Source organism: Bacillus cereus, from assembly GCF_007678085.1.
GTDB classification, from domain to species: Bacteria; Bacillota; Bacilli; order Bacillales; family Bacillaceae_G; genus Bacillus_A; species Bacillus_A cereus_BE.
In genome coordinates this window covers 439,893-555,235 of sequence record NZ_VEDW01000004.1, presented here as the reverse complement: position 1 = coordinate 555,235, position 115,343 = coordinate 439,893, and the positions used below count along the sequence as shown (strand labels likewise).

Below are 115,343 nucleotides of genomic sequence, written 5' to 3'. Positions count from 1 at the left end.
CTTCCTGTTGCAGCGCCAATTTTTGAACCTTTTAAAGAGGAGAAAATGAAGGAGTTAATTGCTGAGCTTGAGAAATTAACACCAACTATTTTAAGGTCTATTTCTGAAATTCGTTATTCACCGACGAATGCGAATGAAGATCATCTTACTTTATATATGAACGAAGGATACGAAGTGAGCACTACGATTCAAAATTTCGCAAAGCGTATGGAAGCTTATCCCCTTATCTTAAAAACAATTGAGCCGGGTAAAAAGGTATTAATTGACTTAGAAGTAGGGGCATATACGAAAGAATTAGGAGCGGAAGAAAAAAAAGAATAGAACGATAGTTTTTACTACGTTATTGTAGAAAAAACGAAACGAACGTTCTGCTTGATGCATCTGAATTTACAAGAATGGTTCATTTGATGAAAAAGATGTAAAAATTCTTAGATTCATACTAGGATTGGTACAAGTTTCACTTTTCTATGAGTACATCTTAGTGTAGACTTATACTTGGCGGTAATCTTTACACTTGAAATAGAATTATTTCAAGATAAGCAGTTATTCACAGTTTACTGCGATATTCTTAAATGAATGTTAAATAAAAATAAGAAAAATATAGGGTTAAAAAAGGGAAACGTATAAAGACGTTGAATATTTTTCTTATAAATAGTAAAGTTGCGATTGTTGTTCCATATATTGAGTTGTATGGTATAAATAAAGAAGGAGGTGCCAAAGAATGAACAGCAATGAAATATATGTTAGTCTTGACATCGGTACATCCAATGTTAAAGTCATCATTGGTGAAATGGTTAATGACAGCTTAAACATTATTGGTGTTGGAAATGTAAAATCAAATGGTTTAAAGAAGGGATCGATAGTTGATATAGACGAGACTGTTCGATCAATTAAAAAAGCAATTGAACAAGCTGAGCGCATGGTGGGAATCCACATTGAGCAAGTTGTAGTAGGTGTCAATGCAAACCAGGTACAGCTACTTCCTTGTCACGGAGTAGTCGCTGTTTCAAATGAAGATCGTGAAATCGGGAATGAAGATGTCTTACGCGTTCTAGATGCAGCACAAGTTGTGTCAATTGCTCCAGAACGTGAGTTTATTGATGTGGTACCTCGACAGTTCATTGTAGACGGTCTTGACGAGATTAACGATCCACGCGGGATGATCGGTGTAAGATTAGAAATGGAAGGTACACTTATAACGGGCTCGAGAACTTTACTACATAACCTACTTCGTTGTGTAGAAAAAGCAGGTCTTGAAATTGTTGATATTTGTCTTCAACCTTTAGCGGCTGCAACAGTTGCTATATCTTCAGATGAAAAAAATAGAGGAGTAGCCCTTGTTGATATGGGGGGAGGATCTACAACTTTATCTATTTTTAAAGATGGAGAGTTACAAGCGACGAGCGTATTACCATTAGGTGGAGATCATATAACGAAGGATATTGCGATTGGGTTGAAAACTTCAACAGAAAATGCAGATCAAATTAAGTTGAAATATGGACATGCTTTTTATGATACAGCATCTGAAGAAGAGATGTTTACGGTTCCTATTATGGGAAGCGATCAAACAGAACAATATTCTCAGTTGGAATTATCGGATATAATCGAGGCTCGCGTAGAGGAAATTTTAATGTTTGTTCAAGATGAAGTGCGTAAGTTAGGAGTAAAGCAAGTAGCTTCTGGATATGTACTAACTGGTGGAATTGCTTCTATGCCAGGTGTTCTTGATCTTGCATATGATATTTTACATGAAAATGTTCGTATAGCAACTCCTGATTATATTGGTGTGCGTGAGCCACAATATACAAGTGGAGTGGGATTAATTAAACATTCTTATCAAAAAGCTAAATTACGTGGGAAAAATGTGCAGGAAAAGCAAGAGCATTTTGAACCAGTACCAGCACCAGCACCAACGCCGGTACAACAGCAACCTGCGAAACAAAAAACTCGTAATCAAAACAATAATAATCAAAATGATGACCGCATGATGTCAAAAGTAAAACGTGTATTCCGTTATTTATGGGATTAAAATTGGACACGAAAAATGAGGTTCTAGGGGGATTTCGACATGTTAGAGTTTGATACTACTCAAGATCAATTAGCGAATATAAAAGTTATCGGTGTCGGCGGTGGCGGAAACAATGCTGTAAACCGTATGATTGAACATGGTGTACAAGGTGTAGACTTTATCGCTGTGAATACTGATGCCCAAGCATTAAATCTATCAAAAGCTGAAACAAAAATGCAAATTGGTGGGAAATTAACACGTGGACTTGGTGCAGGTGCAAACCCTGAAGTAGGGAAAAAAGCTGCAGAAGAAAGTAAAGAACAGATCCAAGAAGCACTTCGTGGTGCAGATATGGTCTTCGTAACTGCTGGTATGGGCGGCGGAACTGGAACTGGTGCAGCTCCAGTTGTTGCTCAAGTTGCAAAAGAATTAGGTGCATTAACAGTTGGTGTTGTAACACGTCCATTTACATTTGAAGGACGCAAGCGTGCAACACAAGCAGCATCTGGTATCGCGGCATTTAAAGAAAATGTAGATACTCTTATTGTAATTCCAAACGATCGCTTATTAGAGATTGTTGATAAAAATACGCCGATGTTAGAAGCATTCCGTGAAGCAGATAACGTATTACGTCAAGGTGTTCAAGGTATTTCTGATTTAATTGCAACACCAGGTTTAATTAACTTAGACTTCGCAGACGTAAAGACAATTATGTCTAATAGAGGTTCTGCTTTAATGGGTATTGGTTCTGGTAATGGAGAAAATCGTGCTGCTGAAGCTGCGAAAAAAGCGATTTCTAGTCCATTATTAGAAACATCTATTGATGGAGCTCAAGGTGTTATCATGAACATTACTGGTGGAGCTAATTTAAGCTTATATGAAGTACAAGAAGCGGCAGACATTGTAGCTTCAGCTTCAGATCCAGAAGTAAATATGATCTTCGGTTCTGTTATTAATGAAGGATTAAAAGATGATATCGTTGTAACTGTAATTGCAACTGGTTTTGATGATAGTATTGCAACTCAACCACCAAAACCAATTATCCGTCCGAATGCGAATCACACGCAACAACAGCAACAGCCAGTAGCTCAACCTTCAAAACAACGTGAAGTAAAACGTGAAATGAAGCGTGAAGAGCCGGTTGTACACGAGCGTCATTCAGATTCAGATGATATCGATATTCCAGCATTCTTACGTAATCGTCGTAGACGATAAAAGAAAAGGAGCTTTCATGCTCCTTTTTTGTTTTATACAGGGAAAAGATCTGCTAAGCAGGTCTTTTTTTATTTTATATATTTCAATTTATCTCGCTATTTGTTGGGCAGCCTGATTGGTGCGGGGGGATTAAAGTTTCACTTTATATGTAAGTAAAAAGATATAGTATTCTATGAAACATATACTTTTATTTTTTACCGACAGATTATGTCTAGAAAGCACAAAATAACAAAAAAACACCTCCGCAAATTGACACACTTTCCTATTGGATATGCATTATACTAGTCTCAACTTAAAAAAAGAGGTGAATTGTTTGGTTGTTTACGCCGACGTTGTTTGGTTGTTAAACGCCTGCATTGATTTTCTTTTACTTTTATTAACAGCTACCGTGTTAAAAAAGAAGATCAAAAGATGGAGGCTTGTGTTAGGGGCATTTATAGGTTCAACCATTGTTATTTTTGCCTTTACTCCTTTTGCTTCTATGATGACACATCCAATTATGAAACTATTGTACTCGTTACTTATTGTGTATACAGCATTTGGGTTTACAACGTTTAGAAATTATGCACAAGCTGTTTTTACTTTTTACTTTGTAACTTTTATGGTTGGCGGAGGGTTAATTGGGACTCATTTCTTTTTGCAAACGAATGAAATGGTAAATGGATTGGTTCAATCTCAATCAATTTCTTACGGTGATCCAATTAGCTGGTTGTTTGTTATTTTTGGTTTTCCGGTAATTTATTATTTTTCTAAAAAGCGTATTGAAAGCGTAGAAGTTACAAAAATACACTATGATCAAATTGTGAAATTGAAAATTCAATTAGCTGAAGAGGAACTAGAACTCACAGGTTTAATTGATAGTGGGAACCAACTTTACGATCCGTTAACAAAAACACCCGTTATGATTATGCATATTTCATCATTAGAACATTGCTTGCCAGCTTGGTTAACAGAACAAATTTATTCCAAAACAGAGATTCCTCAAATACCAGAAAATGATTCTGGGTGGGCGACAAAATTACGCTTAATTCCTTTCCGAGCAGTAGGAGTAGAGAGTCAATTTTTATGGGCCGTTAAGCCAGACAGTGTACAAATTGATCATGAAGGTAGTTCTATTGTAGTCAGTAAAGTATTGATTGGATTAAATACACAACAGTTGTCAACCAATGGAGAGTATCAATGTATTGTGCATCCGAAAATGTTAATTTCGCAAAAAATGGTAATTGCTTAATAATGGGAGGCGGGATAATATGATGAAATTAAAATTTTATTTAGTATACCTTTGGTATAAAGTATTGCTGAAATTAGGAATTAAGACCGATGAAATTTATTACATTGGTGGAAGTGAAGCGTTGCCACCACCGTTAACGAAAGAAGAAGAGGAAGTTCTTTTGAATAAATTGCCAAAAGGAGATCAGGCAGCAAGATCGTTACTGATTGAACGCAACTTACGGCTAGTCGTATATATAGCAAGAAAGTTTGAAAATACAGGGATAAATATTGAAGATTTGATTAGCATTGGAACAATCGGCCTTATTAAAGCGGTGAATACATTTAATCCAGAAAAGAAAATAAAATTAGCAACATATGCCTCACGTTGTATCGAAAATGAAATTTTAATGCATTTGCGCCGGAATAATAAAAATCGTTCAGAAGTTTCTTTTGATGAACCGCTTAACATCGATTGGGACGGGAATGAACTTTTATTATCAGATGTATTAGGGACAGATGATGATATTATTACAAAAGATTTAGAAGCCACTGTTGATCGTCATCTTCTAATGAAAGCATTACATCAATTAAATGATCGCGAAAAACAAATTATGGAACTTCGGTTTGGGCTTGCTGGAGAAGAGGAAAAGACGCAAAAAGATGTAGCGGATATGCTTGGGATTTCACAGTCATACATTTCGCGTTTAGAAAAAAGAATCATAAAAAGGTTACGAAAAGAATTTAATAAAATGGTGTAAAGAATAAGACCAGCCGTTATCTAGGCTGGTCTTATTCTCTTTCATTGTATGAGGAAAGACAACTTAAATGAAAAATGAAGAGAAAACCGCATGCATAAAATCCCCTTCAAAGGAAATACTTTACACTGTACAGCAACTCCCGATAGGAGGGAACACTTTGACGAGAAACAAAGTAGAAATTTGCGGTGTTGATACAGCTAAACTTCCCGTACTAAAAAATGATGAAATGCGTAAATTATTTCGTGAAATGCAAAGTGGAGAGATAAGCGCAAGAGAGAAATTAGTGAATGGAAACTTACGTCTTGTACTGAGCGTCATCCAAAGATTTAATAACAGAGGAGAATATGTTGACGATTTATTTCAAGTTGGTTGCATCGGACTTATGAAATCCATTGATAACTTTGATTTAGGCCAAAATGTAAAATTTTCAACGTATGCTGTGCCGATGATTATTGGGGAAATACGCAGATATTTGCGTGATAATAATCCGATTCGCGTATCTCGATCATTACGAGATATTGCGTATAAAGCGTTACAAGTAAGAGAGAAATTGATTGCAGAAAATTCAAAAGAACCAACAGCAATGGATATTGCAAAAGTGCTTGAAGTGACTCATGAAGAAATTGTTTTTGCATTAGATGCGATTCAAGATCCAGTTTCATTATTTGAACCGATTTATAACGATGGGGGAGATCCTATCTTTGTTATGGACCAGTTAAGTGATGAAAAACAAAAGGACGAGCAGTGGGTTGAAGAGTTAGCGCTAAAAGAAGGAATGAAGCGTTTAAATGATCGTGAGAAAATGATTATTCGAAAACGTTTCTTCCAAGGAAAAACACAAATGGAAGTTGCGGAAGAAATTGGGATTTCTCAAGCGCAAGTGTCACGTTTAGAGAAATCAGCTATTAAACAAATGAATAAGACGATTCAAGGATAAGGTTTCACCATTTATGGTGAAACCTTTTTATATGTAATATAGTTTGTTTGCGCTCATAGTAGGGTAGCTGTGTTCATATAATGAAAATAATATGAGGTTAGTAGAGGGTGCTTCCTGTTAATTTGAGAAACAGTGCTTTTTCAATTCGTCATATATAAGGGAGAGGATGAAAGTGATACGAATTTCGGAATTGCAGATGAAAGATATAATAAATGTTTCAGATGGAAAAAGGCTTGGGAATATTGGAGATATTGAAATTGATATGAACACAGGGAAGATCGGGTCTATTATTATTTCCAAACAGGCACGTATGTTGGGGATTTTTGGGAAAGATGTAGAAATTGTAATTCCTTGGAAGGAAATTGTGAAAATTGGGGAAGATGTCATACTTGTTAGAGTAAATCCTATTAATTCTGTAACAGAATCAATACAAACACCGACAATTTCATAAAGAATATTACAAATTCCTCTTTTTTTTCTGTTGGCATTATGAAAAAATAAAAGTATGGTAAAATAGACAGGAAGTACCATGCTTTTTTATGTTATTTTAATTAAAAGGAGCCGCTTTTATGATAGAACCATTTAAATATGTGGACGGTATACTGTATTTACAAGCGTGGAAAGAACTTGGAAACATTACTGCTGGATTTACGACAAAAGATGGTGGAGTAAGTACGGGCTCCTTTCATGCGATGAATTTAGGATTACATGTGAATGATATCGTGGAGAACGTTCATGAAAACAGACGCATTTTAGCAAATAAGTTACAAAAACCGTTAGAAAACTGGATTTGCTCTGAACAAGTTCATGATCATCATGTTGAAAAAGTAGGACAAGAAGAAAAAGGAAGTGGCGTCTATTCATATGAAGACGGCATTTCGAAAACAGATGGCATTTATACGACTAATAATGATGTTCTTCTAACATCTTGTTACGCGGATTGTGTTCCACTCTATTTTTATGCGCCATCACATGGTATGATAGGACTTGCTCATGCTGGATGGAAAGGGACTGTACAAGAGATTGCAAAGGAAATGATTCAAAAATGGAATGCAGAAGGGATTTCAAGTGATGAAATTCATGTTGCAATTGGACCAGCAATTGGATCTTGTTGTTACGTTGTTGATGATAGAGTGTTAACAGCAGCAGAGCAAGTAGTAAATGGTTCTGTCCCTTATAAAAAAATTTCTGATGGGCAGTACGCAATTAATTTAAAAGAAATTAATCGTATATTATGTGTACAAGCAGGCATAAAAGAAGAGAATATTGTCATGTCATCTCTTTGTACAAGCTGTGAAGAGCAACTATTTTTCTCTCATCGTCGTGATCAAGGTAAGACAGGGAGAATGTTGAGTTTCATAGGTTTTAAGGAGGAAGAAAGCAAGTGACAGTACAAAAAAATTTAACAACTGTAAACGAAACAATTAAACAATCTTGTGCACGAGCGGGACGTTCGGTGCAAGATATTAAACTCGTTGCGGTTACAAAAACGGTAGGAATTGAAAAAACAAACGAAGTAATTGAAGCTGGAATTATCGATTTAGGTGAAAATAGAAATGAAGGTTTCTTACAGAAGTACGAATATTTTGGTTCAAAAGTGAATTGGCATTTTATTGGATCCTTACAAACGAGAAAAGTAAAAGAAATCATTAATGAAATTGATTACTTACATTCGTTAGATCGTCTTTCACTTGCAAAAGAAATTCAAAAACGTGCTAATAAGAAAGTGAAATGTTTTATTCAAGTGAAAACATCATCTGAAGAATCAAAGCAAGGATTGGCAATAGAAGAAACGATTTCTTTTATTCAAAGTTTGCAAGAACTGGATAAGATTGAAGTGGTTGGACTAATGACAATGGCTCCGTTTACAGAAGAAGAGGAAGAAATCAGACGCTGTTTTAAGGAGTTACGTAAGCTACAAACAGAGGTGCAGGAGCTAGAATTATTACATGCGCCATGTAGAGAGTTATCAATGGGAATGTCTAATGATTACACGATTGCAATTGAAGAAGGTGCTACATATATTCGTTTGGGGACGATTTTAGTAGGAAAAGTGTAAAAGGAAGGAGAATCTTATTATGAGTTGGTCAAAAGTAAAATACTTCTTTTTTGATACACCGGAAGAAAAAGAAGCAGCTCAATATAGTTATGAAAAGGAGCAAACAGACATGAAGAAACAGCAAGATCCGCCAGAACAACAAGATGTTACGTTTCCAAAAGCACAACCGAAACAAAATGTTGTGAGCATTGAAACGGCAAAGCAATCTTCAAAAGTTGTTTTATTAGAACCGCGCACATATTCAGAAGCACAAGGGATTGCGGACCATTTAAAAGGTAGACGAGCTGTTGTAATTAATTTACAACGAATGTCTACTGATCAAGCTGTACGTATCGTTGACTTTTTAAGTGGTACTGTATACGCTATAGGCGGGGACATTCAAAAAATAGGGCCGAAAACATTTATGTGTACGCCTGAAAATGTAGATATTGTTGGTGCAATTTCAGAGTTATTCGGTGAAGAAGAAGACACAAATATAAAGAGGTGGTAATACGCCATGGTAACAGTTTTAAACGTTTTAATTACTGCTATCGAGATTTACTCGTGGGCACTTATTATTTACATTCTTCTATCGTGGTTCCCTGGTGCAAAGGAATCAGCTTTTGGAGAAATTCTTGCGCGTATTTGTGAACCGTATTTAGAACCATTTCGCAGATTTATCCCGCCGCTTGGTATGATTGATATCTCTCCACTCGTTGCGATTTTTGCGTTAAAGCTTGCTACGAATGGTTTAGTAAGTATATTCCGCTATTTCTTATAGTAAGAGGTTAAATACATGAGCATCTATGAACATTTCAGACCCGATGAAGAGGTCTTTGTGGATAAGGTGTTAGAGTGGAAGCGAGCAGCGGAGTACCATCAAGTGAAGTTAACAGACTTCCTTGATCCAAGACAACAACAAATTGTCACTATGGTAATAGGACAAGGGGATGTTGCTGTACAGTTTGATGGTGCAACGCCTCATGCAGAGCGTAAAAGAGCACTCATTTATCCAGATTATCTAGAAGTGAATGAAGAGGAATTTCAAGTAGAAGTATTGGAAATTGACTATCCTTCCAAGTTTTATACGCTAGAGCATAGGCAAATATTAGGTACATTTATGTCTCTTGGTTTAACGAGAGAAAAATGTGGTGATATTTTGCTTCAAGAAGATCGTGCCCAAATTGTAGTTGCGAAAGAAGTTGTATCTTATATTGAGATGAACTTACAATCGATAGGGAAAGTAAAAGTCTCCTTATCACCAGTGCAAGGAGAAAAAATTCTACAGATGCAAGAAACGTGGGGAGAGAAATCTGGAACGGTTTCTTCGCTTCGTTTAGATGTTATGTTAGCTGAAATGTTACATATATCCAGACAAAAAGTACAACCTTTCATAAAAAACGGTTTAGTAAAAGTGAATTGGAAAACTGTGGAGCAAACTTCTTATGAATGTTATCCAGGAGATGTTTTTTCAGTGAGAGGATATGGACGAAGTAAATTGTTTTCTGTAGAAGGTAGAACAAAGCGCGACAAATGGAGAATTTTGTATGGTATACTAAAATGATTGGTTTTTTAGAAGGAAATCCTCCTATTTTGTCGAAGAAAAGATATAATTGAAAGAGGAAATTTAGATAACTACTTGGAGGTGGCGTTGTGCCGTTAACACCATTAGATATTCATAACAAAGAATTTGGTCGCGGATTCCGTGGCTATGATGAAGATCAAGTAAATGAGTTTCTTGATCAAATTATCAAAGATTATGAATTAGTCATTCGTGAGAAAAAAGCTTTAGAAGAAAAAGTTGCGCAATTAGAAGGGAAGTTAGATCATTTCTCTAATATTGAAGATACGTTAAATAAATCTATCGTTGTTGCACAAGAAGCAGCGGAAGAAGTAAAACGTAATGCGCAAAAAGAAGCAAAATTAATCGTACGTGAAGCTGAAAAGAATGCAGACCGTATTATTAACGAAGCGTTAGTAAAATCAAGAAAAGTTGCTTTTGATATTGAAGAGCTAAAGAAACAAGCGAAAGTATTCCGCACTCGTTTCCGTATGTTATTAGAAACACAGCTTGAAATGTTAAACAACGATGATTGGGATAAACTAATTGAGTTAGAAGACGAAGTAGACGAGCTGTTGAAAAAAGAAGAAACAGTGTAAGCTTGACGTTTTTCTCATTATTACATATAATTTTAAACAACATATTTATTAAGAAAAACGAAGATAGGGATAAGTACCTTTTTCATACCTTATATAGCGAACTGAGGATGGTGTAAGCTCAGGATAAGGAGATAATGGGAATATCACCCTGGAGTTCCGCGCTGAACAAATAGAGTAAGCGTAGGCGTATATTCGCGTTAAGAATATAAAGAGGATTGTATACATATGTATAGGATCTACTAGGGTGGTACCGCGGGAGACTTTCTCGTCCCTTTTTGGGATGAGAAGGTCTCTTTTTTATTCCGTTTTTTAAGTGTTTCTTTTATACATGTAAGGAGGAATTGAGCATGGAGTACAAAAATACATTACTAATGCCAAAAACAGAGTTCCCAATGCGTGGGAATTTACCAAAACGTGAGCCTGCAATGCAAGAACAGTGGGCTGAAATGAATATTTATGAAAAGGTACAAGAACATACGAAAGGTCGTCCTTTATTCGTACTGCATGATGGACCTCCATATGCGAATGGTGACATTCATATGGGGCATGCATTAAATAAAGTATTAAAAGACTTTATCGTGCGTTATAAATCAATGACTGGTTACTGTGCACCATATGTGCCAGGTTGGGATACACACGGTTTACCAATTGAGCAAGCTTTAACAAATAAAGGTGTAAAGCGTAAAGAAATGACAGTTGCTGAGTTCCGTAAGTTATGTGCAGAGTATGCATATGAACAAGTAGAACGTCAACGTGAACAATTTAAGCGTTTAGGTGTACGTGCTGATTGGGATAACCCATACATTACTTTAGAGCCAGCTTATGAAGCGCAACAAATTAAAGTGTTTGGTGATATGGCGAAAAAAGGTTATATCTATAAAGGGCAAAAACCAGTTTACTGGTCTCCAACGAGTGAATCAGCTTTAGCAGAAGCTGAAATTGAATATCAAGATAAAAAATCAGCATCTATTTACGTAGCATTCCCTGTAAAAGACGGAAAGAACGTATTAGAAGGTGATGAGAAATACATTATCTGGACAACAACACCTTGGACGTTACCTGCAAACTTAGGTATTTCTGTTCACCCAGAACTTGAATACGCTATTGTAAAAGTAAATGATGAAAAATATATTATTGCTTCTGAACTATTTGAGACAGTTGCAAAAACGTTAGAGTGGGAAAATGCTGAAGTTGTGAAAACGGTAAAAGGTAGCGAACTGGAGTATACAGTTGCGAAACATCCATTCTACGATCGTGATTCATTAGTTATGCTAGGTGATCACGTAACAACAGATGCAGGTACAGGTTGTGTTCATACAGCACCAGGACACGGGGAAGATGACTTCGTTGTTGGTAAAAAGTATGGATTAGAAGTACTTTGTCCAGTTGATGATAAAGGTGTATTAACAAATGAAGCACCTGGATTTGAAGGCTTATTCTATGATAAAGCTAACAAGCCAATTACAGAGAAATTAGAAGAAGTAGGCGCGTTACTGAAATTAACATTCATTACGCATTCATACCCACATGATTGGAGAACGAAAAAACCAATTATTTTCCGTGCGACAGCACAGTGGTTTGCATCTATTGAAGCGTTCCGTAAAGAATTATTAGAAGCTGTTGCGGAAACAAAATGGGTACCAGCATGGGGAGAAACTCGTCTTCATAATATGGTTCGTGACCGTGGTGACTGGTGTATTTCTCGTCAGCGTGCATGGGGTGTGCCAATTCCTGTATTCTATGCTGAGAATGGTGATCCAATTATTACAGATGAAACAATTAACCATGTAGCAGATTTATTCCGTGAGCACGGTTCTAACGTATGGTTTGAGCGTGAAGCGAAAGATCTATTACCAGAAGGATTTACACATACAGGTAGCCCGAATGGTGAATTCCGTAAAGAAACAGACATCATGGATGTATGGTTCGATTCAGGTTCTTCTCACCAAGCGGTATTAGAAGAGCGCGAAGACTTACAACGTCCAGCTGATTTATATTTAGAAGGATCTGACCAGTATCGTGGTTGGTTTAACTCTTCATTATCAACAGCAGTTGCTGTAACAGGTAAAGCTCCATATAAAGGCGTACTAAGCCATGGTTTCGTATTAGATGGTGAAGGACGTAAAATGAGTAAGTCGATTGGAAACATCGTCGTACCTAAGAAAATTATGGATCAATTAGGCGGAGACATTTTACGCTTATGGGTATCTTCTGTTGACTATCAATCTGACGTACGTATTTCAGATGATATTTTAAAACAGGTAGCAGAAGTGTATCGTAAAATCCGTAACACATTCCGTTTCTTATTAGGAAACTTAGACGACTTTAAGCCAAGTGAAAATACAGTAGCTGTAGCTGAACTTCGTGAAGTAGATCGTTACATGTTAGTGAAATTAAATGACTTAATTACAAAAGTGAAAGAAGCATATGAGACATACGACTTTGCTGCTGTATATCATGCAATTCATAACTTCTGTACAATTGATTTAAGTTCATTCTACTTAGACTTTGCAAAAGACATTTTATACATTGAAGGTGCAAACCATGAAGATCGTCGTGCAATTCAAACTGTATTATATGATGTTCTTGTTGCATTGACGAAACTTGTAACACCAATCTTACCGCATACAGCTGATGAAGTATGGCCATACATTCCAGGTGTAACAGAAGAAAGTGTACAATTAACTGATATGCCAGAAGCTGTACAATTAGATGGTGCGGAAGAATTAAAAACAAAATGGGATGCATTTATGACATTACGTGATGACGTATTAAAAGCGTTAGAAGTAGCTCGTAATGAAAAAGTAATCGGTAAGTCATTAAATGCAAGTATTACGCTATATCCAACTTCAGAAATGAAAGCTATGTTAGAGTCTATTAACGAAGACTTAAAACAATTATTCATCGTTTCTGAGTACAAACTTGGTGGCATGATGGAAGAAGCGCCAGCAGAAGCACCGAAGTATGAACATACAGCGGTTGTTGTTGCTCAAGCAACTGGTGAAACATGTGAACGTTGTTGGGTAGTTTCAGAAACAATTGGTAAAGATGCTGAACATGAAACATTATGTGAGCGTTGTGCAACAGTTGTTAAAGAAAACTACGTAAAATAATAAAAAAACTGACTGTGCGTAAGTGCAGTCAGTTTTTTTATTGACGATATATTAAAATAACTTTCACTCTCTTTCCTATGAAGGAAAAATGTGTGTGAGGTAAGCATAGAAATTTCGGACACACTAATCGTACATTGCAGCTGGGAGGAATGTACACGTGAATGAAATATATATGGAAATCAAAGAAGAATTGCAATTGATGCGAAAGGAGTTACAAGAGAGGCTAGCTAAAGAGGTCATGCACAAATATGATACAGAGTTTAGCGAAGAGCTTGGATATGAAATTAAGGAAGAGATAAAGAAAAAACTCCTATTACATGATATAAAAGAGGACTTAAAAGATGTAGAACGTGCATTATTCAAAATGGAAATAGATATGTATGGTATTTGTGAAGAAACGGGGAGAGTAATTTCGGTAAAACAAATGAAGACGATGCCAACTGCCCGTACCATTCATGAATTCTTCTATGAAAACGTAAATGTATGAATGCGCACAACGATATTATATTACCTTTTTTTAATTTATTTTATTCTTCTATAAAGGTTCATTGTGAAAAGGTTGCAGCTATGCTAAAATTTTGAGGTACACTGTCTTTGTGGGGGAAATGAAAATGATATATTATGTAATAGCGTTATTTGTCATTGCCATCGATCAAATATCGAAATGGCTAATTGTAAAGAACATGGAATTGGGTATGAGTATTCCGATTATCGATAATGTATTATACATAACATCACATCGAAATAGAGGAGCTGCCTGGGGGATTTTAGAAAATAAAATGTGGTTCTTCTACATTATTACAGTCGTTTTTGTAGCATTTATCGTAATTTATATGCAAAAATATGCGAAAACAGACAAACTTCTAGGGATTTCATTAGGTCTAATATTAGGCGGAGCAATTGGTAATTTCATTGATCGTGTATTTAGACAAGAAGTAGTGGATTTCATTCACGTGTATATTTTCTCGTACAACTATCCAGTATTCAATATAGCTGATTCAGCATTATGTATTGGTGTTGTATTAATTATTATTCAAACATTATTAGAAGGCAAGAAAACGAAGGAGTAATTGAATGAGTGAAGTAGTACAAGTAACAGTTGCAGAAGAACAAAAAAGCGAGCGAATTGATAAATTCGTTGCAGAAATAAACAGTGAATGGTCACGTTCACAAGTACAACAATGGATTAAAGATGATGTTGTTACAGTTAATGGAAAGTCGGTAAAAGTGAATTATAAAGTTAAAGAAAATGATGAAATTACAGTAACGATTCCTGATCCAGAAGAGCTAGATATCCAAGCAGAAGATATGAACTTAGAAATTTATTATGAAGATGCAGATGTACTCGTTGTAAATAAGCCACGTGGTATGGTTGTACATCCAGCTCCAGGGCATACAAGCGGTACGCTTGTAAACGGACTTATGCACCATTGTACAGATCTTTCAGGTATTAACGGTGTAATGCGTCCCGGTATCGTGCATCGTATTGATAAAGATACATCTGGACTATTAATGGTTGCTAAAAATGATATGGCGCATGAATCACTTGTAAATCAACTTGTAGCAAAAACAGTAACAAGACGTTACAAAGCAATTGTACACGGTGTGATTCCGCATGATAAAGGAACGATCGATGCGCCAATTGGTCGCGATAAGAAAGAACGTCAAAGCATGACAGTTGATGAAAATGGTAAGAATGCTGTTACGCACTTCCAAGTGTTAGAACGCTTTAAAGATTTTACACTTGTAGAATGTCGCTTAGAAACGGGACGTACGCACCAAATTCGTGTTCATATGAAATATATTGGCTATCCACTTGCAGGAGATCCGAAGTATGGTCCGAAGAAAACATTAGACATGAATGGACAAGCACTTCACGCAGGTATTTTAGGGTTTGACCATCCTCGTACTGGTGAATATATTCAGTTTGAGGCACCGATTCCAGAAGTGTTTGAAGACGCATTAAATATTTTACGGAAATAGTATTGACAAATCATAAGAAAACTGAGATACTGACAACAGTTAAATAATGATCCTTTAACACAGCCCCGTGAGGTTGAGAAGGTAACGGTTTGAAATACATAGGGTATGCTGTACCCTTTTTTCAAAAGTCCTCTCGCACACGCTGAGAGGACTTTTTTTATACCATTACTCTCACGCAAGAAAAAAAGCTTGGAGGTGTAGAGCATGCAAGAGAAAGCTGTCGTTTTAGATGACCAAATGATTCGCCGCGCTTTAACACGAATTAGTCATGAAATCGTGGAACGAAATAAAGGTGTCGATAATTGTGTTCTTGTCGGAATTAAAACTCGTGGAATTTTTATTGCACAACGTTTGGCAGAACGAATTGGTCAAATTGAAGGAAAAGAAATGGAAGTTGGAGAGCTAGATATTACGTTATATCGTGATGATCTAACACTACAATCGAAAAATGAAGAACCACTTGTAAAAGGTTCTGATATCCCTGTAGATATTACGAAGAAAAAAGTTATCCTTGTGGATGATGTATTATATACAGGAAGAACAGTTCGAGCAGCAATGGATGCTCTTATGGATTTAGGTAGACCATCACAAATCCAACTGGCGGTTCTTGTTGATAGAGGTCATCGTGAACTACCAATTCGCGCTGATTATGTAGGAAAGAACATTCCAACATCAAGTGAAGAGCGTATCGAAGTTGATTTGCAAGAGACAGATCAACAAGATCGAGTAAGCATATACGATAAGTAAAGCCCTTTTAAATGTAGTCCTGTGAGGCTGCCAAAGGGTCTTGGCTTTCATATGTCAAATTTGGCATACGAAAGTGTAGGACTCTTTGTGCACAGGCACAAAGAGTTTTTTTATTGCAAAGAATTAAACTGAAGGAGGATGTAACAATGGAACAAAAGCCAGTGTTAGACGTTAATGAAGTACCGAAACCGGGAAAATGGTTATTTTTAAGTATACAACATTTGTTCGCAATGTTTGGATCAACAGTGCTTGTTCCGTTTTTAACAGGATTGAATCCGTCAGTAGCATTAATATCAAGTGGATTAGGAACGCTAGCGTTTCTTCTTATAACGAAAGGTCAAGTGCCTGCCTATCTAGGATCATCATTCGCCTTTATCGCACCGATAATAACAGCGAAAACAGCAGGTGGACCTGGAGCAGCAATGCTCGGTGGTTTGCTAGCAGGACTTGTGTACATCTTAATTTCACTCGGAATTAAGAAGTCAGGATCAGAGTGGATTATGAAATTACTTCCGCCAATCGTAGTTGGTCCAGTAGTAATGGTAATCGGTTTAGCTTTAGCACATACAGCAGTTAACATGGCGATGAACGGTGCGGATGGTAAATATAGCTTTACACACTTTTCAGTAGCGTTAGTAACACTAGCAATTACAATTATCTGCTCTATATTTGGAAGAGGATTTTTCAGTATCATACCAGTGTTACTGGGCATTATCGGCGGATATATCTTCGCTTACTTCCAAGGGCTAGTAAACTTAAAGCCGGTAGCTGAGGCAAAATGGTTTGTTGTACCAGATTTCACAGTACCATTTGTAACATATACTCCGGAGTTTTCGTGGAAGATTGTACTCTTGATGGTACCAGTTGCACTAGTAACAATTTCAGAGCATATCGGACATCAAATTGTACTTGGAAATGTTATTAAAAGAGATTTAATTGAAAAACCAGGTTTACACCGTTCAATCTTCGGTGATGGAGTAGCAACATTAATCGCATCACTTATCGGTGGACCACCGAATACAACGTATGGTGAAAACATCGGTGTGCTAGCAATTACGAGAGCATACAGTGTATACTTATTCATCGGTTCAGCGGTGTTCGCAATCATGTTCGGATTTATCGGTAAGATTTCTGCACTGATTCATTCGATCCCAACACCGGTTATGGGTGGTGTATCAATCTTACTATTCGGTGTAATTGCATCAAGCGGATTACGCATGATGGTAGATGATAAAACAGACCTAAGTGACAAACGAAACTTAATGATTGCATCAGTGATACTAGTAATCGGTATTGGTGGAGCGGTACTTCACGTAGGAGAATCGTTCCAAGTAGAAGGAATGGCACTAGCAGCAATTGTAGGTGTACTGTTAAATCTACTACTACCAGAAACAAAACAAATAAAACAATCTAAGCAGATTGCTTCATAATAACAACCTTTTAATTCAGTCCTGTGAGACCGGAAAGGGTGGCTTCTTTCTTGCACCCTAGTCTCACATGACTAGGGTATTTTTATACAAAGGTTGTTATAAAAATACAAAAGTGGTAACATAAAAATCAGAAAGATGAGGGATGACGATGAGCCATTTGTTAACGATGAGTGAATTATCGGAAGTAGAAATTTCAGAAATCCTAAAAGATGCAGAAGATTTCGCGAATGGAAAAGAGAGCAAAACGACAGAGCAAACTTTTGTTGCGAACTTGTTCTTTGAGAATAGTACGAGAACGAGATTTAGCTTTGAAGTTGCTGAGAAGAGATTAGGACTTGAAGTTTTAAACTTTTCAGCTGATGCATCTAGCGTACAAAAAGGAGAAACTTTATACGATACGATAAGAACACTAGAATCAATCGGAACAAAAGCGGTAATCGTCCGCCATGAGAAAGATCGCTACTTTGATGAACTAAAAGATCAGGTAAATATCCCAATCTTAAACGCTGGAGATGGTTGTGGAAATCACCCAACGCAGTGCCTACTCGATCTTCTTACAATTAAACAAGAGTTTGGAAGATTTGAAGGGTTAAAGATTGCGATAGTAGGAGATGTTCGTCATAGCCGAGTAGCGCGTTCTAATGCAGAAGCATTAACGAAACTGGGTGCAACAATTTACTTTGCAAGTCCAGAAGAGTGGAAAGATGAAGACAACACATTTGGAACATACAAACCATTAGATGAACTTGTTCCTGAAGTGGATGTAATGATGTTACTTCGTGTACAACATGAGCGTCATGATCATTATGAAACAGACATTATGAAAGAGTATCATGAGAAGCACGGATTAACAGTGGAAAGAGAAAAGCGTATGAAAGAAGGAAGCATTATTATGCATCCAGCTCCTGTAAACCGTGATGTTGAAATTGCAGGTGAACTTGTTGAGTGTGAGCGTTCACGCATATTTAAACAAATGGAAAATGGAGTTTACGTAAGAATGGCTGTACTAAAACGCGCCTTACCAAATGTATTAGGAGGAATGAAACATGAATTACTTGTTTAAAAATGGTCGTTATATGAATGAAGAAGGAAAAATCGTAGCAACAGATCTTCTCGTACAAGACGGTAAAATCGCTAAGGTAGCAGAAAATATTACGGCAGATAATGCTGAAGTAATCGATGTGAACGGAAAGTTAATCGCACCTGGATTAGTAGATGTACACGTACATCTTCGTGAACCAGGTGGTGAACATAAAGAAACAATTGAAACAGGTACGCTAGCAGCAGCAAAAGGTGGATTCACTACAATTTGTGCAATGCCAAATACACGCCCAGTACCAGATTGCAGAGAACATATGGAAGACTTGCAAAATCGTATTAAAGAAAAAGCTCATGTCAATGTACTACCATACGGAGCAATTACAGTACGCCAAGCAGGTTCTGAAATGACAGATTTCGAAACATTAAAAGAACTTGGAGCATTTGCTTTCACTGATGACGGTGTAGGCGTACAAGATGCTAGCATGATGTTAGCTGCTATGAAGCGTGCAGCGAAATTAAACATGGCAGTAGTTGCGCACTGTGAAGAGAATACTCTTATTAATAAAGGTTGTGTACATGAAGGGAAGTTTTCTGAGAAACACGGATTAAATGGTATCCCATCAGTATGTGAATCTGTACATATTGCAAGGGATATACTGCTTGCTGAAGCGGCAGATTGTCACTATCACGTATGTCACGTAAGTACGAAAGGATCTGTACGCGTAATTCGTGATGCAAAGCGCGCTGGAATTAAAGTAACAGCAGAGGTAACACCTCATCACCTAGTGTTATGTGAAGATGATATCCCATCAGCTGATCCTAACTTTAAAATGAACCCACCGCTTCGTGGAAAAGAAGATCATGCAGCACTAATTGAAGGATTACTAGATGGAACGATCGATATGATCGCAACTGACCATGCACCGCATACAGCGGAAGAGAAAGCACAAGGAATTGAAAGAGCACCATTCGGAATTACTGGTTTTGAAACAGCATTCCCGCTGCTATACACAAACCTTGTGAAAAAAGGAATTATTACATTAGAGCAGTTAATTCAATTCTTAACAGAAAAGCCAGCTGATACATTCGGCTTAGAAGCAGGTCGCCTGAAAGAAGGTAGAACAGCTGATATTACAATCATTGATTTAGAACAAGAAGAAGAGATTGACCCAACAACATTCTTATCAAAAGGAAAAAATACACCATTCGCAGGTTGGAAATGCCAAGGATGGCCGGTAATGACAATCGTTGGTGGTAAGATCGCATGGCAAAAGGAGAGTGCATTAGTATGAAAAGACAACTTATCTTAGAAGATGGAACAGTATTAATTGGAAAAGGTTTCGGAGGAGAAATTGAAAAGTCAGGTGAGGTTGTATTCACAACAGGAATGACTGGATATCAAGAAACATTATCTGATCCATCATATTGCGGTCAAATCGTAACATTCACGTACCCATTAATCGGAAACTACGGCATCAACCGTGACGATTTTGAATCGATTCACCCTTCTGTAAATGGTTTAATCGTAAACGAAATTTGTGATCACCCATCAAACTTCCGTAATGAAATTTCGTTAAATGATTACTTAAAAGAAAGAAATATCCCAGGCTTAGCAGGGATTGATACGAGAAAATTAACGAGAAAAATTCGTCAATACGGTACATTACGCGGCCGCCTTTGTAACATGGATGCAGATGTAGAATACATCGTGAGCCAATTGAAAGCGACAGTATTTACAGATCACGTGAAACGCGTATCAACGAAAGATCCATACCCAAGCCCAGGCCGTGGACACCGCGTTGTACTTGTAGACTTCGGAATGAAGCATGGTATTTTAAGAGAATTAAATAAGCGTGACTGTGATGTAATTGTAGTTCCTTACAATACAACAGCAGAAGAGATTTTACGCCTTAGCCCAGATGGAATTATGTTAAGTAACGGACCTGGGGATCCAAAAGATGTACCAGAAGCAATTGAAATGTTAAAAGACATTATCGGTAAAGTTCCTTTATTCGGAATTTGCCTAGGACATCAATTGTTCGCTCTAGCATCTGGTGCCAATACAAGTAAGTTAAAATTCGGTCACCGTGGTTTAAATCATCCAGTAAAACATCTTGCAACTGGAAAAGTAGCAATTACATCTCAAAACCATGGTTACGCAGTAGAAGAAGAATCAGTTAAAAATACAGAACTTGAAATTACACATGTCGCTTTAAATGATGGAACAGTAGAAGGTCTTCGTCATACGAAGTTCCCAGCATTTACAGTACAATATCATCCAGAAGCTTCAGCAGGACCAGAAGATGCAAATGATTTATTCGAAGATTTCTTAGCAATGATTGAAAACTTCAAGAAAGAAGGGGAAGAGTTATGCCAAAACGCCTAGACATTAACACAATTTTAGTAATCGGATCAGGACCAATTGTAATTGGGCAAGCAGCGGAGTTTGACTACTCTGGTACACAAGCTTGTCAATCTCTTAGAGAAGAAGGTTACAAAGTAATCCTTGTTAACTCTAACCCGGCAACAATTATGACAGATACTGCAACAGCAGATAAAGTATATATTGAACCATTAACACTTGAATTCGTAAGCCGTATCATTCGTAAAGAACGTCCAGATGCAATCTTACCAACATTAGGTGGTCAAACAGGTTTAAACATGGCTGTTGAACTTGCGAAATCAGGCATACTTGAAGAGTGTGGAGTTGAAATTTTAGGAACAAAATTATCAGCAATTGAGCAAGCAGAAGATCGTGATTTATTCCGTACATTAATGCAGGAATTAAATGAACCAATTCCATCTAGTACCATTATTCATACGCTAGAAGAAGCACATGAATTTGTAAAAGAAATTGGTTATCCAGTTATTGTTCGCCCAGCATTTACAATGGGTGGAACAGGTGGCGGAATCTGTAGTAATGAAGAAGAACTAATTGAAATCGTATCAGGTGGTTTAAAACATAGTCCAGTGACACAATGTTTATTAGAGAAAAGTATTGCTGGTTGTAAAGAAATTGAATATGAAGTAATGCGTGATTCAAATGATAACGCGATTGTAGTATGTAATATGGAAAATATTGATCCAGTTGGGGTTCACACAGGTGATTCTATCGTTGTAGCACCGAGCCAAACATTAAGTGATCGTGAATATCAAATGTTACGAAACACTTCATTACGAATTATTCGTGCATTAGGAATTGAAGGTGGATGTAACGTTCAGCTTGCACTTGATCCACATAGCTTCCAATACTATGTAATCGAAGTAAACCCACGTGTAAGTCGTTCATCTGCACTAGCATCTAAAGCAACTGGATATCCAATTGCAAAGCTAGCGGCAAAAATTGCAGTCGGTTTAACATTAGATGAAATTATAAACCCAGTAACACAAAAAACATACGCTTGCTTCGAGCCAGCATTAGACTATGTTGTTTCAAAAATTCCGCGCTGGCCATTTGATAAGTTTGAATCAGCAAACAGAACACTTGGTACGCAAATGAAGGCAACTGGTGAAGTTATGTCAATCGGACGTAACTTAGAGCAATCATTATTAAAAGCTGTTCGTTCTTTAGAACTTGGCATTTATCACTTAGAATTAGAGCATTTAAAAGAACTTGATAAAGAAACAATGAAAAAACGCATTATAAAAGCTGATGATGAGCGACTGTTTATTGTAGCAGAAGCAATTCGTCAAGGTGTAACGAAAGAAGAAATTAACGAATGGTGTGAAATGGACTTCTTCTTCTTACAAAAAGTTGAAAACATCGTAAATATGGAACGTGAAGTAAAAGCGAATGTAGGAAATATGGAAGTACTACAAACTGCGAAAGAAATGGGCTTCAGCGATCACTACGTTGCAGCAGCTTGGAATAAAACAGAGCGTGAAATTTACGATATGCGTAAAGAAAGCAATATAACTCCTGTTTATAAAATGGTAGATACTTGTGCGGCAGAGTTTGAATCTGCAACACCATACTACTACAGCACATATGGTGACGAGAATGAATCGGTTAGAACAGATCGTAAGAGTGTAGTAGTTCTAGGATCTGGTCCAATCCGTATCGGTCAAGGTGTTGAGTTTGACTATGCAACAGTTCACTCAGTATGGGCAATTAAAGAAGCTGGATATGAGGCAATCATTGTTAATAACAACCCAGAAACAGTTTCAACAGACTTCAGTATTTCTGACAAATTATACTTTGAACCATTAACGATTGAAGATGTAATGCACATTATCGATTTAGAAAAACCAGAAGGTGTTATCGTTCAGTTCGGTGGACAAACGGCAATTAACTTAGCTGCTAAATTAGAGGCTCACGGTGTGAAAATCTTAGGAACATCACTTGAAGATTTAGACCGTGCAGAAGATCGTGATAAGTTTGAAGCAGCTCTAACACAGCTTGGTATCCCGCAACCAGTTGGTAAAACAGCAACGACTGTAGAGCAAGCGGTAGCAATCGCTGACAAAATTGGTTACCCAGTATTAGTAAGACCATCTTACGTACTAGGTGGACGCGCGATGGAAATCGTATATCGTCAAGAAGAACTGCTGCACTACATGAAAAATGCAGTTAAAGTTCACGCGGATCACCCAGTATTAATTGACCGTTACATGGTTGGTAAAGAAATTGAAGTAGATGCAATTTCAGACGGTGAGAATGTATTCATTCCAGGTATTATGGAACATATTGAACGCGCTGGAGTTCACTCTGGTGACTCAATTGGAGTATATCCACCACAAAGCTTATCTGACAAATTAAAAGAACAAATTATTGAACATACAATTGCACTTGGAAAAGGATTAAACATTGTTGGATTACTAAATATCCAGTTTGTAGTATTCGAAGATCAAGTGTATGTAATTGAAGTAAATCCACGTGCGAGCCGTACAGTACCATTCTTAAGTAAAATTACGGGTGTACCAATGGCGAACGTTGCAACGAAAGTTATTTTAGGGCAAAACCTAGTAGAGCAAGGATACGGAACTGGTTATCACCCAGAAGAGAAAGAAGTATATGTAAAAGCTCCGGTATTCTCATTCGCGAAACTACGCTCAGTTGATACAACATTAGGACCTGAAATGAAATCAACAGGTGAAGTAATGGGTAAAGACTTAACGCTTGAAAAAGCATTATACAAAGGGTTGGTAGCTTCTGGGATTAACATCCCAACGCACGGATCAGTAATCATTACCGTAGCGGATAAAGATAAAGAAGAGGCGCTGGAAATTGCAAAACGTTTCCACGAAATCGGTTATAACTTATTAGCAACAGCTGGAACAGCACAATCGTTAGCAGAGCAAAATATCCCAGTACAAGTTGTAAACAAAATTGATTCTGAAGACTACAACTTACTAGATATTATCCGTCAAGGAAAAGCACAGTTTGTAATCAATACATTAACAAAAGGCAAACAACCAGCGCGTGATGGTTTCCGCATTCGCCGTGAATCAGTAGAAAATGGTGTGGCTTGCTTAACATCACTTGATACAACGAGAGCAATCTTACGAGTATTAGAATCTATGACATTCTCAGCTCATTCAATGAAAGAAATTACGCAAACAAAGCGTCACGAGGTGGTACATGCATGATGCAAAAGCAAAATATGATCGTCGTTAATCAAAAAGAAATCGCAAAAAACATTTACGAATTAGTGCTTCAAGGAACTTTAGTAAAGCAAATGAACGAACCAGGGCAGTTTGTACACATTAAGGTAGCAGAGGGCATTGCGCCCCTTCTGCGCCGCCCAATTAGTATTTGTAATGTAGATCAAGAGAAGAACGAATTTACAATGCTATATCGTGCGGAAGGACAAGGGACAAAAACATTAGCAACTAGAAAACAAGGTGAAATGGTAGACGTACTAGGACCACTAGGACACGGCTTTCCTGTAGAAGAAGCAGAAGCTGGTCAAACAGCTTTACTAGTAGGCGGGGGAATTGGTGTACCACCACTTTATGAATTATCACAGCGTCTCGTTGCAAAAGGTGTACGCGTAATTCACATCTTAGGTTTTCAAACGAAAGATGTAGTTTTCTACGAAGAGAAATTTGCAGAACTTGGTGATACGTACGTTGCGACAGTAGACGGTACACACGGTACAAAAGGATTTGTCACAGATGTAATTGATAATTACGGAATTGACTTTGACATTCTTTATTCATGTGGTCCGCTAGCGATGCTTCGTGCATTAGAAGGACGTTACAAAGAGAAAAAAGCCTATATTTCATTAGAAGAACGTATGGGCTGTGGTATTGGAGCTTGTTTCGCATGTGTATGCCATTTACAAGAAGATCCAAGTGGACATTCTTACAAGAAGGTGTGTAGCGACGGACCAGTATTTCCAATCGGGGAGGTTGTACTATGAACAGATTGCAAGTTGAATTACCGGGATTATCATTAAAAAATCCAATTATACCGGCATCTGGATGCTTTGGATTTGGTCGTGAATATGCACAGTTTTACGATTTAAGTGTACTAGGATCAATCATGATTAAAGCGACGACAGAACAACCACGTTATGGAAATCCAACGCCTCGTGTTGCTGAAACACCGGGCGGCATGTTAAATGCAATTGGACTTCAAAACCCAGGGTTAGAAAAAGTAATGAATTCTGAATTACCATGGTTAGAACAATTTGACCTTCCAATCATTGCGAATGTTGCAGGCTCACAAGCTGAGGATTACGTAGCGGTTGCAAAGGAAATTTCTAAAGCGCCTAATGTCCACGCACTAGAATTAAATATTTCTTGTCCGAACGTAAAAACAGGTGGTATCGCCTTTGGTACAAATCCTGAAATTGCTGCTGATTTAACGAAGCGAGTAAAAGAGGTTTCTGAAGTACCTGTATACGTGAAGTTGTCACCGAACGTGGCAAACATTGTGGAAATTGCAAAAGCGATTGAAAATGCAGGTGCAGATGGTTTAACGATGATTAATACATTGCTTGGTATGCGTCTAGATTTAAAAACAGCTAAACCAATTTTAGCAAACCGTACAGGTGGATTATCAGGTCCTGCGATTAAGCCAGTAGCGATTCGTATGGTACATGAAGTAAGCCAAGCGGTTAACATTCCAATTATCGGAATGGGTGGTATTGAAACAGCGGAAGATGTAATTGAATTCTTCTATGCTGGCGCAAGCGCAGTTGCAGTAGGTACAGCGAACTTTATCGATCCGTTCGTATGTCCGACAATTATTGAAGAGTTACCAGCATTACTAGATGAATTAGGATTTGATCACATTTCGGAATGTCAAGGAAGGAGCTGGAAGCAAACATGTCACAGTCGTTAATCGTTGCATTAGATTTTCCAGGGAAACAAGATGTAGAACAATTCTTGCGCCACTTTGAAGGGGAAGAGTTATTTGTCAAAGTAGGTATGGAGTTATTCTACAAAGAAGGCCCTGCGATTATTACGTACTTAAAAGAAAAAGGACATAAAATCTTTCTAGATTTAAAACTTCATGATATTCCGAATACAGTAAAAAGCGCTATGCGTAGCCTAGCTAGTCTAGATGTTGATATGGTAAATGTTCATGCTGCTGGGGGAAGCAGTATGATGAAAGCTGCGATTGAGGGATTAGAGGAAGGTAAGCAAGAAGGAAAAGAGAGACCGATTTGCATTGCAGTTACACAACTAACAAGCACTTCGGAAGCTATGATGAAAAAAGAGATCGGCATTGAGAAAACGTTAGAAGAAGCGGTTGCTCATTATGCAAAACTAACGAAAGAAAGTGGACTTGATGGCGTTGTTTGTTCAACACTTGAAGTTCCAAAATTACGTGAAGTATGCGGAAATGAATTTGTAACAGTAACACCGGGGATTCGTCTTGCAAGCGATGATGTAAATGACCAGGTGCGCGTAGCAACACCGAAACGTGCGAGGGAACTTGGCTCAAGCTACATTGTAGTTGGACGTAGTATTACAAAAGCAGAAAATCCGCTTGAAGCGTATAAAACAGTAAAACAACAGTGGGAAGGTGTAACAGTATGAAAAAAGAAATCGCATCGCATTTATTAGAAATTGGAGCAGTATTTTTACAACCGAATGATCCATTCACTTGGTCTTCAGGTATGAAATCACCAATTTATTGTGATAACCGTTTAACTTTATCTTATCCAAAAGTACGTCAAGCAATTGCAGCTGGATTAGAAGAGTTAATTAAAGAGCACTTCCCAACTGTAGAAGTTATTGCAGGAACAGCAACTGCTGGTATTGCGCACGCTGCATGGGTAAGCGATCGTATGGATTTACCAATGTGCTACGTACGTAGTAAAGCAAAAGGTCACGGTAAAGGGAACCAAATCGAAGGGAAAGCTGAAAGAGGTCAAAAAGTAGTAGTAGTAGAAGACTTGATTTCAACTGGCGGTAGTGCAATTACATGTGTAGAAGCACTTCGCGAAGCTGGCTGTGAAGTATTAGGAATCGTATCAATCTTCACATACGAGCTTGAAGCAGGGAAAACAAAGCTAGAATCAGCTAACGTAGCATCATATTCTTTAAGTGATTACAGTGCATTAACTGAAGTTGCAGCAGAAAAAGGTATGATCGGACAAGCTGAAACGAAAAAATTACAAGAGTGGCGTAAAAATCCAGCTAACGAAGCTTGGATCACAGCGTAACACGAAAAAAACGACCGCGGGGGAACGCGGTCGTTTTTTATATTATTGTTAAAGCTTTATGTAAAGAACAGATTGTAGGAACATCACAATGGAGTTGCAAGTTATCCCGATCTAACCATATCCCATGCATTCCAGCTGCTGTACTACTAATTGCATCTGTTTCTAATCGATCGCCAATATAATAGCACTCTTTCATTTCGAGATTCAATTGTAATGCAGTTCTTTGAAAAATTTCAGGGTTTGGTTTCGATATACCAAGTTCACTAGAAGTAAATATGCATTAGAAATATTGTAGAATGTTTAGAGCAATTAATTTTTCGACTTGTTGTTTATAGTCACCATTACTAATGATACCTAATGAGTGCCCTTTTTGCTGCAAGGTTTGTAATGTAAAGTATACATCTTCAAATGCGGTCCAGTTGTTCTTATATAGTTCTATATATTGATTGAATCTGTGTTGAGATTCCTCGAGTGATAAGTTTACTCCATATGTTTTAAATAAATGGTGCATTCGCATCCTTTGTTGTTCTGGAAAAGATAATTCCTTGGATAAAAATTTGTTGAAATATACTTCTGATAATTCATGCCAGACTTCCATTGCCTCTAATTCATTGCCTGAAAAAATAGTATTATATATTTGAAAAAAATCTATAATACCATTTTTTTCAGCAGTGTCGTAATCAAGTAAAGTTCCATCAATATCAAAGAAAATCATATAATAATCTCCTTGCTAACAACTATTTAGCGTTTTCCGCAACCTCATATCCTCTCACAAACAATAGCGTCATATAAGAAACAATAAATGAGAAGATGCTGTACATGCCAACCCAAAAGAAAAATTTTGGAGTAAAGGCGATAACACCTATTATTAAAAAACTAGCAAACGTTACAATCGGCATTACGTAATACGTTTTCGTCTTGCGTGTTCCAATAACAGAAACGATAAAGATAAGTAATGGACAAATTAATAAGACGAAAATCAATTCATTCATAGTTATGTCCCCTTTTCGAATGGAAGTAATCTGTTTCTCGTAAACGTTTTGAAATAAATACTCTCCTAATATAACTTCGCTAACATATACATAATCCCTTTTAAAAGCCCGTAATAAATCATTGATTTCACAATACAAAAGTAAGCAAAAGAACACTTGCTTACTTTATAGAATAAACATCGCGACGATCGTGGTGACAATTAAGCCAATCACAACGGGTAAAAAGTTTCGGCGTGCGAGTTCAAATGGATCCACTTTACAAATGGCAGCGGCAGGAATAAGGGCCCAAGGAATTAAAGTCCCGCCTCCGGTCCAGATTGCGGCAATTTGCCCGAGTGCTGTTAATGTAGCTGTTCCATGCCCAAGTGCTGTTCCGAAAAGATTGGCAATTGAACCAGCAAGTGATATACCAGAAAAGCCAGATCCATCTAATCCTGTTATGACACCAACGATAGTTAATGTTCCCGCTGATACATATTGGTTTAAAGGAACTGTTTGAGACAAAGCGATTCCTAAGTCGTTAATGATTCCGTGTGAACCTTTCGGTAAATAGTTTCCGATAATTTTCACAAAACCGCTATCTCCTAAATAAAAGAGTGCAGCAATTGGAATAACTGGACCAAAGATTTTAAATCCAAACTGGAGCCCTTCTATAAAATAATCGGTCGTTTTATTTAGTCCAGCTCCTTTGTAAGCGATGAGAGAAATGATGATAATCATAATAACAGTGGTCCCGCCGATAAGTGCGGTTGCATCGCTTCCTTGTAGTTTAAATTGAATCATGCAAAGGATATCGATGGCATATATGATCGGAATACAAATAGCGAGCCATTTTTTTGTCCGAGGAGATAATGAAGTGAGTGTTTTAGAAGACTCGGTGGATGGAATAGCTTCTTGTATAGATAATCCTGTATGAAATTCTTTTCGTAAGAAGAAAAATGCGACGGAAGTTGTTACAATGCCCATAACAATTACGAGAGGAACACTGGCAGAAACAAGGCTAGAAACAGGAAGACCAGCAGCATCCGCTGTTAATTTTGGTGCACCTTGAATAACGAAATCACCAGATAAGGCGATGCCGTGTCCGAATAAGTTCATAGCAATGGCAACTCCAATTGGCGGAAGACCGACGCGTACAGCGACGGGTAATAAAATAGCTCCCATTAAAGCGACAGCTGGGGAAGGCCAAAAGAAGAAAGAAATTGTCATCATCAAAAGGCCGATAATCCAGTAGGCGAGGGTAGGGGTACGAATCATCTTTGTAAATGGTGAAATCATTGTATCATTTATGCCGGTATGAACGAGTAGATTACTCATTGATACGATAATAGAGATGATTAATATAGTTGGTAAAAGTTCAGTAATAGCGTAAATGAAACTTTGAAAAATACCGCTAACGGCAAGAGGGATAGAACTTGTAGCGGTTAATGCTAATAAAAAGATAAAAACGATACAAATAATCGTCGTATCTTTCCGGAGAATAAAAAAAGTAATAATAGTGAGTAAACAAAGAATATAGAGAGCATGCAATAGCGTTAATTCAACTCCCATAACATTCACATCCTTTTAGGCGTTCGTGTAGTCTATTGTATGAAAGCAGTGAAAGTATGTGAGTATAGGAAAAAGAAAAAAGTGAAATTTCATGTACTGTAATGGTAAGGAATAGAAATGGATGTTACAATACAATTAATCCTAAAAATGGAATTCAAGGAGGACTTATGCGCAAAAAAATTGGATTTTGGGGATTCATCCTTTCTTGTAGTCTATTAATCATTTTAAATATGTTTACAAACAATGAATGGATCAGTATCATACCTGTTTTCGGGTTTGTATTTGTACTGTTATATAATTGGGATGATATGAAACAATATAGCAAGAAAAGTATCGGAATTATGATAGGAATCATTGTTGTTTGCTCATTTTTCGTAGGTTTTCTTTTAATAGAAGGGCAGAAACAAATGGAGAAAATGTCTATTTTTCAACAATGGATGTCGTCTGCAAAAGCTCTTTATATTGTAATTGTAGTAATTATTTTTCTAAGAATTGTTATAAGCATAGCAAGTTACATATTAAAGGGAAAGTAGAATTGGGGAGTATGAATGAGAGAGAAAATAGGGTATTATGGTGTGCTCGTTTGTTTACTATTATCAGTTATTTCAGGGCAATTTCTTAAAAGTGAATGGATACCGATTATATTATGTATAGGAGTATTGATTTTTGCACCTATGTATCGCTGGAATGAATGGAAGGCATATAGCCGAAAAAAGAAAATTGTTTTCAGTATCGAGTTTGTCATTATAATTAGCACGATTCCATTTTTGTTATTGAAAGGAAATGAGATAATAGATGGAATTGCAACGTTTCAAGGGTGGTTGTTTATTGCGAAATTGATATATTTAATATGCATTTTAACGTTGATAGCGGTAGTCACTAAAAAAGTAAACGAAAAGTTATTCGTTAATGAATAAAAGGAAATGCCACCCTATATGGTGGCATTTTCTTACTTTACTGAATGAGCTTTTTGCATCTTTTTAATTAAACGAATTTGTCCGCGATGGTTGATCTCATCTTCAAATACGTGAAACCACTTAAAGTAGTTATTTGCTGGTTTGTCATACCAAAAGTCTGTCGTTTTAAATAACCATTCATTAGGTAACGATTGAAAAGTCTCGATCGTTTTGGAACGTACTTCTTGTAATGTGTTTATGTAAAATTCTATAGAGTTTCCTTTTATTTTCTCGCGGCCAAGAGATCCTAACTCAATAGCAGGTAACCACTGTTCTAATTCAGCTTCGGTTGGTTCACGGTCTTCAAAAGTATGAATCTGGTAGTAAAATTCAATAGCAGACATATGGTACAGAAGCATGCCAATTGAGTTTGCTTCCTCATCGTATAAATAATCAAGTTCTTCAATTGTTAAACCTTCCACTGCTTGCATTGTTGTATAGCGAGCGTAATTCATCATGGAAACAAGTTTGGAAAATTCAGGCTGTAAACCATCTATCTTGTCGATTACAAAGTTCAATTAAAATTCCCCCTCTTTAAACGATGACTCCAGAGAAAGAATTCTATGTGCAGAGAAAAACTCCTTTTAAAAAAGGTCATGATTTCAACAAGGAATAACAATTAGTTCTCGATTTGATTTTGTAATAACTTCATATCCGTCTTTTGTAATGACGATATCGTCTTCAATTCTACAACCGCCCCAGTTCGGAATGTAAATACCAGGTTCAACTGTAACGACCATACCTTCTTCTAAAGTAGCATTACTTTCTTGAGATAGGCGAAGAGGTTCATGTATTTCTAACCCAAGACCATGACCAGTAGAGTGTCCAAAATATTGACCGTATCCATGTTCTGTAATGTAATCTCTCGTTATATCATCGATACTTTTTGCAGTTTCTCCAGGCTTAATTGCTTCAGTCCCACGTTTTAACGCTTCTCGTACAACATTGTATATCTTTTTGAATTCTTCTGATGGTTCTCCAATTGCTACAGTACGAGTTATATCGGAACAATATCCATCGTAAAGTGCACCGAAATCTAATGTAACGATGTCGCCTCGTTCGATTATTTTATTTGATGCAACTCCATGAGGAAGTGAAGAACGAACACCAGAAGCTACAATGATTTGGAATGAAGAGGATATAGCCCCTTTTTTTCGCATGAAAAATTCTAACTCATCTCTTACATCATTTTCACTTATTCCTGGTTTTAGAAACGTAAGGATGTGGTGAAATGCTTCGTCAGCAATATTAGCTGCGATTTTCATTGTTTCTATTTCAGGCGTGTCTTTAATAATACGAATATTTTCGATGATTTCGCACACTTGAACCATTTCCGCCTGTACGTATTTTTGTAAGTTTTTATATTGTTGCAAAGTCATGTTGTTTTCTTCAATTCCGAGTTTTTGAATGTTTAATTTCGATACTTGATTTGCAATTTCTTTTTCTAAATTGCCTTTATGCATAATGATTTCAGCATCTTTTATTTGTGATTTTGCTTGATCTACATAGCGAAAATCAGTTATAAAAACAGCTTTATCCGCAGAGATTAAGACGACGCCAGCACTACCTGTAAAGCCAGTTGCATATTGACGATTTTCTTTTTTTGTAATCAGTAATCCGTCAATTTCATAGTTTTGTAGTTGATTTTGGATTTTATTAATTTTTAAAGTCATGTTAATTCCCCCTATTCACAGTATTGAATAAAGCAAAGAGCGTGCCAAAAAATATTTTTAGAGAAAAGATAGCAGAAATTGCATGTATTTTAGGTATGAAATTTAGCCCGCTATTTGTGGATAGTGGGCTGCTCGTGAAATATAAATTATTTCAATTATCAGTGGAAGAATGAAAAAATATTGATACAAATTTCGCTTTCTTTACAAGGTGTCAAAAAATTTATACAAATTAGAAATATCACTGTCAATTTTTTTGACAATATGGAAGAAAAGGATAAGAGATTTTTATATATATTTTGAAAGTATGTCCTTTGTTTTAATGTAAAATTAAATATACAAATATACAGCTGTTATTGATATAATAGGTAATTGTTGGATTTCTCTTGAAAATAGGGAAACGTAACGAATATGAAGGAATAAGGATTGTGAGTACATGAAGAAATTAAGTAAAGTAATGTCATTTTGCTTCGCTGCTAGTATGCTAGTTGTAACGGGGTGTGAAAAAGTTGAAAACAAAGTTCAAGTAAATGAAACGATTGAACAGCTTGATGAAGCGCCAGAAGTGACAGAAAAAGAAGCGAAAAAGATTGTAAGAAAGAGTGTAGATGCAATAGCAAATGCATTTAGTGAGATGGAAAAAGAAAATGGATGGAGCCGAAATAATCCTGGAGATTTAGGTACCGCTAAAAAAGGCGTTAAGGGATTAGTTTCAGATAAGTTTGTGGAGGATGCGCTTCCAGGATTGCTTGATACATTTAATAGATCAAGGGAAACTGATATGTTACCATTTCCGATTCATATTGAGCCGGATGTGAGGACAACTTATTCGCAGAAAAATGATGTTTTAAAGATTGAGACGCTTACTCTTGCAAATGATATGGGGAATGAAGCGGAGATGTGGGAATTTATTTTCGTTTATACCGATGGAAAATGGTTAATGGATAGATGGTCATCAAATACGCCAGTAGATTTAAAGTTAACTAAGGAAGAAGCTAAAGAACGTCTTAGAGTACAAGGTTTCAAGAATGTCTCTTTCGTTAGAGAAGAGAATAGTGGAAATAAGAAATATATTTTTAAAGAAAGTAACGGAGTAGTTGCTGTCGACGCCCAAACCTCGGTTATTACTCACAATGTAGATGATGAAGAGCAAGAAAAGGTAACGCAAAAAGATTATATTCAAGAGCAAGAAACGGTTAAGGGGAATGATTCTAGTACGTATACGAGTTCAAAAAAAGAAACTTCGTCAGCAGTAGGTAAAACTAAGGTTTTAAATGAGTTAGCAGCTCTAGAAAACCAAGAAAAACATACAAATGTTATGTCAACAAATGACATAGTAAATGAAATAGAAGGAAATTATCAACTGTGGGATAATAAACTAAATGAAATTTACAGTACATTAAAAAATACGATGTCAGCTAATGCGTTTCAGTCGTTGAAAACGAAACAAATTGCATGGGTTAAAGAAAAGGAAAGTAAGGTTAAAGCCATCGCTATGGATGAAAATAATGGAACGATGAAATATATTGAAGCTGCAGATGAAAAATATAAGATGACAAAAGAAAGATGTTATGAATTAGTGAATGGGTATATGAACTAGTGTGAATGAATATAAAAAATGCGTTGCTTATAAGCAACGCATTTTTTATATTTATGCTTTTAATTTCATTACAGTATCAGCGTCTGGTGTTACATATACGGTTTGCTGATTGTCGTACGTAACAAAACCAAGTTTTGCACCACTCGGTTTTTTGACATGACGTATTTTGGTGAAATCTACAGGAACAGAACTAGAATCTTTTGCTTTACTAAAATAGGCGGCGATTTTAGCAGCTTCTAACACAGTTTCTTCGATAGGTTCAAGAGAACGAATAACAACATGAGACCCAGGGATATCTTTCGTATGTAACCAAATTTCATCACGACGGGCAAACTTCGTTGTTAAATAATCATTTTGTTTATTGTTTTTACCAACGAAAATCTCTGTACCATCACTTGCTAAATATTTATCTAATACAGGTTTGGTAGGCTTTTTCTTTGCGTTTTTCGTTTTACGATTGCGCATATAACCTTCTTCAGCTAATTCCTCACGAATTTCTTCAATATCTTTTGAAGAAGCAGCTTCCATTTGTTGAAGTAAGCTATCAAAATAAAGAATTTCTTCATTTGTTTTTTCGATTTGTTCTTCTACAACAACTACTGAATTTTTCGCTTTTTGGTACTTTTGGAAATAGCGTTGCGCATTGTCCGATGGTGTTTTTAAAGGGTCTAATGTAATTTTTACAGTTCCGCCATTTTCGTCGTAATAGTTAACGACTTCAATATCTTTATCACCTTTTTTCAAAGCGTACATATTGGCTGTAAGTAGTTCTCCAAATAATTGATATTTATCTGCCTTTCCGGCATCTTGTAATGTTTTTTCTAGTTTAATGAGTTTTTTCTCATTTTTATTTTTTTCGTTTTGCATAAAGCGCTCTAAATCATAAGCTTGTTGTTTTACACGGTCGCGCTCTGCTTTTCCGAAAAAGAAACGGTCTAGCAATTCACTAACAGATGAGAATGTCTTGTCTTCTCCTTGCAAGTGTGCAAGAGGGAAAAGATAAAAGAATTCTTTCCCATTTGAAGTAGTCATCGTTGGTGAATATGTATGAGTTAGTAATGGTTTTTGTATGGAAAAAAATGCGTCAGCTAATGCTTTTTCATTTACCATACCTGCTTTTTTCACTACTTCTTTTGCGAATAACGGTGATATTCCTGTAAAGGTGCCGACAAGCTGTTTATCCATGTTTCCAGATAGAAAGTCTAGCGGTCTAATAAATTCATCATTTGTTTCAATCTGAAGTGGGTTAATTTTATGTTGTGCTGGTGGTGCAATATATTCTGCTCCAGCATATACAGTTCGATGTCGGTTCACTGCTAAAGAAACGTGTTTTAAGCTATCTAAAATATTGTTTGTTTTTGTGTCTACTAAAATGATGTTACTATGTCGTCCCATTATTTCAATTACTAATGTTTTTAGCGATTCGTCACCAATTTCATTTCTGCTGCGAACTGTAATTTGAATAATGCGTTCTAAATCAATTTGTTCAATTTTTTCAATGAATCCACCTTCTAAATGCTTACGAAGAAGCATACAAAACATTGGCGGAAGTGCAGGTGAATCGTAATTTTGATTTGTTAAGTGTAAACGTGCATATGTCGGATGAGCGGAAAGAATTAGTTTTTGATTTTTTCCGTTTGCTCGAATATGTAATAAAATCTCGTATTTTGAAGGTTGATATATTTTGGAAATTCTTCCTGTGTAAAGAGAATTTGCAATTTCATGTGTAATTGCTCTTGTAAATAATCCATCGAATGCCATAAATGAACACTCCTTTCTAACTAAAAGTTAATTATAGCATTTTTTTGGACGAGGCTGAATAAGCTTTCAATAGAGTATGTCTGGAATTAGGAGGTCGATAGCGGGATGAACTGGTATGGAATGCGCGCACATGAAGTGGAAGAAAGAACGAATACGAATGTGAAGGTTGGACTTACAGAGAAAGAAGTAGAAGGGCGAATAAAAAAATTTGGTACAAATGAATTAGATGAAGCCAAGAGGCCTTCTGCACTGATGGTATTTTTGGCGCAATTTAAAGATTTTATGGTACTTGTTTTATTTGGTGCAACGATAGTTTCGGCTTTTTTAGGTGAATACATTGATTCTATTGCGATTGTTGCAATTGTTATTATCAATGGTATTCTTGGCTTTTTTCAAGAAAGAAAGGCTGAAAAGTCACTGGAAGCTTTAAAAGAGCTAGCCGCCCCGCAAGTTACTGTACTGCGGAATGGAAAGTGGGTAAAGGCACCATCTAAAGCACTCGTTTTAGGTGATGTTATTAAATTTTCTAGTGGTGATCGTATTGGGGCGGATGTACGTCTTGTTGAGGCATCGAGCTTATATATTGAAGAATCAGCTTTGACAGGAGAGTCAGTGCCGGTGCAGAAGAAGGTAGAAGCTCTGCAAGGGCAAGATGTTTCAATTGGTGATCAAAAAAATATGGCGTTTATGGGTACGATGATTACACGAGGAGCTGGAACAGGGGTCGTTGTAGCAACTGGTATGAATACAGCGATGGGCCAAATTGCAAATATGTTACAAAATGCAGAGCAAATGGAAACACCACTGCAAAGAAGATTGGAGCAACTCGGAAAAATATTAATTATTGTGGCTCTTATTTTGACAGCTCTTGTCGTATTAGCCGGTGTGTATCAAGGAAATGAAGTATATCATATGTTTTTAGCAGGCGTGTCTCTAGCTGTTGCTGCTATTCCTGAAGGATTACCAGCAATCGTTACAGTAGCTTTATCGCTTGGTGTACAGCGTATGATTAAAAAGAGAGCAATTGTAAGGAAGTTACCAGCGGTAGAAACGTTAGGATGTGCTTCCGTTATATGTTCTGATAAAACAGGAACGATGACGCAAAACAAAATGATGGTAACACATATGTGGTCAGGTGGAGAATTATGGAAAGTGACTGGTCAAGGATATGAACCTAATGGCTCTTTTTTGAAAGGTGAAAAAGAATTCGATCCAGCTAAAACAAAAGCACTGTATCAACTACTCACATTCGGTTCACTATGTAATAACGCAAATATTATTCAAAAGAAAAAGGCGTATGTATTAGATGGAGATCCAACTGAGGGCGCACTTGTAGCTGCAGCAATGAAAGCGGGGATAACGCGTGAGGCACTGAAAGGGAAATTTGAAATTATTCGTGAGTTTCCATTCGATTCAACTCGAAAAATGATGAGTGTTATCGTGCGAGATAGAGAGGGGAAAAAGTTTCTTGTTACGAAGGGAGCACCAGACGTCCTCCTGCAAATGAGTCAAACGATTTTATGGGGGGATAAGCAACAACCATTAAGTGAGTTATATAGAAAAGAAGTACAGGCGGCTATTCATAGCTTAGGTAGTCAAGCACTTCGAACAATTGCAGTTGCATTTAAGCCGTTAAAAGTAACAGATTCTATTGAACATGAAAGAGATGTTGAAAAAGATTTTATGTTGGTCGGGATACAGGGAATGATTGATCCGCCAAGACCAGAGGTAGAACAGGCGGTAAAAGAGTGCAGAGAAGCTGGTATTCGAACAGTGATGATTACAGGAGATCATAAAGTGACAGCAATGGCAATTGCGGAACAATTAGGGGTTTTACCACCTGATGGACGTGTTGTTGAAGGGGTAGAACTCGCGAATATGGATGTAGAGGAACTAGAAAGTGTTGTAGAAGATACGTATGTATTTGCTCGAGTATCACCTGAACATAAATTGAAAATTGTTAAAGCGTTGCAAAATAAAGGGCATATAGTAGCGATGACAGGTGATGGAGTAAACGATGCTCCGGCTATAAAAACAGCAGATATTGGGATAGCGATGGGAATTACAGGGACAGACGTTGCGAAAGAAGCTTCTTCTCTTGTTTTGCTAGATGATAATTTTGCTACGATTAAATCAGCAATTAAAGAAGGTAGAAATATATACGAGAATATACGTAAGTTTATTCGTTATTTATTAGCGTCGAACGTAGGAGAAATTTTAGTCATGTTATTTGCAATGTTACTTGCATTACCGCTGCCGATGGTTCCCATTCAAATTTTATGGGTGAACTTAGTTACTGACGGTTTACCGGCTATGGCATTAGGATTGGATAAGGCGGAAGGAGACGTGATGAAGAGAACGCCGCGTCATCCGAAAGAAGGGGTATTTGCTAGAGGGCTTGCATGGAAAATTATAAGTCGTGGCTTTCTAATTGGAGCAGTGACGTTAGTGGCGTTTATTATTGCATATAATCAACATCCAAATGAATTGAAATATGCACAAACTGTGGCGTTTGCGACGTTAGTACTTGCGCAACTTATTCATGTATTTGATTGCCGAAGTGAACATTCTATCTTCCATCGAAATCCGTTTGGGAACGTGTATTTAGTAGGAGCGGTTATTATTTCTTTACTGTTAATGTTAGTGGTTATATATTACCCTCCGCTACAACCGATCTTTAGTACAATGCCAATACAAGCGAGAGATTGGTTGTTAATTGGAGGTTTGTCATCAATTCCGACCTTCTTATTAGTAGGTTCTTTATTAACAGGGAAAAAGGGGAAGAAGGAAAAGCCAGTATTATATAAGAAGGGATTAAACTTGAAATAGTCAATGATATGAAAATGTGATATAATTTACAGAAGGTAGTAGAGCCTTGTCTCTATTACCTTTTTCATTGAGTTATTTCATGGCTTGGATGTGATAAAAATGATTTGTAGTATGACAGGATTTGGAAGATCGAAAGTAGAAAATGATACTTTTCAAATTACAGTAGAAATGAAATCGGTGAACCACCGTTTTCTAGAGATGAGTATTCGACTTCCGAAGCAAATGATGGTATTTGAAGACAAAATTCGTAAAATAATTGCAGAACAAGTTCGGCGTGGTCGCATTGAAGTGTCTATTAGTATAACGGGTGAAGGGCTTGTTGAAAGAAAATTAAGTGTGAATTGGTCGCTTCTTGAGCAGTACCAATCGATTATGGAAGATATAAAAGGAAAATTTCAATTACAAGATTCTATTACACTTCAGCAATTAATGGCAATGCCAGAAGTAACAGCGATTGAAGAAGTAGAAAATGTAAATGAACAATTTGAGAACAGTTTATATGAGGCTGTTCGCCAAGCTGCTCATATGTTAAAAACAATGAGAGATGGCGAAGGAGAACGATTACATAAAGATATAGCGTATCGTTTACAAGAGATTCACAATTGTGTAAATGCAATTATTCCGCATGCACCGATTGTTACACAAAAATATCGTGAACGATTAGAAAATCGCTTAAAAGAATTACATAATCAAGAGTTGGATGAACAAAGATTGCTAACAGAAGTAGCAATCTTTGCAGAGCGTTGTGATATTCACGAAGAGTTAGTTCGTTTGCAAAGTCATTTAGAGCAATTTCGTGAAACACTGGAGATTGAAGAGCCTGTTGGAAGGAAAATGGATTTCATCGTGCAAGAGATGCATAGAGAAATTAATACGATTGGTTCTAAGGCAAATGACTTAACAATTTCAAAATATGTTGTAGAAATGAAAAATAACCTTGAAAAAATTCGTGAACAAGTACAAAATATTGAGTAGCTTTCAAAAAATATATAAAGTTATACGTGGTGGAGAAATCGGATAGACTTACTAGGAGGCGCAAACTATGGCCATGCGGTTTTTAAATATTGGATACGGAAATATTGTATCTGCTCATCGAATTATTGCTATTGTAAGTCCGGAGTCAGCTCCTATTAAACGAACAGTACAGGAAGCACGCGAACATAATGCTTTGCTTGATGCTACGTATGGGAGAAAAACAAGGGCGGTTATTGTTATGGATGATGGGCATGTGGTATTAAGTCCAATTCAGCCAGAGACGATTGCACATCGTTTGAATAATAAAGAAGATTTAAGTGAGGAAGGGTAGGTTTTACATATTTATGAGAAGTAGAAGAGGATTGCTCATCGTTCTTTCAGGACCTTCTGGGGTTGGGAAAGGAACGGTTCGAAAAGAGCTGTTTAGTCATGAGGATACACGTTTTCAGTACTCCATTTCAGTAACGACACGTAAGCCGCGTGAAGGGGAAGTAGATGGTGTAGATTATTTCTTTAAAGAGAGAGAAGAATTTGAGGAAATGATTCGTAATGAAAAATTACTTGAGTGGGCTGAGTTCGTAGGTAATTATTACGGAACACCGATTGACTATGTTGAAAAAACATTACAAGAAGGAAAAGATGTATTCTTAGAAATTGAAGTGCAAGGAGCAATTCAAGTTAAGAAAGCTTTCCCAGAAGGTGTATTTATTTTCTTAGCACCTCCAAGTTTATCTGAACTAAAGAACCGAATTGTCGGTCGTGGTACAGAAACTGAAGATGTTATTGAAAATCGTTTAACGGTAGCGAAAGAAGAAATCGAAATGATGGACGCTTACGACTATGTTGTAGAAAACGATCAAGTTGAATTAGCTTGTGAAAGAATTAAAGCAATTGTGGTTGGTGAACATTGCCGCCGCGAAAGAGTAGCAAAATATTATAAAGAAATGACGGAGGGTCTATAATTATGTTAAATCCATCAATTGATTCATTATTAACAAAAATCGATTCTAAATATACACTTGTAACAGTAGCTGCAAAACGTGCGCGTGAAATGCAACTTGCGAACAATTGTGTTATTGAGCAACCTGTTTCTCATAAATGTGTAGGTAAATCATTAGAAGAAATCGATGCAGAAGTATTAAAATATGTACCAAGCGAAGACAAAATCATCGATTAAGACATTCCTTTCGACAAATTAAAACATAGACTTTATAATTTTCTATGTAACGGTAACAACCTATTTACAAGTAGGTTGTTATTTTTTTACGATAGGGAAGAAATATTGGTACTGACGAGCTGGGAATTCTGTTTCAGTATTATAAGTTTGAAAAAGAAAGAGGACGAGCCATATGCTAAAAGGGAAAAAGATACTTCTATGTGTAACAGGAGGCATTGCGGTCTTTAAAGCGGCTGCGTTAACTAGTAAATTGACACAAGCTGGTGCTATTGTAAAAGTAATGATGAGTGAGTCGGCAATGAAGTTTGTTACGCCTCTTACATTTCAAGCGCTTTCTCGCCATGACGTATATACAGATACATTCGATGAGAAAGAGTCAGCTGTTATTGCACATATCGATTTAGCAGATTGGGCAGATGTAGTACTTGTTGCACCTGCTACTGCCAATTGTATTGGGAAGTTAGCTGGCGGTATTGCAGACGATATGATTACAACTACTTTGTTAGCTACTACAGCCCCAGTGTGGATTGCACCTGCTATGAATGTGCATATGTATGAAAACAAAATTGTTCAAAAAAACATGATGACGTTAAAAACGTTAGGATATACATTTATTGAGCCTGGAGAAGGTTTTTTAGCGTGTGGTTATGTAGCGAAGGGAAGACTAGAAGAACCTGAAGCAATTATTGCACGGTTAGAAGAGGCTTTTTCAGAACAAAAACCATTGCAAGGAAAAAAAATATTAATAACTGCTGGACCAACTCGTGAAAAGATTGATCCAGTACGTTTTATGACCAATTTTTCTTCTGGGAAAATGGGATACGCAATTGCGGAAGTGGCAGCGAACTTAGGTGCTGATGTCATACTTGTTTCGGGACCGACAGCATTAAACCCGCCATTACATGTAAATACGGTACAAGTGGAATCTGCACAAGATATGTTAGAAGTAGTCCTGCAACATTATCAAAACGTAGATGTTGTCATTAAAACAGCAGCAGTTGCAGATTATCGTCCGAAATATGTTCATGATAATAAAATGAAAAAGAAAAATGGTGATGCTGTAATCGAACTTGAGAGAACAGTAGATATTTTAAAAACGTTAGGTGAGATGAAGGACAAACAGTTACTTATCGGTTTTGCGGCTGAAACGACAAACGTAGAGGAATACGCAACAAAAAAATTACGTGAGAAAAATGCGAATATGATTGTTGCGAATGACGTAAAGGCGCAAGGAGCTGGATTTGGTACCGATACGAACATTGTAACAATGTATAGAAAAGATGGAAAAGTTATAGAGTTGCCACTTTTAACGAAGAAAGAGGTTGCTCGTGAAATATTAAAGCAAATTGAAATGATGTTAGAAGATGATCGTCTATGAAATTTGCAAGTGTAATTGTTGATGTACCTGCACGTCAGACAGATCGACCATTTGATTATATTATCCCTAAAAAGTGGGAAGATATTGTCCAGACAGGCATGCGTGTAGTAGTTCCATTTGGCCCAAGGAAATTGCAAGGCTTTATTATTGGGATCAAAGATTCGGTTGAAGTAGAAAGTAAGAAGTTAAAGACAATCCATGAAATATTAGATGTAACACCGGTTTTAAACGAGGAATTATTAAAGCTTGGATATTGGCTTACGAGTGAAACGTTATGTTATATGATTTCAGCTTTTCAAGTTATGCTTCCAACGGCGATAAAAGCAACGTATAAAAAGCGTCTACAACTTCGTAAAGAAGAAGTAGCACCGGAACTACTGTTATTATTTCAGGACAAAGAAGCGATAGATTGGGAAGCTATTGAGGCGCAGCCACATCTATACCGCACGATTCAACAAGAAATTAAAAATGGCACGATTGAAGTTGTTTATCAGGTAAAAGATAAAGTGCAAAAGAAGAAACAAAGGGTTGTTCAACCAGAGTTACCAGAAGATAAATTGGAATTAGCAGCATTTGAACTGAAAAGTAAAAAACAACAAGATGTACTCTATTATTTTGTGGAAAATTATAAAAGTGTGCCGTTGAAAGTGATAACAGAAGAGTTGCAAATAACAGATGCACCGATTAAAGCACTTGTTAAAAAGGGGCTACTCTCAGAAAAGTATGTGGAAGTGTACCGAAATCCGTATGACGATGATGATTTTGAACAAACGAAACCATTCCCGCTTACGGAGGAACAAAATCAAGTTATTGCACCGATTTTATCATCAATTACAAATGAAACTTACAATCCATTTTTACTATATGGTGTTACAGGAAGCGGGAAAACAGAAGTATATTTACAATCTATAGCGGCGGTGCTCGAGAAAGGGAAAGAAGCTATTGTGCTTGTTCCTGAAATTGCACTAACGCCTCAAATGGTAGATCGTTTTAAAGGTAGATTTGGCTCGCAAGTTGCGGTTCTTCATAGTGCGCTGTCTGTTGGAGAAAAATATGATGAATGGCGTAAGATTTTAAGAAAAGAAGTGAAAGTTGTAGTTGGTGCACGTTCAGCTGTATTTGCTCCTTTTGAAAATTTAGGGATTATTATTATTGATGAGGAGCATGAATCGAGCTATAAGCAAGAAGATAATCCGAGGTATCATGCAAGGGATGTAGCTGTGTGGAGGGGACAATATCATAAATGTCCTATCGTTCTTGGTAGTGCGACACCGACACTTGAATCGTTTGCAAGAGCGAAAAAAGGTGTGTATGAATTACTAACGATGGAAAAACGTATGAACGAACAAGCTTTACCGACAGTAGAGATTGTTGATATGCGTGAGGAACTTCGTGATGGGAATCGTTCTATGTTTTCGAAGGCACTGCATGAAAAAATAGCAGATCGATTAGAAAAGAAAGAACAGATGGTACTCTTTTTAAATAGAAGGGGTCATTCTACATTTGTTATGTGCCGTGATTGCGGGTATGTTGTACAATGTCCGCATTGTGATATCTCGCTGACATATCATAAAATGAACCATCGTTTAAAATGTCATTATTGCAGTCACGAAGAGAATATGCCGACTGCGTGTCCTTCTTGTCAAAGTACATATATTCGTTTCTTTGGTACAGGGACACAAAAGGTAGAAGAAGAAATTACAAAACTATTTCCAGAGGCACGAGTCATTCGAATGGATGTAGATACGACAAGTCGAAAAGGAATGCATGAAAAATTATTAAAGGCATTCGGGGAAGAAAAAGCAGATATATTACTTGGAACACAAATGATTGCGAAAGGATTAGATTTTCCTAAAGTAACGCTTGTCGGGGTTTTAACGGCAGATACGATGCTTCACTTACCTGATTTTCGAGCGAGTGAAAAGACTTATCAGTTATTGACGCAAGTAAGTGGACGAGCAGGCAGACATGAATTACCAGGGGAAGTTATAATTCAAACGTATACGCCAGAACATTACAGTATAGAGTTAGCAAAGAACCAACAATATGATGTGTTTTTTGATCAAGAAATGCAAATGAGACGAACAAGACAATATCCACCTTATTACTATGTTGTACTTGTAACGGTATCTCATCCAGAATTATTAAAGGCAGTGCAAGTGACGGAAAAAATTGTCGGTCATTTACGGATGCACTGCACGCAGCAAACGATGGTGTTAGGACCGGTTGCTTCAGCAATTCCAAGGATAAAAGATAGATATCGTTATCAATGCATGATAAAATACAAACGGGAACCAAACTTAAAGAACGTGCTCAAAATGGTAAATGAACATTATCAAGCAGAAATGCAAAAAGAGCTACAAATCTCAATTGATTTTAATCCAACAATGTTAATGTAGCGGAGGGAAATATGGCAGTTTTAGAAATAGTAAAGCATCCAAATGAAGTGTTAGAAACACCATGTGAAAGAGTAATTAACTTTGATAAAAAGTTAGTGAAATTGTTGAAAGATATGCATGAAACAATGTTAATTGCGGACGGAGTCGGTTTAGCTGCGCCTCAAGTAGGTGTAAGCTTGCAAGTTGCGGTAGTTGATATCGATGATGATACGGGGAAAATCGAGTTAATCAATCCATCGATACTAGAAAAACGTGGTGAACAAGTAGGTCCCGAAGGCTGTCTAAGCTTCCCGGGACTTTATGGTGAAGTGGAACGTGCGGAGTATATTAAAGTACGTGCGCAAAATCGCCGAGGTAAAGTATTTTTACTAGAAGCAGAAGGATTTTTAGCGCGTGCAATTCAACATGAAATCGATCATTTACACGGTGTGTTATTTACATCGAAAGTGACAAGATATTATGAGGAAAACGAATTAGAATAGGTATTAAAAGGAGCGGTTTTTAAATGATAAAAGTAGTATTTATGGGAACACCGGACTTTTCAGTGCCGGTGCTTCGTCGTCTTATCGAAGATGGCTATGATGTAATTGGTGTAGTGACACAACCCGATCGTCCGGTAGGTAGAAAAAAAGTATTAACACCTACACCTGTTAAAGTTGAAGCAGAAAAACATGGTATTCCGGTGTTACAGCCGTTAAGAATTCGTGAAAAAGACGAATATGAAAAAGTATTGGCATTAGAGCCAGATTTAATTGTAACAGCTGCGTTCGGTCAGATTGTACCAAATGAAATTTTAGAAGCACCGAAGTATGGATGTATAAACGTCCACGCTTCTTTACTTCCTGAACTTCGTGGTGGTGCACCAATCCATTATGCAATTATGGAAGGTAAAGAAAAAACGGGTATTACAATTATGTATATGGTAGAGAAATTGGATGCTGGTGATATCTTAACGCAAGTAGAAGTGGAAATTGAAGAGCGTGAAACGACAGGCTCTTTATTCGATAAGTTAAGCGAAGCAGGGGCGCACCTTCTATCTAAAACAGTACCTTTATTAATTCAAGGTAAGTTAGAACCAATTAAACAAAACGAAGAAGAAGTGACGTTTGCATATAATATAAAACGTGAGCAAGAGAAAATTGATTGGACAAAAACAGGTGAAGAAGTATACAATCACATTCGCGGATTGAATCCATGGCCAGTCGCTTATACAACTTTAGCAGGACAAGTTGTTAAAGTATGGTGGGGAGAAAAAGTACCCGTAACGAAATCAGCTGAAGCAGGTACGATTGTTGCGATCGAAGAAGATGGTTTTGTTGTAGCAACTGGTAATGAAACAGGTGTTAAAGTTACTGAATTACAACCTTCTGGTAAAAAGCGTATGAGTTGTTCTCAATTTTTACGTGGCACAAAACCTGAAATTGGAACGAAGTTAGGAGAAAATGCATGAGAAAAAATGTTCGTGAATTAGCTCTTGATGGTTTAATTCAAGTAGAAAAAAGTGGTGCATACAGTAACTTACTTTTAAATAATCTAATTGAAAAAAATGCAATTGATAGAAAAGATATTGGTTTATTAACTGAAATTGTATATGGAACGATTCAACGTCGTGACACATTAGATTATTATTTACAGCCTTTTTTAAAAAAGAAAGTTGAGGCGTGGGTAAGAGTATTGCTTCGCTTATCTTTATATCAAATGATTTATTTAGACCGAGTGCCAGAAAGAGCGGCCATTCACGAAGCAGTCGAGATTGCAAAGCGTCGCGGGCATAAAGGGATTGCTGGTATGGTAAACGGTGTATTACGTTCGATTCAGAGAGAAGGGATACCTTCTTTAGATGAAATCAAGGATCCAGTAGAGCGTTTGGCAATCACAACAAGTCATCCAATGTGGCTTGTTCAAGACTGGGCTTCTGAATATGGTTTAGAGACAGCAGAGAAAATGTGTGAAGTGAACATGTTACCACCTGTACCAACAGCGCGTGTAAATGTTGACAAAATAACAGTAGAAGAAGCAATTGAATTGTTGGCTAGTGAAGGGATAGAAGCAAAGCGCGGCGATTTATCAGAGGATGCAATTCAAATTGAAAGAGGGAATGTAGCGCATACAGATGCGTTCAAAAAAGGTTTTCTTTCTATTCAAGATGAAAGCTCTATGCTTGTAGCACGTGCTTTAGAACCGAATGAGGGAGATCTAGTTCTTGATAGTTGTGCTGCTCCGGGCGGAAAAACAACGCACATTGCAGAGCGATTAAAAGGAACTGGTCAAGTGATGTCTCTTGATTTGCATGCACACAAAGTACGTTTAATTAAACAACAAGCAGAGCGACTTGGTCTAGAAAATGTCGAAACAAAAGCACTAGATGCTAGAAAAGTGCAAGAACAATTTGCGAATGAAACGTTTGATAAAATATTAGTAGATGCACCATGTTCTGGATTTGGTGTAATTAGACGCAAACCCGATATTAAGTTAGGTAAAGATAAAGGCGATAGTGAAAGATTATCGACGATTCAATTTGCAATACTAGAAAAAATAGCACCGTTATTAAAACAAGGTGGTCGCCTTGTTTATAGTACGTGCACAATTGAGAAAATAGAAAATGAACAAGTAATACAACGTTTTTTACAAGAGCATCCTGAATTTGAGTGGGATACTACGATAAAAGAGCGTATGCCAGAAAAACTAAATCCGTATATTGATGAAGGTCAAGTACAAATTTTACCGCATTATTTTGCAACAGATGGCTTTTATATTGCTTGTTTAAGGAAGAAGGTGTAGCATCGTGGAAACGACTGTGAGAAAACAAAAGAAAAATTTAGAAACGAAAAAACCATCAATTTACTCTTTACAACTTCATGAAATGCAAGAGTGGTTAAAGGAACAAGGAGAACCAAAATTCCGTGCTGGACAAATTTTTGACTGGCTATATAAAAAACGTGTAAAAAATTATGAGGATATGTCAAACCTTTCTAAAGGATTGCGTGATAAATTGTCGAATTCCTTTGATATTACTACTTTAAACACGTTAGTAAAACAAACGTCTTCAGATGGAACAATTAAATTCTTATTCCAGTTATACGATGGATACTCTATTGAAACGGTATTAATGCGACATGAATATGGAAATTCCATTTGTGTAACAACGCAAGTTGGTTGTCGAATTGGCTGTACGTTCTGTGCTTCGACACTTGGTGGTTTAAAACGAAACCTAGAAGCTGGAGAAATTGTAGCGCAAGTAGTAGAAGTTCAGCGTGCGCTTGATGAATCAGAAGAGCGTGTAAGTTCTCTTGTTGTTATGGGAATCGGGGAACCATTTGATAACTACGATAATTTAATGGGATTCTTACGCATCATTAACCATGAAAAAGGCCTTCATATTGGTGCGAGACATATGACAGTTTCAACGAGTGGGATTATCCCGAAAATTTATAAGTTCGCTGAAGAAGATCTACAAATTAATTTTGCGATTTCATTGCATGCTCCGAACTCAGAATTACGTTCAAAATTAATGCCGATTAACCGTGCGTATAAGCTGCCTGATTTAATGGAAGCTATTAAATACTATGTAAATAGAACAGGGCGTCGTATTACTTTTGAATATGGATTATTTGGAGGAGAAAATGACCAAGTTGAGCACGCTGAAGAGCTTGCTGCGCTCTTAAAAGGTGTAAAATGTCATGTGAACTTAATTCCGGTAAACTACGTACCTGAACGTGATTATGTACGTACACCACGTGAACAAATTTTCTTATTTGAAAAAACGTTAAAAGATCGTGGAGTGAATGTAACAATTCGCCGTGAACAAGGTCATGATATTGATGCAGCCTGCGGTCAGTTGCGTGCGAAGGAGCGTAAAGAAGAGACGAGGTGACGAGATGAAAGCCGTGTTTCTATCAGATAAAGGAAAAGTTCGTCAACATAATGAAGATAGTGCAGGAGTTTTTCACAATTTAGATGGAAATATTTTAGCGGTAGTAGCAGATGGAATGGGAGGTCATCGAGCTGGTGATGTAGCTAGCTCGATGACCATTCAATTATTCCATGATTATTGGAAGCAAACGCATAATATGAATGAGCCGAAAAAAGTAGAAGAGTGGTTACATACTAGTGTTGGGATTATTAATGAGCGTATATATGAGTACTCTAAGCAACATGTAGAATGTAATGGCATGGGAACAACACTTATAATAGCGATTTGTACGCAAAACTTTGTGACAATAGGTCATATAGGAGATAGTCGTTGTTATATGGTATCAGAGGGGAAAATCTCGCTTGTAACGGAAGATCACTCACTTGTAAATGAACTTGTGAGACATGGTGAAATTTCAAAAGAAGACGCAGAATATCACCCAAAAAAGAATGTTTTGTTAAGGGCATTAGGAACAGAAGAAAAAGTCGGATTAGATGTTAAAACATTGGTGCTTGAGGAAGATGATCAGTTACTTCTTTGCTCTGATGGATTATCTAACAAAGTTTCTATTGATGATATGCAACAAATTTTACAGTTAAATGAACAGCTTGAAACTAAGGGACAACGTCTCATTCAATTGGCGAATGATCGCGGTGGGGAAGATAATATCACCCTTGTTCTTATTGATTATGCGGGTTCGACAAACGAAAGTAGGTGAAGTGCAACGTGCTGATTGGAAAACGCTTAAATGACCGTTATAAGCTGCTGAAAATGATTGGTGGTGGTGGAATGGCCAATGTGTATTTAGCTCATGATGATATACTTGGCCGAGATGTAGCGGTAAAAATATTAAGACTCGACTATTCAAATAACGAAGAGTTTATTAAACGTTTCCATCGAGAAGCGCAGTCTGTTACAACGTTGTCGCATCCAAATATTGTGAATATGTATGATGTCGGAGAAGAAGATGGTATATATTATCTTGTAATGGAGTATGTACCAGGACAAACATTGAAGCAATACATAATTGAGCGAGGGATGTTACCTATAGGAGAAGCTCTTGATATTATGGAGCAGTTAACCTCCGCCATGGCACACGCCCATCATTTTGAAATTGTGCACCGTGATATTAAACCGCACAATATTTTAATTCGAGCAGATGGAGTAATAAAAGTAACAGATTTTGGAATTGCGACAGCTACAAGTGCAACAACAATTACACATACAAATTCGGTACTCGGTTCGGTACATTACTTATCACCAGAACAAGCACGCGGCGGGATAGCAAATAAACAATCGGATATTTATTCCCTAGGGATTGTTATGTTTGAGTTGTTAACAGGAAGACAACCGTTTTCTGGCGAATCTGCTGTTGCTATAGCTTTAAAACATTTACAAAGTGAAATTCCGTCTCCAAAAAGATGGAATGAAAATATTCCGCAAAGTGTCGAAAATATTATATTAAAGGCGACTGCGAAAGATCCGTTTCACCGATATCAATCTGCCAATGCGATGAAACGAGATATTGAAACGGCTCTATATCCAGAGAGGATAAATGAGCAACCATTTTACATACCAGAAGATATGGAAGCGACAAAAGCGATTCCCATTATTCAACAAGAACAATTATTCGAAAGTGTGACTGATGAAACAATTGTTTTAAAAGGAAGTAAAGTGGATGAACAGACAAGAAAAGAAGAAACCAAATTAAATAAGAAGAAAAAACGAAGTAATAAATGGCTCAAAGTTTTAATTACGACATTTTTACTTTTAGCAATTGGAATAACGTTAGCGCTTACTGTTGTTCCGGGATTCTTTATTCCAAAAGATGTAAAGGTCCCTGATGTAGCTGGTATGAAGTATACGACAGCGGTAAATAAATTAGTTGAAAAGGGTTTTGAGGTTACGGAACCTAATATTGTATATACAGATGATGTTGAAGCCGGTGATGTGATAAAAACAGACCCAGTGGCAGGAAGAGTCGTGAAAGAAGACTCTAAAATTACTATCTATCAATCAGGTGGAAAAAAGAAAAGTAAGATGAGTGATCTCACAGGAAAAGATTTTGAGAGTATAAGGGATGAATTAGAAGAAAAATATAAGCAAGTTACAATAAATTATATTGAAAATGATAGACCCAAAGGTGAAATCGTAGAACAAATTCCGACGCCGGATCAAATGGTAGTAGAGGCGGAACAAGAACTGAAAATTTGGGTAAGTAAAGGTCCTTATCAAATTAGACCAGGTGATTTTTCAGGATGGACTGAAAATAGTGTAAATGGTTATTTGAATGAGAGGAAACTAACTCCAGATATAAAACGAGAGTATTCCGATACTGTTGATAAAGGGCTTGTAGTTTCGCAATCTCCAAAACCAGGAACGCCGTTAAAAGAAGGAGATAAAGTGACGATTATCATCTCAGAGGGTCCTAAGCCGAAAGTAACAAAAACAGTGAAAGTGGATAATATTTCCATTCCGTATGAGTCTTCTATAATAGGTGAGAAAAAACCGCAAACAATAGAGATTTATAAAGAAGACATGCAACAAAAAATGGATAGACCAATTGAAACTAGAACAATTTCAGAGTCGGCAACTATTTCTTTAGAATTTGTAATTCAAGAAGGTACAAAAGGACACTATAAAATTGTACGAGATGGTGTAACCATTATCGACAAAGAAGTACCATACCCAACTCAATAATAGTGAATTCCGTTTTCTTTCTAGAGAGGGTGGAATGTATTACTCTTGCCTGTTATGCTGTCTACATATAGTGGACTGTATAACAGGCAAAAATATATGATTCAAAAAGCTATAAAAGTGATACTGTTATAAATAATATGTTGAATTTGATGGTAGATTAAATATATTAACTTGTGTATATGACGGGTTTTGAAATAAGTATTTAAAAGGTTCTAATCCATTCAATATGAATTACAGCTTCACTTTATACAAAATAAAGGAGAATTATATGCCAGAAGGAAAAATTGTAAAAGCTCTAAGTGGGTTTTATTATGTGCAGCATGAAGAAGGGATTACACAATGTCGCGGGCGTGGTGTGTTTAGAAAAAATAAAATTACACCACTGGTAGGAGACCAAGTTGTTTTTCAAGCAGATAATCCAAGTGAAGGATATGTGCTTGAAGTATTTGATCGAAAAAATGAACTTGTTAGGCCTCCTATTGCTAATGTTGATCAAGCAATTCTTGTTTTCTCTGCAGTAGAACCAGATTTTAATCCGGGACTGTTAGATCGATTTTTAGTGCTGATTGAATATCATAACATTAAGCCAATTATTTGCATTAGTAAGATGGATTTAGTGGATGAAAAAATGAGAGAGACTGTTGAAACTTATGCAAATGACTATCGTGAGATGGGATATGATGTAGTATTTACTTCTATAAATACATCGGAAAGTATTGATATTTTAAAACCATTCTTAGAAGGCTGTGTTTCTGTCGTTGCAGGGCAATCTGGTGTTGGAAAATCTTCTATGCTTAACGTTTTACGTCCAGATTTAGAACTGAAAACGAATAATATTTCCTCACATTTAGGGCGCGGGAAACATACGACAAGACACGTGGAATTAATTGCGATTGGAAGCGGACTAGTTGCAGATACACCTGGTTTTAGTTCACTTGATTTCATAGACATAGAGGTAGAAGATCTTACATATTGTTTTCCAGAGTTGAAAGAAGCGAGCCAATACTGTAAATTTAGAGGGTGTACACATCTTTCTGAACCGAAATGTGCCGTGAAGGCTGCGGTTGAAGAAGGGAAAATTACGGAATATCGTTATAAGAATTACAAACAATTCGTAGAAGAAATTAGAGAGAGAAAGCCGAGGTATTAGTTATGATTAAAATTGCACCATCGATCTTATCAGCAGATTTTTCAAAATTAGGGGAAGAGATTAAAGATGTAGAAAAAGGCGGAGCGGATTACATTCACGTCGATGTAATGGATGGACATTTCGTGCCAAATATTACGATTGGACCATTAATTGTAGAAGCAATCCGTCCGATTACATCTTTACCATTAGATGTACATTTAATGATTGAAAATCCTGATAACTATATCCCGACTTTCGCAAAAGCGGGAGCGGATATTATTACTGTTCATGTAGAGGCGTGCCCTCATCTGCATCGTACAATTCAGTTAATTAAATCTCATGGCATTAAAGCGGGAGTTGTATTAAATCCGCATACGCCAGTTTCAACGATTGAGCATGTATTAGAAGATATAGATATGGTATTACTTATGACAGTAAACCCTGGATTTGGTGGACAGAAATTTATCCATTCTGTATTGCCGAAAATTAAACAAGTTGCAGAAATGGTTAAAGAGCGCAATTTAGAAGTAGAAATTGAAGTTGATGGTGGTGTAAACGCTGAAACAGCAAGACTTTGTGTGGAAGCAGGAGCAAATGTACTTGTAGCTGGATCAGCAGTGTACAATCAAAAAGACCGCGGTGAAGCAATTCGTGTCATTCGTGGATAATGAATGAACGAGTCTTTATCCCAGTGAATCTTCTAGTGTAGTAAGTTTTCACTTATTTATAAAGGATAGAGAAAAAATATGTAAAAAGGCAATCTACCGAATGGCAGATTGCCTTTTTACGATAGAAGGGGAAGGAAACATGATTATTCATATTTTAGCGGGCGGGCCTGCGGAATATTGCGCAGATTTTTCTCGATATGAAAATGAGAAAGTAGTGTGGGCGGCAGTTGATAGAGGAGTATATCGTTTATTAAAAAGAGGAATTACTCCAGCTGTTGCGTTTGGAGATTACGATTCGGTTACTGAAGAGGAATTAGTATGGATGGGGCAGCAAACAAATGACTTACATATTGTTCCTCGTGAAAAAGATCAAACAGATTTAGAAATTGCGATTAACTGGGCGTTAGAACAAAATCCGACATTGATTCGTATTTTTGGTGCTACAGGCGGAAGGTTGGATCATGGTTTAGCAAATATACAAATGCTTTTAAAAGGGTTAGAAGTCGGAATAGAAATGTGTATTGTAGACAATAAAAATGAAATAAGCGTGAAAAAAGTAGGTACACATATAATTGAAGAAAATAAAAATTTCCCTTATGTATCTTTTGTACCGGTTACTGAAATAGTGGAAGGGATTACATTACTTGGTTTTAAGTATCCCCTAGCTAATAAAACAATAGAATGGGGATCAACACTTTGTATTAGTAATGAACTCATTGAGGAAAAAGGTACTTTTTCATTTACTTCTGGCATATTAATGGTGATAAGAAGCACTGATTAAAGAAACAATTTTGCTCCTTACATCATATAGTGAACAAGTGGAGTAATGGGGATTAGGAGGGAAACCATGAGATTTTATACAATTAAGTTACCTAAATTTCTTGGTGGAATTGTTCGTGCCATGTTAAATACCTTCAAAAAAGATTAAAAAAAGCACCTATTACCGGTGCTTTTTCCATTTTAATAGTAAAAAAAGAGCCTAGCGGCTCTTTTTTTTATTATTAAACACGTTCGATTTTGCCAGATTTTAATGCTCTAGCAGAAACGTAAACACGTTGAACTTTTCCGTCGATGCGTACGCGAACTTTTTGAAGGTTAGCGCCCCACTTACGTTTTGTAGCGTTCATTGCGTGAGAACGAGAGTTACCAGAACGAGCTTTTCTTCCAGTAATAGCACAAACACGAGCCATTTATATTTCCCTCCCTTGATACCTTACCATACGTAATTTTTCAATGTTAGTCTTTTTTGCGATGCTAAAAACACTACTATAATTTAACACAACTAAATAGAGAATGCAACACTGTAGAAAAAAGAAATCAAGAAAAATTACTTGACACTATATGTCAATGAAGAAAAGCTGAAATCAAGAAAAATTGCTTGACATATTATAGTGGTACATGTTGTATAATAACAATGGACTATTTTGCTCATCATAAAAAATGTGATTTAAAACATAAAATATGAGAGTGAAAAGAAAGAACGATGGAATTTTCTTTAAAAAGATTATATGATAGTAACTAAAGTAGTCTAACTCACTTTCACCATTTATGAAGGGGGAAAACGAGATGTCAATTGAAATTAAAACGAAGTACGGTCAAATTGATATTAGTACAGATGTAATTGCAACAATTGCTGGAGGTGCCGCGGTAGATTGCTACGGTATCGTAGGTATGGCATCAAAAAATCAGTTAAAAGATGGATTAACAGACATTTTACGAAAAGAAAACTTCACTAGAGGTGTTATCGTTCGTAAAGATGAAGATGAAGTACATATTGATATGTATATTATTGTGAGCTATGGTACGAAAATTTCAGAAGTAGCACATAACGTGCAGACGAAAGTGAAATATACATTAGATCAAACTGTAGGACTAGCAGTAGATTCTGTAAACATCTACGTACAAGGAGTTAAAGTAATAAACTTGTAATGTGCATTAAGGAGGAAAATCTGTGTCAATTCAAAAAATTGATGGAAAACGTTTATCACAAATGATCATGCAAGGAGCGAATAATTTAACAAATAATGTTCAGCTTGTTGATGCATTAAACGTATTTCCAGTTCCAGATGGCGATACCGGTACAAACATGAACTTATCTATGACTTCAGGCGCACGTGAAGTGAAAGCAAATCCTTCACAGCATGCTGGTAAAGTCGGCGTAAGTTTAGCCAAAGGATTATTAATGGGAGCTCGTGGTAACTCTGGAGTTATTTTATCTCAGTTGTTCCGTGGTTTCTCCAAATCCATTGAACAAAAAGAAGAATTAACAACAGTTGATTTTGCTGCAGCTTTAGAAGCTGGAGTAGAGGCGGCTTACAAAGCGGTTATGAAACCGATTGAAGGAACGATTTTAACGGTTGCAAGGGAAACGGGTAAATATGCAGTAACAGTTGCGAAAAAACAGCGCGACTTTGTTTTGTTTATGGAAGACGTTGTGAAAGAAGCAAATGCATCGTTAAATCGTACGCCAGATTTATTACCTGTATTAAAACAAGTTGGCGTTGTAGATAGCGGTGGTAAAGGTCTTGTAGTAGTATACGAAGGGTTTTTAGCTGACTTAAAAGGAGAAACGATTTCTTCTGATGCACCTGCGCAACCATCTATGAATGAAATGGTACGCGCAGAACATCACCGTAGTGTACAAAGCCAATTGAGTACAGAAGATATTAAGTATGGATATTGTACGGAGTTCATGGTGAAATTAGAGGCTGAAAAAGTGAAAGAACATAATTTCTCTGAACAAAAATTCCGTGAAGATATTAGTGTGTATGGTGATTCTCTATTAGTTGTATCTGATGATGAAATTGTAAAAGTTCATATCCATGCAGAGCATCCTGGAGACGCTATGAACTACGGACAACGTTACGGTAGTTTAATCAAGATTAAAGTAGAGAATATGCGTGAACAGCATACTGCTTTATTAGATGAGCCTACTATGATGCCTGAGCCAACTAGCCAGTCTAAAGAGAAACAACCGTACGGTATCGTAACTGTAGCTATGGGATCTGGTATCAAAACTTTATTTGAGAGCATTGGCGCGACAAAAGTTATCGAAGGTGGCCAAACGATGAATCCAAGTACGGAGGATATTGTGAAGGCGATTGAAGAAGCGAACGCTGAAAAAATCATTATTTTACCGAACAACGGGAATATCGTGATGGCAGCAGAACAAGCAGCGTCAGTTGTTGATCAAGAAGTGATTGTAGTTCGTTCAAAAACAGTTCCTCAAGGTATGGCTGCAATGTTAGCATTTAATCCAGTTGGAACGTTAGAAGAAAATGAAGAAAACATGAAAGAAGCTTTATCTCATGTGAAAACCGGTCAAATTACGTATGCTGTACGTGATACGGAAATTGATGGTGTAGCAATTCAAAAAGATGATTTCATGTGTATCGCGGATGGAAAAATCGTATCAACAAATGCTGAAAAAGTAGGAGCTGCGAAGCAATTACTAGAAGCACTTATTGATGAAGATTCTGAAATCGTAACGATTCTACAAGGTGAAGATGCAACTGACGAAGAAGTAGCTGAGTTAGTTGAATTTGTAGAAGCGAATTTTGAAGATGCAGAAGTAGAAGTGCATGCTGGAAACCAACCAGTGTATTCGTTCATCTTCTCTGTAGAATAAGAAAAAATTCGTTTTAGAAATAAATGGATTACGCACTTGCTAATGGATAAGAAGTAGTAATATGAAGTTCATTACTAGTTTTTATTCAAAAGGCTAGCATATTGAAGATGAAAAAGAGCCTTGCTGCTAATAGTGAGGCTCTTTTCTTTCGTGTTGCTTATAAGGGATTTGAGTAGTTTCTCTTAGAATGCCTATGATAGAATATATAGGGTGAAAGAGAGCGATTACAGATGTCAATAGTATGAATGAATAGAATGAATCAAAAATAATGTGACGGAGCGTGAGAATCTTGAATGAAGTTGTACAAGTTCCTGTTACGGATGTAAAGGGAATCGGAGGAGAAACATCTGAATTACTACACGAGATGGGAATTTATACAGTTTCTCATCTATTAGAACATTTTCCGTACCGTTATGAAGATTATGCGATGAAAGATCTTGCTGAAGTAAAGCATGATGAACGGGTAACAGTTGAGGGAAAAGTTCATAGTGCTCCTTTACTGCAATATTATGGGAAGAAGAAGTCGCGTCTTACGGTTCGTGTCCTCGTTGGTCGTTATTTAATTACAGCTGTATGTTTTAATAGGCCGTACTATAAGCAGAAGTTAAATTTAGATGAAACGGTAACGATTACTGGTAAATGGGATCAGCACCGTCAAACGATTGCGGTATCAGAGCTTCATTTTGGACCAGTTGTACGTCAACAAGAAGTAGAGCCTGTATACTCAGTGAAAGGGAAACTTACAGTAAAACAGATGCGCCGTTTTATTGCCCAAGCGTTCAAGGAGTATGGAGAATCTATAGTTGAAGTGTTGCCTGATGGATTGCTAAGTCGATATAAATTATTGCCGCGTTATGAAGCGCTTCGTGCTTTGCATTTTCCAGCAGGGCAGGAAGATTTAAAACAAGCACGTCGCCGTTTTGTGTATGAGGAGTTTTTCTTATTTCAGCTGAAAATGCAAACATTACGGAAAATGGAGAGGGAAAATTCGAAAGGGACGAAGAAAGAAATTCCTTCAGCAGAATTGCAAGAGTTTATCGATGCACTTCCGTTTCCGTTAACTGGCGCGCAACGCCGGGTTGTAGATGAAATTATGAAAGATATGACATCTCCTTATCGGATGAATCGTCTGTTACAAGGTGATGTAGGTTCTGGGAAAACAGTCGTTGCAGCGATTGGCCTTTATGCAGCGAAATTAGCACATTATCAAGGTGCTTTAATGGTTCCTACAGAAATTTTAGCAGAGCAACATTATCAATCGCTTGCAGAGACATTCTCACACTTTGGTATGAAGGTTGAATTGTTAACAAGTTCTGTTAAAGGTGTAAGGCGTCGAGAGATTTTGGCGAAATTAGAACAAGGGGAAATAGATATCCTTGTCGGAACACATGCTTTAATTCAAGATGAAGTTATCTTTCATAGGTTAGGTCTCGTTATTACTGATGAACAACATCGATTTGGTGTAGCACAGCGACGAGTTTTAAGGGAGAAAGGTGAAAGTCCAGACGTATTATTTATGACAGCGACCCCAATTCCGCGTACGTTAGCAATTACTGCATTTGGAGAGATGGATGTTTCTATAATCGATGAGATGCCGGCTGGTAGAAAGGTAATTGAAACATACTGGGCAAAACATGATATGTTAGATCGAGTTCTCGGTTTTGTGGAGAAGGAGATAAAAAAAGGAAGACAAGCATATGTAATTTGTCCCCTTATTGAAGAATCTGAGAAACTTGATGTACAAAATGCGATCGACTTACATAGTATGCTGACTCATCATTATCAAGGGAAATGTCAAGTCGGATTAATGCATGGAAGATTATCATCTCAAGAAAAAGAAGAGATAATGGGACAATTTAGTGAAAATAAAGTGCAAATTCTTGTGTCGACAACGGTTGTTGAAGTAGGTGTGAACGTACCGAATGCGACTGTAATGGTTATTTATGATGCAGAGCGTTTCGGTTTATCGCAGCTCCATCAGCTCAGGGGGCGTGTTGGGCGTGGTAGTGAACAATCATATTGTTTATTAATCGCGGATCCAAAATCGGAAACGGGAAAAGAGCGAATGCGTATTATGACCGAAACGAATGATGGATTTGTATTGTCAGAAAAAGATTTAGAGTTAAGAGGTCCTGGAGATTTCTTTGGAAGTAAGCAAAGTGGTTTACCAGAATTTAAGGTTGCTGATATGGTACATGATTATCGAGCGTTAGAAACAGCTAGACAAGATGCGGCGTTACTAGTAGATTCAGAAGCGTTTTGGCATAATGATCAATATGCATCACTGCGTACGTATCTTGACGGGACAGGTGTGTTCCAGGGAGAGAAGCTCGATTAAAGGGAGGCAACAAAAGTTTTTGTTGCATTCTACTTTTAATGATTATATACTACTGTTAGTACCTAGTCATAAAAATGGATGGTGCGGTATGAAAAAAAGAAGAAGTAAAAAAGAAAGACAAGAATTATTACAACAAACTATAGAAACGAATCCTTTTATTACGGATGAAGATTTAGCAGAAAAATTTCAGGTGAGTATACAAACCGTACGTCTTGATCGTATGGAATTATCTATTCCTGAATTAAGAGAAAGAATTAAACATGTAGCTACAAAGCAACATGAAGAAGATGTGAAATCTTTACCGTTAGAAGAGGTTGTCGGAGAAATTATCGATATAGAATTAGATAGACATGCGATTTCTATCTTTGAAGTGAAGGTAGAACACGTATTTAAAAGAAATCAAATTGCCCGTGGGCATCATTTGTTTGCACAAGCAAACTCACTAGCTGTTGCGGTTATTGATGAAGAATTAGCTTTAACTGCAAAGTCTACCATTCGATACATTCGTCCTGTAAAATTAGGAGAGCGTGTCGTTGCGAAAGCGCGCGTTGAAGATGTAGAGAATGATAAAGGACGGACCGTTGTCAAAGTGCGTAGCTTTGTTGGAGAAGAACTTGTTTTTACAGGCACTTTTGAAATGTATCGATCTAGTAATTATAGTGAGGAAGGTAACAACTTATGAAAATCGCAATAGATGCAATGGGCGGCGATCATGCTCCAAAGGCTGTCGTATTAGGAGCAATGAAAGCTATTAAGGAATATTCTGATTTACATATTACGTTAGTAGGGAAAGAAGAGGAAATTCGTCAATACTTAACGAGTGAAGAACGAATTACTATACTTCATACAGATGAAAAAATCGAATCGACAGATGAACCAGTAAGAGCGGTTCGTCGAAAAAAACAAGCTTCAATGGTACTAGCGGCGCAGCAAGTGAAAGACGGCGTAGCAGATGCTTGTATATCAGCTGGTAGTACAGGAGCTTTAATGACGGCTGGATTGTTTGTTGTAGGTCGTATGGAAGGAATTGAGCGACCAGCGTTATCCCCTACCATGCCAACTGTTGATGGAGAAGGTTTTGTTATGTTAGATGTTGGAGCGAACGTTGATGCAAAACCAATTCATTTATATCAATATGCAGTAATGGGATCTGTATACGCTGAGAAAGTAAGAGGAATTAAAAATCCTCGCGTTGGACTTTTAAACGTTGGAACAGAGGATGGCAAAGGGAACGAACTTTCAAAACAAGTCTTTGCAATGCTTAAGGATGCCCCAATTAATTTCGTTGGGAACGTTGAATCAAGAGATTTATTGCAAGGTGTAGCAGATGTTGTAGTATGTGATGGTTTTACAGGTAATGTAGCACTGAAATCATTAGAAGGAACAGCGCTTGCATTATTCTCTATGTTAAAAGACCAGTTAATGAGTTCGTTTACGAGCAAATTAGCCGCAGCGGTATTAAAGCCAAAACTTATGGTATTAAAAGATAAAATGGATTATTCGGAGTATGGAGGAGCGGCATTATTCGGATTGAAGGCTCCTGTCATTAAGGCTCACGGTTCTTCTAATGACCAATCGATATTTAGTGCGATTCGTCAAACGAGAGAAATGGTAGTGAAAGAAGTTATTCCTACTATTTCAAGCGTAATGGAGAAAGAGCCACTCCAATAAGAGGAGGATTTGAAATGGGAAAACTAGCATTTCTTTTTCCGGGCCAAGGTTCACAGGCAGTTGGAATGGGTAAACAATTAGCAGAGAATAATAAAGAGGTTGCAAATGTATTTGCAAAAGCAGATGAGGTATTGCAAGATTCACTTTCGGAAGTGATTTTTGAAGGGCCGCAGGAAAAGCTTACGTTAACGACAAATGCGCAACCTGCCTTATTAACAACGAGTTTTGCTATTTTGACAGCTTTAAAAGAGTATGATATTACACCAGACTTTGTCGCAGGGCATAGTTTAGGTGAATACAGCGCTCTTGTAGCAGCGGGTGCAATAACGTTTGAAGATGCTGTATACGCTGTAAGGAAACGTGGGGAATATATGGAAGAAGCTGTTCCTGGCGGAGAAGGTGCAATGGCAGCTATTTTAGGTGCTGATCCACATATGCTAAAACAAGTTACAGAGGAAGTAACAAGTGAAGGATATGCAGTACAAATCGCTAATATGAATAGTACGAAGCAAATTGTGATTTCTGGAACAAAGCAAGGAGTCGAGATTGCTTCTCAAAGAGCGAAGGAAAATGGCGCAAAGAGAGCTGTTCCGCTTAAGGTAAGTGGACCGTTCCACTCTTCGCTTATGAAGCCAGCAGCGGAGAAATTCCAAAGTGTCTTAAATGAAATTACAATTCAAGATACAAATATTCCGGTTATCGCAAATGTAACAGCAGACGTTATTACAAGTGGTACACATATTCAAGAAAAGCTAATCGAACAGCTCTATTCGCCTGTCTTATGGTACCCATCCATTGAATACATGGTGGATCAAGGGGTAGATACATTTATTGAGATTGGACCTGGGAAAGTACTTGCTGGACTTATGAAGTCAATTGATTCATCAGTGAAAGCATACGCGATATATGATGAAGAGACATTACAAGATACCATTTCAAATTTGAGAGGAGAAAACTGATGTTAAAAGGGAAAGTAGCATTAGTAACGGGTGCTTCACGTGGAATTGGTCGTGCAATTGCGATTGATTTAGCGAAACAAGGGGCAAATATTGTAGTAAATTATGCTGGTAATGAACAAAAGGCAAATGAAGTAGTTGATGAAATAAAGAAATTAGGTTCGGATGCAATTGCAGTAAGAGCAGATGTTGCAAATGCTGAAGATGTTACAAATATGGTGAAACAAACTGTAGATACATTTGGACAAGTTGATATTCTTGTAAATAATGCAGGTGTAACAAAAGATAATTTATTAATGCGTATGAAAGAAGAAGAATGGGATACAGTTATTAATACAAACCTAAAAGGTGTATTCTTATGCACGAAGGCAGTATCTCGATATATGATGCGTCAACGTCATGGACGTATTATTAATATCGCTTCTGTTGTTGGGGTAACAGGTAATCCAGGACAAGCAAACTATGTCGCTGCTAAAGCGGGTGTAATTGGATTAACAAAAACGTTAGCAAAAGAATTAGCGAGCCGTAATATTACTGTAAATGCAATTGCTCCAGGGTTTATTGCGACGGATATGACAGATGTATTAGATGAAAATATAAAAGCCGAAATGTTAAAATTAATTCCTGCAGCTCAATTTGGTGAAGCGCAAGATATCGCAAATACTGTAACGTTTTTTGCCTCTGATCAAAGTAAATATGTTACAGGGCAAACGTTAAATGTTGATGGCGGAATGGTAATGTAATAAAAGAATTGATTTCAACTAGTTTTTTTGGACAATATTTAATATAATATTTGAGGGGAGGTGAATGGAATGGCAGATGTTTTAGAGCGTGTAACAAAAATCATCGTTGATCGTTTAGGTGTAGAAGAAACTGAAGTAGTACCAGCTGCGAGCTTTAAAGAAGATTTAGGCGCAGACTCCCTAGATGTAGTAGAACTTGTAATGCAATTGGAAGATGAATTCGAAATGGAAATTTCTGATGAAGATGCTGAAAAGATTGCTACTGTTGGCGATGCTGTGACTTACATAGAGAGTCATCTATAATGCTTAAGTGAAGTCCCGTTTTTTAGCGGGGCTTCTCGGCTTATATCTGGAGGGACCTATGCCGTACCGAAAACATAGAGAAAAAAAATACGAAACAAAATATCGTGAAGCGTTTAAAGTATTTCAAGAAGAGATAGGTATTACGTTTTCAGATGAAAAATTATTGATTCAAGCATTTACGCATTCATCGTATGTGAATGAGCATCGAAAAAAACCGCATGAAGACAATGAGCGTCTCGAATTCCTTGGAGATGCAGTGTTGGAACTTACTGTGTCGCAGTATCTGTTTCAAAAATATCCGACAATGAGCGAAGGAGAGTTAACAAAACTACGTGCAGCTATTGTATGTGAACCATCTCTTGTTCGTTTTGCAAACGAGTTGTCATTTGGTAGCCTTGTTTTATTAGGAAAAGGTGAGGAAATGACAGGTGGACGTGAACGACCAGCTTTATTAGCGGATGTCTTTGAAGCGTTTATTGGTGCCCTTTATCTTGATCAAGGGTTAGAAACAGTATGGGGATTCTTAAAAGAAGTTGTATACCCTAAAATTAATGAAGGTGCTTTTTCTCATGTGATGGATTATAAGAGTCAATTACAAGAGTTGATTCAGCGTGATGGTAGTGGCAATATTGAGTATCAAATTTTGCAGGAAAAAGGACCGGCCCACAATCGAGAATTTGTGTCACGTGTTACGTTAAATAACGTGGCTTTAGGTCTTGGTAGTGGCAAGTCGAAAAAAGAAGCAGAGCAGCAAGCTGCTGCAGAAGCATTGAAAAAATTAAAAGAACAACTATAAGGAATCCCCCTTTGAATGAGGGGGATTCCTTATGCATAGAATGAAACTTTCTTTTTGTTTGTGAATAAAGGGAAGGGAAATCCGTATGATAGCTCGTTTTTGTCTAGATAACAGTTATAGCAACGGAGAATAGGAGGAAGGCCTTTCGTGTTTTTAAAAAGATTAGAAATAGCAGGATTTAAGTCTTTTGCTGAGCGTGTATCTGTTGATTTTGTCCCAGGTGTAACTTCTGTAGTAGGACCTAATGGAAGCGGGAAAAGTAATATTACTGATGCTATTCGCTGGGTACTTGGTGAACAATCTGCAAAATCATTACGTGGTGCAAAGATGGAGGATATTATTTTTGCGGGCAGTGATACGAGAAGAGCAGTTAATGTTGCTGAAGTAACAATAACTTTAAATAATGAAGATCAACGTTTACCGATTGAATATAATGAGGTATGTGTAACACGTCGTGTATCGCGTTCTGGTGATAGCGATTTTTATATTAATAAACAATCATGTAGATTGAAAGATATTATCGATTTATTTATGGACTCTGGTATGGGAAGAGAAGCTTTTTCGATTATTAGCCAGGGGAAAGTTGAAGAGATTTTAAGTAGTAAATCAGAAGAACGTCGTGGTGTATTTGAAGAAGCTGCTGGAGTGCTGAAATACAAACTTCGTAAAAAGAAAGCGGAAGCAAAATTAGCAGATACACAAGAAAACTTAAATCGTGTACAAGATATCATTCACGAATTAAGTAGTCAAGTAGAACCTTTGGAAAGACAAGCTTCTATTGCGAAAGATTATCTTGAGAAAAAAGAAGAATTAGAAAAAGTAGAAGCAGCGCTTATTGTACATGAAATTGAAGAATTACATGAGAAATGGGAAGCGCTTCGAAATCAGTTTGGGCATAATAAAAACGAAGAAGCGAAAATGTCAACGCATTTACAAAAAGGTGAAGAAGAGCTAGAGGAATTACGAGGCCAATTACAAGCAGTAGATGAGTCTGTAGATTCCTTACAAGAAGTACTTCTTCTTTCTAGTAAAGAACTAGAAAAGTTAGAAGGGCAGCGTGAGCTATTAAAAGAGAGAAAGCAAAATGCAACGACGCATTGTGCGCAACTCGAACAGTTAATTGTTGAATTAACAGCGAAAGCTACAAGTTATGATGGTGAAATAGAATCAAGTACAGAAGTGTTGATGCAATTTGTAAATCAAGTAAAAGAATTGGAGACGAAATTGCATGATAATGAGCAATTACTTGCAACGTTTGCTGACAATTTAGAGGAACAAATTGAGAATTTAAAAGGTGACTATATTGAACTTTTAAATCAACAAGCTAGTCATCGTAATGAATTATCTATGATTGAAGAACAATCTAAACAACAAAACTCTAAAAATGAACGCCTTGACGAAGAAAATGCGAAATATGTAGAAATGCGTATGGAAATTACAGCGAAAAAGACGAAACTTGTGGAAAGTTATGAACAAGTGAAAGAAAAAGTAGCTGGAATCCTTGCAAATATACAAAAAACAGAAGCCGCACTTGGGAAATGCAAGACGCAGTATAGTGAAAATGAAACAAAACTGTATCAAGCGTATCAATTTGTACAACAGGCACGTTCTCGAAAAGAAATGCTAGAAGAGATGCAAGAAGATTACTCTGGTTTCTATCAAGGAGTACGTGAAGTATTAAAAGCTAGAGAAAATAGGTTGCAAGGTATCGAGGGTGCTGTGGCAGAACTGCTGACGGTGCCGAAAGAATATGAAATTGCAATGGAAATTGCTCTAGGTGCAGCAATGCAACATATTGTCGTACAAAAAGAAGAACATGCTCGTAATGCAATTGCGTTTTTAAAACAAAATAAACATGGGCGAGCAACGTTTTTACCGCAAGCTGTTATTAAAAGTAGATCGTTATCATTTGAACAATTACGTATTGTAAATCAACACCCATCGTTTGTAGGTGTGGCGGCAGAACTTGTGCAATATAACAATAAATATGAAAATGTAGTTTCAAATTTATTAGGTACAGTTATTGTTGCGAAAGATTTACGCGGGGCAAATGAGTTAGCGAAACAACTGCAATACCGTTATCGCATTGTAACAATCGAAGGCGATGTAGTGAACCCTGGTGGTTCTATGACAGGTGGAGCGGTAAAACAGGCGAAATCCTCATTATTAGGACGTCAACGTGAACTAGAAGAGTGGACGAGCAAGTTAACGGATATGGAAGAGAAAACAACGAAGTTAGAAAACTTTGTTAAAGCAGTAAAGCAAGAGATTCAAGAAAGAGAAGTCCAAATACGCGAACTAAGACAAAGTGTAGAAGCAGAGCGTGTAGATGAACAGAAATTAAGAGAAGAAATTAATCGCTTAGAATTAGAAGAACATCGTATTAATGATCGTTTATCTATTTACGATTTAGAGATTGAAGGATTCTTACAAGATCAAGTGAAGATACAAGGGCGTAAAGAAGAGCTAGAAAAGATTTTAGCGACCCTTCAAGCGGAGATTACGGGATTAGATAGCAAAATTGTCGCTTTAACAAAACAAAAAAGTGAGCAGCATACTTCGAAAGAAAAAGTTCAAAAAGAAATGACTGAGTTAAAAGTGTTGGCGGCTGAAAAGCAACAACGCTTATCTAATCAAAAAGAAAAAGTTGAACGATTGACGAAGGAAAAAGAAGAAACGGATGCAACGCTTGTCAAAACGAAAGAGGATTTAGCATTCTTAAAACAAGAAATGACATCGAATTCAAGTGGTGAAGAGCAAATTACGAATATGATTGAGAAAAAAGCATATGATCGTAATCAAACTTCAGAGTTAATTCGCTCTCGTCGTGAACAACGCGTATCGTTACAAGAGAGAGTAGAACATTTAGAGCGTAATCTGAAAGAAACAACAGGTAAACATAAATACATTCTTGAGATGTTGAAAGATCAAGAAGTAAAAATAAACAGACTGGATGTAGAGTTAGAAAATAGATTACAACATTTACGTGAAACATATACGATTTCATTTGAAGCAGCAAAACTGAAGTATACAATGGTGATGCCTGCCGAGGATGCACGTAAAAAGGTGAAATTAATTAAACTATCTATCGAAGAGCTGGGCACAGTAAACTTAGGAGCAATTGATGAATATGAGCGTGTAGCAGAGCGTCATACATTCTTACTAGAGCAAAAAGATGACCTAGAAGAAGCGAAAACGACACTGCACCAACTTATTACTGAAATGGATGAAGAAATGAAAAAACGCTTTTCTACTACTTTTGAAGGAATTCGAATGGAGTTTCAATCGGTATTCTCTGAATTATTCGGAGGCGGTAGAGCGGATTTAGTCATGACGAATCCAGAGGACTTATTAAATACGGGTATTGATATTGTAGCGCAACCGCCAGGGAAGAAACTGCAAAACTTAGGTTTACTTTCAGGTGGAGAGCGTGCTTTAACAGCAATTGCGCTGTTATTTGGTATTTTAAAAGTGCGCCCAGTCCCATTCTGTGTACTAGATGAGGTAGAGGCTGCTCTTGACGAGGCAAACGTTGCCCGTTTTGCCCAGTATTTAAAGAAATTTAGTGATGAGACGCAGTTTATTGTAATTACACATAGAAAAGGTACAATGGAGGAGTCTGACGTATTGTATGGTGTAACAATGCAAGAGTCAGGAGTATCTAAACTTGTCTCAGTTCGTTTAGATGATGGAGAAGAACTAGTTGCAAGCAAATAGGAAGGATGGGACAGTATGAGCTTTTTTAAAAAACTAAAAGAAAAAATTTCAAAACAAACAGATACGGTAACAGAGAAGTTTAAACAAGGATTAGAAAAAACGAGAAATTCGTTTGCGGACAAAGTAAATGATCTAGTATTTCGTTACCGTAAAGTAGATGAAGATTTCTTCGAAGAATTAGAAGAGATTTTAATTGGTGCAGATGTGGGCGTTTCAACAGTGATGGAATTAATCGATCAGTTGAAAGAAGAAGTGCAACGCCGTAACATTCAAGATCCTAGAGAAGTGCAAGCAGTTATTTCAGAAAAACTAATAGAAATTTATAAAGGCGACAGCGATTTTACTAATGAAATTAATATGCAAAAAGATGGCTTGACAGTTGTTTTATTTGTTGGTGTTAATGGTGTAGGTAAAACGACAACAATTGGTAAGATGGCTCATAAGTTTAAATCAGAAGGTAAGTCTGTCTTATTAGCGGCAGGAGATACATTCCGTGCTGGAGCGATTGAACAATTAGAAGTATGGGGCGATCGCGTTGGTGTAGAAGTGATTAAACAAGGGTCAGGGTCTGATCCAGCAGCAGTTATGTATGACGCTGTACAAGCTGCAAAAGCACGTAACGTAGACGTATTACTATGTGATACAGCAGGACGTTTACAAAATAAAGTGAACTTAATGAAAGAGTTAGAGAAAGTAAAGCGTGTAATTGAGCGTGAAGTACCAGGAGCTCCTCATGAAGTATTACTTGTTATTGATGCTACAACAGGACAAAATGGTTTAAGTCAAGCGAAAACATTCCGTGAAGCAACGAATGTTACTGGTATTGTTTTAACGAAGTTAGATGGAACTGCTAAAGGCGGTATTGTATTAGCGATTCGTAACGAAATGGATGTACCGGTGAAATTCGTTGGATTGGGAGAGCAAATGGATGATCTGCAACAGTTCGATCCAGAACAATATGTCTATGGTTTATTTGCAAACTTAGTAGAAACAGAAGAAGTATAAGTGAAAGAAGCGGTATTTTCCGCTTCTTTTCCTATAAAAATATGTGATGTTAAGAAAAAAACTTGACACTCTTTTATACTCCATGTAAACTAATTCATGTAAAGGGAAATCACTTAACAAAGGATGATCCAACATGCTCGAAAAAACAACGAGAATGAACTATTTATTTGATTTTTATCAATCGTTGTTAACGCAAAAACAAAGAAGTTATATGTCGCTTTATTATCTAGATGATTTATCTCTTGGTGAAATTGCGGAAGAATTTGATGTAAGTCGCCAAGCCGTGTATGATAACATTAAACGGACTGAAGCGATGCTTGAAGAATATGAAGATAAATTAGTATTACTTCAAAAGTTTCAAGAGCGACAGCGACTTGTTGCAAAGCTAAAACAGCTAATCAGCGAAGAAGAGCATGTGAATGAAGAAATGAAACAAGTTGTTGAAGCTATCGAAAAATTAGATTAGGAGGGCGGCAATATGGCATTTGAAGGATTAGCCGACCGACTTCAACAGACAATGCAAAAAATCCGCGGCAAAGGAAAAGTTTCTGAAGCCGATGTGAAAGAAATGATGAGAGAAGTTCGTCTAGCTCTTTTAGAAGCGGACGTTAACTTTAAAGTAGTAAAAGATTTTGTAAAGCGTGTGTCTGAACGTGCTGTCGGACAAGATGTAATGAAAAGTTTGACACCTGGACAACAAGTAATTAAAGTTGTACAGGAAGAACTTACAGAACTTATGGGCGGAGAGCAAAGCAAAATTGCTGTTGCTAATAAGCCACCGACTGTTATTATGATGGTTGGTCTGCAAGGTGCAGGTAAAACAACGACGACAGGTAAGCTTGCGAATTTGCTTCGTAAAAAGCATAATCGTAAACCGATGCTTGTTGCAGCGGATATTTACCGTCCTGCAGCGATTAAACAGCTTGAAACATTAGGGAAGCAATTGGACATGCCTGTATTCTCTTTAGGAGATCAAGTAAGTCCTGTTGAAATTGCGAAACAAGCGATTGCAAAAGCAAAAGAAGATCATCACGATTATGTTTTAATCGATACAGCAGGTCGCCTGCATATTGATGAAGAACTAATGGATGAATTAGCGAAAGTGAAAGAAGTTGCGAAACCGGATGAAATTTTCCTTGTTGTCGATGCGATGACAGGACAAGACGCGGTTAATGTTGCACAAAGTTTCCATGAACAGTTAGGTTTAACTGGGGTTGTATTAACGAAATTAGATGGTGATACGCGCGGTGGTGCGGCATTATCTATTAAAGCTGTTACAAATACACCAATTAAATTTGCTGGTATGGGTGAAAAACTAGATGCACTTGAAGCGTTCCATCCAGAACGTATGGCATCCCGTATTTTAGGGATGGGAGACGTCTTAACATTAATTGAAAAAGCGCAAGCTACAGTTGATGAAGAGAAAGCAAAAGAACTTGAGCAAAAAATGCGTACGCTTTCGTTTACGCTTGACGATTTCCTAGAACAACTTGGACAAGTGCGTCAACTTGGACCACTTGATGAATTGTTAGGAATGCTTCCTGGTGCAAATAAAATTAAAGGGCTGAAAAATGCACAAGTTGATGAAAAACAAATTGGGCATATTGAGGCAATTATTCGTTCTATGACTAAATTAGAGCGAGAACAACCGGAAATAATCAATGCTAGTCGCAAAAAGCGCATTGCCAAAGGTAGCGGTACAACGGTACAAGAAATCAATCGTTTAATCAAGCAATTTGATGATATGAAAAAGATGATGAAAACGATGACTGGAATGCAAAAAGGTAAGAAAAAAGGACTAGGTGGATTGAAGTTTCCATTCATGTAAGGAAAAAAGATGGCTCTGTTAAGAAAAAATACTTTACAAAGCAATAGTCTTTTTGCTAATATAATTATCTGTGTGAAATAAATTCGGAGGTGCTTTATAAATGGCAGTTAAAATTCGTTTAAAACGTATGGGAGCTAAAAAAACTCCTTTCTATCGTGTAGTTGTTGCAGATTCTCGTTCTCCTCGTGACGGACGTTTCATTGAGGAAATCGGCACTTACAATCCGGTTGCTCAACCAGCTGAAGTTAAGATCAACGAAGAAGCAGCATTAAAATGGTTAGGAAATGGTGCTAAACCATCTGATACAGTTCGTAACTTATTCTCTAACCAAGGTATCATGGAGAAATTCCACTTATCTAAACAAGGTAAGTAATTGAGGCAATGACTATGAAGAAGTTAGTCGAGACGATTGTCAAGCCTCTTGTCGATCATCCTGAAGATGTAAAAGTTACACAGGAACTTTACAACGGAGAGATAAAGTATCGATTAACTGTACATCCTGAGGATGTTGGAAAAGTCATTGGAAAGCAAGGGAAAGTTGCGAAAGCAATTCGAATGCTCTTGTATTCAGTGGGACATCATAATGATGAAAAAGTAACACTGGAAATTCAATAAACGTAAAAAGGGCGAGGAGTTATTTCCTCTCCCTTTTTTAACATTTAAAGAGAAGTTGCATGTTCCATATGTGAAATGGAGATGCTTAATTTATATAGAAACCAGGGGTGACATACTATTTATGACAAAATGGTTTAACGTAGGGAAAATTGTAAATACTCATGGCGTAAGAGGAGAAATTCGTGTTATTTCTCGTACTGATTTTCCAGAAGAGCGATATAAAGTAGGAAACACGTTATACATAAGTAATGAGAAAGATACAGACTATCTGCCGGTAAAGGTAACTTCTCACCGTCAACATAAGACATTTGATTTATTAACACTTGAAGGATACAACAATGTAGATGAAGTAGAGAAGTTTAAAGGTTCTTTAATAAAAGTACCAGAAGAGCAGTTAGGCGAACTAGCTGAAGGTGAATACTACTACCATGAAATTATTGGTTGCAGTGTTGTAACGGAAGAAGGAGAAGCGTTAGGGACAATAAAAGAAATTTTATCTCCTGGTGCAAATGATGTTTGGGTAATTAAACGTCCAAAAGGTCAAGATTTGTTAATTCCTTATATTGATGATGTTGTGCTTCAAGTTAGCATTGAGAATAAATTAGTAACCATTCATGTAATGGAAGGGTTGCTATAATGAAAATTGACATTTTAACATTGTTTCCAGATATGTTTACGGGTGTGTTTGGATCTTCAATATTAAAGAAGGCACAAGAAAAAGAGGCGGTAGAGCTTCGTGTTGTCAATTTCCGTGATTATACAACGAGTAAGCATAATAGTGTAGACGATTATCCGTACGGTGGTGGTGCTGGGATGGTATTAACTCCTCAGCCTATCTTTGATGCAGTGGAAGAGTTAACGAAGGAAACAGACCGTAAACCGAGAGTTGTCCTAATGTGTCCACAAGGAGAACGTTTTACGCAGAAGAAGGCAGAAGAACTTGCTGAAGAAGAGCATGTTATTTTTGTATGTGGCCATTATGAAGGGTACGATGAACGAATTCGTGAACATCTCGTAACAGATGAAATTTCTATCGGTGACTACGTATTAACTGGTGGAGAGTTAGCCTCTATGGTTATTACTGATAGTGTCGTACGTCTTTTGCCAGGGGTATTAGGAAATCACGCTTCGCAAGTTGAGGATTCGTTCAGTACAGGTTTATTAGAGCATCCTCATTATACACGTCCAGCTGATTTTCGTGGTATGAAGGTGCCTGATGTATTGATGTCAGGAAATCATAAAAATATTGATGAATGGCGACATAAAGAATCACTACGTCGTACGTACACACGTAGACCGGATCTATTAGAAGAACGAGAATTGTCTAAGCAAGAAAAGAAATGGCTAGAACAGATAAAAGAGGGCAAATAAGGGCTTGATATATTTTCTATTGCAACAGTCCTAGCAATATGCTATTATAACACTTGTGCTACTGAAATCAGTGGCCGTATTAACGATGTTCCGCTGTAATTTATTAAGACTTTATAAGAGCATCTGTTTAAAGGAGAGAATTTAATATGCAACAATTAATCGCAGAAATTACAAAAGGCCAATTAAAAACTGACCTTCCTTCATTCCGTCCTGGAGACACTTTACGTGTACACGTAAAAGTAGTTGAGGGAACTCGTGAAAGAATTCAGCTTTTCGAAGGTGTTGTAATTAAACGTCGTGGTGGCGGAATCAGTGAAACATTCACAGTTCGTAAGATTTCTTACGGTGTAGGTGTTGAGCGTACATTCCCAGTTCACACGCCAAGAATCGCGAAAATCGAAGTACTTCGCCGTGGTAAAGTACGTCGTGCTAAGTTATACTACTTACGTAACCTTCGCGGTAAAAAAGCACGTATTAAAGAAATTCGATAAGACATGTATGGGAGCTTGTAAATGCACAAGCTCCCTTTTTCCAATCTATATAAAATTTTGATATAATACGAGCAGCTTACATAATCGTGGAGGGGAAATGCATGAAGAAAGAAAAGAGTTCACTTTGGGAATGGATCAAAGCAATTTTGATTGCTGTTGTATTAGCCGGTGTTATTAGACAGTTTTTCTTTGCGCCAATTCTCGTAGATGGAGTATCGATGGCGTCTACTTTACATGATCGCGATCGAATGATTGTCAATAAAATTGGTTATCACATAGGAGATCCGAAACGATTTGATATTATCGTATTCCGAGCAACGGAAGATAAAGATTATATTAAGCGCATTATCGGCCTACCAGGCGATGAAATAGAGTATCGTAATGACAAATTATATGTTAACGGAAAGGCTTATGAGGAGCCGTATTTAGACAAGCAGAAAAAACAAATTGCTGACGGACCGCTTACATATGATTTTACTCTTGAAGAAATGACAGGGAAGAAAACTGTTCCAGAAGGCCAATTATTTGTTTTAGGCGATAATCGTCGTTTTAGTAAAGATAGTCGTTCGATTGGTACAATTTCAATGGACCAAGTGATTGGAAAAGCAAATATACTATATTGGCCGTTAAAAGATGCTCGTATTGTGAAATAAAAGAAAAAGAAGGTGGCAACATGGTAATTCAATGGTTCCCGGGACATATGGCAAAGGCTAGACGCCAAGTAACAGAAAAGTTAAAGTTAATTGATGTTGTAATTGAGCTTGTAGATGCTCGATTACCTTTATCTTCACGAAATCCAATGATCGATGAGATTATCACACATAAACCGAGGCTTGTCGTTTTAAATAAAGCGGATATGGCAGATGATCGTTTAACAAAGCAATGGATCGCATATTTTAAAGAAAAAGGCCATATGGCCATTTCAATTAACGCGCAAGCTGGACAAGGTATGAAGGAAATTGCAGCAGCTTGTAAAGTGTTAGTGAAAGAGAAATTTGATAAAATGGTTGCAAAAGGTATTAGACCGAGAGCGATTCGTGCATTAATTGTAGGTATACCAAACGTTGGTAAATCTACGTTAATTAATAAATTAGCGAAGAAAAATATTGCTAAAACAGGAGATCGTCCTGGTGTGACAACAGCTCAACAATGGATTAAAGTTGGGAAAGAAATGGAACTGTTAGATACACCTGGTATTTTATGGCCTAAATTTGAAGATCAATTAGTAGGTCTTCGATTAGCGACAACGGGTGCAATTAAAGATTCAATTTTAAATTTACAAGATGTTGCTGTTTACGCACTACGTTTTATGGAGAAACATTATCCAGAACGTTTGAAAGAGCGATATAATTTAAGTGAGATTCCAGAAGATATTGTAGAATTATTCGATGCAATTGGAAAAAATAGAGGTTGTTTAATGGGCGGCGGAATGATTGATTATGATAAAACATCTGAGCTTGTACTTCGTGAGCTTCGCGGTGGAAAACTTGGGAAAATGACGTTTGAAACACCAGAAGAGTTTGCAGAGCAGACAGAAGATGTAGAAAAAGTAGAAGAAGTATAAGACGTGCGTTTGTACGTCTTTTCTTTTTTGTATATAAAGGGAGTGGCATGAATGCAAAAAGTGACTATTCAAGAAGCGGAACGTTTACTGCAAGAAATTATGAGTGAAGAAGATGACCGCTTTCAACTATTAATGAAAGACGAGCGAAAAGGGGTACAAAAGCTCATTTTGAAGTGGCATAAACAAAAAGAGTTAGCGCAGAAAGAAAAAGAAAAGTTTTTCGAAATGTCCAGGTACGAGATTGCATTACGTGAAAAAGGGCTCACATATATCGCAGGTATAGATGAAGTAGGGCGTGGGCCGCTAGCTGGGCCTGTCGTGACGGCAGCTGTTGTCCTTCCAGAAGATTTTTATATTCCAGGGTTAAATGACTCGAAAAAGCTGAGTGAGGCGAAGCGAGAGCGTTTTTATGATGGAATCAAAGCGCAAGCAATTGCAATTGGAGTCGGAATTGTATCACCACAAGTTATTGATGAGATAAATATTTATCAAGCGACGAAACAAGCGATGTTAGATGCTATTGCGAATTTATCTTGTACACCAGAATATTTATTAATTGATGCGATGAAACTTCCTACACAAATTCCTCAAACATCCATCATTAAAGGTGACGCGAAAAGCATTTCTATTTCAGCCGCATCCATTATTGCGAAAGTAACGAGAGATCGTATGATGAAAGAGCTTGGAGAAAAGTATCCTGCATATGGATTTGAACAACATATGGGATATGGAACGAAACAACATTTAGAAGCGATTGAAGCGCATGGAGTATTAGAAGAACATCGAAAATCGTTTGCACCAATTAAAGATATGATTCAAAAATAAGCTGCGAATATGCAGCTTATTTTTTTATTTTGGTATACGAACATTATTATTTTCAAAAAAGAATAAAGCGATTTCAGTTTTCTGACACTTTATTGTAGACAGCGTGCCAATCATCTTATACAATGGCAATGTAATGTTTTTTAAACATTAAAAAACTTTTCGAGTAAAACAGGAAAACAGGGGAGGATGGGACCATGAATATCCATGAGTACCAAGGTAAGGCAGTCCTTAGAAGCTATGGGGTTAGCGTTCCGAACGGGAAGGTTGCATTTACAGTAGAAGAAGCTGTAGAAGCAGCGAAAGAATTAGGAACGGATGTATGTGTAGTGAAAGCACAAATTCACGCTGGTGGACGCGGCAAAGCTGGCGGAGTAAAAGTTGCAAAAAATTTAGATGAAGTTCGTACATATGCAGAGAGCATTTTAGGAACTACACTTGTGACACATCAAACAGGTCCTGAAGGTAAGGAAGTAAAACGCTTACTTATCGAAGAAGGTTGCGATATTAAAAAAGAATATTATGTTGGTCTTGTTTTAGACCGTGCAACTTCTCAAGTTGTTTTAATGGCGTCTGAAGAAGGCGGAACAGAAATTGAAGAAGTAGCAGAGCAAACACCAGAAAAAATCTTTAAAGAATATATTGATCCGGCAGTAGGCTTACAAGGCTTCCAAGCACGCCGAATTGCATTTAACATCAATATTCCAAAAGAGCTTGTAGGACAAGCTGTGAAGTTTATGATGGGCTTATACCGTGCATTTATTGAAAAAGATTGTTCTATCGCGGAGATTAATCCACTTGTTACAACAGGTGACGGTAAAGTTATGGCATTAGATGCGAAATTAAACTTTGATTCTAATGCTTTATATCGCCATAAAGACATTTTAGAACTTCGTGATCTTGATGAGGAAGATTCAAAAGAAATCGAAGCTTCTAAATATGACTTAAACTACATTCCTTTAGATGGAAATATCGGTTGTATGGTTAATGGTGCAGGTTTAGCGATGGCTACAATGGATATCATTAAACATTACCATGGAGATCCAGCTAACTTCTTAGATGTTGGTGGCGGTGCAACAGCTGAAAAAGTTACAGAAGCATTCAAAATTATCCTTTCTGACAAAAACGTAAAAGGTATCTTCGTTAACATTTTTGGTGGCATTATGAAGTGTGATGTTATTGCAGAAGGTGTTATTGAAGCAACGAAACAAGTAGGTCTTGAGTTACCTTTAGTTGTACGTCTTGAAGGTACAAACGTAGAGTTAGGTAAGAAAATTTTAAATGAGTCTGGCTTAAATATTGTTGCAGCAGAATCTATGGCAGACGGTGCACAAAAAATTGTTTCACTAGTGGGCTAATAGAAAGCGGGGGAGAAAAATGAGCGTATTAGTTAATAAAGATACAAAAGTTATTGTTCAAGGTATTACAGGTTCTCAAGGGTTATTCCATACAAAACAAATGATTGAATACGGTACGAAAATTGTCGGTGGTGTAACGCCAGGTAAAGGTGGCACTGATATTGAAGGTGTACCAGTATTTGATACTGTAGAAGATGCAGTGAAAGCAACAGGCGCAAACGCTTCAGTTGTATACGTTCCACCCGCTTTTGCGGCTGATGCAATTATGGAAGCAGTTGATGCAGAAATCGATTTAGTAGTATGTATTACTGAAGGAATTCCTGTATTAGATATGGTAAATGTAAAGAGATATATGGCTGGTAAACATACACGTTTACTTGGACCAAACTGCCCAGGTGTTATTACGCCTGATGAATGTAAAATTGGTATTATGCCAGGATACATTCATAAAAAAGGCCATGTAGGTATCGTATCTCGCTCTGGTACATTAACGTATGAGGCTGTACATCAGTTAACACAAGAAGGTATTGGTCAATCTACAGCTGTAGGTATCGGCGGGGACCCTGTTAATGGTACAGACTTTATTGATGCGTTAAAAGCATTTAATGAAGATGAAGAAACACATGCTGTAATTATGATTGGTGAAATCGGTGGTACAGCGGAAGAAGAGGCAGCTGAATGGGTGAAAGCTAATATGACAAAACCTGTTGTAGGCTTCATTGGTGGCCAAACAGCGCCTGCTGGCAAACGTATGGGCCATGCTGGTGCAATCATTTCTGGTGGTAAAGGAACTGCTGCTGAAAAGATTAAAACGATGGAAGCTTGTGGTATTAAAGTAGCGGAAACTCCAGCGGTTATGGGCGAAACACTAATCTCTGTCTTAAAAGAAAAAGGTCTATTTGAGACTTGTAAAAACTACTAATCTGTTGAAAGACACCTTCTTGATTGAAGGTGTCTTTTTACACAATTCTTGTTTACATAATAAAAATTATGGGTAAGGAGAATTAAGATGAAAAGAGAACGATTATTACATCTTCATTACTTGTTAGCAGATTATTGGAAGGCGATAGAAAGACTATTATATGTCGATCCCGAATTGAAGGGAATATACACTTTTAATGCAAAACAAATAGAATACTACACTGGAATATCCTCGAAAAAATCTTCAGAATTAGTAAACTTTCTTCAAAGCTCAAACCTCCTGCAATATATATCTTATTTAGAGAAAAATCGAATCTTTTATATGACTATATGGGATGAAGATTATCCACAATTATTACGTCAAATACAAGATCCCCCCTTTGTGCTATATGGAAAAGGAGAGAAGGATTTTCTCAATAAAGTGAATAAATTAGCGGTTATTGGAACGAGAGAACCGACTTTATATGGACATGAGAGTTTGAAATTTATTTTACAACCATTATTAGAAAGAGAATGGCTTATTGTCAGTGGGTTTGCAAGAGGGATAGATACGATGTCTCATGAAATTACAGTAAGACAGTATTGCCCCACTATTGCGATACTAGGACATGGGTTATCGTATATATACCCAAAAGAGAATCGACATTTATATGAAACTTGGAATGAATATATATTGTTATTAACAGAGTATCCCCCGCACTATGCACCGAAAAAATGGTATTTTCCAAAAAGAAATCGAATCATTAGTGGTATAAGTAAGGGGGTTTTAGTTGTAGAAGCGAAATCGAGAAGTGGAACACTTATTACTGCGGACCTTGCTTTAGAGCAAAATAGAGAGGTATTTGCACTTCCTGGACCTATATTTATAGATAGTGCATCAGGAACGAATCATCTAATTCAACAAGGAGCGAAACTAGTGAGAAATGCAGAAGATATCCTGGAAGAAATCTTAAATTAACCGTATATTTTTATGTTTTTATTAAACAATTATTGACAAATGGTAGATAGGCACTGTATGGTATATTCATTCTTGATTGACAAAAACAAGAGAAATCAATAAGATTAATGAAGACTTGAATCCACCTCTTAAGGAGGCACTAGCATGTCAGATTACCTCGTAATCGTGGAGTCGCCTTCTAAGGCGAAGACCATTGAGAAATATTTAGGGAAAAAATACAAAGTTGTCGCGTCTATGGGACACGTTCGCGATTTACCTAAAAGCCAAATGGGGATAGAAGTAAAGAACAACTTCACTCCGAAGTATATTACCATTCGTGGTAAAGGTCCCGTCTTAAAAGATTTAAAATCAGCGGCAAAAAAAGCAAAGAAAGTCTATCTCGCGGCCGATCCAGACCGTGAAGGGGAAGCAATTGCTTGGCATTTAGCCAATACGTTAAATGTGGACGTTGAATCAGATTGCCGAGTTGTGTTTAATGAGATTACAAAAGATGCAATCAAAGAGTCATTTAAACATCCTCGTGCGATTAATATGGATTTAGTAGATGCACAACAAGCAAGGCGTATACTAGATCGTCTTGTTGGTTACAATATTAGTCCTTTATTATGGAAGAAAGTAAAAAAAGGATTAAGTGCAGGACGCGTACAATCTGTAGCAGTTCGTTTAATTATCGAACGTGAAAGAGAAATTCAAAGCTTTGAGCCTGAAGAATTCTGGACAATTAAGACAGAATTTGTGAAAGGGAAAGACACATTTGAAGCAAGCTTTTACGGTGTAGATGGTGAAAAAGTTCAATTAACGAATGAAACGCAAGTGAATGAAATAATTGAACAGATGAAAGATAATGCGTTTTCAGTTGAAAATGTAGCGCGAAAAGAGCGAAAACGTAATCCTGCGTTACCGTTTACAACATCTTCCTTACAACAAGAGGCAGCGCGTAAGTTAAACATGCGAGCAAAGAAAACAATGATGCTTGCGCAGCAATTGTATGAAGGGATCGATCTTGGAAAACAAGGGACTGTAGGTCTTATTACGTATATGAGAACTGACTCAACACGTATCTCAGAAACAGCTCAAACAGAGGCGCGTACTTACATTACTGATGCGTTTGGTGCGGAATACATAGGAACAGAAAAGAAGAAAGAAACGAAAAAGTCGAACGCGCAAGATGCGCATGAGGCAATTCGTCCTACTTCGGTAATGAGAAAGCCAGAGGAACTAAAGAGTTTCTTAAGTCGTGATCAACTTCGATTGTATAAATTGATTTGGGAGCGATTTGTTGCAAGTCAAATGGCGTCTGCTATAATGGATACTGTGACAGCGAAACTCATTAATAACAATGTTCAGTTCCGTGCAAGTGGATCGGTTGTAAAGTTCCCAGGATTTATGAAAGTGTATGTAGAGTCGAAAGATGACGGGGCTGAAGAAAAGGATAAGATGTTGCCGCCTTTAGAAGTAGGGGAAACGGTATTTTCGAAGGATTTAGAACCGAAGCAACACTTTACACAACCTCCGCCGCGCTATACAGAGGCTCGACTAGTAAGAACACTTGAAGAGCTTGGAATTGGAAGACCGTCGACTTACGTACCGACACTTGAAACGATTCAAAAACGTGGATATGTAGGTTTGGATAATAAACGCTTCGTTCCAACTGAACTTGGTGAAATAGTAATTGAACTTATTTTAGAGTTTTTCCCAGAAATTATTAACATTGAATTTACTGCTAACATGGAGCAAAGTCTTGATGAAGTTGAAGAAGGAAATGCGAATTGGGTAAAAATTGTTGATGATTTCTACGTAGGATTTGAGCCGCGTTTAGAAAAAGCGGAAAAAGAAATGCGTGAAGTGGAAATTAAAGATGAACCAGCTGGGGAAGACTGTGAATTATGTGATCACCCAATGGTCTTTAAAATGGGTAAATACGGGAAATTTATGGCTTGCTCGAATTTCCCAGATTGTCGTAATACAAAACCGATTGTGAAAGAAATCGGTGTTACTTGTCCGAAATGTGATAAAGGTCAAATTATTGAACGTCGTAGTAATAAAAAGAAACGTCTTTTCTATGGGTGCGGTACGTATCCAGAGTGTGACTTTGTATCTTGGGATAAGCCGATTGGCCGTAAATGTCCGAAGTGCGAAGGTATGCTTGTAGAGAAGAAGTTGAAAAAAGGCGTGCAAGTACAATGTATTTCGTGTGATTATGAAGAAGAACAACAAATGTGAGCGTAACTGCTCACATTTTTTTCGGGAAGAAAAGGAAAGGTGATATATATATGACAACACAAGTAGTAAACGTCATTGGCGCAGGTCTTGCAGGAAGTGAAGCAGCTTACCAAATTGCAAAACGTGGTGTCCAAGTAAAATTATATGAAATGAGACCAGTAAGGCAAACACCAGCTCATCACACAGATAAATTTGCAGAGTTAGTATGTAGTAACTCGCTTCGTGCAAACACATTAACAAATGCTGTTGGTGTTATTAAAGAAGAAATGCGCCTAATGGATTCTGTTATTATTCGTGCGGCTGATGAGTGCTCTGTACCAGCAGGAGGGGCTTTAGCTGTAGATCGTCATGAATTTGCGGCAAAAGTAACGGAGTATGTGAAAAACCATCCGAACGTAACTGTGATGAATGAAGAAATTACTGAAATTCCAGAAGGACCTACTATTATCGCGACAGGTCCACTTACGTCTCCTGATCTTGCTGCACAATTAAAAGAATTAACAGGTGAAGATTATTTTTATTTCTATGATGCTGCAGCACCGATAGTTGAGAAAGACAGCATTGATATGAATAAAGTGTATTTAAAATCTCGTTATGATAAAGGTGAAGCTGCGTATTTAAACTGCCCGATGACGGAAGAAGAATTTGACCGTTTTTACGAAGCTTTAATTGCTGCTGAAACAGTACCTTTAAAAGAATTTGAAAAAGAAATTTTCTTTGAAGGTTGTATGCCGGTAGAAGTTATGGCGAGTAGAGGAAGACAGACGCTAGTATTTGGACCGATGAAACCTGTTGGATTAGAAGATCCGAAAACAGGGAAAACGCCATACGCTGTTGTTCAATTACGTCAAGATGATGCAGCAGGAACGTTATACAATATCGTAGGTTTCCAAACACATTTAAAGTGGGGACCACAAAAAGAAGTGTTACAGTTGATTCCAGGACTGGAAAACGCAGAGATTGTGCGTTATGGTGTAATGCATCGTAATACGTTTATTAACTCACCAAACTTGCTTCGTCCAACATATCAATATAAACAACGTGATGATTTATTCTTCGCTGGCCAAATGACTGGAGTAGAGGGATATGTTGAATCGGCAGCATCAGGATTACTAGCAGGTATTAACGCAGCTCGACTTGTAAAAGGTGAAGAGCCAGTTGTATTACCATCTGTAACTGCAATGGGAAGTATGGCGAATTATATTACGGCGACAAACGCGAAAAACTTCCAACCAATGAATGCAAACTTCGGTCTGTTTGCACCGTTAGAGAAGAAAATCAAGAAAAAAGCAGAACGAAATGAAGCCTATGCAACACGCGCTTTAGAAACAATTCAAAATTTTGTAAATATTTAGTTAAATTTCTTGCAAAGGCTACTAAGTTGTGATACGATTTAGTAGCCTTTATTGAGGTGAATTGTGTGAATGTGAAGAAATTGTTACAATTATTCGTTGGATATTTACAAATTGAAAGAAATTATTCAAAATATACAATTGCAAGTTATCAAAATGATTTAGAACATTTTGTGCAATTTATGGAGCGAGAAGGCATATCCTCTTTTTTAGATGTTACATACGCGGATGTTCGTTTGTACTTAACGACGTTGCATGATGAAAAGTTAGCCCGTAAATCTGTCGCAAGAAAAGTATCAAGTTTACGAAGTTTATATCGATTTTTGATGCGTGAAGGTTATCGGAAAGATAATCCGTTTGCACTTGCGTCACTCCCCAAAAAAGAATTGTCAATCCCAAAGTTTTTATATGCTGAAGAATTAGAGGAATTATTCGAAGTTTCTGACACGGAAACGCCGCTAGGTCAAAGGAATCAAGCTTTATTAGAGTTGATGTATGCGACTGGGATCCGTGTGAGTGAATGTATCAATTTACAACTTACTGATATTGACTTCGCAGTGGGAACAATTTTAGTAATGGGAAAAGGAAAAAAACAAAGGTATATTCCGTTCGGAAGCTATGCGCAAGATGCTTTAATTACTTATATAGAGAACGGGAGAAAACAGTTAGCTCAAAAAACTGAAGAACACTCTCATATGGTATTTTTAAATGCGAAAGGCACGCCGCTAACAAGTCGAGGGGTACGCTATGTATTGAATGAACTCATTAAGAAAGCTTCGCTGACAATGCGGATAAGTCCCCATATGTTAAGGCATACATTTGCTACACATATGTTAGATGAAGGGGCAGATTTACGTACTGTACAGGAGCTACTCGGTCATGAGAATTTGTCGACGACACAAATTTATACGCATGTCTCTAAAGAAAGATTGCGTTCGGTCTACATGAAGCATCACCCACGGGCATAAATTGCTTTTAAAGCTATAAAAACATATAAAGGAGTTTTTTCTATGGGAAATTTCCACGCTACAACGATATTTGCAGTTCATCATAATGGAGAATGTGCAATGGCTGGAGATGGCCAGGTGACAATGGGGAATGCTGTTGTAATGAAACATACAGCTCGTAAAGTTCGTAAACTTTTCCAAGGGAAAGTTTTAGCTGGTTTTGCAGGTTCGGTTGCTGACGCATTTACTCTTTTTGAAATGTTTGAAGGGAAGTTAGAAGAGTACAATGGCAACTTGCAGCGTGCTGCAGTTGAGATGGCAAAACAATGGCGTGGCGACAAAATGTTACGTCAGCTAGAAGCGATGCTCATTGTCATGGATAAAACAACTATGCTCCTTGTTTCAGGTACAGGAGAAGTAATTGAACCGGATGATGGTATTTTAGCAATTGGATCTGGCGGGAATTATGCGCTTTCTGCAGGTCGTGCTTTAAAGCAATATGCAAGTGAACATTTAACAGCGAAGCAAATTGCAAAAGCGAGTTTAGACATTGCTGGCGATATTTGTGTTTATACAAACCACAATATAATTGTGGAAGAATTGTAGAATCGTAAGGGAGGCATTTTATATGCATTTACATTTTACTCCGCGTCAAATTGTGGAAAAATTAGATCAATACATTATCGGTCAAAAAGATGCGAAGAAAGCGGTTGCTGTAGCCTTAAGAAATCGATACCGCCGAAGTAAATTAGCTGAAAATCTACGTGATGAAATTGCACCTAAAAATATTTTAATGATTGGACCGACAGGTGTTGGTAAAACAGAGGTAGCACGACGAATGGCGAAACTCGTTGGAGCACCTTTTATTAAGGTTGAAGCTACGAAATTTACAGAAGTTGGATATGTAGGTAGAGATGTAGAATCGATGGTACGTGACCTTGTGGAAACGTCAGTTCGCATCGTGAAAGAAGAAATGGTAGTTAAAGTACAAGACAAAGCAGAAGAACAAGCGAACCAACGTCTTGTTGAAATTTTAGTGCCTAGTCCAGAGAAACAATCTGGATTTAAAAACCCATTAGAAATGCTATTTGGCGGTGCTCAAAATTCGAATCAAACAACTGATGCACAGGAAGATGTTGAAATCGAAAAGAAACGTCAAGATGTGGAAAGAAAGCTTGCTGCAGGACTTCTTGAAGATGAAATTGTATCGATTGAAGTGACTGAACAACAGTCTTCCATGTTCGATATGTTACAAGGAACGGGCATGGAACAAATGGGAATGAATTTCCAGGATGCGCTAGGAAGTTTTATGCCGAAAAAAACAAAAAAACGTAAACTTTCTGTAAAAGAAGCAAGAAAACTCTTGACAAATGAGGAAGCACAGCGCTTAATTGATATGGATGAAGTTACACAAGAGGCTGTTTATCGTGCTGAACAGCTCGGGATTATTTTTATCGATGAAATTGACAAAATTGCTGGTAAGCAGTCGAATAGCGTAGATGTATCACGTGAAGGTGTGCAACGTGACATTCTGCCGATTGTAGAAGGGTCGAATGTTGCGACAAAATACGGATCAGTAAAAACGGATTATATTTTATTCGTTGCAGCTGGAGCGTTTCATATGTCTAAACCGTCGGATTTAATTCCGGAACTGCAAGGGAGATTTCCGATTCGAGTAGAATTAACAAAATTATCGACAGATGATTTTGTTAAAATATTAATCGAGCCTGACAACGCGTTAATTAAACAATATATGGCTTTATTAGCGACTGAAGGTATAGAAATTGAATTTTCAGACGATGCTATTCGTAAGATTGCTGAGATTGCTTATCAAGTTAATCAGGATACAGATAATATTGGAGCAAGAAGACTTCATACGATTATGGAGAAGCTCCTTGAAGATTTATCGTTTGAAGCATCTGAAATTACGTTAGAGAAAATAACGATAACACCTCAATACGTTGAGGAGAAATTAGCAACGATTGCTAAAAATAAAGATGTGAGCCAGTTTATTTTGTAATAGTGTCATCAGGTGACTCGCCCTAGTTTCCAAGTGATGAAAAAATATGTGAGTAACATGTAGGAGGAACTTTTGAAATGGAATTATTAGCAAAAACAAGAAAATTAAATGCGTTATTACAGAGCGCAGCAGGAAAGCCTGTAAACTTTAGAGAAATGTCTGACACAATGTGTGAAGTAATTGAAGCGAACGTATTCGTAGTAAGCCGTCGTGGTAAATTACTAGGTTATGCAATTCACCAACAAATTGAGAATGAGCGTATGAAGCAAATGCTTGCAGAGCGTCAATTCCCAGAAGAGTACACACAAAGCCTATTCAACATTACAGAAACATCTTCAAACTTAGATGTAAACAGTGCTTACACAGCATTCCCAGTAGAAAATAAAGAATTATTTGGTCAAGGTTTAACTACAATCGTACCAATCGTTGGTGGTGGTGAGCGTCTAGGTACATTAGTGTTAGCTCGTCTTGGTCAAGAGTTCTTAGATGATGATTTAATTCTTGCTGAGTACAGCTCAACTGTTGTAGGTATGGAAATTTTACGTGAAAAAGCAGAAGAAATCGAAGAAGAAGCACGTAGTAAAGCTGTTGTTCAAATGGCGATCAGCTCATTATCTTACAGTGAGTTAGAAGCAATCGAGCACATCTTCGAAGAATTAAATGGAACAGAAGGTTTACTTGTTGCAAGTAAAATCGCTGACCGCGTAGGAATCACTCGTTCTGTAATCGTAAATGCACTTCGTAAATTAGAGAGTGCTGGTGTAATTGAGTCGCGTTCTTTAGGTATGAAAGGAACATACATTAAAGTATTAAACGACAAATTCTTACATGAACTTGCTAAATTAAAAACAAACTAATTTATAAAACTCTCCTCATTTTTTGAGGGGAGTTTTTTGTGTATAAAAGATTAATGTTGTTTGCAAAAAGCGTCCTAATCGTCTTTTTCGGAAGAACTATGAATTGCATTGCGTTTTTTTGCTTAAAAGAAATGCGGGTTGGTAATACTAGAATTCGAGTATGAACAAAGAAAGTTTTACATTGTTCGCATTTTCGACTTGATTGTAATATTTCAGTATGATATAGTAAGCAGTGGTGTCAGTACAAAGTACACACGTTTACTGATTTAAGTGTTGGTGCTACGTTTGTAGTTTCGCTTAGAGATGAAGTAAACGGAGGATATCAAAAACCATTTAGGAGGAACTATATTATGTCAGTAATTTCTATGAAGCAATTGCTTGAAGCTGGTGTTCATTTCGGACATCAAACTCGTCGTTGGAACCCAAAAATGAAGCGTTACATTTTCACAGAGCGTAACGGTATCTACATCATCGACTTACAAAAAACTGTGAAAAAAGTTGAGGAAGCTTACAGAACGATGCGCGACATCGCTGCTGAAGGTGGAGACATCTTATTCGTAGGTACTAAAAAACAAGCACAAGAAGCTATTAAAGAAGAAGCAACTCGTGCTGGTATGTACTTCGTTAACCAACGTTGGTTAGGTGGAACTTTAACAAACTTCCAAACAATCCAAAAGCGTATCAAGCGTCTTAAAGACATCGAAAGAATGCAAGAAGATGGTACTTTCGAAGTACTTCCTAAGAAAGAAGTTGTTCAACTTAAAAAAGAGTTAGAGCGTCTTGAGAAATTCTTAGGCGGTATTAAAGATATGAAAGGTCTTCCAAGTGCATTATTCGTAGTAGACCCTCGTAAAGAGCGTATTGCAGTTGCTGAAGCACGCAAATTACACATTCCAATCATCGGTATCGTTGATACAAACTGTGATCCAGACGAAATCGATCACGTTATCCCAGCAAACGATGATGCAATTCGTGCTGTAAAACTTCTTACATCTAAAATGGCAGACGCGATCCTTGAAGCAAAACAAGGTGAAGAAACTGTTACTGCGTAACAAAGTTGGAAAGGTGATAAGGGGTTCGGCCTTTTATCACCTTTTTTAAGGTATAAACACCTTTATAAAAGGTATAAATACATATTTTAGGAGGATGAATAGTATGGCAATCACTGCACAAATGGTAAAAGAATTACGTGAAAAAACTGGCGCAGGTATGATGGACTGCAAAAAAGCTTTAACAGAAACTAATGGCGACATGGAGAAGGCAATTGACTTCTTACGTGAAAAAGGTATTGCAAAAGCTGCTAAAAAAGCAGACCGCATTGCTGCTGAAGGTTTAACTTTCATCGAAACAAACGGTAACGATGGTTTAATCTTAGAATTAAACTCTGAAACTGATTTCGTTGCGAAAAACGAAGGTTTCCAAACATTAATTAAAGAATTAGCTGCTCACTTATTAACTAACAAACCAACTAACGTTGAAGAAGCTATGGCTCAAACAATGGAAAACGGCAAACAAGTAGAAGAGCACATCAACGAAGCAATTGCTAAAATTGGTGAAAAACTTACACTTCGTCGTTTTGAAATCGTAACAAAAACTGATGCAGATGCATTCGGTGCTTACCTACACATGGGTGGACGCATTGGTGTTCTAACAGTTCTTGAAGGTTCTACTGATGAAGCAGCTGCTAAAGATGTAGCTATGCACATTGCAGCAGTTAACCCTAAATACATCGACCGCGATGCTGTAACAGCTGAAGAAGTTGAGCATGAGCGTCAAGTATTAACACAACAAGCATTAAACGAAGGCAAGCCTGAAAAAATCGTTGCAAAAATGGTTGAAGGCCGTCTTGGCAAATTCTTCGAAGAAATTTGCTTACTTGACCAAGCATTCGTTAAAAACCCTGATATGAAAGTTCGTCAGTTCGTTGAGTCTAAAGGCGGAACATTAAAAGGATTCGTTCGCTACGCAGTTGGTGAAGGTATCGAAAAACGCGAAGACAACTTTGCTGAAGAAGTAATGAACCAAGTAAAAGGTAGTAACTAATACAGATTAGGGAACACATTGTGTTCCCTTTTTTAAAATAAAGATGTAAGCAATTGGAGGTTCATTATGAGTAAACCGAAATATAATCGTGTCGTTTTAAAGCTGAGTGGAGAAGCTTTAGCTGGCGAGCAAGGATTTGGAATTAACCCATCTGTTATTAAATCAGTTGCGGAGCAAGTAAAAGAAATTGCAGAACTTGATGTAGAGGTTGCTGTTGTTGTTGGTGGCGGTAACATTTGGCGTGGAAAAATTGGAAGTGAAATGGGCATGGATCGTGCAGGAGCAGATTACATGGGCATGTTAGCAACAGTTATGAATTCATTAGCTCTTCAAGATAGCTTGGAGAATATTGGAATTCAAACTCGTGTACAAACTTCAATTGAGATGCGTCAAGTGGCAGAGCCTTACATTCGTCGTAAAGCAGTTCGTCACTTAGAGAAGAAACGTGTTGTGATTTTTGCAGCAGGTACAGGTAATCCATACTTCTCTACAGATACAACAGCAGCATTACGTGCGGCAGAGATTGAAGCAGACGTAATTTTAATGGCGAAAAACAATGTAGATGGCGTGTATAATGCGGATCCATCTATTGACCCAACAGCTACGAAATACGAAACGCTTACTTACTTAGATGTATTAAAAGAAGGTTTAGGTGTAATGGATTCTACAGCTTCTTCTCTATGTATGGATAATGATATTCCATTAATTGTATTCTCAGTTATGGAAAAAGGTAATATTAAACGTGCCGTTTTAGGCGAAAATATTGGAACAGTTGTAAGGGGGAAATAAATATGGGACAACAAGTATTGAAGTCTTCAAATGAAAAAATGGAAAAAGCAGTTGCTGCGTATTCTCGTGAATTAGCAACAGTTCGTGCTGGCCGTGCAAACGCGTCTGTATTAGATAAAGTACAAGTTGATTACTATGGTGCACCAACACCAGTTGTGCAATTAGCGAACATTACAGTTCCAGAAGCACGTTTACTTGTAATTCAACCTTATGATAAAACTTCTATCGGTGATATCGAAAAAGCAATTTTAAAAGCAGATTTAGGCTTAAACCCTTCTAATGACGGAACTGTAATTCGTATTGCATTCCCTGCATTAACAGAAGAGCGTCGTCGTGATCTTGTAAAAGTTGTGAAAAAATATGCTGAAGAAGCAAAAGTTGCAGTTCGTAACGTACGTCGTGACGGTAACGATGATCTTAAGAAGCTTGAAAAAGCTGGCGAGATTACAGAAGATGATTTAAGAGGATATACTGAAGATATCCAAAAAGAAACAGATAAATATATTGCAAAAGTTGACGAAATCGCAAAAAACAAAGAAAAAGAAATCATGGAAGTGTAATAGCGATACCTTCGCAAATATGACCCTCTTCTTAAGGGGGTCTTTTTACACTTTTAGGCATATGTCTGCTTGCTGGAGGGTATGAATGATGTTTAAAAACTTTCCTTTTTTTAAAAGTAAAAAGGTCGCATCGTTTGATCATCTCGTTGAAGAAGTGAAAAAAGGATACATCCCGGAACATATTGCCATCATTATGGATGGTAATGGGAGATGGGCAAAGAGGAGAGCGATGCCTCGTATTGCGGGACATCATGAAGGCATGCAAGTTGTAAAGAAAATCACAAAATTTGCAAGCAAACTTAATGTGAAAGTATTAACTCTTTATGCTTTTTCAACTGAGAACTGGAAAAGACCGAAAAAGGAAGTTGACTATTTAATGAGGCTTCCAGAAGAATTTTTAGGTACATTTTTACCAGAATTGATTGAAGAGAACGTACAAGTCCGAGTGATAGGACAACAAGATCGTCTTCCTACGCATACACGCAGAGCGATGGAAAAGGCCATGGAAGATACGAAAGAGAATACGGGATTAATTCTTAATTTCGCGTTAAACTATGGAAGTCGAGATGAAATCGTTTCTGCTGTGCAACATATGGTGAAAGATAGTGAGGAAGGAAAAATTCGTGTTGAAGATGTAAGTGAAGAAATGCTTTCTTCCTATTTAATGACGAGTTCTTTACCTGACCCAGAGTTGTTAATCCGTACGAGCGGAGAGCTACGTATTAGTAATTTCATGTTATGGCAAATTGCATATTCGGAATTTTGGTTTACAGATGTGTATTGGCCAGATTTTACCGAGGAACATTTGCTAAATGCGATTACAGACTTTCAGCATAGAGGGCGCAGATTCGGAGGCGTGTAGAAAGAGAGGGTTTGGTAGTGAAACAGAGAATTATTACTGGAGTGGTTGCTGCCGCGCTATTCATTCCCATCGTAATTTACGGTGGCGTGCCTTTTACGGTTTTAGTGTATGCACTTGCTTCTATAGGTTTATATGAATTAATTCGTATGAATAAGCTTACGCTTATTTCAGTACCAACAGTTTTAGCTGCAGTATTATTATGGATTATTTTAATTCCAAGTAGTGCATCAGAACTGTTTACACAGATTGGATTAGGTAAATTAGAAATCACATTTGTGATTGTTTTATTACTTTTATCATATACAGTCCTTTCTAAGAATACATTTACTTTTGACCATGTTTCATTTTTACTAATGGCAACAACATATGTTGGAATGGGATTCCTATATTTGAATGAAACGAGAATATTAGGAATTAAATATGTGTTTTGTGCATTATTTGTTATATGGGCTACTGATTCAGGTGCATATTTCGTAGGAAAGGCAGTAGGAAAGAGAAAATTGTGGCCAGAAATTAGTCCAAATAAAACGATTGAAGGTTCATTAGGTGGCATCATTTGTGGAATTGTTGTGGCACTTGTTTACAATATGTTCTTCCCAGTTGAGGCTAATGTAGGGATTTTAATTGTGTTGACAATTATCATTTCTATTTTTGGACAAATTGGTGATTTAGTACAGTCTGCATTTAAACGTCATTATGGCGTAAAGGATTCAGGTACAATTTTACCTGGACATGGTGGTATATTAGATCGAACAGATAGTTGGTTATTTGTTTTACCAATTCTCTACTTCTTATTACAATATAATTAATAAATGAACGAGGGGTTGGAGTCATGAAAAACATTAGTTTATTAGGTGCAAGCGGATCAATTGGTACACAAACTTTAGATGTATTACGCTCGCACCCAGACCAATTCCGTCTCGTTGCTTTTTCTGTAGGGAAAAATATTGACTACGCAGTAAAGGTAATTCAAGAATTTTCTCCGCAAATCGTCTCTGTGCAAAGAGAGGAAGATGTTTTAAAATTACAAGCTGTCTCTGGTAATACAAAAATTGTATATGGTAGTGAAGGGCTTTTAGAAGTGGCATTACATCCAGATGCGGAGATTGTAGTAAATGCTGTTGTAGGTAGCGTAGGGTTGTTACCAACACTTCGTGCAATTGAGGCGAAAAAAACAATTGGAATTGCAAACAAAGAAACGTTAGTAACTGCAGGGCATCTTGTAATGGAAGCAGCGCGAAAACATAATGTTTCGTTACTTCCGGTAGATAGTGAACATTCAGCTATTTTTCAATGTTTGAATGGTGAAAATGAAAAAAGAATTTCTCGACTAATTATTACGGCTTCTGGTGGAAGTTTCCGTGATAAAACGAGAGATGAATTGCATCATGTGACCGTAGAAGATGCGCTTCGACATCCAAACTGGTCAATGGGTTCGAAAATTACAATTGATTCTGCTACAATGATGAATAAGGGGCTAGAAGTAATTGAAGCACATTGGCTTTTTGGTATCCCTTATGAGCAAATCGATGTTGTTTTACATAAAGAAAGTATTATCCATTCTATGGTTGAATTTGAAGATCGTAGTGTAATGGCACAGCTTGGCTCACCTGATATGCGAGTACCAATTCAATACGCACTTACATATCCTGATCGATTGCCTCTTTCGGATACAAAACAGTTAAACTTATGGGAAATAGGGACGTTGCATTTTGAGAAAATGAACCAAGAACGTTTCCGTTGCCTACGTTTTGCGTATGAAGCTGGAAAAGCAGGTGGAAGTATGCCAGCTGTAATGAATGCAGCGAATGAAGTAGCTGTTGAAGCTTTTTTACAAAAGAGAATTGGTTTCTTAACAGTGGAAGACCTCATTGAAAAAGCAATGAACCATCACAATGTCATTGCACGTCCGAGCTTAGAGGAAATTCTGGAAATTGATGCAGCCACAAGACGGTTTGTGATGGAACAAATTTAGCAAAGGTGGTATGGAATTGAATACAGCGATTGCCTTTATATTAATTTTCGGTGCACTCGTATTTTTCCATGAGCTAGGGCATCTATATTTCGCAAAAAGAGCAGGTATTTTATGCCGTGAGTTTGCGATTGGTTTTGGTCCGAAAATATTCTCATTTGAAAAGAATGAAACGGTGTATACGATTCGATTACTGCCCCTTGGTGGCTATGTAAGAATGGCTGGCGAGGATGCAGATACAGTTGAGTTAAAGCCTGGTAAAAAGGTTGGCCTTGTATTAAATGAAAAAGACGAAGTTGCAAAATTAGTTTTTGATGGGTATGAAAAGTATCCAAATGTTCGCGTCATTGAAGTCGAACAAGCTGATTTAGAGCATAATTTAACAATTTCGGGCTATGAAGAGTACGAGGAAGAGCTTCAAACATTCGGAGTGAATGAAAAGGCTCGTATCATTACTGCTGGTGAAGAAATTCAAATAGCTCCGTATAATAGGCAGTTTGGCTCCAAGAAATTGGGTCAACGTGCTTTGACAATCTTTGCAGGTCCTGCAATGAACTTCATTTTAGCGTTTGTTATTTTTGTGATTCTAGGATTTGTACAAGGTGTTCCTGTTGACAAGCCAATGGTCGGAAAAGTAATGGAGAATAGTGCAGCCGAGCAAGCTGGATTAAAAGAAAATGATACAATTCAAGCAATCGATGGGAAAAACACAAGTACATGGAAAGATGTTGTTACCATTGTACGTGAAAACCCAAATAAAGAAATTACGTTACAAGTAAAGCGTGATAGTGAACAGTTTAATGTGAAAGTAACACCAACGCTCGATAAAGAAGGTAAAGAAGAAGTTGGTAGAATTGGTGTTTACTCTCCAGTAGAGAAAACAGTAATGGGTTCTATTAAATCAGGTTTTGAACAAACATACCAATGGACAAAATTAATTTTTGAGTCTCTTGTAAAATTAGTAACTGGTCAATTCTCTATTAATGAGTTGTCAGGTCCAGTAGGAATTTATAATCTAACAGATCAAGTTGTAGATTATGGATTTACGCGTGTATTAAGTTTAGCAGCAGTTTTAAGTATTAACCTTGGTTTATTTAATTTACTACCAGTCCCTGCTTTAGACGGTGGACGTTTGTTCTTCTTCTTAATTGAAGCGTTACGAGGGAAACCAATTGACCGCCAAAAAGAAGGCATGGTTCACTTTATTGGTTTTGCATTATTAATGTTACTAATGTTAGTTGTAACTTGGAATGACATTCGTAAGTTTTTCTTGTAAAATAAAGTGAAACTTATAATGAAATAGAGATCGTAGAATAAAATCCCTCACCTAACTCGAGGTGAGGGGTTTTACTGCGTATAAGAGTAAAATGAAGAGGTGCGAATAAATGAAACAAAGTATGGTATTCAGTCCTACATTACGTGAAGTTCCAGCTGATGCGGAGATTAAGAGTCATCAGTTATTACTTCGTGCAGGTTTTATGCGTCAAAATGCTTCGGGTATTTATAGTTTTCTACCATTTGGTTTAAAAGTACTACACAAAGTAGAACGTATCGTTCGTGAAGAAATGGAGCGCGCAGGTGCTGTAGAATTATTAATGCCAGCGATGCAAGCTGCAGAATTATGGCAAGAATCAGGCCGTTGGTATTCTTACGGATCTGAATTAATGCGTATGAAAGATCGTAACGCTCGTGAGTTCGCATTAGGAGCGACACATGAAGAAGTAATTACAGATCTTGTACGTGATGAAGTGAAATCATATAAAAAATTACCATTAACATTATACCAAATTCAAACAAAATTCCGTGATGAACAAAGACCTCGTTTCGGTTTATTACGTGGAAGAGAGTTTCTAATGAAAGATGCATACTCTTTCCATGCTACACAAGAGAGCTTAGACGAAGTGTACGATCGCTTGTACAAAGCATATTCTAACATTTTTGCTCGTTGTGGCTTGAATTTCCGTGCAGTTATTGCTGACTCTGGAGCAATGGGTGGAAAAGATACGCACGAATTTATGGTATTATCTGAAGTTGGTGAAGATACAATTGCATACTCTGATACATCTGATTATGCAGCAAACATCGAAATGGCTCCTGTTGTAGCTACGTATACGAAGAGTGACGAAGCAGAAAAGGCACTTGAAAAAGTAGCAACACCAGATCAAAAAGCAATTGAAGAAGTATCTGCATTCTTAAACATTGAAGCTGATAAGTGCATTAAGTCTATGGTATTTAAAGTAGATGAGAAATTAGTAGTTGTACTTGTTCGTGGTGATCATGAAGTAAACGATGTAAAAGTGAAAAATGTATACGGCGCTTCAGTTGTTGAGCTTGCTTCTCATGAAGAAGTGAAAGAACTATTAAATTGTGAAGTTGGTTCATTAGGACCGATCGGTGTAACAAGTGACATCGAAATTATCGCTGACCATGCTGTATCATCAATTGTTAACGGATGCTCAGGAGCGAACGAAGAAGGATTCCATTATGTAAATGTAAATCCAGAGCGTGACTTTAAAGTAAGTCAATATACAGATTTACGCTTCATTCAAGAAGGAGACCAGTCTCCAGATGGAAACGGAACAATTCTTTTCGCACGCGGAATTGAAGTTGGTCATGTATTCAAATTAGGAACTCGTTATAGTGAAGCAATGAACGCAACATTCCTAGATGAAAACGGAAAAACACAACCACTTATTATGGGTTGTTACGGTATCGGTGTATCCCGTACAGTGGCAGCAATCGCAGAGCAGTTTAATGATGAGAATGGTTTAGTTTGGCCAAAAGCTGTAGCACCGTTCCATGTGCATGTAATTCCAGTAAATATGAAATCTGATGCACAACGTGAAATGGGTGAAAACATCTACAACTCATTACAAGAGCAAGGATATGAAGTATTACTAGATGATCGTGCAGAACGTGCAGGTGTTAAATTTGCAGATGCAGATTTATTCGGCCTTCCGGTTCGCGTGACAGTTGGTAAAAAAGCAGATGAAGGTATTGTAGAAGTCAAAGTACGTGCTACAGGCGAGTCTGAAGAAGTGAAAGTAGAAGAACTTCAAACATATATCGCTAATATTTTAAAATAAGAAGAGGTACCTCGTAATGAGGTACCTTCTCTTTCTTTGTAAACGTATTTTGTAAAAGAAGAAGGGAGAAATCTTTCTTTGTAGTACGTTTCAATTTATAATAGCAAATGGAAGGAGAGTGCTTATGTCTTTAACAAATGAACAACAAGAGCGATTTCAAATTTTGCTCCAGCAGTTGCAAATACCAGATGACCTTATGAATCAATACTTACAAGGCGGTGGTATTGAAAGGCTCGTTATTGATAAAGCAAATAAAAGTTGGCATTTTGATTTACAAGTGCCACGTATTTTGCCTACAGAATTATATGAATTGCTAGAAACAAAGCTTAAGCAATCATTTTCTCATATTGCAAGAACAACATTTGCATTAGAAACAGAGAATAAACAATTTACAGAAGAAGAAGTGAGGGCGTATTGGCCGCTTTGTACGGAACGAATTACATTTTCACCTATGTTTGCTTACTTAAAGAAGCAGCTTCCACAGGTGAATGGAGTGAAGTTGCTAATAAATGTGAATAATGAGCTGGAATCTACTGCTTTAAAGAAAAATGTTGCGAAACCAGTAGGTGATCAATATGAAGCTTTTGGATTCCCACGTTTCCAGTTAGACACACATATACAGCAAAATAAAGAAGAAATGCAAAAGTTTCGTGAGCAAACGCAGCAAGAAGACCGTGAACGTGTTATACAAGCTATGGAAGAGATGGCGAAGAAGCAAGCTGAAGAAAGTAGCGTTGTGCATGAAGGACCGGTTGTACTCGGATATCTTATTAAGCCAGACGAAGAGATTACACCGATGCGAGAAATTCAAGATGAAGAAAGAAGAAAGACAGTTCAAGGGTATGTCTTCCACGTAGAAACGAAAGAGCTTCGTAGTGGCCGTACGTTATTAACTTTAAAAATAACAGATTATACGGATTCTATTATGATAAAAATGTTCTCACGTGACAAAGAAGATATTCCTATGCTGCAGTCCTTGAAAAAAGGAATGTGGGTGAAAGCGCGTGGTTCTGTTCAAAATGATACGTTTGTTCGAGATTTAGTAATGATTGCAAATGATATTAATGAAATAACAGGACCGTCTCGTAAAGATAAAGCGCCAGAAGGTGAAAAACGTGTAGAGCTGCATCTTCACACACCGATGAGCCAAATGGATGCTGTTACTCCTGTTTCTAGACTTGTTGCTCAAGCGGGTAAATGGGGGCATGAGGCAATTGCGGTTACAGACCATGCTGTTGCGCAGTCTTTCCCAGAGGCGTATTCTGCCGGTAAAAAAGCTGGGGTTAAAGTTATATATGGTGTAGAGGCGAATTTAGTTAATGATGGTGTACCGATTGCATATAACGAAGCGCATCGTGTACTTGCAGATGAAACATATGTTGTTTTCGACGTTGAGACGACAGGGTTATCTGCTGTGTATGACACTGTCATTGAGTTAGCTGCCGTAAAAGTAAAAGGTGGCGAAATTATTGATCGTTTTGAATCGTTCGCAAATCCGCATCAACCATTATCGGCGACGATTATTGAATTAACAGGTATTACAGATGATATGTTAACCGATGCACCAGAAGTGGACGAGGTGTTTAAAAAGTTTGAGGAATGGATGGGCGACCATACACTTGTTGCTCACAACGCAAGCTTTGATATGGGCTTTATTAACGTAGGTTTTAAAAAGGCTGGACTAGAAAAAACGAATAACCCAGTTATTGATACGTTAGAACTTGCAAGATTCTTATTCCCGGAAATGAAAAACCATCGATTAAATACGATGTGTAAAAAGCTTGATATTGAATTAACGCAACATCACCGTGCGATTTATGATACAGAAGCAACGGGATACTTACTTGTGAAAATGTTAAAAGATGTAATTGAAAAGGGATTTGAATATCACGATCAACTAAATGATAGCATGGGGCAAGGGGATGCGTATAAGCGTGGACGTCCAAGTCATATGACGTTACTTGCCACATCAGATGTAGGATTGAAAAATTTATATAAACTTGTTTCCTATTCTCACCTAAATTACTTTTACCGTGTACCACGTGTACCAAGGTCACTATTAAAAAAATATCGTGAAGGAATTTTAGTAGGAACGGCTTGTGATAAAGGTGAAGTGTTTGAGGCAATGATGCAAAAAGCTCCTGAAGAAGTAGAAGAAATTGCACAGTTCTATGATTACATTGAAGTAATGCCGCCAGAGGTGTTACGTCATTTAGTAGAGCGTGAACTCGTTCGAGATGAGGGGCAATTAAAAACAATTATTTCTAACTTAGTAAAACTAGGTGAGACGTTAGATAAACCAGTTGTTGCTACCGGAAACGTGCATTACTTAGATCCAGAAGATGCAATGTATCGCAAAATTTTAGTGAGTTCGCAGGGTGGAGCTAATCCGTTGAACCGACATTCATTACCGCCTGTTCATTTCCGTACAACGGATGAAATGTTAGAGTGTTTTTCATTCTTAGGTGAAGACGTAGCGAAAGAAATTGTCGTAACGAATACACAAAAGGTTGCATCATTAATTGGTGATGTTCATCCAGTAAAAGATGACTTATATACACCGAAAATTGAGGGTGCAGATGATGAAACACGTGATATGAGTTATAAAATGGCGCGTAGCATTTATGGTGAAGAGTTACCTGAAATTGTAGAAGCACGTTTAGAAAAAGAATTAAAAAGTATTATTGGGCATGGATTCGCCGTAATTTATTTAATTTCACATAAGCTTGTGAAAAAATCGTTAGTAGACGGATATCTAGTAGGTTCGCGTGGATCTGTAGGTTCATCATTCGTTGCAACGATGATGGAAATTACAGAAGTAAATCCATTACCACCACACTATGTATGTCCGAAGTGTAAGCAATCAGAATTTTTTAATGATGGTTCTGTAGGTTCTGGTTTTGACTTACCGGATAAAGAATGTCCTGCATGTAATGTTCCGTACGTGAAAGATGGACATGATATTCCGTTCGAAACGTTCCTTGGATTTAAAGGAGATAAGGTACCCGATATCGATTTGAACTTCTCGGGGGAATACCAACCACGTGCCCATAACTATACGAAAGTACTGTTCGGTGAAGATTATGTATATCGTGCAGGAACGATTGGTACAGTTGCGGAAAAAACTGCTTATGGATATGTAAAAGGGTATGCAAATGATCATAACTTAACGATTCGAAATGCAGAGATTGACCGCTTAGTAGCAGGATGTACTGGTGTAAAACGTACAACGGGACAGCATCCAGGTGGTATTATCGTTGTGCCAGATTATATGGACATCTTTGATTTCTCACCAATTCAGTTCCCAGCAGATTCAATAGGTGCTGAGTGGAGAACGACACACTTTGATTTCCACTCGATTCATGATAATTTATTAAAACTTGATATACTAGGACACGATGATCCGACTGTTATTCGTATGTTACAAGATTTAAGTGGTATTGATCCGAAAACAATTCCAACAGACGATCCGGAAGTAATGAAAATTTTCTCAGGTCCAGAATCGTTAGGTGTAACGGAAGAACAAATTAACTGTAAAACAGGTACACTTGGTATACCAGAGTTTGGTACGAAATTCGTAAGGCAGATGTTAGAAGAAACGAAACCGACGACATTCTCAGAGTTAGTCCAAATTTCAGGACTATCGCATGGTACGGACGTATGGCTTGGTAATGCAAACGAGTTAATTTATAACGGTACATGTACGCTGAGTGAAGTTATCGGTTGTCGTGATGACATCATGGTATATTTAATCTATCAAGGTTTAGACCCATCATTAGCCTTCAAAATCATGGAGTCGGTTCGTAAAGGTAAAGGTGTACCAGAAGAATGGGAAGAGGACATGAAAAGTAATAATGTACCAGGTTGGTATATTGATTCATGTAAGAAAATCAAGTACATGTTCCCTAAAGCCCATGCGGCTGCGTACGTACTTATGGCTGTGCGTATCGCATACTTTAAAGTACATTTCGCGCTTCTATTCTATGCCGCATACTTTACAGTTCGTGCAGATGACTTTGACGTAGAAGCGATGGCGAAAGGTTCAGCATCTATACGCGCAAGAATTGATGAAATTGCGCAAAAAGGTTTGGATGCAGCGCCGAAAGAGAAAAGTTTATTAACAGTACTAGAAATGACACTTGAAATGTGTGAGCGTGGATACTCATTCCAAAAGGTTGATTTATACCGTTCGCATGCAACAGAATTTATTATTGATGGGGATACTTTAATTCCTCCATTTAATGCAGTGCCTGGACTTGGTACAAACGCAGCTTTAAGTATTGTAGAAGCACGTAAAAATGGTGATTTCTTATCAAAAGAAGACCTGCAGCAGCGTAGTAAGGTTTCGAAAACAATTATTGAGTATTTAGATAGTCAAGGTTGCTTAGGCGATTTACCTGATCAAAACCAGTTATCACTGTTCTAATAGGTAGGAAAAGTCTTTGCAAATCAACATTTGCTATGGTATACTATTAACCGAGATAACCATGTCATGTATATTGTGTAAAAAAAAGAGTGGGGAAACCCACTCTTTCGTGTTACTATCTACGTTTTATTGATGTGGAGAGGTAAGAAATTTCTGTCGTATATACATATTTTGTTACAAGTTTTACTACTTAAATTTGGTAATACTAAGACAGATATTCCCTGCTTAACGGCAGGGGCTTTTGTTAGCTAACGAGAAAGAATAAGATAGACCGTTTTATGGACGGGGTCTTTTCTTGTAAATGGTACATGGCGGCAGGAAGGAGGCTGTTTATGGATAAGAAAGTCACAGAAGTTGTAGAAGCATTTGCGCAGCCAATCGTTGAAGAGTTAAATCTTGAACTTGTAGATGTAGAGTATGTGAAAGAAGGACAAGACTGGTTCTTACGCGTATTCATCGATTCTGAAAAGGGAGTCGACATTGAAGAATGCGGTGCGGTAAGTGAACGTTTAAGCGAAGCTTTAGATAAAGAGGATCCAATTCCTCATCTTTACTTTTTGGATGTATCATCTCCTGGAGCGGAACGCCCATTAAAGAAAGAGAAAGACTTCCAGCAAGCGGTAGGAAAACAAGTGGCAATTAAAACATATGAGCCGATTGATGGTGAAAAAATGTTTGAAGGAAAGCTACTTTCCTACGATGGTACTACAATTACACTATTATTAACAATTAAAACACGTAAAAAAGAAATCCAAATTCCAATGGACAAAGTTGCAAATGCGCGACTTGCTGTTACGTTTTAGTTAGAAGGGGGATCTTCATGAGCACTGAGTTGTTAGATGCCTTGCTCGTATTAGAGTCAGAAAAAGGAATTAGCAAAGATATTATTATTGATGCGATTGAAGCAGCGTTAATCTCTGCTTATAAACGCAATTTTAACCAAGCACAAAACGTTCGTGTGAGCTTTAACCCAGAAGTGGGAACAATCCAAGTTTTAGCACGTAAAGACGTTGTTGATAACGTGTTTGATCCACGTCTTGAAATTTCTGTTGAAGAAGCAAGACAAATTAATCCAAACTATCAAGATGGTGACGTACTAGAGATTGAAGTAACACCAAAAGATTTCGGTCGTATTGCAGCACAAACTGCAAAACAGGTTGTAACACAACGAGTGCGTGAAGCAGAGCGTGGCGTTATTTACTCTGAGTTTAGTGACCGTGAAGAAGATATTATGGTGGGTATCGTACAACGTCAAGATGCTCGTTTCATCTATGTAAGCTTAGGGAAAGTAGAAGCTTTATTACCTGTAAGTGAGCAAATGCCAAACGAACAGTACAAACCACATGATCGTATTCGCGTCTTCATTACGAAAGTAGAAAAAACAACAAAAGGACCACAAATTTACGTATCACGTACACATCCTGGTCTTTTAAAACGTTTATTCGAAATGGAAGTTCCTGAAATTTATGATGGAACTGTTGAAATTCGTTCTGTAGCACGTGAAGCAGGAGATCGTTCTAAAATTTCTGTACATGCAGAGAACATTGATGTTGATCCAGTAGGTTCTTGTGTAGGACCAAAAGGACAACGTGTACAACGCATTGTAGACGAACTAAAAGGTGAAAAAATTGACATCGTTCGCTGGTCAAATGATCCAGTAGAATATGTTGCAAATGCTTTAAGCCCATCACAAGTTGTTAAAGTGCTTGTAGATGAAGAAGAAAAAGCAACAACTGTTGTTGTTCCAGACCACCAACTGTCATTAGCTATTGGTAAGCGTGGACAAAATGCACGTCTTGCAGCTAAACTAACAGGTTGGAAAATTGATATTAAGAGTGAGTCTGATGCGAAACAACTTGGTATTGTAACAGAAGAAGATAGCGTAATCGCATTCGGATTCGATTCAGTTGAAGACGAAATCGAATAGAGGTGATGAGTATGAGCAATCGAAAAGTTCCGTTACGAAAATGTGTTGCAACGCAAGAAATGAAATCAAAACGAGAGCTCGTTCGCATTGTTCGTTCCAAAGAGGGAGAAGTGTCCATTGATTTAACTGGAAAGAAATCAGGACGAGGTGCTTATTTATCAAAAGATAAAGAAAGTATTCTTCAAGCCCAAAAGAAAAATGTTTTGGAACATCATCTAAAAGCGAAAATCGACGGTTCCCTATACGAAGAGCTTCTTGAGCTTGTTGAGAAGGAGTCGAAATAAGTGTCCGATTGGAAATCGTTTTTAGGACTAGCAAACCGGGCTCGGAAAATTATTTCGGGTGAAGAACTTGTTTTAAAAGAAGTACGAAGTGGCAAAGCAAAGCTTGTATTGCTATCTGACGATGCGTCAGCAAATACTACAAAACGCATCATGGATAAAACGACGTATTACAACGTACCAATGAGAAAGGTCGAAAATCGACAACAATTAGGGCATGCGATTGGGAGAGATGAGCGAGTCGTTGTAGCTGTGTTAGATGAAGGCTTTGCGAAAAAGCTGCGTAGCATGCTCGATACAAATTACCGGGGGTGAAGGTATGAGTAAAATTCGAGTGCATGAATATGCAAAACAACATAATATCTCAAGTAAAGATCTTATGACAAAACTAAAAGAAATGAATATCGAGGTTTCGAATCATATGACAATGTTAGACGATGAAGTAGTAAACAAATTAGATAATGCGTATCAAACTGAAAAACCTTCTGTTGCAGATGAGTTTGAAGTAGAAGAAAAAGTTGTTCGTAGTAAAAAGAACAGCAATAAGAAAAAGAAAAAAGGCAAAGGAAATGAAGACAAACGTCAAGATAACTTTGCTGGAAGACAACAAACACAAACTGTAGAAACACCAGATAAAATTACTTTCTCTGGAAGTCTTACAGTAGGTGAGCTTGCTAAAAAATTAAGCAAAGAGCCGTCTGAAATTATTAAGAAGCTCTTTATGCTTGGAATTATGGCAACAATTAACCAAGACTTAGATAAAGATACAATTGAATTAATTGCTACTGATTATGGTATTGAAGTAGAAGAAGAAGTAGTTGTAAGCGAGACTGAATTTGAAACATTCATCGATGAGCAAGATGATGAAGAGAACTTAAAAGAGCGTCCAGCTGTAGTTACAATTATGGGGCACGTTGACCATGGTAAAACAACTTTACTTGACTCTATCCGTAATTCAAAAGTAACTGCAGGCGAAGCAGGTGGAATTACTCAGCATATTGGTGCATACCAAGTTGAAGTAAATGACAAGAAGATTACATTCTTAGATACACCTGGTCACGCGGCATTTACAACGATGCGTGCTCGTGGTGCGCAAGTAACAGATATTACAATCCTTGTTGTTGCAGCTGATGACGGTGTTATGCCACAAACAGTTGAAGCAATTAGCCATGCGAAAGCAGCTGGAGTACCAATTATTGTAGCTGTGAATAAAATGGATAAACCAGCGGCAAATCCTGATCGTGTAATGCAAGAATTAACAGAATATGAATTAGTTCCAGAAGCTTGGGGCGGAGATACAATTTTCGTACCAATTTCTGCAATTCAAGGTGAAGGAATTGACAACTTACTAGAAATGATTCTTCTTGTAAGTGAAGTAGAAGAATATAAAGCAAATCCAAACCGCTATGCAACTGGTACTGTAATTGAAGCACAGCTTGATAAAGGTAAAGGAACTATCGCGACATTACTTGTTCAAAACGGTACACTTCGAGTTGGAGATCCAATCGTTGTTGGTACTTCATTCGGACGTGTTCGTGCAATGGTAAGTGATATTGGTCGTCGTGTAAAAGTTGCTGGTCCATCAACTCCTGTTGAAATTACAGGTTTAAACGAAGTGCCACAAGCGGGAGATCGTTTCATGGCATTCGCTGATGAGAAGAAAGCTCGTCAAATCGGTGAATCACGTGCACAAGAAGCGTTACTTGCTCAACGTGGTGAGAAATCTAAATTAAGCCTTGAAGATTTATTCCAACAAATCCAAGAGGGCGATGTAAAAGAAATTAACTTAATTGTGAAAGCAGACGTACAAGGTTCTGTAGAAGCAATGGCAGCGTCACTTCGTAAAATTGATGTTGAAGGTGTTAAAGTTAAAATTATCCATACAGGTGTAGGTGCGATTACAGAATCTGATATCATTTTAGCTTCTGCATCTAATGCAATTGTAATTGGATTTAACGTACGCCCTGATGTGAATGCGAAGCGTACAGCTGAATTAGAAAATGTTGATGTTCGTTTACACCGTATTATCTATAAAGTAATCGAAGAAATTGAATCAGCAATGCAAGGTATGCTGGATCCAGAATTCGAAGAAAAAGTAATCGGTCAAGCAGAAGTACGTCAAACATTCAAAGTAACAAAAGTTGGAACAATCGCAGGTTGTTACGTAATTGACGGTAAAATTACACGTGATAGTGGCGTGCGTATTATCCGTGATGGCGTAGTAATTTTCGAAGGACAACTTGATACGTTAAAACGTTTCAAAGACGACGTAAAAGAAGTTGCACAAAACTATGAGTGTGGTATTACAATTGAGAGATATAATGATCTTAAAGAAGGGGACATCATTGAAGCGTACATTATGGAAGAAGTGAAGCGATGATCATCGCTTCACTCTCATTCGAGTGTATGATTTACGATGTGCATTCTTTAAAAGAGAAACGAGCAATTTTGCAACGGGTGCTAACTCGTGTGAAGCAGCGTTATAACGTAGCTGTTTCAGAAGTGGGGCATCAAGATGTATGGCAACGTACAGAAATTGCAATTGTTTCTGTATCCTCTAATCGTGTTATTTGTGAAAAAGAAATGAATCGTGTACTTGAGTACATCGATTCATTTCCTGAAATTGAACGTACAATAACACAATTGGAATGGTATTGAATGAGGTGAAGAGTTATGAAATTACGTGCAAACCGTGTAGGCGAGCAAATGAAAAAAGAATTAGGCGACATCATCAGTCGTAAAATTAAAGATCCACGTGTCGGATTTGTTACAGTAACAGATGTACAAGTGAGTGGGGATTTACAAATTGCTACAGTATATATTTCTGTTTTAGGTGATGAAGAACAGAAAGAAAGTACGTTAAAAGGTTTAGCGAAGGCAAAAGGCTTCATTCGTTCAGAAATTGGCCAACGTATTCGTCTTCGTAAAACACCAGAAATTTCCTTTGAATTTGATGAGTCTATCGGATATGGTCATCGAATTGATACACTTTTACATCAAATTAATAAAGACGGTAAACGTGAAGAATAATGGATAGACATTTGTCTATCCATTTTTTCAATGCAAAATAAATTTTGGATAATTACTATGAAAGAATTATGATGAGGTGAACATATATGGAAGGTGTAGTATTATTACATAAGCCAAAAGGCATGACATCACATGATTGTGTATTTAAATTAAGAAAGATATTGCGTGAGAAACGAATTGGTCATACAGGAACATTAGATCCAGATGTAACAGGAGTATTACCTATTTGTGTGGGACGAGCAACGAAGATTGCACAATTTTTAACAAGTGAGACGAAAACATATGAAGGTGAAGTAACACTTGGATTTTCAACAACAACTGAAGATGCTTCGGGTGAAGTTGTTGAAACGAAAAATGTAGATCGTGTTATTACTCGTAAGGAAGTAGAAGGGGCTCTTGCTGCATTAACAGGTACGATTGAACAAATGCCTCCGATGTTTTCAGCTGTAAAAGTTAACGGAAAAAAATTATATGAATATGCAAGAGCAGGACAAGAAGTTGAACGTCCAGTTCGTACAATTACAATTCATGAATTTGTATTACTAGATGACCGTGAAGTGTTTGAGGGGGAAAATATTTCATTCCGTTTCCGTGTAACGTGCAGTAAAGGAACATATGTAAGGACGTTAGCAGTAATGATTGGTGAAAAACTTGGCTTTCCATCACATATGTCTCACCTTGTAAGAACAGCTTCTGGAGAATTTTTATTAGAAGATTGCATATCATTTGAAGAAATTGAAGAAAACGTGCAAAATGAAACAGTAGAGTCTATCTTCATTTCAATTGATGAAGCGTTAAGTAAGTTCCCGAAAATGGTTGTAGATGAAAAGCAAGCAGAGAAAATAAAGAATGGTATGTTCTTAAAAAATGAATTGCAAATAACGGCGCCATTTATAACAGTGTTTGATAAAAATGATCGCTGCCTTGCAATTTATGAGCACCATCCAAAACACCCTGGTATGCTAAAGCCGATGAAAGTACTTGTGAATAATCAAGAACTAAAGCTATAATGAATTATTGGAAGGATTATTACAGAAAAAGGTGAATTCAAGCGTGAAACTTATTCATTTAACTCATCCACATGAACAAAATAAATTAGAATTACCACCTACTGTAATGGCATTAGGATTTTTTGATGGCATTCATTTAGGACATCAATGTGTGATTCGAACTGCGAAACAAATAGCGGATGAACGGGGATATAAAAGTGCAGTGATGACATTTTATCCGCATCCATCTGTTGTTTTAGGAAAAAAGGAAGCGCATGCGGAGTATATTACACCAATGTGTGATAAAGAAAAAATAGTCGAAAACTTAGGAATCGATATATTATATGTTATTAAATTTGATGAATCGTTTGCAGGCTTATTGCCACAACAATTTGTAGATGATTATATTATTGGTTTAAATGTAAAGCATGTAGTAGCAGGGTTTGATTATTCATATGGACGTTTAGGAAAAGGAAAGATGGAGACTTTACCATTTCATGCAAGAGGGGAGTTTACACAGACTGTGATTGAAAAAGTTGAATTTCAAGAAGAGAAAGTAAGTTCTACAGCATTACGAAAGTTAATTCGAAATGGCGAAATGGAACAAATTCCATCTATTTTAGGTAGAGCATATACAGTAGGGGGAACGGTTGTACACGGTGATAAGCGTGGACGTCAAATTGGTTTTCCTACAGCTAATGTAGGTTTAAGTGATGAGTATCTATTACCACCTGTAGGGGTTTATGCAGTGAGATTAAAAGTTCACGATGAATGGTACGATGGTGTATGTAATATTGGCTATAAACCAACTTTTAAAGAAGATGAGCGTCAATTATCTATTGAAGTGCATTTATTTGAATTTAACAAAGACATATACGATCAAAATGTTACAGTAGAATGGCATATGCGTATAAGAGAAGAAAAGAAATTCAATGGCATCGATGAGTTGGTTGAACAAATCGCAAAAGATAAGAAAACAGCACAAGAATATTTTGCGAACGAAAAGAATATACTTGCTTTTTCAAATGAAAAGTAGTATTCTATGTTATGTACTTTATGACAACCATTGCTTGGCATTGCGACTCACCGACGCTTGCTAGGTAATTGGGGGTTTAATTAATAGGAGGTGAAATAGGATGGCTTTAACACAAGAGCGTAAAAATGAAATCATTGCACAATTTAGAACTCATGAGACTGATACTGGTTCTCCAGAGGTTCAAATTGCTGTCCTAACGGAGCAAATTAACACTCTAAACGAGCACTTACGTACTCACAAGAAAGATCATCATTCACGTCGTGGTCTATTAAAGATGGTTGGTAAACGTCGTAACTTACTAACTTACCTTCGTAATAGCGATATCACACGTTACCGTGAATTAATCACAAAGCTTGGCTTACGTCGATAGTCAAAGAAGCGGGAATATTCCCGCTTTTTTGTTAGGTAAAAATATATCTTCTACTCTTTATAGCTTACCTCATTTTCGGTAATACTAGAGGTAGAATATTGTGATATACTATCCATTTACATAGAAGAATTGAATACTTAAATTGAGAGGGGTACTTAAATGAGTCAAGAAAAGCAAGTCTTCTCGATAGATTTAGCTGGTCGCCAGCTAACAGTTGAAACAGGTCAGCTTGCAAAGCAAGCGAACGGAGCAGTATTAGTAAGATATGGCGATACAGCGGTTCTATCTACAGCAACTGCATCAAAAGAAGCAAAAAATGTAGATTTCTTCCCACTTACAGTAAACTATGAAGAGCGTTTATATGCAGTCGGAAAAATTCCTGGCGGTTTCATTAAACGTGAAGGTCGTCCGAGTGAAAAAGCAATTTTGGCAAGTCGTTTAATCGACCGTCCAATTCGTCCACTTTTCGCAGATGGTTTCCGTAACGAAGTACAAGTTGTCAGCATTGTAATGAGTGTTGATCAAGATTGTTCTTCTGAAATGGCAGCTATGCTTGGTTCTTCATTAGCGTTATCGATTTCAGATATTCCATTTGAAGGCCCAATCGCGGGTGCAACAGTTGGTCGTATTAACGGCGAATTCGTTATTAATCCAACAGTAGAACAGCAAGAACAAAGTGATATTCACCTTGTTGTAGCTGGTACGAAAGATGCAATTAACATGGTTGAAGCAGGAGCAGATCAAGTGCCTGAAGAAACAATGTTAGAAGCGATTATGTTTGGACATGATGAAATTAAACGTCTAATTGCATTCCAAGAAGAGATTGTACAAGCTGTAGGTAAAGAGAAGTCAGAAGTGAAACTTTATGAAGTTGACGCTGATCTTAATCAAGCTGTACGTGAAATGTCTGAGAAGGATATGCATTCTGCAATTCAAGTACATGAGAAACATGCACGTGAAGATGCAATTAACGAAGTGAAAAAGCGTGTAATTGAGCATTACGAAGCGCAGGAAGCTGACGCTGATACATTAGGACAAGTAAATGAGATTTTATATAAAATTGTAAAAGAAGAAGTACGTCGTCTTATTACAGTTGAAAAAATCCGCCCAGATGGTCGTAAAGGTGACGAAATCCGTCCATTAGCATCAGAGGTTGGCATATTATCTCGTACACACGGTTCTGGTTTGTTCACACGTGGACAAACACAAGCATTAAGTATTTGTACATTAGGTGCATTAGGCGATGTGCAAATTTTAGATGGTCTTGGTGTAGAAGAATCAAAACGCTTTATGCACCATTACAATTTCCCATCATTTAGTGTTGGTGAAACAAGACCGATGCGTGGACCAGGTCGTCGTGAAATTGGTCACGGTGCACTAGGAGAACGTGCTCTTGAGCCTGTAATTCCATCTGAAAAAGATTTCCCATACACAGTACGTCTTGTATCTGAAGTTTTAGAATCAAATGGTTCTACTTCACAAGCAAGTATTTGTGGTAGTACTTTAGCAATGATGGATGCTGGTGTTCCACTTAAAGCTCCAGTTGCAGGTATTGCAATGGGTCTAGTTAAAACTGGTGAGCATTACACAATTTTATCTGATATTCAAGGTATGGAAGATCATTTAGGTGATATGGACTTTAAAGTAGCAGGTACAGCACAAGGTGTAACTGCACTGCAAATGGACATTAAAATCGATGGTCTATCTCGTGAAATTTTAGAAGAGGCATTACAACAAGCGAAAGTTGGTCGTGTGCACATTCTAAATCATATGTTATCTGTTATTGCAGAGCCACGTACTGAATTATCAGCTTACGCTCCAAAAATTATTACAATGACTATTAACCCAGATAAAATCCGTGACGTTATCGGACCGAGCGGTAAACAAATCAATAAAATTATTGAAGAAACTGGCGTTAAAATTGACATCGAGCAAGATGGTACAGTATTCATTTCTTCAATAAATCAAGAAATGAATGATAAAGCTAAGAAAATTATCGAAGATATCGTTCGCGAAGTACAAGTAGGTGAAATCTACGAAGGAAAAGTGAAACGTGTTGAGAAATTCGGTGCTTTCGTTGAATTATTCAGCGGTAAAGATGGATTAGTTCACATTTCAGAGCTTGCACTTGAGCGTGTAGGTAAAGTAGAAGACGTTGTGAAAATCGGTGATGTAATTACAGTTAAAGTTATCGAGATTGACAAACAAGGTCGTGTGAATCTATCTAGAAAAGTATTGCTAAAAGAAGAGCAAGAAAAAGAAGCTGCTAAAGAAGAAAACAAACAAGAGCAGCAATAAGTAAAAGCCAGTTAAACTGGCTTTTTTTGTTATGTAAAAAATATGATTTACATATATTTTTATGTCAGTATAGGTATAGTTTTCATTATAACGCTCAAATTAACAAAGATAAGAAGAAAAATGGTTTTTATATAGTTAATGGGAGGGTTTATATGAAAGCTCGTATATTGGCATACATATGTATATTCTTGTTATATGTCAGTGTAGGCTCTTATTCCGTTTTTGCACAGGATAACTTGTATGAAGAAATTCAAAAACATGCAAAACAATATGAGATTGCACCTCAAAATGCGATGATTGATAAGATATGGAAATCAACACCCGGATATAATGGAAGACAAGTTGATATCGAATCATCTTATAATAGTATGAAGAAACTAAAGAAATTTGATCAAAAACATCTTGAATTCAAGGAAGTATCACCGAGTGTCCACCTAGAAGATTTATCACCAGCCCCAATTTATAGGGGACACCCAAATAAAAAGATGGTGGGCTTAACAATAAATGTGGCGTGGGGAAACGAGTATTTGCCACGTATATTAGAAATATTGAAAAAACATGATGTGAAGGCGACTTTCTTTTTAGAAGGACGTTGGGTGAAAGAAAATTTACGATTTGCAAAAATGATTGTCGATGCAAATCAAGAAGTCGGAAATCATTCTTACACACACCCTAATATGAAAACGTTATCTTCTGATGAAATACGAGATCAGTTACAAAAAACAAATCAAATTATCGAAGCAGCTACGAATCAAAAGGTGAGATGGTTTGCTCCGCCGAGTGGAAGTTTTCGGGATGAAGTCGTGAAAATTGCAGATGATTTCCAAATGGGAACGATTATGTGGACTGTCGATACAATCGATTGGAAGCGACCGGATCCAGATGTACTATTGCAGAGAGTAATGAGAAAAATACATCCAGGTGCTATCGTATTAATGCATCCAACTTCATCTACAGCAGAAGCATTAGATACAATGATAACAAAATTGAAGGAACAAGGATATAAAGTAGGGAATATAACAGAATTACTGGATGAAAAACGTGTGGATTAAATACATTTGCATGACATTCATCCTTAAACTTGTTATCATTAAATAATAGCACTTATTTAGAGAAACTGGCAGTAGGAGGAAAGTTTTTGATTAAAAAATATACTTGTAAAAATGGTGTAAGAATAGTTATGGAGAATATACCAACCGTAAGATCGGTTGCGATTGGTATTTGGATCCATGCGGGATCAAGAAATGAAAATGAAAAAAATAACGGGATTTCTCACTTTTTAGAGCATATGTTCTTTAAAGGGACGGAAACACGTAGTGCACGCGAAATTGCAGAATCATTTGATAGCATTGGTGGGCAAGTGAATGCCTTTACTTCAAAAGAATACACTTGTTACTATGCAAAAGTGCTAGATGAGCATGCTAAATATGCTTTAGATGTATTAGCAGACATGTTCTTTAATTCAACATTTGATGAAGAAGAACTGAAAAAAGAGAAGAATGTCGTATGTGAAGAAATTAAAATGTACGAAGATGCTCCAGATGATATTGTACATGATATGTTAACGAAAGCAACATATGAAACACATCCGCTTGGGTATCCTATTTTAGGAACAGAAGAAACACTTGATACGTTTACAGGTGATACACTACGCCAATATATAAAAGATCATTACACACCTGAAAATGTAGTTGTTTCAGTTGCAGGAAATATTGATGAAGCCTTCTTACAAACGGTAGAGCAATATTTCGGTAGTTATGAAGGAACAACAAACCGTGAACAAGTACATAGTCCAATTTTCCATTTTAATAAGGTAGCACGTAAAAAGGAAACAGAACAAGCTCATTTATGTTTAGGATATAAAGGCTTACAAATGGGACACGAAGATATTTATAACTTAATTGTATTAAATAACGTTTTAGGCGGTAGTATGAGTAGCCGTTTATTCCAAGAAGTACGTGAGCAACGCGGGTTAGCCTACTCAGTATTTTCTTACCATTCTTCTTATGAAGATACAGGTATGTTAACACTGTATGGTGGAACAGGTAGCCAACAATTAGATACACTGTATGAAACAATGCAAGAAACATTAGAAACATTGAAAAATACAGGTATTACAGAAAAAGAACTTATTAATAGCAAAGAGCAATTAAAAGGAAACTTAATGTTAAGTTTAGAAAGTACGAATAGTCGTATGAGCCGTAATGGTAAAAATGAATTGCTTCTTCGTAAGCACCGTTCACTTGATGAAATTATTGAAAGTGTAAATACTGTAACAAAAGAAAATGTAGATGGGTTAATTCGTAACATGTTTACAGATGAATTCTCTGCAGCATTAATTAGTCCAGATGGAAAACTTCCAAAAGGAATAAAACTATAATTGCTTTATATGAAGTATGTAAAAATAACCGTATCTCTTTTAAATGAGATACGGTTATTTTTTTTTGATGTACAGAATAGGTACTAATTATGGATAACTTAAATGGATAATTTGTAAGGGGGAAAGCGTATGCGATTAAGTGAATTAAGCGGTAAAGAGATTGTAAATTTAGAAAGAGCCGAAAAAATGGGAGTTTTAGGATATGTGGATTTAGAGATTGATGAGAAGGATGGCCAAATACAGGCTCTTATCATACCTGCTGGGAAATGGGTAGGTTTTAAAAAGGAACCACAAGAAATAAGAGTAGGGTGGAGCCAAATTAAAAAAGTAGGGCATGATATGATCCTTTGTGATATTACGGATCGTTCAAATTCGAAGTGAAAGATGGCCATTTTGGTCATCTTTTTTTGTTCATTCCATTCTGAGTATTAGTTTATATTAATTGAGATTTTGAGCCGGGGGTCTTTTGCATACAAAGAGCTGGATAAATCATACGTGCTTTTTGTTTTTCAATCACCTAAAACTCGTACATTACATATGATGTGGAGGAAAAAGAAAAAGTAGGCACTTTTCTTATAAATGACAGAAAAAGAAGGTGAATTAGGGAATGTTGACTGAGATGCATATTGCTGTCATAGGAGGAGATGCAAGACAGCTAGAAGTAATTCGCAAGCTAGTTGAATTGGATGCGAAACTTTCATTGATAGGGTTTGATCAGTTAGATCATGGCTTCACAGGGGCAGCAAAAGAAAGTATACAAAATTTAGATTTCACTTCTGTAGATGCAATTATTTTGCCAGTTGCAGGTACAAATGCCAAGGGAGAAGTAGATACTATTTTTTCAAACGAAAAAGTTTCTATAACGAAAGAACAAATTGAAAAGACACCAGAACATTTTACTATATATTCAGGTATTGGTACGCCTTACTTGGAAAATCTCGTATCTACTACAAACCGCAAACTCATTAAATTATTTGATCGTGATGATGTGGCAATCTACAATTCTATTCCAACTGTAGAAGGTACATTAATGATGGTAATTCAACATACCGACTATACGATTCATGGTTCTAATGTAATGGTTTTAGGATTTGGTAGAACAGGGATGAGTGTTGCCAGAGCATTTCAATCATTAGGAGCCCATGTCAAAGTTGGAGCAAGACGATCGGAACATATTGCACGTATTACAGAGATGATGTTTTCTCCTTTTCATATGCAAAACATTGAGAAAGAAGTAGGAAATATCGATATTGTCATTAATACAATCCCGCATCTCGTCGTGACAGCGAATGTCATTTCAAAAATGCCAGCTCATACGTTAGTAATTGATTTAGCTTCTAAACCAGGCGGTACCGACTTTAGATACGCGGAGAAAAGAGGAGTAAAAGCATTGTTAGCACCTGGGTTACCAGGTATTGTTGCTCCAAAAACAGCAGGACAAATTTTAGCGAACGTTCTTTCTCAGCTACTAGCAGAAGACGTAATAGCAAGAAAGGAGAATGGGGAATGAATTTAAAAGGGAAAAGAATAGGGTTTGGTTTTACTGGTTCACATTGTACGTACGAGGAAGTAATGCCTCATTTAGAAAAGTTAATTGCTGAGGGAGCAGAAGTACGTCCCGTTGTTTCTTACACTGTTCAATCAACAAATACGAGATTTGGAGAAGGAGCAGAGTGGATTAAAAAGATTGAAGAAGTAACAGGCTTTAAAGCAATTAATTCAATCGTTGGCGCAGAACCACTAGGACCTAAAATTCCACTAGATTGCATGGTAATTGCACCACTAACAGGAAATTCTATGAGTAAATTTGCAAATGCAATGACAGACTCTCCTGTACTAATGGCAGCGAAAGCGACATTAAGAAATGGCAAGCCTGTCGTATTGGCTGTTTCGACGAATGATGCTTTAGGGCTTAATGGGGTAAATCTCATGCGCCTAATGGCAACAAAAAACATCTACTTCGTTCCATTCGGTCAAGATGCACCAGAGAAAAAACCGAACTCAATGGTAGCTCGTATGGAGCTATTGGAAGATACAGTATTAGAAGCGCTGCAAGGGAAGCAATTGCAACCGGTTGTCGTAGAAAAATTCAGATATATGAATTAAAAAACGAAAAAAAACGGACAATTTTTGATGAAACCATCATTCTTACTGTAGAATATGATAAAATTAACGTTATTAAGATTAGAAGGGGTATTGTATACTCCTTCTGATTCTAAGTTATAGAAGGATTGGTATCTAGAAAGGGGCATAGTGATGGAAAAGCAAAAAACTTTTCATGTCGCTGTAGTTGGAGCAACCGGCGCAGTTGGTGAACAAATGTTAAATACTTTAGAGAAACGAGAATTTCCAATTGGGAAGTTAACGTTACTTTCATCTAAACGATCTGCAGGTAAGAAACTTGTATTTAAAGGCGAAGAATTTACAGTTCAAGAGGCAACTCCTGAAAGTTTTGAAGGAGTAGATATCGCATTATTTAGTGCTGGTGGATCTGTATCAAAACAATTAGCGCCAGAAGCAGCAAAGCGCGGTGCGATTGTTGTTGATAATACAAGTGCATTCCGTATGACAGAAAACGTGCCACTTGTTGTACCTGAAGTAAATGAAAACGACTTAAAAGAACATAATGGTATTATTGCAAATCCAAACTGTTCTACAATTCAAATGGTAGTAGCTCTTGAGCCAGTTCGTCAGCAATATGGTTTAAAACGAGTAATCGTTTCCACATATCAAGCTGTATCAGGTGCTGGTGCGGCAGCGATTGAAGAACTTCATGAACAATCACAAGCAATCTTAAATGGTGAAGAAGTGAAGGCAAATGTTTTACCTGTATCAGGTGATAAGAAACATTTCCAAATTGCTTTCAACGCGATTCCACAGATTGATAAATTCCAAGATAATGGATTTACGTTTGAAGAAATGAAAATGATTAATGAAACGAAAAAAATTATGCATATGCCTGAATTAGAAGTAGCGGCAACATGTGTACGTTTACCAGTTGTATCAGGTCACTCTGAGTCTGTTTACATTGAAGTAGAAAAAGAAGGCGTAACAGTAGAAGAATTCAAGAGCTTACTTGCAAATGCGGAAGGTATCGTTCTGCAAGATAACCCAGAAGAGCAGTTATACCCAATGCCAGCTACTGCAGTAGGTAAAAACGAAGTATTCGTTGGAAGAATCCGTAAAGATTTAAATAACGATAAAGGATTCCATCTTTGGGTCGTATCTGATAACTTATTAAAAGGCGCTGCATGGAATTCTGTTCAAATTGCAGAGCGCTTAGTAAAATTACAATTAGTGTAAACGGCTAAGAGAAGGTGCAAAATATGAAAATTATTGTTCAAAAATTTGGTGGCACATCCGTACGTGATGAAAATGGACGTAAGCATGCGCTTCATCATATAAAAAAATCGCTAGATGCGGGTTATAAAGTAGTTACTGTCGTATCTGCTATGGGCCGTAAAGGTGAACCATATGCAACTGATACTTTGTTAAGTCTTGTAAATCAAGAGGAATCTCACATTTCTAATCGTGAGCAAGATTTATTATTATCATGCGGAGAGTTAATCTCAGCAATCGTCTTCTCTAACATGTTAAATGAGAACGGTATAAAAGCAGCAGCGCTAAATGGTGCACAAGCTGGTTTTGTCACAAATGATGATTTTACAAATGCTAAGATTATTGAAATGAATTGCGATCGTATACATGAAGAATTAGAAAATATAGATGTAATCGTCGTTACAGGATTCCAAGGGCAAACGAAAAAAGGTGATACGACAACACTTGGACGCGGAGGTAGCGATACTTCAGCTTCAGCGTTAGGTGTTGCGCTTCATGCTGAATATATCG

The 115,343-nt window shown here is 37.2% G+C and carries 111 protein-coding genes, 1 pseudogene and 1 other annotated feature (2 of these 113 cut by a window edge); of the genes and pseudogenes, 105 read left to right on the top strand and 7 right to left on the bottom strand.

From position 1 onward, the window contains the following. From divIB to pyrE, 27 genes are all read left to right on the top strand, one after another. Positions 1–321: the final stretch of a cell division protein DivIB gene (gene divIB, locus FS742_RS19930; RefSeq protein ID WP_016086556.1), read on the top strand. Its footprint begins 450 nt before the window's first position; only the last 321 of its 771 coding nucleotides appear in the window; its start codon lies beyond the left edge, outside the window; its stop codon occupies positions 319–321. A 400-nt stretch (positions 322–721) separates the two neighbouring features. Beyond that, positions 722–2,029 carry a cell division protein FtsA gene (gene ftsA / locus FS742_RS19925; RefSeq protein WP_001087553.1) on the top strand — a complete coding sequence of 436 codons (1,308 nt, stop codon included), beginning with the start codon at positions 722–724 and terminating at the stop codon, positions 2,027–2,029. A 39-nt stretch (positions 2,030–2,068) separates the two neighbouring features. Continuing rightward, positions 2,069–3,223: a cell division protein FtsZ gene (gene ftsZ / locus FS742_RS19920; RefSeq protein ID WP_000888984.1), complete on the top strand. Its 1,155-nt coding sequence runs from the start codon at positions 2,069–2,071 to the stop codon at positions 3,221–3,223. Between the two features lie 313 nt (positions 3,224–3,536). After that, positions 3,537–4,454 (top strand): sigma-E processing peptidase SpoIIGA, encoded by a 918-nt coding sequence (gene spoIIGA / locus FS742_RS19915; protein WP_144614605.1) that lies wholly within the window; start codon positions 3,537–3,539, stop codon positions 4,452–4,454. A gap of 19 nt (positions 4,455–4,473) precedes the next feature. Then, on the top strand, positions 4,474–5,193 hold the full coding sequence (sigE, locus tag FS742_RS19910; protein WP_000976947.1) for an RNA polymerase sporulation sigma factor SigE: 720 nt from the start codon (positions 4,474–4,476) through the stop codon (positions 5,191–5,193). A 157-nt stretch (positions 5,194–5,350) separates the two neighbouring features. Further along, a complete protein-coding gene (gene sigG, locus FS742_RS19905) occupies positions 5,351–6,130 on the top strand; it encodes an RNA polymerase sporulation sigma factor SigG (protein ID WP_000197753.1) in 780 nt (259 codons plus the stop codon). A 166-nt stretch (positions 6,131–6,296) separates the two neighbouring features. Next, positions 6,297–6,581 (top strand): YlmC/YmxH family sporulation protein, encoded by a 285-nt coding sequence (locus FS742_RS19900; RefSeq protein WP_144614603.1) that lies wholly within the window; start codon positions 6,297–6,299, stop codon positions 6,579–6,581. Positions 6,582–6,699: 118 nt separating this feature from the next. After that, positions 6,700–7,518 carry a peptidoglycan editing factor PgeF gene (gene pgeF / locus FS742_RS19895; RefSeq protein ID WP_144614601.1) on the top strand — a complete coding sequence of 273 codons (819 nt, stop codon included), beginning with the start codon at positions 6,700–6,702 and terminating at the stop codon, positions 7,516–7,518. Then, positions 7,515–8,189 (top strand): YggS family pyridoxal phosphate-dependent enzyme, encoded by a 675-nt coding sequence (locus tag FS742_RS19890; RefSeq protein WP_144614599.1) that lies wholly within the window; start codon positions 7,515–7,517, stop codon positions 8,187–8,189. Before pgeF ends, FS742_RS19890 begins: the two co-directional genes overlap by 4 nt. A gap of 19 nt (positions 8,190–8,208) precedes the next feature. Continuing rightward, entirely contained in the window at positions 8,209–8,679 is a 471-nt protein-coding gene (locus FS742_RS19885; protein ID WP_000119136.1) for a cell division protein SepF, read from the top strand. 6 nt (positions 8,680–8,685) lie between these two features. Continuing rightward, complete coding sequence (locus FS742_RS19880) at positions 8,686–8,949, top strand: YggT family protein (RefSeq protein WP_073516116.1); 264 nt, start codon at positions 8,686–8,688, stop codon at positions 8,947–8,949. A gap of 15 nt (positions 8,950–8,964) precedes the next feature. Then, positions 8,965–9,732, top strand: coding sequence for a YlmH family RNA-binding protein (locus tag FS742_RS19875; RefSeq protein WP_048563200.1), 768 nt, complete (start codon positions 8,965–8,967; stop codon positions 9,730–9,732). An 89-nt stretch (positions 9,733–9,821) separates the two neighbouring features. Then, positions 9,822–10,328 (top strand): septum site-determining protein DivIVA, encoded by a 507-nt coding sequence (gene divIVA, locus FS742_RS19870; RefSeq protein WP_001131611.1) that lies wholly within the window; start codon positions 9,822–9,824, stop codon positions 10,326–10,328. A gap of 51 nt (positions 10,329–10,379) precedes the next feature. After that, positions 10,380–10,604: a binding site (T-box leader), on the top strand. 71 nt (positions 10,605–10,675) lie between these two features. After that, on the top strand, positions 10,676–13,441 hold the full coding sequence (ileS2, locus tag FS742_RS19865; protein ID WP_144614597.1) for an isoleucine--tRNA ligase: 2,766 nt from the start codon (positions 10,676–10,678) through the stop codon (positions 13,439–13,441). A 157-nt stretch (positions 13,442–13,598) separates the two neighbouring features. Further along, positions 13,599–13,928: a TraR/DksA C4-type zinc finger protein gene (locus FS742_RS19860; RefSeq protein ID WP_144614595.1), complete on the top strand. Its 330-nt coding sequence runs from the start codon at positions 13,599–13,601 to the stop codon at positions 13,926–13,928. A gap of 124 nt (positions 13,929–14,052) precedes the next feature. Next, entirely contained in the window at positions 14,053–14,511 is a 459-nt protein-coding gene (gene lspA, locus FS742_RS19855) for a lipoprotein signal peptidase LspA (protein ID WP_144614593.1), read from the top strand. 4 nt (positions 14,512–14,515) lie between these two features. Then, on the top strand, positions 14,516–15,424 hold the full coding sequence (locus FS742_RS19850; protein WP_144614592.1) for an RluA family pseudouridine synthase: 909 nt from the start codon (positions 14,516–14,518) through the stop codon (positions 15,422–15,424). Positions 15,425–15,628: 204 nt separating this feature from the next. After that, positions 15,629–16,171 carry a bifunctional pyrimidine operon transcriptional regulator/uracil phosphoribosyltransferase gene (gene pyrR, locus FS742_RS19845; RefSeq protein ID WP_001156490.1) on the top strand — a complete coding sequence of 181 codons (543 nt, stop codon included), beginning with the start codon at positions 15,629–15,631 and terminating at the stop codon, positions 16,169–16,171. A gap of 146 nt (positions 16,172–16,317) precedes the next feature. After that, positions 16,318–17,601, top strand: a complete 1,284-nt coding sequence (gene uraA, locus FS742_RS19840) for a uracil permease (protein ID WP_144614590.1) — start codon at positions 16,318–16,320, stop codon at positions 17,599–17,601. Between the two features lie 148 nt (positions 17,602–17,749). Then, positions 17,750–18,664 (top strand): aspartate carbamoyltransferase, encoded by a 915-nt coding sequence (gene pyrB, locus FS742_RS19835; protein ID WP_144614588.1) that lies wholly within the window; start codon positions 17,750–17,752, stop codon positions 18,662–18,664. Beyond that, on the top strand, positions 18,648–19,934 hold the full coding sequence (gene pyrC / locus FS742_RS19830; RefSeq protein ID WP_001108374.1) for a dihydroorotase: 1,287 nt from the start codon (positions 18,648–18,650) through the stop codon (positions 19,932–19,934). Before pyrB ends, pyrC begins: the two co-directional genes overlap by 17 nt. Beyond that, on the top strand, positions 19,931–21,028 hold the full coding sequence (locus tag FS742_RS19825) for a carbamoyl phosphate synthase small subunit (protein ID WP_000828668.1): 1,098 nt from the start codon (positions 19,931–19,933) through the stop codon (positions 21,026–21,028). Before pyrC ends, FS742_RS19825 begins: the two co-directional genes overlap by 4 nt. Further along, positions 21,013–24,231: a carbamoyl-phosphate synthase large subunit gene (gene carB, locus FS742_RS19820; RefSeq protein ID WP_144614586.1), complete on the top strand. Its 3,219-nt coding sequence runs from the start codon at positions 21,013–21,015 to the stop codon at positions 24,229–24,231. The genes FS742_RS19825 and carB overlap by 16 nt, the downstream gene beginning before the upstream one ends. After that, positions 24,228–25,007 carry a dihydroorotate oxidase B electron transfer subunit gene (pyrK, locus tag FS742_RS19815; RefSeq protein ID WP_144614584.1) on the top strand — a complete coding sequence of 260 codons (780 nt, stop codon included), beginning with the start codon at positions 24,228–24,230 and terminating at the stop codon, positions 25,005–25,007. Before carB ends, pyrK begins: the two co-directional genes overlap by 4 nt. Then, complete coding sequence (pyrD, locus tag FS742_RS19810; protein ID WP_001081057.1) at positions 25,004–25,933, top strand: dihydroorotate oxidase B catalytic subunit; 930 nt, start codon at positions 25,004–25,006, stop codon at positions 25,931–25,933. Before pyrK ends, pyrD begins: the two co-directional genes overlap by 4 nt. Next, complete coding sequence (gene pyrF / locus FS742_RS19805) at positions 25,918–26,634, top strand: orotidine-5'-phosphate decarboxylase (protein ID WP_000083496.1); 717 nt, start codon at positions 25,918–25,920, stop codon at positions 26,632–26,634. The genes pyrD and pyrF overlap by 16 nt, the downstream gene beginning before the upstream one ends. Continuing rightward, positions 26,631–27,263, top strand: a complete 633-nt coding sequence (gene pyrE, locus FS742_RS19800) for an orotate phosphoribosyltransferase (protein ID WP_144614582.1) — start codon at positions 26,631–26,633, stop codon at positions 27,261–27,263. Before pyrF ends, pyrE begins: the two co-directional genes overlap by 4 nt. A 37-nt stretch (positions 27,264–27,300) precedes the next feature. On the opposite strand, the pseudogene FS742_RS19795 reads toward pyrE, so the two are convergent. The 3 genes and pseudogenes from FS742_RS19795 to FS742_RS19785 all read right to left on the bottom strand — a co-directional run bounded on the left by FS742_RS19795 (position 27,301) and on the right by FS742_RS19785 (position 29,806). Beyond that, positions 27,301–27,978 (bottom strand): annotated as a pseudogene (locus FS742_RS19795) (HAD family hydrolase). Between the two features lie 22 nt (positions 27,979–28,000). Next, entirely contained in the window at positions 28,001–28,255 is a 255-nt protein-coding gene (locus tag FS742_RS19790; protein WP_001003934.1) for a YbeF family protein, read from the bottom strand. A 165-nt stretch (positions 28,256–28,420) separates the two neighbouring features. Then, positions 28,421–29,806 carry a hypothetical protein gene (locus FS742_RS19785; RefSeq protein ID WP_144614580.1) on the bottom strand — a complete coding sequence of 462 codons (1,386 nt, stop codon included), beginning with the start codon at positions 29,804–29,806 and terminating at the stop codon, positions 28,421–28,423. Positions 29,807–29,907: 101 nt separating this feature from the next. On the opposite strand from FS742_RS19785, the gene FS742_RS19780 reads away from it, so the two are divergent. Beyond that, on the top strand, positions 29,908–30,339 hold the full coding sequence (locus tag FS742_RS19780; RefSeq protein WP_144614578.1) for a YoqO family protein: 432 nt from the start codon (positions 29,908–29,910) through the stop codon (positions 30,337–30,339). A gap of 15 nt (positions 30,340–30,354) precedes the next feature. Further along, the gene (locus FS742_RS19775) at positions 30,355–30,723 is read left to right on the top strand and encodes a YoqO family protein (protein ID WP_144614576.1); all 369 of its coding nucleotides are present in this window, start codon (positions 30,355–30,357) and stop codon (positions 30,721–30,723) included. A 32-nt stretch (positions 30,724–30,755) separates the two neighbouring features. On the opposite strand, the gene FS742_RS19770 is transcribed toward FS742_RS19775, so the two are convergent. Beyond that, positions 30,756–31,280: a DinB family protein gene (locus FS742_RS19770; protein WP_144614574.1), complete on the bottom strand. Its 525-nt coding sequence runs from the start codon at positions 31,278–31,280 to the stop codon at positions 30,756–30,758. An 84-nt stretch (positions 31,281–31,364) separates the two neighbouring features. Beyond that, positions 31,365–32,435, bottom strand: coding sequence for a M24 family metallopeptidase (locus tag FS742_RS19765; protein WP_144614572.1), 1,071 nt, complete (start codon positions 32,433–32,435; stop codon positions 31,365–31,367). A gap of 433 nt (positions 32,436–32,868) precedes the next feature. Between FS742_RS19765 and FS742_RS19760 the strand changes: the two genes are divergently transcribed. Then, on the top strand, positions 32,869–34,032 hold the full coding sequence (locus FS742_RS19760) for a lysozyme inhibitor LprI family protein (protein WP_144614570.1): 1,164 nt from the start codon (positions 32,869–32,871) through the stop codon (positions 34,030–34,032). A gap of 51 nt (positions 34,033–34,083) precedes the next feature. Here FS742_RS19760 and FS742_RS19755 read toward each other — a convergent pair whose 3' ends face one another. Beyond that, positions 34,084–35,793, bottom strand: a complete 1,710-nt coding sequence (locus tag FS742_RS19755) for an Rqc2 family fibronectin-binding protein (RefSeq protein WP_144614568.1) — start codon at positions 35,791–35,793, stop codon at positions 34,084–34,086. 105 nt (positions 35,794–35,898) lie between these two features. Between FS742_RS19755 and FS742_RS19750 the strand changes: the two genes are divergently transcribed. From FS742_RS19750 to spoVM, 17 genes are all read left to right on the top strand, one after another. Continuing rightward, entirely contained in the window at positions 35,899–38,622 is a 2,724-nt protein-coding gene (locus FS742_RS19750) for a calcium-translocating P-type ATPase, SERCA-type (protein WP_144614566.1), read from the top strand. Between the two features lie 99 nt (positions 38,623–38,721). Further along, positions 38,722–39,597, top strand: coding sequence for a YicC/YloC family endoribonuclease (locus FS742_RS19745; RefSeq protein ID WP_144614565.1), 876 nt, complete (start codon positions 38,722–38,724; stop codon positions 39,595–39,597). Between the two features lie 67 nt (positions 39,598–39,664). Further along, positions 39,665–39,928: an extracellular matrix/biofilm regulator RemA gene (gene remA, locus FS742_RS19740; RefSeq protein ID WP_001251456.1), complete on the top strand. Its 264-nt coding sequence runs from the start codon at positions 39,665–39,667 to the stop codon at positions 39,926–39,928. 13 nt (positions 39,929–39,941) lie between these two features. Further along, on the top strand, positions 39,942–40,559 hold the full coding sequence (gmk, locus tag FS742_RS19735; protein WP_001257740.1) for a guanylate kinase: 618 nt from the start codon (positions 39,942–39,944) through the stop codon (positions 40,557–40,559). A gap of 2 nt (positions 40,560–40,561) precedes the next feature. Beyond that, complete coding sequence (rpoZ, locus tag FS742_RS19730; protein WP_000933968.1) at positions 40,562–40,774, top strand: DNA-directed RNA polymerase subunit omega; 213 nt, start codon at positions 40,562–40,564, stop codon at positions 40,772–40,774. A gap of 172 nt (positions 40,775–40,946) precedes the next feature. Next, positions 40,947–42,152, top strand: coding sequence for a bifunctional phosphopantothenoylcysteine decarboxylase/phosphopantothenate--cysteine ligase CoaBC (gene coaBC, locus FS742_RS19725; protein ID WP_144614563.1), 1,206 nt, complete (start codon positions 40,947–40,949; stop codon positions 42,150–42,152). Then, positions 42,149–44,551, top strand: a complete 2,403-nt coding sequence (gene priA, locus FS742_RS19720; RefSeq protein WP_144614561.1) for a primosomal protein N' — start codon at positions 42,149–42,151, stop codon at positions 44,549–44,551. Before coaBC ends, priA begins: the two co-directional genes overlap by 4 nt. Positions 44,552–44,562: 11 nt before the next feature. Next, a complete protein-coding gene (gene def, locus FS742_RS19715; protein ID WP_076539735.1) occupies positions 44,563–45,033 on the top strand; it encodes a peptide deformylase in 471 nt (156 codons plus the stop codon). A 23-nt stretch (positions 45,034–45,056) separates the two neighbouring features. Next, on the top strand, positions 45,057–46,001 hold the full coding sequence (fmt, locus tag FS742_RS19710) for a methionyl-tRNA formyltransferase (protein WP_000598791.1): 945 nt from the start codon (positions 45,057–45,059) through the stop codon (positions 45,999–46,001). Then, positions 45,998–47,332: a 16S rRNA (cytosine(967)-C(5))-methyltransferase RsmB gene (gene rsmB, locus FS742_RS19705; protein ID WP_144614559.1), complete on the top strand. Its 1,335-nt coding sequence runs from the start codon at positions 45,998–46,000 to the stop codon at positions 47,330–47,332. Before fmt ends, rsmB begins: the two co-directional genes overlap by 4 nt. A gap of 4 nt (positions 47,333–47,336) precedes the next feature. Further along, positions 47,337–48,425 (top strand): dual-specificity RNA methyltransferase RlmN, encoded by a 1,089-nt coding sequence (rlmN, locus tag FS742_RS19700; protein WP_048530542.1) that lies wholly within the window; start codon positions 47,337–47,339, stop codon positions 48,423–48,425. A 4-nt stretch (positions 48,426–48,429) separates the two neighbouring features. Next, complete coding sequence (locus tag FS742_RS19695; protein WP_144614557.1) at positions 48,430–49,182, top strand: Stp1/IreP family PP2C-type Ser/Thr phosphatase; 753 nt, start codon at positions 48,430–48,432, stop codon at positions 49,180–49,182. Positions 49,183–49,190: 8 nt separating this feature from the next. Continuing rightward, positions 49,191–51,164, top strand: a complete 1,974-nt coding sequence (prkC, locus tag FS742_RS19690) for a serine/threonine protein kinase PrkC (protein ID WP_144614555.1) — start codon at positions 49,191–49,193, stop codon at positions 51,162–51,164. A 268-nt stretch (positions 51,165–51,432) separates the two neighbouring features. Further along, entirely contained in the window at positions 51,433–52,314 is an 882-nt protein-coding gene (gene rsgA / locus FS742_RS19685) for a ribosome small subunit-dependent GTPase A (protein ID WP_144614553.1), read from the top strand. A gap of 2 nt (positions 52,315–52,316) precedes the next feature. Then, entirely contained in the window at positions 52,317–52,961 is a 645-nt protein-coding gene (gene rpe, locus FS742_RS19680; RefSeq protein WP_061678216.1) for a ribulose-phosphate 3-epimerase, read from the top strand. A 100-nt stretch (positions 52,962–53,061) separates the two neighbouring features. Next, entirely contained in the window at positions 53,062–53,742 is a 681-nt protein-coding gene (locus FS742_RS19675) for a thiamine diphosphokinase (protein ID WP_144614552.1), read from the top strand. A gap of 66 nt (positions 53,743–53,808) precedes the next feature. After that, entirely contained in the window at positions 53,809–53,889 is an 81-nt protein-coding gene (spoVM, locus tag FS742_RS19670) for a stage V sporulation protein SpoVM (protein WP_001213599.1), read from the top strand. A 73-nt stretch (positions 53,890–53,962) separates the two neighbouring features. Here the strand turns inward: spoVM and rpmB are convergent, their stop codons facing one another. After that, on the bottom strand, positions 53,963–54,151 hold the full coding sequence (gene rpmB, locus FS742_RS19665; RefSeq protein WP_000124776.1) for a 50S ribosomal protein L28: 189 nt from the start codon (positions 54,149–54,151) through the stop codon (positions 53,963–53,965). A gap of 376 nt (positions 54,152–54,527) precedes the next feature. Between rpmB and FS742_RS19660 the strand changes: the two genes are divergently transcribed. The 58 genes from FS742_RS19660 to dapG all read left to right on the top strand — a co-directional run. Beyond that, positions 54,528–54,890 (top strand): Asp23/Gls24 family envelope stress response protein, encoded by a 363-nt coding sequence (locus FS742_RS19660; protein WP_000021109.1) that lies wholly within the window; start codon positions 54,528–54,530, stop codon positions 54,888–54,890. A gap of 22 nt (positions 54,891–54,912) precedes the next feature. Continuing rightward, positions 54,913–56,589 carry a DAK2 domain-containing protein gene (locus FS742_RS19655; protein WP_144614550.1) on the top strand — a complete coding sequence of 559 codons (1,677 nt, stop codon included), beginning with the start codon at positions 54,913–54,915 and terminating at the stop codon, positions 56,587–56,589. Between the two features lie 289 nt (positions 56,590–56,878). Next, on the top strand, positions 56,879–58,927 hold the full coding sequence (gene recG / locus FS742_RS19650) for an ATP-dependent DNA helicase RecG (RefSeq protein WP_076539719.1): 2,049 nt from the start codon (positions 56,879–56,881) through the stop codon (positions 58,925–58,927). An 88-nt stretch (positions 58,928–59,015) separates the two neighbouring features. Beyond that, positions 59,016–59,609, top strand: coding sequence for a transcription factor FapR (gene fapR / locus FS742_RS19645; protein ID WP_000747352.1), 594 nt, complete (start codon positions 59,016–59,018; stop codon positions 59,607–59,609). Then, a complete protein-coding gene (gene plsX / locus FS742_RS19640) occupies positions 59,606–60,598 on the top strand; it encodes a phosphate acyltransferase PlsX (RefSeq protein WP_144614548.1) in 993 nt (330 codons plus the stop codon). The genes fapR and plsX overlap by 4 nt, the downstream gene beginning before the upstream one ends. Before the next feature lie 14 nt (positions 60,599–60,612). After that, on the top strand, positions 60,613–61,557 hold the full coding sequence (fabD, locus tag FS742_RS19635) for an ACP S-malonyltransferase (RefSeq protein ID WP_144614546.1): 945 nt from the start codon (positions 60,613–60,615) through the stop codon (positions 61,555–61,557). Next, positions 61,557–62,297 carry a 3-oxoacyl-[acyl-carrier-protein] reductase gene (gene fabG, locus FS742_RS19630; protein WP_144614545.1) on the top strand — a complete coding sequence of 247 codons (741 nt, stop codon included), beginning with the start codon at positions 61,557–61,559 and terminating at the stop codon, positions 62,295–62,297. Before fabD ends, fabG begins: the two co-directional genes overlap by 1 nt. Positions 62,298–62,366: 69 nt before the next feature. Then, positions 62,367–62,600 carry an acyl carrier protein gene (gene acpP, locus FS742_RS19625; RefSeq protein ID WP_000786062.1) on the top strand — a complete coding sequence of 78 codons (234 nt, stop codon included), beginning with the start codon at positions 62,367–62,369 and terminating at the stop codon, positions 62,598–62,600. Positions 62,601–62,658: 58 nt separating this feature from the next. Beyond that, complete coding sequence (gene rncS / locus FS742_RS19620) at positions 62,659–63,396, top strand: ribonuclease III (protein WP_001146868.1); 738 nt, start codon at positions 62,659–62,661, stop codon at positions 63,394–63,396. A gap of 147 nt (positions 63,397–63,543) precedes the next feature. Continuing rightward, entirely contained in the window at positions 63,544–67,113 is a 3,570-nt protein-coding gene (gene smc, locus FS742_RS19615) for a chromosome segregation protein SMC (protein WP_144614543.1), read from the top strand. A 15-nt stretch (positions 67,114–67,128) separates the two neighbouring features. After that, positions 67,129–68,118 carry a signal recognition particle-docking protein FtsY gene (ftsY, locus tag FS742_RS19610; protein WP_048530519.1) on the top strand — a complete coding sequence of 330 codons (990 nt, stop codon included), beginning with the start codon at positions 67,129–67,131 and terminating at the stop codon, positions 68,116–68,118. 133 nt (positions 68,119–68,251) lie between these two features. Continuing rightward, positions 68,252–68,584, top strand: coding sequence for a putative DNA-binding protein (locus FS742_RS19605; RefSeq protein WP_000891061.1), 333 nt, complete (start codon positions 68,252–68,254; stop codon positions 68,582–68,584). Between the two features lie 12 nt (positions 68,585–68,596). Further along, entirely contained in the window at positions 68,597–69,946 is a 1,350-nt protein-coding gene (gene ffh / locus FS742_RS19600) for a signal recognition particle protein (protein ID WP_000863461.1), read from the top strand. A gap of 100 nt (positions 69,947–70,046) precedes the next feature. Continuing rightward, the gene (rpsP, locus tag FS742_RS19595) at positions 70,047–70,319 is read left to right on the top strand and encodes a 30S ribosomal protein S16 (protein ID WP_000268750.1); all 273 of its coding nucleotides are present in this window, start codon (positions 70,047–70,049) and stop codon (positions 70,317–70,319) included. A gap of 14 nt (positions 70,320–70,333) precedes the next feature. Further along, positions 70,334–70,561, top strand: a complete 228-nt coding sequence (locus tag FS742_RS19590) for a KH domain-containing protein (protein ID WP_000737397.1) — start codon at positions 70,334–70,336, stop codon at positions 70,559–70,561. A 121-nt stretch (positions 70,562–70,682) separates the two neighbouring features. Beyond that, positions 70,683–71,198 (top strand): ribosome maturation factor RimM, encoded by a 516-nt coding sequence (rimM, locus tag FS742_RS19585; protein WP_144614541.1) that lies wholly within the window; start codon positions 70,683–70,685, stop codon positions 71,196–71,198. Then, positions 71,198–71,932, top strand: a complete 735-nt coding sequence (gene trmD, locus FS742_RS19580) for a tRNA (guanosine(37)-N1)-methyltransferase TrmD (protein WP_144614539.1) — start codon at positions 71,198–71,200, stop codon at positions 71,930–71,932. Before rimM ends, trmD begins: the two co-directional genes overlap by 1 nt. Before the next feature lie 146 nt (positions 71,933–72,078). Then, the gene (gene rplS / locus FS742_RS19575) at positions 72,079–72,423 is read left to right on the top strand and encodes a 50S ribosomal protein L19 (protein ID WP_001186516.1); all 345 of its coding nucleotides are present in this window, start codon (positions 72,079–72,081) and stop codon (positions 72,421–72,423) included. Positions 72,424–72,524: 101 nt separating this feature from the next. After that, entirely contained in the window at positions 72,525–73,076 is a 552-nt protein-coding gene (gene lepB, locus FS742_RS19570) for a signal peptidase I (RefSeq protein WP_000711857.1), read from the top strand. A 20-nt stretch (positions 73,077–73,096) separates the two neighbouring features. Then, positions 73,097–73,987: a ribosome biogenesis GTPase YlqF gene (gene ylqF, locus FS742_RS19565; protein WP_144614538.1), complete on the top strand. Its 891-nt coding sequence runs from the start codon at positions 73,097–73,099 to the stop codon at positions 73,985–73,987. Between the two features lie 51 nt (positions 73,988–74,038). Beyond that, complete coding sequence (locus FS742_RS19560; protein ID WP_144614536.1) at positions 74,039–74,812, top strand: ribonuclease HII; 774 nt, start codon at positions 74,039–74,041, stop codon at positions 74,810–74,812. A gap of 194 nt (positions 74,813–75,006) precedes the next feature. Then, positions 75,007–76,167 carry an ADP-forming succinate--CoA ligase subunit beta gene (gene sucC, locus FS742_RS19555; RefSeq protein ID WP_144614534.1) on the top strand — a complete coding sequence of 387 codons (1,161 nt, stop codon included), beginning with the start codon at positions 75,007–75,009 and terminating at the stop codon, positions 76,165–76,167. Positions 76,168–76,186: 19 nt separating this feature from the next. After that, a complete protein-coding gene (gene sucD / locus FS742_RS19550; protein WP_000115178.1) occupies positions 76,187–77,089 on the top strand; it encodes a succinate--CoA ligase subunit alpha in 903 nt (300 codons plus the stop codon). A gap of 87 nt (positions 77,090–77,176) precedes the next feature. Further along, a complete protein-coding gene (gene dprA / locus FS742_RS19545) occupies positions 77,177–78,046 on the top strand; it encodes a DNA-processing protein DprA (protein WP_144614533.1) in 870 nt (289 codons plus the stop codon). Positions 78,047–78,190: 144 nt separating this feature from the next. Then, positions 78,191–80,269, top strand: a complete 2,079-nt coding sequence (gene topA, locus FS742_RS19540; protein WP_144614531.1) for a type I DNA topoisomerase — start codon at positions 78,191–78,193, stop codon at positions 80,267–80,269. 50 nt (positions 80,270–80,319) lie between these two features. Continuing rightward, on the top strand, positions 80,320–81,624 hold the full coding sequence (gene trmFO / locus FS742_RS19535) for an FADH(2)-oxidizing methylenetetrahydrofolate--tRNA-(uracil(54)-C(5))-methyltransferase TrmFO (protein WP_144614529.1): 1,305 nt from the start codon (positions 80,320–80,322) through the stop codon (positions 81,622–81,624). 65 nt (positions 81,625–81,689) lie between these two features. Further along, entirely contained in the window at positions 81,690–82,589 is a 900-nt protein-coding gene (gene xerC / locus FS742_RS19530; RefSeq protein WP_144614527.1) for a tyrosine recombinase XerC, read from the top strand. Between the two features lie 42 nt (positions 82,590–82,631). Then, on the top strand, positions 82,632–83,174 hold the full coding sequence (hslV, locus tag FS742_RS19525; RefSeq protein WP_000526271.1) for an ATP-dependent protease proteolytic subunit HslV: 543 nt from the start codon (positions 82,632–82,634) through the stop codon (positions 83,172–83,174). Positions 83,175–83,196: 22 nt separating this feature from the next. Next, positions 83,197–84,588, top strand: a complete 1,392-nt coding sequence (gene hslU, locus FS742_RS19520; RefSeq protein WP_144614526.1) for an ATP-dependent protease ATPase subunit HslU — start codon at positions 83,197–83,199, stop codon at positions 84,586–84,588. A 77-nt stretch (positions 84,589–84,665) separates the two neighbouring features. Beyond that, positions 84,666–85,445, top strand: a complete 780-nt coding sequence (gene codY / locus FS742_RS19515) for a GTP-sensing pleiotropic transcriptional regulator CodY (RefSeq protein ID WP_000421288.1) — start codon at positions 84,666–84,668, stop codon at positions 85,443–85,445. A gap of 350 nt (positions 85,446–85,795) precedes the next feature. Beyond that, positions 85,796–86,497, top strand: a complete 702-nt coding sequence (rpsB, locus tag FS742_RS19510) for a 30S ribosomal protein S2 (protein ID WP_000111485.1) — start codon at positions 85,796–85,798, stop codon at positions 86,495–86,497. Between the two features lie 103 nt (positions 86,498–86,600). After that, positions 86,601–87,488: a translation elongation factor Ts gene (tsf, locus tag FS742_RS19505; RefSeq protein WP_144614524.1), complete on the top strand. Its 888-nt coding sequence runs from the start codon at positions 86,601–86,603 to the stop codon at positions 87,486–87,488. A gap of 66 nt (positions 87,489–87,554) precedes the next feature. Next, positions 87,555–88,277 (top strand): UMP kinase, encoded by a 723-nt coding sequence (pyrH, locus tag FS742_RS19500; RefSeq protein ID WP_088230123.1) that lies wholly within the window; start codon positions 87,555–87,557, stop codon positions 88,275–88,277. 2 nt (positions 88,278–88,279) lie between these two features. Next, positions 88,280–88,837 (top strand): ribosome recycling factor, encoded by a 558-nt coding sequence (gene frr, locus FS742_RS19495; RefSeq protein WP_000531501.1) that lies wholly within the window; start codon positions 88,280–88,282, stop codon positions 88,835–88,837. 85 nt (positions 88,838–88,922) lie between these two features. Next, on the top strand, positions 88,923–89,699 hold the full coding sequence (gene uppS, locus FS742_RS19490; RefSeq protein ID WP_144614522.1) for an isoprenyl transferase: 777 nt from the start codon (positions 88,923–88,925) through the stop codon (positions 89,697–89,699). 17 nt (positions 89,700–89,716) lie between these two features. After that, positions 89,717–90,508 (top strand): phosphatidate cytidylyltransferase, encoded by a 792-nt coding sequence (gene cdsA, locus FS742_RS19485; RefSeq protein WP_144614520.1) that lies wholly within the window; start codon positions 89,717–89,719, stop codon positions 90,506–90,508. Positions 90,509–90,531: 23 nt separating this feature from the next. Continuing rightward, positions 90,532–91,674 carry a 1-deoxy-D-xylulose-5-phosphate reductoisomerase gene (dxr, locus tag FS742_RS19480; protein ID WP_000790359.1) on the top strand — a complete coding sequence of 381 codons (1,143 nt, stop codon included), beginning with the start codon at positions 90,532–90,534 and terminating at the stop codon, positions 91,672–91,674. Positions 91,675–91,690: 16 nt separating this feature from the next. Then, a complete protein-coding gene (gene rseP / locus FS742_RS19475; protein WP_144614518.1) occupies positions 91,691–92,947 on the top strand; it encodes an RIP metalloprotease RseP in 1,257 nt (418 codons plus the stop codon). Positions 92,948–93,056: 109 nt separating this feature from the next. After that, a complete protein-coding gene (locus tag FS742_RS19470; RefSeq protein WP_144614516.1) occupies positions 93,057–94,757 on the top strand; it encodes a proline--tRNA ligase in 1,701 nt (566 codons plus the stop codon). Between the two features lie 124 nt (positions 94,758–94,881). Beyond that, positions 94,882–99,183, top strand: a complete 4,302-nt coding sequence (locus FS742_RS19465) for a PolC-type DNA polymerase III (RefSeq protein ID WP_144614513.1) — start codon at positions 94,882–94,884, stop codon at positions 99,181–99,183. A 332-nt stretch (positions 99,184–99,515) separates the two neighbouring features. Next, the gene (gene rimP, locus FS742_RS19460; protein ID WP_000359095.1) at positions 99,516–99,986 is read left to right on the top strand and encodes a ribosome maturation factor RimP; all 471 of its coding nucleotides are present in this window, start codon (positions 99,516–99,518) and stop codon (positions 99,984–99,986) included. 17 nt (positions 99,987–100,003) lie between these two features. Next, a complete protein-coding gene (nusA, locus tag FS742_RS19455; protein WP_000102596.1) occupies positions 100,004–101,110 on the top strand; it encodes a transcription termination factor NusA in 1,107 nt (368 codons plus the stop codon). Positions 101,111–101,121: 11 nt separating this feature from the next. Further along, the gene (rnpM, locus tag FS742_RS19450) at positions 101,122–101,394 is read left to right on the top strand and encodes an RNase P modulator RnpM (RefSeq protein WP_000071127.1); all 273 of its coding nucleotides are present in this window, start codon (positions 101,122–101,124) and stop codon (positions 101,392–101,394) included. Next, positions 101,395–101,706 carry a YlxQ family RNA-binding protein gene (locus FS742_RS19445; protein ID WP_144614511.1) on the top strand — a complete coding sequence of 104 codons (312 nt, stop codon included), beginning with the start codon at positions 101,395–101,397 and terminating at the stop codon, positions 101,704–101,706. A 4-nt stretch (positions 101,707–101,710) separates the two neighbouring features. After that, a complete protein-coding gene (gene infB, locus FS742_RS19440; RefSeq protein ID WP_144614509.1) occupies positions 101,711–103,771 on the top strand; it encodes a translation initiation factor IF-2 in 2,061 nt (686 codons plus the stop codon). Further along, a complete protein-coding gene (locus FS742_RS19435) occupies positions 103,768–104,049 on the top strand; it encodes a DUF503 domain-containing protein (RefSeq protein WP_000582364.1) in 282 nt (93 codons plus the stop codon). Before infB ends, FS742_RS19435 begins: the two co-directional genes overlap by 4 nt. Before the next feature lie 15 nt (positions 104,050–104,064). After that, positions 104,065–104,421 carry a 30S ribosome-binding factor RbfA gene (gene rbfA, locus FS742_RS19430; RefSeq protein ID WP_000776445.1) on the top strand — a complete coding sequence of 119 codons (357 nt, stop codon included), beginning with the start codon at positions 104,065–104,067 and terminating at the stop codon, positions 104,419–104,421. A gap of 86 nt (positions 104,422–104,507) precedes the next feature. Continuing rightward, positions 104,508–105,431 carry a tRNA pseudouridine(55) synthase TruB gene (truB, locus tag FS742_RS19425; RefSeq protein ID WP_144614507.1) on the top strand — a complete coding sequence of 308 codons (924 nt, stop codon included), beginning with the start codon at positions 104,508–104,510 and terminating at the stop codon, positions 105,429–105,431. A gap of 43 nt (positions 105,432–105,474) precedes the next feature. Further along, positions 105,475–106,446, top strand: a complete 972-nt coding sequence (gene ribF, locus FS742_RS19420) for a bifunctional riboflavin kinase/FAD synthetase (RefSeq protein ID WP_000766716.1) — start codon at positions 105,475–105,477, stop codon at positions 106,444–106,446. 100 nt (positions 106,447–106,546) lie between these two features. After that, positions 106,547–106,816 (top strand): 30S ribosomal protein S15, encoded by a 270-nt coding sequence (gene rpsO, locus FS742_RS19415; protein ID WP_001229392.1) that lies wholly within the window; start codon positions 106,547–106,549, stop codon positions 106,814–106,816. 159 nt (positions 106,817–106,975) lie between these two features. Further along, on the top strand, positions 106,976–109,114 hold the full coding sequence (gene pnp, locus FS742_RS19410; protein WP_144614505.1) for a polyribonucleotide nucleotidyltransferase: 2,139 nt from the start codon (positions 106,976–106,978) through the stop codon (positions 109,112–109,114). A 152-nt stretch (positions 109,115–109,266) separates the two neighbouring features. Next, a complete protein-coding gene (locus tag FS742_RS19405) occupies positions 109,267–110,166 on the top strand; it encodes a polysaccharide deacetylase family protein (RefSeq protein WP_144614503.1) in 900 nt (299 codons plus the stop codon). Positions 110,167–110,252: 86 nt separating this feature from the next. Continuing rightward, complete coding sequence (locus FS742_RS19400) at positions 110,253–111,494, top strand: M16 family metallopeptidase (RefSeq protein WP_000592989.1); 1,242 nt, start codon at positions 110,253–110,255, stop codon at positions 111,492–111,494. Between the two features lie 129 nt (positions 111,495–111,623). Next, positions 111,624–111,875, top strand: coding sequence for a YlmC/YmxH family sporulation protein (locus FS742_RS19395; RefSeq protein WP_144614501.1), 252 nt, complete (start codon positions 111,624–111,626; stop codon positions 111,873–111,875). Between the two features lie 226 nt (positions 111,876–112,101). Next, positions 112,102–113,004 (top strand): dipicolinic acid synthetase subunit A, encoded by a 903-nt coding sequence (dpaA, locus tag FS742_RS19390; RefSeq protein ID WP_144614499.1) that lies wholly within the window; start codon positions 112,102–112,104, stop codon positions 113,002–113,004. Beyond that, the gene (gene dpaB / locus FS742_RS19385) at positions 113,001–113,600 is read left to right on the top strand and encodes a dipicolinate synthase subunit B (RefSeq protein ID WP_001049480.1); all 600 of its coding nucleotides are present in this window, start codon (positions 113,001–113,003) and stop codon (positions 113,598–113,600) included. The genes dpaA and dpaB overlap by 4 nt, the downstream gene beginning before the upstream one ends. A 150-nt stretch (positions 113,601–113,750) precedes the next feature. Continuing rightward, complete coding sequence (asd, locus tag FS742_RS19380) at positions 113,751–114,797, top strand: aspartate-semialdehyde dehydrogenase (RefSeq protein ID WP_000414854.1); 1,047 nt, start codon at positions 113,751–113,753, stop codon at positions 114,795–114,797. Positions 114,798–114,820: 23 nt separating this feature from the next. Beyond that, positions 114,821–115,343, top strand: partial view of an aspartate kinase gene (dapG, locus tag FS742_RS19375; RefSeq protein WP_144614497.1) — the start only. The gene runs 710 nt beyond the window's last position; the window shows 523 of its 1,233 coding nt (coding positions 1–523); its start codon is at positions 114,821–114,823; its stop codon lies beyond the right edge, outside the window.

What these genes read in the sequence shown, in the direction of transcription:
- ftsA (WP_001087553.1), top strand. Translation starts at nt 722, where the DNA reads ATGAACAGCAATGAAATATATGTTAGTCTTGACATCGGTACATCCAAT.
- ftsZ (WP_000888984.1), top strand. Translation starts at nt 2,069, where the DNA reads ATGTTAGAGTTTGATACTACTCAAGATCAATTAGCGAATATAAAAGTT.
- sigE (WP_000976947.1), top strand. Translation starts at nt 4,474, where the DNA reads ATGATGAAATTAAAATTTTATTTAGTATACCTTTGGTATAAAGTATTG.
- FS742_RS19900 (WP_144614603.1), top strand. Translation starts at nt 6,297, where the DNA reads ATGAAAGTGATACGAATTTCGGAATTGCAGATGAAAGATATAATAAAT.
- pgeF (WP_144614601.1), top strand. Translation starts at nt 6,700, where the DNA reads ATGATAGAACCATTTAAATATGTGGACGGTATACTGTATTTACAAGCG.
- FS742_RS19885 (WP_000119136.1), top strand. Translation starts at nt 8,209, where the DNA reads ATGAGTTGGTCAAAAGTAAAATACTTCTTTTTTGATACACCGGAAGAA.
- FS742_RS19880 (WP_073516116.1), top strand. Translation starts at nt 8,686, where the DNA reads ATGGTAACAGTTTTAAACGTTTTAATTACTGCTATCGAGATTTACTCG.
- FS742_RS19875 (WP_048563200.1), top strand. Translation starts at nt 8,965, where the DNA reads ATGAGCATCTATGAACATTTCAGACCCGATGAAGAGGTCTTTGTGGAT.
- ileS2 (WP_144614597.1), top strand. Translation starts at nt 10,676, where the DNA reads ATGGAGTACAAAAATACATTACTAATGCCAAAAACAGAGTTCCCAATG.
- lspA (WP_144614593.1), top strand. Translation starts at nt 14,053, where the DNA reads ATGATATATTATGTAATAGCGTTATTTGTCATTGCCATCGATCAAATA.
- FS742_RS19850 (WP_144614592.1), top strand. Translation starts at nt 14,516, where the DNA reads ATGAGTGAAGTAGTACAAGTAACAGTTGCAGAAGAACAAAAAAGCGAG.
- pyrR (WP_001156490.1), top strand. Translation starts at nt 15,629, where the DNA reads ATGCAAGAGAAAGCTGTCGTTTTAGATGACCAAATGATTCGCCGCGCT.
- uraA (WP_144614590.1), top strand. Translation starts at nt 16,318, where the DNA reads ATGGAACAAAAGCCAGTGTTAGACGTTAATGAAGTACCGAAACCGGGA.
- pyrB (WP_144614588.1), top strand. Translation starts at nt 17,750, where the DNA reads ATGAGCCATTTGTTAACGATGAGTGAATTATCGGAAGTAGAAATTTCA.
- pyrC (WP_001108374.1), top strand. Translation starts at nt 18,648, where the DNA reads ATGAATTACTTGTTTAAAAATGGTCGTTATATGAATGAAGAAGGAAAA.
- FS742_RS19825 (WP_000828668.1), top strand. Translation starts at nt 19,931, where the DNA reads ATGAAAAGACAACTTATCTTAGAAGATGGAACAGTATTAATTGGAAAA.
- carB (WP_144614586.1), top strand. Translation starts at nt 21,013, where the DNA reads ATGCCAAAACGCCTAGACATTAACACAATTTTAGTAATCGGATCAGGA.
- pyrK (WP_144614584.1), top strand. Translation starts at nt 24,228, where the DNA reads ATGATGCAAAAGCAAAATATGATCGTCGTTAATCAAAAAGAAATCGCA.
- pyrD (WP_001081057.1), top strand. Translation starts at nt 25,004, where the DNA reads ATGAACAGATTGCAAGTTGAATTACCGGGATTATCATTAAAAAATCCA.
- pyrF (WP_000083496.1), top strand. Translation starts at nt 25,918, where the DNA reads ATGTCACAGTCGTTAATCGTTGCATTAGATTTTCCAGGGAAACAAGAT.
- pyrE (WP_144614582.1), top strand. Translation starts at nt 26,631, where the DNA reads ATGAAAAAAGAAATCGCATCGCATTTATTAGAAATTGGAGCAGTATTT.
- FS742_RS19790 (WP_001003934.1), bottom strand. Translation starts at nt 28,255, where the DNA reads ATGAATGAATTGATTTTCGTCTTATTAATTTGTCCATTACTTATCTTT.
- FS742_RS19785 (WP_144614580.1), bottom strand. Translation starts at nt 29,806, where the DNA reads ATGGGAGTTGAATTAACGCTATTGCATGCTCTCTATATTCTTTGTTTA.
- FS742_RS19780 (WP_144614578.1), top strand. Translation starts at nt 29,908, where the DNA reads ATGGTAAGGAATAGAAATGGATGTTACAATACAATTAATCCTAAAAAT.
- FS742_RS19775 (WP_144614576.1), top strand. Translation starts at nt 30,355, where the DNA reads ATGAGAGAGAAAATAGGGTATTATGGTGTGCTCGTTTGTTTACTATTA.
- FS742_RS19765 (WP_144614572.1), bottom strand. Translation starts at nt 32,435, where the DNA reads ATGACTTTAAAAATTAATAAAATCCAAAATCAACTACAAAACTATGAA.
- FS742_RS19760 (WP_144614570.1), top strand. Translation starts at nt 32,869, where the DNA reads ATGAAGAAATTAAGTAAAGTAATGTCATTTTGCTTCGCTGCTAGTATG.
- FS742_RS19755 (WP_144614568.1), bottom strand. Translation starts at nt 35,793, where the DNA reads ATGGCATTCGATGGATTATTTACAAGAGCAATTACACATGAAATTGCA.
- FS742_RS19750 (WP_144614566.1), top strand. Translation starts at nt 35,899, where the DNA reads ATGAACTGGTATGGAATGCGCGCACATGAAGTGGAAGAAAGAACGAAT.
- FS742_RS19745 (WP_144614565.1), top strand. Translation starts at nt 38,722, where the DNA reads ATGATTTGTAGTATGACAGGATTTGGAAGATCGAAAGTAGAAAATGAT.
- remA (WP_001251456.1), top strand. Translation starts at nt 39,665, where the DNA reads ATGGCCATGCGGTTTTTAAATATTGGATACGGAAATATTGTATCTGCT.
- gmk (WP_001257740.1), top strand. Translation starts at nt 39,942, where the DNA reads ATGAGAAGTAGAAGAGGATTGCTCATCGTTCTTTCAGGACCTTCTGGG.
- rpoZ (WP_000933968.1), top strand. Translation starts at nt 40,562, where the DNA reads ATGTTAAATCCATCAATTGATTCATTATTAACAAAAATCGATTCTAAA.
- coaBC (WP_144614563.1), top strand. Translation starts at nt 40,947, where the DNA reads ATGCTAAAAGGGAAAAAGATACTTCTATGTGTAACAGGAGGCATTGCG.
- priA (WP_144614561.1), top strand. Translation starts at nt 42,149, where the DNA reads ATGAAATTTGCAAGTGTAATTGTTGATGTACCTGCACGTCAGACAGAT.
- def (WP_076539735.1), top strand. Translation starts at nt 44,563, where the DNA reads ATGGCAGTTTTAGAAATAGTAAAGCATCCAAATGAAGTGTTAGAAACA.
- fmt (WP_000598791.1), top strand. Translation starts at nt 45,057, where the DNA reads ATGATAAAAGTAGTATTTATGGGAACACCGGACTTTTCAGTGCCGGTG.
- rsmB (WP_144614559.1), top strand. Translation starts at nt 45,998, where the DNA reads ATGAGAAAAAATGTTCGTGAATTAGCTCTTGATGGTTTAATTCAAGTA.
- FS742_RS19695 (WP_144614557.1), top strand. Translation starts at nt 48,430, where the DNA reads ATGAAAGCCGTGTTTCTATCAGATAAAGGAAAAGTTCGTCAACATAAT.
- rsgA (WP_144614553.1), top strand. Translation starts at nt 51,433, where the DNA reads ATGCCAGAAGGAAAAATTGTAAAAGCTCTAAGTGGGTTTTATTATGTG.
- rpe (WP_061678216.1), top strand. Translation starts at nt 52,317, where the DNA reads ATGATTAAAATTGCACCATCGATCTTATCAGCAGATTTTTCAAAATTA.
- FS742_RS19675 (WP_144614552.1), top strand. Translation starts at nt 53,062, where the DNA reads ATGGCAGATTGCCTTTTTACGATAGAAGGGGAAGGAAACATGATTATT.
- spoVM (WP_001213599.1), top strand. Translation starts at nt 53,809, where the DNA reads ATGAGATTTTATACAATTAAGTTACCTAAATTTCTTGGTGGAATTGTT.
- rpmB (WP_000124776.1), bottom strand. Translation starts at nt 54,151, where the DNA reads ATGGCTCGTGTTTGTGCTATTACTGGAAGAAAAGCTCGTTCTGGTAAC.
- FS742_RS19660 (WP_000021109.1), top strand. Translation starts at nt 54,528, where the DNA reads ATGTCAATTGAAATTAAAACGAAGTACGGTCAAATTGATATTAGTACA.
- fapR (WP_000747352.1), top strand. Translation starts at nt 59,016, where the DNA reads ATGAAAAAAAGAAGAAGTAAAAAAGAAAGACAAGAATTATTACAACAA.
- plsX (WP_144614548.1), top strand. Translation starts at nt 59,606, where the DNA reads ATGAAAATCGCAATAGATGCAATGGGCGGCGATCATGCTCCAAAGGCT.
- fabD (WP_144614546.1), top strand. Translation starts at nt 60,613, where the DNA reads ATGGGAAAACTAGCATTTCTTTTTCCGGGCCAAGGTTCACAGGCAGTT.
- fabG (WP_144614545.1), top strand. Translation starts at nt 61,557, where the DNA reads ATGTTAAAAGGGAAAGTAGCATTAGTAACGGGTGCTTCACGTGGAATT.
- acpP (WP_000786062.1), top strand. Translation starts at nt 62,367, where the DNA reads ATGGCAGATGTTTTAGAGCGTGTAACAAAAATCATCGTTGATCGTTTA.
- rncS (WP_001146868.1), top strand. Translation starts at nt 62,659, where the DNA reads ATGCCGTACCGAAAACATAGAGAAAAAAAATACGAAACAAAATATCGT.
- ftsY (WP_048530519.1), top strand. Translation starts at nt 67,129, where the DNA reads ATGAGCTTTTTTAAAAAACTAAAAGAAAAAATTTCAAAACAAACAGAT.
- FS742_RS19605 (WP_000891061.1), top strand. Translation starts at nt 68,252, where the DNA reads ATGCTCGAAAAAACAACGAGAATGAACTATTTATTTGATTTTTATCAA.
- ffh (WP_000863461.1), top strand. Translation starts at nt 68,597, where the DNA reads ATGGCATTTGAAGGATTAGCCGACCGACTTCAACAGACAATGCAAAAA.
- rpsP (WP_000268750.1), top strand. Translation starts at nt 70,047, where the DNA reads ATGGCAGTTAAAATTCGTTTAAAACGTATGGGAGCTAAAAAAACTCCT.
- FS742_RS19590 (WP_000737397.1), top strand. Translation starts at nt 70,334, where the DNA reads ATGAAGAAGTTAGTCGAGACGATTGTCAAGCCTCTTGTCGATCATCCT.
- rimM (WP_144614541.1), top strand. Translation starts at nt 70,683, where the DNA reads ATGACAAAATGGTTTAACGTAGGGAAAATTGTAAATACTCATGGCGTA.
- trmD (WP_144614539.1), top strand. Translation starts at nt 71,198, where the DNA reads ATGAAAATTGACATTTTAACATTGTTTCCAGATATGTTTACGGGTGTG.
- rplS (WP_001186516.1), top strand. Translation starts at nt 72,079, where the DNA reads ATGCAACAATTAATCGCAGAAATTACAAAAGGCCAATTAAAAACTGAC.
- lepB (WP_000711857.1), top strand. Translation starts at nt 72,525, where the DNA reads ATGAAGAAAGAAAAGAGTTCACTTTGGGAATGGATCAAAGCAATTTTG.
- ylqF (WP_144614538.1), top strand. Translation starts at nt 73,097, where the DNA reads ATGGTAATTCAATGGTTCCCGGGACATATGGCAAAGGCTAGACGCCAA.
- FS742_RS19560 (WP_144614536.1), top strand. Translation starts at nt 74,039, where the DNA reads ATGCAAAAAGTGACTATTCAAGAAGCGGAACGTTTACTGCAAGAAATT.
- sucC (WP_144614534.1), top strand. Translation starts at nt 75,007, where the DNA reads ATGAATATCCATGAGTACCAAGGTAAGGCAGTCCTTAGAAGCTATGGG.
- sucD (WP_000115178.1), top strand. Translation starts at nt 76,187, where the DNA reads ATGAGCGTATTAGTTAATAAAGATACAAAAGTTATTGTTCAAGGTATT.
- dprA (WP_144614533.1), top strand. Translation starts at nt 77,177, where the DNA reads ATGAAAAGAGAACGATTATTACATCTTCATTACTTGTTAGCAGATTAT.
- topA (WP_144614531.1), top strand. Translation starts at nt 78,191, where the DNA reads ATGTCAGATTACCTCGTAATCGTGGAGTCGCCTTCTAAGGCGAAGACC.
- trmFO (WP_144614529.1), top strand. Translation starts at nt 80,320, where the DNA reads ATGACAACACAAGTAGTAAACGTCATTGGCGCAGGTCTTGCAGGAAGT.
- hslV (WP_000526271.1), top strand. Translation starts at nt 82,632, where the DNA reads ATGGGAAATTTCCACGCTACAACGATATTTGCAGTTCATCATAATGGA.
- hslU (WP_144614526.1), top strand. Translation starts at nt 83,197, where the DNA reads ATGCATTTACATTTTACTCCGCGTCAAATTGTGGAAAAATTAGATCAA.
- codY (WP_000421288.1), top strand. Translation starts at nt 84,666, where the DNA reads ATGGAATTATTAGCAAAAACAAGAAAATTAAATGCGTTATTACAGAGC.
- rpsB (WP_000111485.1), top strand. Translation starts at nt 85,796, where the DNA reads ATGTCAGTAATTTCTATGAAGCAATTGCTTGAAGCTGGTGTTCATTTC.
- tsf (WP_144614524.1), top strand. Translation starts at nt 86,601, where the DNA reads ATGGCAATCACTGCACAAATGGTAAAAGAATTACGTGAAAAAACTGGC.
- pyrH (WP_088230123.1), top strand. Translation starts at nt 87,555, where the DNA reads ATGAGTAAACCGAAATATAATCGTGTCGTTTTAAAGCTGAGTGGAGAA.
- frr (WP_000531501.1), top strand. Translation starts at nt 88,280, where the DNA reads ATGGGACAACAAGTATTGAAGTCTTCAAATGAAAAAATGGAAAAAGCA.
- uppS (WP_144614522.1), top strand. Translation starts at nt 88,923, where the DNA reads ATGATGTTTAAAAACTTTCCTTTTTTTAAAAGTAAAAAGGTCGCATCG.
- dxr (WP_000790359.1), top strand. Translation starts at nt 90,532, where the DNA reads ATGAAAAACATTAGTTTATTAGGTGCAAGCGGATCAATTGGTACACAA.
- FS742_RS19470 (WP_144614516.1), top strand. Translation starts at nt 93,057, where the DNA reads ATGAAACAAAGTATGGTATTCAGTCCTACATTACGTGAAGTTCCAGCT.
- FS742_RS19465 (WP_144614513.1), top strand. Translation starts at nt 94,882, where the DNA reads ATGTCTTTAACAAATGAACAACAAGAGCGATTTCAAATTTTGCTCCAG.
- rimP (WP_000359095.1), top strand. Translation starts at nt 99,516, where the DNA reads ATGGATAAGAAAGTCACAGAAGTTGTAGAAGCATTTGCGCAGCCAATC.
- nusA (WP_000102596.1), top strand. Translation starts at nt 100,004, where the DNA reads ATGAGCACTGAGTTGTTAGATGCCTTGCTCGTATTAGAGTCAGAAAAA.
- rnpM (WP_000071127.1), top strand. Translation starts at nt 101,122, where the DNA reads ATGAGCAATCGAAAAGTTCCGTTACGAAAATGTGTTGCAACGCAAGAA.
- infB (WP_144614509.1), top strand. Translation starts at nt 101,711, where the DNA reads ATGAGTAAAATTCGAGTGCATGAATATGCAAAACAACATAATATCTCA.
- FS742_RS19435 (WP_000582364.1), top strand. Translation starts at nt 103,768, where the DNA reads ATGATCATCGCTTCACTCTCATTCGAGTGTATGATTTACGATGTGCAT.
- rbfA (WP_000776445.1), top strand. Translation starts at nt 104,065, where the DNA reads ATGAAATTACGTGCAAACCGTGTAGGCGAGCAAATGAAAAAAGAATTA.
- truB (WP_144614507.1), top strand. Translation starts at nt 104,508, where the DNA reads ATGGAAGGTGTAGTATTATTACATAAGCCAAAAGGCATGACATCACAT.
- rpsO (WP_001229392.1), top strand. Translation starts at nt 106,547, where the DNA reads ATGGCTTTAACACAAGAGCGTAAAAATGAAATCATTGCACAATTTAGA.
- pnp (WP_144614505.1), top strand. Translation starts at nt 106,976, where the DNA reads ATGAGTCAAGAAAAGCAAGTCTTCTCGATAGATTTAGCTGGTCGCCAG.
- FS742_RS19405 (WP_144614503.1), top strand. Translation starts at nt 109,267, where the DNA reads ATGAAAGCTCGTATATTGGCATACATATGTATATTCTTGTTATATGTC.
- FS742_RS19395 (WP_144614501.1), top strand. Translation starts at nt 111,624, where the DNA reads ATGCGATTAAGTGAATTAAGCGGTAAAGAGATTGTAAATTTAGAAAGA.
- dpaA (WP_144614499.1), top strand. Translation starts at nt 112,102, where the DNA reads ATGTTGACTGAGATGCATATTGCTGTCATAGGAGGAGATGCAAGACAG.
- dpaB (WP_001049480.1), top strand. Translation starts at nt 113,001, where the DNA reads ATGAATTTAAAAGGGAAAAGAATAGGGTTTGGTTTTACTGGTTCACAT.
- asd (WP_000414854.1), top strand. Translation starts at nt 113,751, where the DNA reads ATGGAAAAGCAAAAAACTTTTCATGTCGCTGTAGTTGGAGCAACCGGC.